Origin of the sequence: Streptosporangium sp. NPDC050284, assembly GCF_044459525.1 — a bacterium.
GTDB lineage: Bacteria > Actinomycetota > Actinomycetes > Streptosporangiales > Streptosporangiaceae > Streptosporangium.
In genome coordinates this window covers 114,443-229,785 of record NZ_JBITIZ010000006.1, presented here as the reverse complement: position 1 = coordinate 229,785, position 115,343 = coordinate 114,443, and the positions used below count along the sequence as shown (strand labels likewise).

Genomic DNA, 115,343 nt, shown 5'->3' with positions numbered 1-115,343 from the left:
AACAACCGCTCGATTCCGTACAGCGAGGCCCCCAGCCGACCGGCGCCGCCGGCGGGGAAGACGAACCTCACCCCCGCCCAGGCCGCATCGCGGGAAGGCGGCTCATGCCCGGCCGTTTCCTCGGCCGAGGCCCTCCGCGCGGCGGCGAGAGCGGCGGACGCCTCGGCGGGGGTGGTGGCGACGATCGCGCCCCGTACGGGATGCGGGGTGCGACCCCGCTGGAGGACGGCCACGGCGTCGGCGAACCGGTCGGGGGCGAGGGTGGCGAAGAATCCCGCCAGGCCTTCCCGTACGGCGTCGGCCTCCTGTCGGTGCCGTCCCGACCAGGCGACGACGCGGGGCCGACCGTCCGCGGGGAGGTGGACCGGCGGGAAGCCGTCCTTCACCGTCAGCGAATCACACGGACGCGCGGGCGGGCCGCCTGTCGGCGACCGGCCACCGGGCCCGCTGCGGGCGGGACCGGTGCCGGACCGGGAAGCGGTCATCGGGCCGGTCGCTGTGCCGGCGACCAGGGCGGTCACCGACACGGTCGCCGCGTCGGTGACCGTGTCGGCAGCCGAGCCGGTCGTCGTCTCGATCACGACGCGTACGAGGTCGCCGTCGAGGAGGGCGTCGTCCAGGCGCCTGAGCGCGATCGCGGTTCCCCGCTCCGCGACGGCGCCGAGACTCGGCCCCGAGACGGTGATCGCGAGGTCGCAGATTCCCAGGGCGAGGGCGAGGCAGGCGGCCTCGGCCGTGTCGTGGACGGCGAGCGCGCCCGGTGGGCGCGCGGGGTCGTGTCCGGCGTTCTCCATCGTGGCCTCGACGACCTCGATCGGGACGGGACCGGAAGAGAGCGGGGCACGCGGGCCCATACCGATCACCGCGATCGGCGCGGTCCTCGTCACCGAGACGCCCCGCCGTCCCTGCGGATACGGGCGCGCACGTCCCTGCGGCTGCCCCCCGTGGGGCGCGGGCGCGCGGGTTCGCTCCTGACGGGTTCCTGCGCGCCCGCGACGAGGCGACTCAGAGCCCGCACGTTCGGCCGGGCGAACATCGCGGTGACCGGGATCTCGATACCGAGCGCCCCGGTGATGTCCGCGTGCAGCTCGACCAGCGCCATCGAGTTGAGCCCGGCTTCGAAGAAGTTCTCGTCGGGGTCGACCGTCCGGCCCAGGCGGGCCTCGATCATCCCCGCGACCGTGTCGGCGGCCGACACCCGCTGCCCCGGGCGACCCGGTTGGCCTGGAGGCCGCCCCTCGTCCTCCTCGCGTTGCCGCTCCGCTCCCACCGGCCGACTGCCCTGGATCATCCGGCGCCTTTCGTTAAATTTGTCTGGTTCACCAGGCGAACCCTTTTCGGGCATGCCATGCACCGATCTTCTGACACCTATTCGGACACGACAAGAGCGTATTTTTCGGCTTTTTGGATCGCCGGACGCGTGGAAGACCCCGGAAACGCGTACGGCCACCGCCGGAGCGGTGGCCGTACGCGTTTCCGCGGATCAGGGAGGATCGGGTGGGGATCAGGTGGGGTTGGAGACCGCCGCCCCGATGGTGTGCACGCGCAGGGCGTTGGTGGAGCCGGCGGTGCCGGGAGGCGAACCGGCGACGATGACGACCTTGTCGCCCTTCTCCAGGCGGGAGTTGGCGAGCAGCGAGGCCTCCACCTGACGGACCATGTCGTCGGTGTGGTGGACGAACGGCACCTCGAAGGTCTCCACGCCCCAGGTCAGCGCGAGCTGGTTGCGGACGTGGCGGGCGGAGGTGAACGCGAGCAGCGGGATCGGCGAGCGGTAGCGGGCCAGACGGCGGGCCGTCTCACCGGACATGGTGAACGCCACCAGCGCCTTGGCGCCGACGATCGCCCCGACCTCCGCCGCGGCACGGGCGATCGCGCCACCGGTGGTCTCGGGCAGCCGGTCGAGGCTGTGCGTGGCCTGCAGGGAGCTCTTCTCCGCGGTCGTGGCGATGCGGCTCATCGTCTCGACGACCTCGATGGGGTAGTTGCCGACCGAGGTCTCCCCGGAGAGCATGACCGCGTCGGCGCCGTCCATGACGGCGTAGGCGACGTCGGAGGCCTCGGCGCGGGTGGGACGCGGAGAGGTGATCATCGATTCCAGCATCTGGGTGGCGACGATGACCGGGCGGGCCTTCTCGCGGCAGAGCTCGATGGCGCGCTTCTGGACGATGGGCACCTCCTCCAGCGGCAGCTCGACACCGAGGTCGCCACGGGCGACCATGATGCCGTCGAAGGCCTCGATGATCTCCGGGAGCCGCTCCACGGCCTGCGGCTTCTCGATCTTGGCGAGCAGCGGGAGGCGGATGCCCTCCTGCTCCATGATGTTGCGCACCACGTCGGCGTCGGAGGGACGCCTGACGAAGGAGAGGGCGACCAGGTCGAAGCCGGTGCGCAGGGCCCAGCGCAGGTCGGTCTCGTCCTTGTCGGTCAGGACGGGGGCGCTGACGTTGACGCCCGGGAGGTTGAGGCCCTTGTTGTCGGAGATCATGCCGCCGATGATCACGCGGGTCGTGACGCGCTGGTCGTCGACCCGGGTCACCTCCAGCCGGACGCGGCCGTCGTCGACCAGGATGCTGTCGCCGGGGCTGACGTCCTTGGGAAGCCCCAGATAGGACGTGGAAACCTGGTTACGGTCGCCGGGGACCTCCTCGGTGGTGATCGTGAAGACGTCACCGAAGCCGAGGCGGACGGGACCTTCCTCGAACTTACCGACCCGGATCTTGGGGCCTTGGAGGTCGGCCAGCAGACCTACGCCACGCCCAAGCTCGGCGGCCGCCTCCCTCAACCTGTCGTAAACCTCCTTGTGCAGCTCGTGGCTGCCGTGGCTGAGGTTGAAACGGGCCACGTCCATCCCGGCCGCGATGAGTTCGCGGAGGCGTTCGGGAGATGAGGTGGCGGGGCCGAGAGTGCAGACGATTTTCGCGCGACGAGTCACGGATCCCACCCTAATTGGTACAGACCACTTGGTCGCGACGTTAGCCGTAGCGCCGGTGAAAAATTCGGTGACACAAAGCCACCTCGCATGAACGAGAGGTTACGAATCGCCCCTCGCGCTCACTCTTGAGGTCAGCCGTCACAGGAGTGAGGGGCACCCGCGAGCGCACCCCGAGCCTGGCCGGCCATCGGGACACCGGGCCGGTCATGGGCTTCTGAGCGGTCACCGCGCTTCCGCGTCGGTCACGGGAGTTTCGAGGGGGCACCGCGCTCGCGCCTCGGCAACGGAGGCTTCGGGCCCAGCACCGAAACTCCGGGCCGGCCGGCGGAATCCCTGGTCAGTCGCGGACGATCTCCTCCACGACCAGCCCGGCGCCGATGCCCAGCAGCCAGACGTCCTTGGCGACGGCGATGCCCTGCTGCGAGGGGCGCAGGCTGCCTTCCTCCCGCAGTCCCGGCGTCTTGAGGTAGAGGCCGAGCAACCCTCCGGCGAAGGCGGTCAGCGCGGCGCCCGCCAGCAGTGGCGGCACCACGGGGACCAGCAGGGCCGTACCGAGGGTGATCTCCGCCGTGGAGAGCAGTCTCGTGAACTTCACCGAGTCCATGTCCTTGAGGAACGGGTAGGTCCCGGAGGCCATCCCGTGTAATCCCTTCGCGCTCTCCTCCCCCGCGGATCTCTTGGTCAGTCCCGAATTCAGAATGATCAAACCGGCGGCGATCCGGGGCGGGAGCTGGTGCGGACGCGACAGGAATCTCATGTGAGTCCTTTCTGCGTGGAGAACCCGCCCTCAGGCGCGAGGAGGAAGCCGATGATCCTCACAGTGACGAGAGCGACGGGACGGAACCGGAGTCGTTCTCCTTCCCCCTTCCGTCCCCTTCACCCGTCTGTTGATCGTCTCTTTGCGAGCCCCGGACTGTGCCCGGGATGACACTTCCGCCGACGCCGAACCGCGAGACGACCGCCGTCCGCGTCCCGGCCCCTGGGTGAGGGGCCGGGACGGGGTGAGGGCGCCTTGGGCGCCGCGCCGTCCGGGAGCCGTCAGGGAGCGAGCGGCTCGGCCTTGGCGGCGTTCTCGGCGCTGATGAGGCCGCGGCCGTAGAAGCCGTTGCGCTTCTTGGGACCCTCGCACTTGTGGACCTCGTCCACGAACGCGAGGCCGATCTTGTAGGCGTATCCGCGCGGTGAGGGGCAGGCCTTCCTGGTGGCCGTGGAGTACAGCTGGCGCTGGACGTCCGCGGGGGGCATCGTGAGGCCGCCCTTGCCGGGTTTGCCGAACCGGCTGATCAGGATGGCGGCGACACCGGTGGCGTGCGGTGCGGCCATGGAGGTGCCGACGAGGTACTGGTAGTAGGCGCAGGTGCCGCCCTCGCACTCCCGGATGATCGAGTCGGACTTCGGCGTGCCGTCGGCGGTGATCTGTCCCTTGGCCTTGAGCGCGTTCTCCGGTGCGGCGGCCAGAATGCCCTTGGTGGGGTCGTACGTGCTGCTGCCGTCGAACTCGTCCCCGCCGGGGGCCGCCAGGTCGGCCTGCTCGACGCCGTAGTCGGAGTAGTACGCCTTGCGCCCGGTCGGGCCCACCGAGGTGACCGAGATCACGCCCTTGGACTCGGCCGGGACGTTGAGGCAGGAGTTGTCGACCTTGCGGGTGCGCTCGCTGTCCTTGGGGTAGTTGGGGCTGCTCTCGTCCTTGCCCGGCTTACCGAGGTCGGTGGCGCCGTTGCCGATGGCGCTGATGAGGGTGACCCCGCGCTTGCGCGCGTAGTCGAGGGCGCGCTGCATGCCGGTGATGATGCCGCGCTGCTCCAGTTGCTCCGCCTTGGAGTCGGCCGGGTTGGCCTTGCAGTTGAACAGCCACGGGTCGACGTAGAAGCTCATGTTGACCACGTCGATCCCGGCGTCGGCGGCGTAGGTGAGCGCCTCGACGCTGGGCTTGAGGAAGAACAGGCCCGAGTCCTGACCGGCGCGCAGGTTCACCAGGGATACCTGGGGGGCCACCCCGGCGATGCCCAGGCCGTTGATCGGTGAGGCGATGGTGCTGGCCACGTGGGTGCCGTGGCCGTCGTCGTCCCAGTCCACCGGGTCCTTGCAGCTCTTGAACTCACAGGGGCCGTCGAGGGCGTTGCCGTTGGGGTCCTTGGGCCGGTCGGTCACGAAGTTGCGGCTCAGGGCGTGGTTGAAGTTGGGGGCGATGTCGGGGTGCTTGCCGTCGATGCCGGTGTCGATGACGCCGACCAGTACCCGCTTGTCACCGGGTTCGGTGGCGTAGGAGCCCTCCACGGTGGCGCCGATCATCTTCATGTCCCACTGCCGCCCGGCGAGCGGCTCCGGCGTGTCGGCGGAGCGGTGGGTGCCCGCCTGCCCGAGGGCTTCGGCGGAAGGGAAGGCGAGCGGGGCCCCCACGCTGGAGGCGGTCCGGGGAGCGGTCCCGGCGCTGTAGGTCCCGGGGGTGGCCCCGGTGCCGGAGGTCCCGGCTTCGGAGGCGGATCCGCCCGCGGAGGCCCCGGCCGCGGGTGCGGCGGGGATCGCACCGGCGATGCCGATCCTGCGGTCGGAGGAGACTCCCTCGACGGCGTCGCTGTCGGCCAGGCCTTCCACGAAACCCGCGCCGGGACCGTCCGCGAGGACGTAGCCGATCCTGGTGTCGGTCGACAGGACGGTGCCACCGCTCGCGTCGATCGCGTCGATCGCCCGGTCGCGGGCGCCGTCCGCGTAGAAGACCAGATACTCGCGGGTCTGGCCCGCGCCCGTCGTGGCCTCGCCGCCCAGGGCTCCCGCCGTGAGGGTCGCCGCCAGGGCGAGCGCCGTCGCCGCGCCCGTCAGGCTTTTGGTCCCGCGATTCATCTGAACTCCTTGAGTGTGGAGACTTGGTCCTTCAAGGCCGGGAGGAAACGGGACATGGCGCCGTAACGCTCATCGCCCGCCGCGCCTTCCGATAAGGTCCGGACGTGCGTACGGCGTACAAGGTGCGGGCCTACCCCACCCCCGAACAGGCGGCCATGTTGAACCGCACGTTCGGCTGCGTACGCGTGGTGTGGAACCGGACCCTGTCCTGGCGGCACGCCCGCTACCGCAGCGAGCGGGCCACGACGAACTTCATCCAGGCCAACGCCTACCTGACGGCGATGAAGGCGACCGACGAGCTGGCGTGGCTGAACGAGGTGTCGTCGGTTCCGCTGCAGCAGGCCATCCGCCACCAGCAGGTCGCCTTCACCAGCTTCTTCGCCGGACGCGCCCGATACCCGCGCTACAAGTCCCGCACCGCACGCCAGAGCGCCGAGTACACCCGCTCTGCCTTCCGCTACCGCGATGGGCGATTGTTCCTGGCGAAGCTGGACACCCCGCTCGACGTCGTGTGGTCCTGGCCGGACATCGACCCGGCGAGCATCGACCCGACCACGGTCACCGTGTCGCGCGAGGCGTGCGGGCGCTGGTACGCCTCCTTCGCCGTCGAGGTCAACGATCCGAAGCAGGCTCCGGCGACCGGCACGGCGGTGGGAGTGGACGTCGGCGTAAAAGACTTCGCCGTCACCTCCGACGGCGAGAAGATCGCCAATCCGCGTCACCTGGCCAAACGGGAACGCAACCTGGCCCGCTACCAGCGGCGCATGGCCCGCAAACAGCGCGGCAGCGCCAACCGGGCCAAGGCCAAGGCGAAGGTCGCCCGCGCGCACCGCAAGGTCCGCGCCTCCCGCACCGACTTCCTGCACCGCACCTCGGCGCGCCTCGTCCGCGACCACGACGTGATCGTGATCGAAGACCTCGCCGTGAAGAACATGGTCCGCAACCGGTCCCTGGCCAAAGCGATCTCCGACTGCGGGTGGGGCACCTTCCGCCGCATGCTGGAGTACAAGACGGCCGAACACGGCCGCCACCTGATCGTGATCGACCGCTGGTATCCCAGCTCGAAGACCTGTTCGGCGTGCGGGCACCTGCTCGCCCGACTTTCCCTCGGCACCCGGACGTGGCAGTGCCCGTCCTGCGGCACCCGGCACGACCGGGACGTCAACGCCGCGAAGAACATCCTGGCGGCAGGTCTTGCCGTGTCTGCCTGCGGAGGTGACGTCAGACATTCCGGGTCCTCCCGGGTGCGGTCGCCGACGAAACAGGAACCCCGGCCCGCGAGGGCTGGAATCCCCGTCCTTCAGGGCGGGGAGTAGTCAACGATCCTCCGCACCTGACCCGATCAAGAAAATTTATCTTTCAGGCATATGTACGCCAAAGCAATTCGAAACCCCGCTCTGCGCATTTTTCCCTGAAGCAGTCGGTAAGACATCCGGAATGCCGAACTGTCGGGGGGTGCCGAAGACCAACCGTGGCCTGACCAAACCAGCGATGGAGCACATGAACCGGCCCTGACATGCATGAACCGGCCCGGGTACGCATGGATCAACCATGACATACCCAGACCGGTCATGACATGTCAGGCCAGCTTCCACTCAGACCAGCGGCCGCGCCGTCGGCGGGATCGCCACCGGAAGGGCCGTCTGGCCCGTGAGGTAGCGGTCGGCGGCCGAGGCCGCGGAGCGGCCCTCGGCGATCGCCCACACGATCAGCGACTGTCCGCGGCCCATGTCCCCGGCGACGAAGACGCCGTCGACCGAGGACATGTAGCCCTTGTCCCTCGCGACGTTGCCCCTGGCGTCGTAGAACTCGCCACCGGCGACCTCGGCGAGCTCTTCGAGCAGGCCCTTCTTCTCCGGGCCCACGAAGCCCATCGACAGCGTGACCAGCTCGGCCGGGATCTCCCTCTCGGAGCCGGGGACCGGCTTGAACCCGGCCGCGGGCCCCTCCACCTCGACCAGGCGCAGCGCCCTGACGTTGCCCTCGGCGTCGCCGACGAACTCGGTGGTGGAGACCGCGTAGACCCGGGCGCCGTCACCGTCGGCCAGCTCCTCGTGGGCGCTCTCCATCTTGAACAGGATGGGGAACGTGGGCCAGGGCTGGCTGCCGGGACGGTCCGCCGGAGGCTGGGGCATGATCTCCAGCTGGGTGACCGAGGCGGCCCCCTGGCGGATCGCGGTGCCGATGCAGTCGGCACCGGTGTCGCCGCCGCCGATCACGACGACGTGCTTGCCCTCGGCGCTGATCGGCGAGACCGGGAAGTCGCCCTCCTGGACCTTGTTGGAGGGCGGCAGGTACTCCATCGCCTGGTAGACGCCCTTCAGGTCGCGCCCGGCGACGGGCAGGTCCCGCCACTGGGTCGCGCCACCGGCCAGGACGATCGCGTCGAACTCCTCGCGCAGCCGCTCCGCCGTGATGTCCACGCCGACGTTGACGCCGGTACGGAACTCGGTCCCCTCGGCCCGCATCTGGTCGAGACGGCGGTCGATGTGCCGCTTCTCCATCTTGAACTCGGGGATGCCGTAGCGGAGCAGGCCACCGATCCGGTCGGCCCGCTCGAACACGACCACGTCGTGCCCGGCCCTGGTGAGCTGCTGGGCGGCGGCCAGGCCCGCGGGGCCCGAGCCGACGACCGCGACCCGCTTGCCGGTCTTCGAGGCGGCGGGCTGGGGGGTGACCCAGCCCTCGTCGAAGGCGCGGTCGATGATCTCGACCTCGACCCGCTTGATCGCGACCGGGTCGGAGTTGATGCCGAGCACACACGCCGCCTCACACGGAGCCGGGCACAGGCGTCCGGTGAACTCGGGGAAGTTGTTCGTGGCGTGCAGGCGCTCGATCGCCTCTTGCCAGTCGTCCCGGTAGACCAGGTCGTTCCACTCGGGGATCAGGTTGCCCAGCGGGCAGCCGTTGTGGCAGAACGGGATGCCGCAGTCCATGCACCGCGCGGCCTGCCTGGTCAGCGCGGGCTTGGGGAAGTCCTCGTAGACCTCGCGCCAGTCGCGGATGCGCACGTCCACCGGGCGGCGCGCCGGCAGCTCGCGTCCGTGAGCGAGGAAACCCTTGGGGTCAGCCATCGGTCGTACCTCCCTTATCCCTGAAAAGCCTGAAATGACTGGAAAAACCGAACGGGATGAGTGATCTCGAACATCGGCGTCACCCCTGGACCGCAGCGGTCATGACGGCCTCGTCGATGTCGCGGCCCTCCAGCCGGGCGGACTCGGCGGCCAGCAGGACCCGCTTGTAGTCCGTCGGCATGATCTTGCTGAAGCGGGACGGGTCCCAGTCGGTGAGGATCGCCTTCGCCACCGTGGAGCCCGTCTCGGTGAGGTGGGCCTCGACGATCTCGCGCAGCGCCTCGGACTCGGCCTCCTCCAGCTCCTCGATCTCGACCATCTCCCGGTTGACCCGTTCGGCGTCGAGGTCGAGCAGGTAGGCGACGCCGCCCGACATGCCCGCCGCGAAGTTGCGGCCGGTCGGGCCGAGGACGACCACCTTGCCGCCGGTCATGTACTCGCAGCCGTGGTCGCCGACACCCTCGACCACCGCGGTGGCGCCGGAGTTGCGGACGCAGAACCGCTCCCCCACGACGCCGCGGATGAAGGCCTCGCCGGAGGTCGCGCCGTACAGGCCGACGTTTCCGGCGATGATGTGCCCGTCGAGCGGGGCCGCGTCGTGCGGCTGGACCGAGACCCTGCCGCCGGACAGACCCTTGCCCACGTAGTCGTTGGCGTCGCCGGTCAGCCGCAGGGTGATGCCCCTGGGCAGGAAGGCACCGAAGGAGTTGCCCGCGGAGCCGGTGAAGCGCACGTCGATGGTGTTGTCGGGCAGGCCCGCTCCGCCGTACCGCTTGGTCACCTCATGGCCGAGCATGGTGCCGACCGTACGGTTGACGTTGCGGATGGGCAGGTCGAGCGTGACCCTGGAACCACCCTTGAGCGCGCCCTCGGCGAGCTGGATCAACGTGTTGTCCAGCGCCCTGGCGAGCCCGTGGTCCTGCTCCACGGTACGGCGCAGCGAGGCGCCCTCGGGCAGCTCCGGCTGGTGCAGGATCGGCGCCAGGTCCAGTCCCGAGGCCTTCCAGTGGTTCTCGGCCGGGGTGGTGTCCAGCAGCTCGGCGTGGCCGACGGCCTCGTCGATGCTGCGGAAACCCAGCGCGGCGAGATACTCGCGGATCTCCTCGGCGACGAACTCGAAGAAGTTGACCACGAACTCGGGCTTGCCGGTGAACCGCTTGCGCAGCTCGGGGTTCTGGGTGGCCACGCCGACCGGACAGGTGTCCAGGTGGCAGACGCGCATCATCACGCAGCCGGAGACGACCAGCGGCGCGGTGGCGAAGCCGAACTCCTCGGCGCCGAGCAACATGGCGATGATCACGTCGCGGCCGGTCTTGAGCTGGCCGTCCACCTGCACGACGATGCGGTCGCGCAGACCGTTGAGCAGCAGCGTCTGCTGGGTCTCGGCCAGGCCCAGCTCCCAGGGGGAGCCCGCGTGCTTGAGCGAGGTGAGCGGGGAGGCGCCGGTGCCGCCGTCGTGGCCGGAGATGAGCACGACGTCCGCGTGGGCCTTGGACACACCCGCCGCGACCGTTCCGACCCCGACCTCGGCCACGAGCTTGACGTGCACGCGGGCGGCCGGGTTCGCGTTCTTCAGGTCGTGGATGAGCTGGGCGAGGTCCTCGATCGAGTAGATGTCGTGGTGCGGAGGCGGCGAGATGAGGCCGACGCCCGGGGTGGAGTGCCGGGTCTTGGCGACCCACGGGTAGACCTTGTGGCCGGGCAGCTGACCGCCCTCACCGGGCTTGGCGCCCTGGGCCATCTTGATCTGCACGTCGTCGGCGTTGACCAGATACTCGGAGGTCACACCGAACCGGCCGGAGGCCACCTGCTTGATGGCCGAACGGCGCACCGGGTCGTGCAGCCGCTCGGGGTCCTCGCCGCCCTCACCGGTGTTGGACTTGCCGCCCAGCCGGTTCATCGCGATGGCGAGCGTCTCGTGCGCCTCCATCGAGATGGAGCCGTACGACATCGCGCCGGTGGAGAACCGCTTGACGATCTCGCTGACCGGCTCGACCTCGTCGATCGGCACCGGCTCGCGGACGCCCTCCCGCAGCTTGAACATGCCGCGCAGCGTCATCAGCCTCTCCGCCTGGGAGTCCACCAGACCGGTGTACTCCTTGAAGATCTCGTAGCGGCGCGAGCGGGTGGCGTGCTGCAGCTTGAAGACGGTCTCGGGGTTGAACAGGTGCGGCTCGCCCTCGCGGCGCCACTGGTACTCGCCTCCGACCTCGAGGCGGCGGTGGGCGTTCTCGGCCCGGGGGTAGGCGCGCAGGTGACGCTGCGCGGCCTCCTCGGCCAGGACGTCGAAGCCGACGCCGCCCAGGCGGGACGTGGTCCCGGTGAAGCAGACGTCCACGACCTCCTGGCTCAGCCCGAGCGCCTCGAAGATCTGCGCCCCGGTGTAGGAGGCGACCGTGGAGACCCCCATCTTGGACATGACCTTCAGCACGCCCTTGCCGTACGCCTTGATGAGGTTGCGTACGGCCTTGTGCCTGTCGATCTTCAGGACGCCGGAGTCGACCATGTCCTCGACGGTCTCGATGGCGAGGTACGGGTTGACCGCGCCCGCCCCGTAGCCGACGAGCAGCGCCATGTGGTGCGCCTCGCGCGCCTCGCCGGTCTCGATGACCAGACCGATCTTGGTACGGGTCTTCTCGGCGATCAGGTGGTGGTGGACGGCACCGGTGAGCAGCAGCGAGGGGATCGGCGCCAGGACGTCGGAGGAGCCGCGGTCGGACAGCACGATGATCCGCGCCCCGCCCTCGATCGCCGAGGAGACCTCGGCGCGGATCTCCTCGATGCGGCGCAGCAGTGCCTCGCCGCCACCCGCGACCTCGTACAGGCCGGAGACCACGTGCGGGTGGAAGCCCGGCAGCGCGCCCTCGTCGTTGATGTGGATGATCTTCGCGAGCTCGTCGTTGTCGAGCACCGGGTAGGGCAGCACGAGCTGGCGGCAGGAGGCGGGACCCGGGTCGAGCAGGTTGCCCTCGGGGCCGATGGTGCTGGCCAGGGAGGTGACGAGCTCCTCGCGGATCGCGTCCAGCGGCGGGTTGGTGACCTGCGCGAACAGCTGGCTGAAGTAGTCGAACAGCAGCCGGGGCTTCTCGCTGAGAACGGCGACCGGGGTGTCGGTGCCCATCGAGCCGATCGGCTCGATGCCCGTCCTCGCCATCGGCCCCAGGATGATCCGCAGCTCCTCCTCGGTGTAGCCGAAGGTCTGCTGCCGCTTGATCAGCGTCTCGTGCGACAGGCCCTCGGGCGAGCGGGCGGGCAGCTCCTCGAAGCGGACCAGACCGGCGTGCAGCCAGTCGGCGTACGGCAGCTCCGCCGCCAGCTCGGCCTTGATCTCGTCGTCTTCGATGATCTTGCCGAGCGCGGTGTCGACCAGGAACATCTTGCCGGGCTGCAGACGGCCCTTGCGGACCACGTCCTCGGGGGCGATGTCCAGCACGCCCGCCTCGGAGGCGAGCACGACCAGGCCGTCCGCGGTGACCCAGAACCGTCCGGGGCGCAGGCCGTTGCGGTCGAGCACCGCGCCGACCAGGGTTCCGTCGGAGAAGGTGATCGAGGCCGGGCCGTCCCAGGCCTCCATCATCGTGGAGTGGAACTCGTAGAACGCCCGCCGCGCGGGGTCCATCTCGGTGTGGCTCTCCCACGCCTCGGGGATCATCATCAGCACCGCGTGCGGCAGGCTGCGTCCGGCGAGGTGGATGAGCTCCAGCGTCTCGTCGAAGGAGGCGGTGTCGGAACCGGCCGGGTCACAGATCGGGAAGAGCCGCGACAGGTCGCCCGGCAGGTTCGCCGTCTCCAGCATGGCCTCGCGGGCGCGCATCCAGTTGCGGTTGCCCTTGACCGTGTTGATCTCGCCGTTGTGGGCGACGTAGCGGTACGGGTGCGCGAGCGGCCAGGAGGGGAAGGTGTTGGTGGAGAAGCGCGAGTGGACCAGCGCGATCGCGGTCTCGTAGCGCTCGTCGCTCAGGTCGGGGAAGAACTGCTCGACCTGCAGCGGGGTGAGCATGCCCTTGTAGACGATCGTCCGGGAGCTCAGCGAGGGGAAGTAGACCTTCGCCTCGTGCTCGGCCCGCTTGCGCAGGCAGAAGGCGAGCCGGTCCAGCTCAAGACCGCTCTCACCGTCGGGGGACGCCACGAACAGCTGGCCGAAGAACGGCATCACCGCGCGGGCGCTCGGCCCGGGAAGGTCGGGGGTGGTGGGAACGTCGCGCCAGCCGAGGACCGTGAGGCCCTCCTCCGCGGCGATCTCCTCGATCAGCCGCACGGCGGCCTCACGGGCCCGCTCCTCGGCGGGCAGGAAGGCCATACCGGCGGCGTAGGAGCCGGCCGTGGGCAGGGGGAAGTCCGCCACCACGCGGAAGAAGACGTCGGGGATCTGCGTCAGGATCCCGGCCCCGTCGCCGGTGTCCGGTTCGCTACCCTGGGCCCCCCGGTGATCAAGGTTGCACAGCGCGGTCAAGGCCTTCGCGACGATGCCGTGGCTACGGCGACCGGCAACGTCCGCGACCATGGCGACACCACAGGCGTCGTGCTCGTGCGAGGGGTGGTACAGGCCCTGAGGCTCGGGAAAGCCGAGGTGGGCAGCAGGCATTGAATCCCTCCCGTCGTCTTGCTTCTCTCGAACAAGCAAGGGACGACGTTGGCCCTGCTGCGTGGTGGGTAGAGATTACCGTACCCTGCCGGATACCTGCCTACCCGGTGAGATCCTGCCGAATTAGTGCAGGTTCGCCCGGTTCATTAAACACGCCGCGATGGCACAACATTCCAGGTCCTGGCCCTAGGGTGGCCCAATGGAACCGACCGATCCCACCGGCCTGGGCGCCTCCACCGGTCTGACAGGCAGCGGCACTTCAGATGTCTCCGGCGTTTCCGGCACCCCCGGCGCCTCCGCCGGGACCGGCGACCGAACGGTGGCCGGGACGGGAGCCGGAACCGAGAGCGGGGCCGGGCGTGGATCCCGGACGGGAGCCGGGGCCGGAACCGGGGCCGGGGCCGGGCGTGGAGCCGGCACCGAAGAAGAGGCCGAGGACGAGAACGGCGGTGGAGTCGAGGCTTTCGTCGCACGGGCGGGTGTCGACGGCAGGCGGCTGCGGAACGCGCTGACCGCCCTGGGCGGCGGTCGCTGGTGGACACTCGCCGATCTGGTCAGGGAGACCGCGACGTCGCGGCGGACCATCGAGGCGCTGCTGCGCGAGGTGGACGGCGAACTGGAGCGATCGGGCGACCGCTTCAGGCTCCCGGCCCCTCCCGCCTGGTCGGCCCCGGCACGGGAGGAGGGCGCCCCCGCACAGGACGGACCGCGGGCGAGCGGCCCCACCTCGGCCGGATCGGGAGCGGACGCCCCCGCATCGGCCGAATCGGGAGCGGACGGCCTCTCAGCGGCCGGGCCGCGAGTAAGCAACGTCACGCCGGCCGCACCACGAGCGGGCGGTCCCGCACCGACCGGGCCGCGAGCGAGCACCCTCGCGCCGGCGGACCCGGTGGCCCACCTGCTCCCCGACCGCGCCGACCTGGTCGCGCGCATGGACGAGTTGATCGCCAAGGCTCCCCGGGGCCGCCACACGCTGGACCACGTCGCCGCGACCGGCGAGACCGTGGTCAGGCGGGCGCTGCTGCTGGACGCCCGGTTCTGGCTGGACGGCGCCCGGCTGCTGTGCGTGGGCGACCACGATCTGACCTCGCTGGCCACCGCGATACTGCATCCGGGCGTCGAGGTGACCGTCGTCGACGTCGACGAGCGCATCCTCGCCTACATCGCCGGTGAGGCCGACCGGCTCGGTCTGGCCGTACGGACCCGCTGGGCCGACCTGCGTCTGGGCCTGCCCGCCTCCGCGCGGTCCTGGGCCGACCTGGCGATCACCGACCCTCCCTACACCCCCGAGGGCGTCGGGCTGTTCGTCGCCCGTTGCGCGGAGGGGCTGCGCGACCGCGAGCAGGGCCGGATCATGCTGGCGTACGGCGCCAGCGAGCGCACCCCCGCGCTCGCCCTCAAGGTTCAGCAGGCCCTGTCGCAGCTCAACCTCGTCAACGAGGCGATCTACCCCGACTTCAACCGCTACTTCGGCGCCGAGGCCATCGGCTCGGCCGCCGACCTGTACGTCCTGCGCCCCACCACGAAGACCTGGCCCGCCGCGGCCGCCCGCACCGAGACGTCCGGCACCGCCATCTACACGCAGGGGCCCCAGTCCGTGGAGTCGGCGAGTTCCCCCGCCGTCCCGGCCGCCGGTTTCGGCGAGGGGTTCGTCCCGGAGGTGCTGGTGGGCGAGTGGCCCCGCGACGTGCTGCCCAAGGCTCCCAGGGCGCGCCTGACGACCTGGCTGGCCAAGCCCTACGCCAGTGACCCGGCCAGGGTGGCGATCTCCATACCCGCCGGTCTGGAGGCAGCGCTGCCCCGGCTGCTGCTGGCCACCCGCGCCAGGGAGGTCCAGGTCACGCTGGCGGCGGCTCCGAAGGACCTCCCCCGTGACCTTCTCGCCCCCGTCTACGACCTCACCGCCGAGGGAGCTTACGTGCGCGCCGTACGGGTGGCGCCGCCCGCCGGAGACAGCGGAGGCGCCACGAACGCGGACGACGTGAACGACGCGGCCCGGATCCTGCGCCGCGTCCTGGACAACGCGCACGGCAGGCTCGCCAACACCTGGCGCGAGGCCCTGATCAAGGTCAGGGGCGACCTGACGAAGAGGCAGGCGAGGGCGATCGTCGCCGCCGTGGCCCCGTGGGCGGGCGACGTCACCGTCCTCGAACTGCCCGCCCACCGGCTGCTGGAGCTCAGGGCCGCGGTGGAGAGCTCCCTCAGCGCACCAGCCGACGCTGGATGACCAGGCCGAGGCCGTCCATCGCGACCTGCGGATAGGTGAGATCCACCCTGCCCCCGCCGCCCCCGCCGCCCCCGCCGCCCCCGCCGCTCTCCCCCACGCTCGCCCGGGCGGCGCTCCCTCGGACGACGGGGGCGACCCAGCTCACCGTGACGTAGTGCCCGAGGCCGCGGACCTGGGCCCAGCTGCGCGAGCCGTCGAAGCCGTCGGGCGTGTCGGGAGCGGGCCTGACGAAGCCGTCGCCCTTGAGGGCGGCCACGAGCCTGTCGGCGGCGGCGGAGTCGGCGAGGTTGAAAATCAGGAACTGGCCGGAGACCGTGCCGTCCTCGGTCTCGTAGCGGGCGCGCAGCACCTGCGTGCACCCGCCGAGCGCGTCCTGCGCGCTCCCCCAGACCGCCTCCGCGCAGTCGGCGAGGGTCTCGGTGGCCTTGAGCGCGAGCTTGGTCGTGCCCGCCGACACCGAGGGGGCGGGGAACATCTCGGCGACGGTGAGCGGCTGGGGATCGAGGTCGCGGGTCGCGATGGGCGCGTAGTGGGCCGTTCCCGGCTCCGCGCGCAGGACGGCGGCACGCGGGGCGGGCTCGTCGCCCAGCCACAGGAAGGCCCCCACCCCGGCGACCCCGGCCAGCACGACGATGATGATCCACTTGCGCATGAGGAAAAAGCTTACTTCGACATCCCCCCCGCCCTCGAAGAACCCGGATTCCCGACCGAAAAACGAACCCGGGAACTACTTGCTCGGGGCGGGCGCCGGGGAGACGGCGACGATGCGGCGGAAGATCGCCTTTTCCGTGGCGCGGACCGCGAGGGACAGCGAGACGAAGTCGTCCCTCGCGCCCGGCTCGGCTCCGTCGGCCCTGCCGATCCAGACCAGGCCCGCGTAGTGCCCCATCGCGTGGCCGCTCGCCTCGGTGTGGCCGTCGGCGGGAAAGGCTGCCCTGGGCGCCTGGATCGGCCGGACCCAGCCGCCCCGGTGCAGGGTGGTCAGCGTGTTCACCAATGTGTCGGAGGAGGCGGTGTCGCGGAGGTTGAACAGGGTGTACTGGGCGACGTAGCGGTTGTCGGCGCTGGTGTACAGGCCCCTGGCCACCTGGGTGCATCCCCCCTGGGCGAGCAGGTCGGTGAGCTCCTGACCCCAGACCGCCGCCGCGCAGGCGCTCTCCAGCCGAGGGCTGCCCGCCAGCCTCAGCGTGGTCCTGCCCTCACTCAGGGTCTTGGGGAAGAGCTCCTTGGCCGTGAACGGCTTGGGGTCCGCCTTGCTCTCCCCGATCGGCGCGAACACCTTGGAGGAGGGCCATCCCTTGTAGACGTCGGGGCGGGGTTCGGTCCCGATGACCGAGGCGGTGGCCCGTTCGGGCTCGAAGTCGTTGCCGATCGCGGAGATCGCGAAGGTGAGGACGACCGCGGCGACCAGCACACCCGCGAGAGATCCGAACACCACCAGCAACCGCTGCTGGGTCGGGGTCAGCCCCCACTCCTCCAGCTGGGGGATGCTCCAGGTCTGCGCCTTGCTGGGGGTACGGCGGCGCTTGCGCCCTCCTGGTGCGGGGGGCGGGGTCGAGGTCGGTGCGGTCACAGTCCGGTTCCTCCCAGGAGGGTGCCCAGGGCGAAGGTCAGGCCGGCGGCGACCGCGCCGACGAAGAGCTGGCGCAGCCCGCTGTACCACCAGCTGCGCGCGGTGACCCGGGAGACCAGCGCGCCCGCGCCGAACAGCGCCAGGCAGGAGACCACCGCCGACGTCACCAGGCTGGTGACGCCGAGCAGGTAGGGCAGAAGGGGCAGGAGCGCCCCCGCGGCGAACGACAGGAACGAGGAGAGCGCGGCGATCCTGGGCGAGGGAAGGTCATGGATGGTGACGCCCAGTTCGGCCTCGGTGTGCACCTCGAGCGCCCTCTCGGGGTCCGCCGAGATCTGCCGCGCCACTTCGGCCGCCACGGCGGGATCGACGCCCCGCTCCTCGTAGAGCTTGGCGAGCTCCTCCAGCTCGGCCTCGGGGTGGCGTTCGAGCTCTCGCCGCTCGACGGCGATCTCGGCCAGGGCGAGCTCCCGCTGGCTCGCCACCGAGACGTACTCGCCACCGGCCATGGAGAACGCGCCGGCGGCCAGCCCCGCGATGCCCGCCAGCAGGATGACCTTGGTGCCCGCGGCGCCACCGGCGACACCGGCGATCAGCGCGAAGTTGGAGACGAGGCCGTCCATCGCGCCGAACACCGACGGCCTCAGCCAGCCGCCGTTGACGTCGCGATGCCGGTGGTGCATCTCGGCACGCCTCCCTGAGGCGTCCGGACTCATCGCGATCCTTCGTGCGGCGGTCCCCAGGGCTCAGCACCGAAGGGACACCGCGGTCCACCGGTCTCGGCCCCGGAACCAGAACGCGCCGGTGTGCCGGACGATCCGGCGGCGCGTCCGAGATCCCGGGACCTCGACCGTGGGAGAGGCGTCAACGTCGTTCTTTCTCGCCCTCGGGAGCGGCCTTCGTCACGGCCTCCTCCTGGAGCTCGCCTTTCTTCGCACCGGAAACGGCCTTCTCGGGAACGCTCTCGCCCGAGGCCGTGCTGACGGCGCTCTCCGAATCCGCGCTCTCCGAAGCGGTGCCGTCAGAGGCGGCCACGCCCCCGGCGGCGTCCGAGGCCTCCGACGAAACCGCCGTACCCGGCTTCCCTTCGGCCTCGGCGTTTCCGCCCCGGCCGCTCTCCTCGGGATCGGCCTGGTCCGACGGGTGAGCCGGATCGACCGCCCCCCCGTCCTCGCTCAAGCCCTCGGCCACCAACGTCGCCGAGGCCGGCCGCGTCTCGTCGTCCCGCCGGGCCGCACGGTCGTTCTCGGCCTCGTCGGCCTGGTCGGAGGGATGGGCCGGATCGACGGGATCCGCCGCACCGCCCCCCGCGTCCGACGCGACCAGGGTGACGGCCTCGGCCTTCGCCGAGTCCGTGCCATCGATGCCGTCGGTGCTCTCGTCCTCACCCGGCGTGGCGACGCCGCCCTCAAGGTCGGCGTCGGGGTCGGTCGCCGACCTCACCGGCTCCTCGTCGGTCTTGTTCCTGGTGTACCAGAAGTAGGCCATCGCCCCGATGAACAGGATGATCGAGGTCCACTGGTTGAGCCGCAGGCCGAAGATGTGGTGGGCGGCGTCGACCCGCAGGCCCTCGATCCAGAAGCGGCCCACGGTGTAGCCGGCGACGTAGAGAGCGAACAGGCGACCGTGGCGGATCACGTACTTGCGGCCGATCCAGATGAGGACCAGCGCGAGACCCAGGTCCCAGATCGACTCGTACAGGAACGCGGGGTGGTAGGTGTCCACGCCCGGCACCGTGCCCGGCCGGTCGGGGTCGATCTCCAGACCCCACGGCAGGTCGGTGGGGCCGCCGAACAACTCCTGGTTGAAGTAGTTGCCCCAGCGGCCGATGGCCTGGGCCACCGCGATGCCGGGGGCGACGGTGTCGGCCACCGCGGTCAGGGAGATGCCCCGGTTGCGGCAGCCCAGCCAGACGCCCACGCCACCGAGCGCGACGGCGCCCCAGATGCCCAGGCCGCCGTTCCAGATGTACAGCGCCTCGATCGGCTCATTGGGCGCGTCCGGCCCGAAATAGAGCTGCCAGTCAGTGATGACGTGGTAGAGGCGTCCACCGACCAGGCCGAACGGCACGGCCCAGACGGCGAGATCCACGATGGTTCCAGGGACACCGCCGCGGGCGCGCCAGCGGCGCTCGCCGATGACGACCGCGACGATGACGCCGAGCACGATGCACAGTGCGTAGGCCCGGATGGGGACCACGCCGAAGAGATGCCAGACCCCCTGGGAGGGGCTGGGAATCGAGGCGAGGGGCATGTCAGGTGACGTTACCGTGTCCCGGGCTACTTGGCGGCATCAAGAACGGCCTGACGTAGCTCGGCCGGTTTGAAAGCCACGCCGGTGTCCACCTCGGTGCCGTTGAGTTTCAGCGTCGGGGTGCCCGTGAGCTTCTGGGTCTCCAGGACCTTGGTGCTGTAGGCGAGGTGCTCGGGAGCCTTCTCCTGGCTGGTCACGCACTTGTCGAAGCCGGGATCGGTCACCCCGGCGTCCTTGCCCCAGTCGATCAGGTCAGGGATCTTGAAGCCTTCCACGGTCTCCGAGGGCTGTGCGTCGAACAACTTGTCGTGGAACCTGCTCCAGGCGACGCCTCCGGGAATGCAGCGGGAGGCCGCCCCGGCCCGTACGGAGTTACCCCGGGTGATGCCCTTGTTGGTCTGCTCCTGGAAGATCGTGATCGGGTGGTAGACCACCTTCGCCTTGCCCTCGGCCGCCAGGTTCTTGATCGTGGGACCGCTGGTCTCCTCGAGCGCCCTGCAGGCGGGGCACTGGAAGTCCTCGAAGACGTCGAGGACCGGCGACTCCACCCCCGCCTTGGCCATGACCACCGAGCCGTCGGAGGCGACGGTGATCGGCGCGAGCTCGGCGCCGACCTGCTCGGACCTGCTGCTCTGCGCGGCGAACCACCAGCCCGCCCCGACGGCGGCGACCGCGAGCACGGCGGCCGTCGTGATGGTCGCTATGCGCTTGCGCCTCTCCTTCAGCATCTGCTCCTGGCGCTGCGCCTTGATCCGATCACGCGCCGACTGGTCCCGCGCGGCCTTGCCCATCAGTCAGTCTCCTTTTCCTGGTGCTCCTCCTCGTCGTCGCCCTCAAGGTCGTCGTACGGCTCCCGCCCGGGGGTGAGCCCCAGGGCGGAGTCCAGCGCGAAGCGACCCGGAGGGAACCAGGCGACGAGCACACCGAGTCCGAAGAGACCGAAGTCACGCAGGATGTCGATGAGGTAGTCGGGCTCCACCCCGGCCGCCAGCTGACCGCCGCCGCCGAAGCAGCCGCAGTCGATGCGCAGCCCGCGCGCCCACGCCGAGGCGATCCCGATGACAAACGCCAGCATGAGCAGTGCCGAGATGACACCCGCCGCCCGGGTGAGCAGCCCGACGACCAGCAACACCCCCACGACGATCTCCAGGATCGGCAGGCCGTAGCCGACCACCGTGGCGAGCGATTTTGGGAGCAGTTCGTATGCCTCGACCGCCTGAACCGAGAGCACCGGGGTGCCGATCTTGCCCCAACCCGCGACGATCAGCACACCCGCGAGCACCAGCCGCGAGACGGTCGTTACCCAGGGTAGCGCCGAAATCACGATACGCGACCTATTGGGCGCGGGGTTCTCAGAGACCACGAGCATCATTCTCCTATCCCAGGCCCCGGGCACGGATGTCTCCGGCGAACGCAAGGTATCCGAAGGAAACCTCACCACGAGCTGGATAAGCATCGAATAAGCGTGTTCGAAAGACATGGATCAGGGCGCGGTCCCGGCGGAAGGGGGACCGCACCCTGCGGGGAGAGACCTCAGCCTCGGACGCCCGCCGCCAGCTCGGCGCCCAGCTCGCGGACGGACGCGAGAGCCGAGTTCTCGTCGGGGGCGTCCAGGACGCGGCGGATGAACGCCGAACCCACGATGACACCGTCGGCGTAGCCCGCGACCTCCGCGGCCTGCCGTCCGGTGCCGACGCCCAGGCCGACGCAGACCGGCAGGGAGGTGTGCGGGCGGGTGCGCTCGACCAGGCCCTGCGCGGCCTCACCGACCGAGTCGCGGGCGCCGGTGACGCCCATCAGCGACGCCGCGTAGACGAAACCGGTGCAGCTGTCGACGACGGCCTTGATGCGGGCCTCGGTGGAGCTGGGCGCGACCAGGAAGACCGTGTCGATCCCGGCCCCTGCGCTCGCCTCGCGCCAGGGGCCGGCCTCCTCGGGGGTGAGGTCGGGCGTGATGGTGCCCACCCCGCCCGCGTTCGCCAGGTCCCTGGCGAAGCGGTCGGCACCGTAGCGGTCGATCGGGTTCCAGTACGTCATGACCAGGGTGGCGGCACCGGTGGCGGCCACGCCCTCGACCGTGCGGAGCACGTCGGCGATACGGGTGCCGTTGGTCAGCGCCCGGTGGACGGCGTCCTGGATCGTCGGACCGTCCATCAGGGGATCCGAGTAGGGCAGGCCGATCTCGATCACGTCGCAACCCGCCTCCACCATGGCGGTGGCGACGGCGATCGCACCGTCCTTGCTGGGGAACCCGGCGGGCAGGTATCCGATGAGGGCGGCGCGGTCGTCCGCCTTAGCCTTGGCGAACACCGTCTGAAGAGTCGTCATCGTTGCTTCCGTTGCGGTTCGTCCCCTTCGGCCCGCCAGAGGGGAGGCAAGTCGGCCGTGAGAGGGGTGTCAGAGGTTGAAGTACTTCATCGCGGTGCTCATGTCCTTGTCGCCCCTGCCGGAGAGGTTGACCAGGATCGTCGCCCCGGGTCCCATCTCGCGCCCCAGCTTGAGCGCTCCGGCGAGCGCGTGCGAGGACTCGATGGCGGGGATGATGCCCTCGGTGCGGGCGAGCAGTGAGAAGGCGTCCATCGCCTCGGCGTCGGTGACGCCGTGGTAGGTGGCGCGGCCGCTGTCCTTGAGCCAGGCGTGCTCGGGGCCGACGCCCGGATAGTCGAGCCCTGCCGAGATCGAGTGCGACTCGACCGTCTGGCCCTCGTCGTCCTGCAGCACGTAGGTGCGCGAGCCGTGCAGCACGCCGACGGAGCCCGCGGTGAGGGTGAGGGCGTGCTCGCCGCTCTCCAGGCCCCGGCCGCCCGCCTCGTAGCCGTGCAGCTGGACGTCCTGGTCGTCGAGGAAGGCGTGGAAGATGCCGATGGCGTTCGATCCCCCGCCGACGGCCGCGGCGACCGCGTCGGGCAGCCTGCCGGTGAGCTCCAGCATCTGGCGGCGGGCCTCGACGCCGATGATGCGCGCGAAGTCGCGGACGATCTCCGGGAACGGGTGCGGGCCCGCGATGGTGCCGAAGAGGTAGTGGGTGCGGTCGACGTTGGCGACCCAGTCGCGGAACGCCTCGTTGATGGCGTCCTTGAGGGTCTGGCTGCCGTTGGTGACCGGGACGACGGTGGCGCCGAGCAGCTTCATGCGGGCGACGTTGAGCGCCTGGCGCTCGCAGTCGACGGCCCCCATGTAGATCACGCACTCCAGGCCCATCAGGGCGGCGGCGGTCGCGGTGGCGACGCCGTGCTGTCCGGCACCGGTCTCGGCGATCACCCGCGTCTTGCCCAGGCGCTTGGTCAGCAGGGCCTGACCGAGCACGTTGTTGATCTTGTGGGCGCCGGTGTGGGTCAGGTCCTCGCGCTTGAGGATGATCCGGGCGCCGCCCGCCTGCTCCGCGAAGCGGGGGACCTCGGTCAGCGTGGTCGGCCGCCCGGCGTAGGTGCGCAGCAGGTGGTCGAACTCCCGCAGGAACGCGACGTCGTTCTTCGCCTTGTCGTACTCCGCCGCGACCTCGTCCAGCGCGGGGATGAGCGCCTCGGGCACGTAGCGCCCGCCGAAGATCCCGAACTTGCCGTGGACGTCCGGGTCGTTCCCGTGGGCGGCGTTACCGGCGAGGTCGGCGGTGGTGATGACGGTTCCCTCGTGCGTTGTCACTGGCTTACTGCCCCTCGGGTCGGGATGCGGGATGGGCACCGGCGGTGACCAGGTCGACCACGGCGGCGCGCGGGTCCTTGCCGGTCACCAGACTCTCGCCGACCAGGACGGCGTCGGCGCCCGCCCGGGCGTAGGCGAGCAGGTCGTGGGGGCCGCGCACACCCGACTCGGCGATCTTGATGACGCCCTCGGGGATCTTGGGAGCCAGCTTGGTGAACACATCTCGGTCGACCTCAAGGGTCTTGAGGTTCCGCGCGTTGATACCGATGATCTTGGCTCCGGCGACGAGTGCCCGGTCGAGCTCCTCCTCGGTGTGCACCTCGACCAGAGGGGCGAGCCCGATCGACTCGGCCCGCTCGATGAGCGAGACCAGCGCGTTCTGGTCGAGCGCCGCGACGATCAGCAGCGCCAGGTCGGCGCCGTAGGCGCGGGCCTCCCAGAGCTGGTACGAGGTGACGATGAAGTCCTTGCGCAGCACCGGGATGTCGACGACGGCGCGCACGGCGGCCAGGTCGTCGAGGCTGCCGCCGAAGCGGTGCCGCTCGGTGAGCACGCTGATGACGTGGGCGCCACCCGACTCGTAGTCACCGGCCAGCGCGGCGGGGTCGGCGATCGCGGCCAGCGCGCCCTTGGACGGGCTGGAACGCTTGACCTCGGCGATCACCGCCACCTGGTCGCCGCCCAGTGCCGCGTACGCGTCACGGGGGGCGGGTGCCCGCCCGGCCCGCTCCTTGAGCTCGGCCAGCGTCACCCTTTCCTGGCGCTCGGCCAGATCGGCGCGGACTCCTTCGAGGATTTCCTCAAGCACGCTCACTTGCCCTCCTCGCGAAGCTCCGGGGCCGGGTTCGCGAACGCCGCCGTATCCGTGGTTCGTTCGCTCCGCTCGCTCACGAGTAAGGCCCCTCCCGGTCGACTGCCCTTGTTCCGCCGATGCTATCGGCCCGGCCGGGGTCGCCCCGCCACGGGGTGAGACCTATCGGTGACTATGGGGCCAGGAATTCCCCAAAAGGAAGATTTCGCACTATCCAAAACACGACCATCAAAGCGAGCAATAACCACACGTAGACCGGGCGTATGGATTTCCGTACGGGCCCGCCACCGGACTTTCCGGCCGATCCGCCCATCGACCAGGCACGCAGCGCCCACCGGCCCCAGGTCAGGACCAGCACCGGGATCATGAGCACGACGAGCGGGTTGAGCCCCAGGGCCGTCACGGGGTCCCCGTGGGCGAGCGCGTACACCGTCCGCAGGCCTCCGCAACCGGGGCAGTAGAGGCCGGTGAGCAGCAGGAACGGGCAGGGCGGATAGTGGCCTGGCTCGTTGGGGTCCACCGCGCCCACGAACGCGACCGCCGCGCCCGCGGCCAGCGCGGTGCCGAGCGGCGCCAGCACGGCCGCGGCACGCGACCCCGCGATTCTCCCCGTCACCACGGTCCTTCAGCACCCTCCACCGGTGGTCCCCCTCACCGGCCACCCTACTTACCCACTCACGCGCCCCCTACCGGCGGCGCGAGCATTGGCGTCAGTAGCCCGTGGCGCCACCGAGGAGCAGGGCGCCGGCTCCGATCGCCCAGATGAACACCAGCGCCGCCAGCCAGGACAGGATGCCGAAGTAGGACAGGACCAGGCCCGCGACGGCCATGCCCCGCCCCTCCTCGCCCGTCCGCCTGATCTGCCCCAGCGAGATGTGCCCCAGCACCGCACCCACGATCGAGGGGAGCCCACAGATGAACAGCCCGGCGATTCCCATGATCAGCGCGGCGATGGCCATGCCGTTGTTACCCCGCGGCGGCGGCCCGCCGTACCCCCCGTAACCGCCACCGGGCGGACCGTACCCTCCGGAACCGTAACCGCCTGAGGAGCCATAGCCGCCGCTCTTCGGGGGCGGGCCATAGCCACCCGACTGATCGCCATAGCTCATGAATGACTCCCCATTATCCGAGTTACGGGCGAAATCCTAGCGAAAACACTCCCATGAGGAGACGATCCGTTCACGCCTGCGAGCGCGTTGTGAGCAAGTCGTGGCCGATGGCACACGGCCTCGGCACTCCGGACGGCGAGACGGCGCCGAAACGACGTGAGAGGGCCCCCGCGCTGGGAAAACAGCCAGGAACGAGGGCGCGACGGGAACCGCGCGAGCGCGCGGGACCCTCCGTCCGTCCACGGGCTCACGAAGGTCAGCGCTCGCGGGGGTCGGGACCGGCCGTCGGGTCGACGCCCTCGTCGAGGGCGTCCCACAACTCCCGCTCGCTGGGGGCGCCACTTCGTGCGGCAGGGGTACCGCCCGCGGGGCCGGCCCCCTGCCGGTCGTACCGGCCGGACATACCCGGCCAGCGCCCGCCGCGCAGGATCGCCACCACTCCCCCGGCGACCAGCAGAAGCCCTCCCACGGAGGCAAGAATCGGCCAGACGACGGCCGAGGTGACCTGCGGGGTGGAACCGACGGAGAGCGGCGCCTGCTCGGCGGAGATCCGCAGCGCGGCGCTCGCGCCGCCTCCCCACCAGGAACCGGCGATCATCCCGGCCCCGCCGAGCGCCATCACCGCTCCGACGAGCCCGCGCCACACGCCTTTCGTCGCGAGGACGGCGACCACCGCGGCGAGCGCCGCCCAGGCGCCGGGGCCGAGGGCGGGGACCAGTTCGGAGGCGGAGACCGCGACCTCGCGGGTGCCGTACGTCACGGTGAACCAGTCGCGTCCCGCGGCGAGGAGCACGAGCGCGGCACCGGCCACGCACACCGCGAGCCAGGTCCACAGCTCCCGCCTCGCCGTCACGCCCGGGTCACCGCCAGCTCGTCGGCGTCGAAGCAGGTCCGATCGCCGGTGTGGCAGGCGGCGCCCACCTGGTCGACCTTGAGCAGGACGGTGTCGCCGTCGCAGTCGAGCGCGGCGGACTTGACGTGCTGGACGTGGCCCGAGGTGTCGCCCTTCACCCAGTAGGCTCTGCGGCTGCGCGACCAGTAGGTGGCCCTGCCCGTGGTGAGCGTGCGGTGCAGCGCCTCGTCGTCCATCCAGGCGAGCATGAGCACCTCGCCGGTGTCGTACTGCTGGACGACGGCGGGAACCAGCCCGTCGGCGGTGCGCTTCAGCCGGGCCGCGATGGCGGGGTCAAGGGACATGCGGCAATTGTGCCGCAACAGGGGAGAGGGGTGGCCTCCGGCATGGCCACGTGAGCGAGCAGGACGAGCACGGCACTCCCGGCACCGGGGGCGAAGGAGGGCCGAGCCGCGGGCGAGGACGTCCGGGCGGTTTGGCCGGCACCGACGTGGAAGCGGAGGCGGTCGTCGTCTCAGTGGCCGCGGTCGTCGTCGAGGACGTCGGCGGCCTGGACGACGATCTTGGGGTCGGGGACGCCGACGACCTCGTGGTCCTTGTTCTCGTACTCGAACAGGCTCAGCAGGTGGCGCATCGCCTCGATCCTGGCCCGCTTCTTGTCATTGCTCTTGATTACCGTCCACGGAGCCTCCTCCGTGTCGGTGTTGACGAACATGTCCTCCTTGGCGGCGGTGTAGTCCTCCCACTTGTCGAGCGACTCCAGGTCCATCGGCGACAGCTTCCACTGCCGCACCGGGTCGACCTGGCGGATCACGAACCGGGTGCGCTGCTCGGAGCGCGAGACCGAGAACCAGAACTTCACCAGGTGGATGCCGTCGCGGACGAGCATCCTCTCGAACTCCGGAGCCTGTTCCAGGAACTCCAGATACTCCTCGGGGGTGCAGAAGCGCATCACCCGCTCGACCCCGGCGCGGTTGTACCAGGAACGGTCGAAGAAGATCATCTCCCCGGCGGCGGGCAGGTGGGAGATGTAGCGCTGGAAGTACCACTGGGTGCTCTCGCGCTCGCTCGGCTTCTCCAGCGCCACCACGTTCGCGCCCCGGGGGTTGAGGTGCTCCATGAACCGCTTGATCGTGCCGCCCTTGCCCGCGGCGTCACGCCCCTCGAAGAGGACGACCAGACGCCCCCCGGTGTCCTTGATCCAGTACTGGAGCTTGAGCAGCTCGATCTGGAGCAGCCGCTTGATCCGGTCGTACTCCGCCCGCTCCATCCGCCTGTCGTAGGGATACTTCTCCCGCCAGGTGTCGACCGGGCTGCCGTCCTGGCGGACCAGGACGGGGTCGTCGTCGTCATCGTCGTCGACCCGCAGGTCCGCCAGCTCGTCGAGCAGGTCGCTGCGCTCCAGGGCCGCGTGAATGTTCACCACGGGAAACTGGCCGTCCGGCAGCTCCCCGCCAACCAACTCTGCCATCGGTCCCTTCCCTCGGGCGGACGTGGGGCCCGCCTCCGCCCTGTCCCTACCTCGGCACGGGCGGGATACTCCTTCCCGAACCACCCCCTTCTCCCTTCTTCCTGCCGCACGTGCCGCGCCGGCGCGGGGTGGGGCGGGACCATCCCTGGTCCGGCGCGGCCGGTGATCACCCGCCGCGATCGGGTCGCGTGCGGAAGCAGGGCTAGGAGCGGGCCGAGGAGACCCAGGAGGCGTGCAGGTCGGCGTAGACACCGGGCTCGCGTACCAGCTCGGCGTGCGGGCCACGCTGCACGATCCGGCCCCTGTCGAAGACGAACACCTCGTCCGCCGCCTCGGCGGTGGAGAGCCGGTGGGCGATGGAGACGGCGGTGCGGCCCCGCGTGGCGCCCTCCAGGGCGCGGGCCAGCCGCACCTCCGTCGCCGGGTCCACCGCGGAGGTGGCCTCGTCGAGCAGCAGCAGGTCGGGGTCGGCCAGGTAGGCGCGGGCGAGCGCGACGAGCTGGCGTTCGCCCGCCGACAGCGACTCGCCGCGCTGGCCGACCCTGGTCGACAGGCCCGCGGGCAGCCCCTCCAGCCAGTCGGCGAGCCCCAGCTCGGTCATGGCGAGCCGGATCTCCTCCTCGGTCGCCGAGGGGCGGCCGAAACCGATGTTCTCCCCCAGGGTGCCGTCGAACAGGAACCCGTCCTGCGGCACCATCACGATGCGGCTGCGCAGCGAGGAGAAGCGGACGTCGCGCAGGTCGTGGCCGTCGATCGTGATCCGCCCGGAGACCGGGTCCATCAGGCGGGTGAGCAGCTTGGCGAAGGTCGTCTTGCCGGAGCCGGTCTCCCCCACCACCGCGATCCGCGAGCGCGGCGGGATCCGCGCCGAGACCTCGTGCAGCACCGGCGCCCCTCCGGGATAGGAGAATCCCACGTCCTCGAAGGAGACCGAGATGGGACCGCGCGGCAGCTCGACACCGTCCTGGCCCGGGTCCGCGACGTCGGCGGGGGTGTCGAGCACGCCGAGGATGCGCCGCCATCCGGCCACGGCGTTCTGCGCCTCGTTGAGCACCTCGGTGGCGACCTGCATCGGCGAGACGAACAGCGTGATGAGGAACAGGAAGGCGACCAGGCGCCCCTCGGTGATGTCGCCCGCCAGCCCGAGCCGCACGCCGACCAGCACCACCGCGGCCAGCGCGATGGCGGCGACGATCTCGGTCAGCGGGAACACGGTCGCGACGATCCGCTGGGTGCGGGCCTGCGCCGCCTTGTTGGCGTCGATCGCGATGTCGAGCCGCTCCGCCGTACGGGCCTCCGAGCCGTGGGCCCTGATCACGGCCGCGCCCACGACCGACTCGCTCACGGCCGAGAGCATGTCGCCGGTGCGCTCGCGAACCCGCGTGTAGGCGCCCGAGAGCCAGCGCTGGAAGCGCGGCAGGACGACCATGAGCGGCAGGAAGCACAGCCACACCACCAGGGCGAGCTGCCAGGAGTAGACGAACATCAGCCCGGTGGCGACCAGGAGCTGCCCCAGGGCGATGATGATCATCAAGCCGCCCCACTGCATGAACACGCTGATCTGGTCGACGTCGCCGGTGACCCGCGAGACGAGGGCGCCGCGGCGCTCGGTGTTCTGGGTGAGCACCGACAGATCGTGCACGTGCCGGAAGCCGCGCACCCTGAGCGTGGCGAGAGAGGACTCGGTCGCCTTGTAGAGGCGGACGTTCATCAGGTACGCGCACAGCGCGGTGAACGCCACGGCGGCGGCACACAGCAGGACGGCGGTGCGGATGTAGGCCACATCCGGACCCCCTCCCCCGAGCCCTCTGTCGATGGTCTGCTGGACGGCGATCGGCACGATGATCTTGCCGGCCGTGGCGACCACGGCGAGCGCGAGCGTCCCGGCCATCCCCTTGCGGAACTCCGGCGTGAGCGACAGGCCATGCCTGACGGTGGCCAGCCCCGAGCGCTCGACCCCCTGGAACGAGCTCACCGGCACCGTCCTCCCAGCGGGCCCCGGCCCCGCTCGCCCCGCGTCGGCCCGGCGGGACGCTCCCTGAGCCGGTAGTGCTTCCTCACGCGCTGACCTCTTCCTCTCGCTCGGCGTCGAGCGCCTCCCGCTCGGCGCCCTGACGTTCGTAGGCGGTGACCAGATTGCGGTAGCCCTCGCAGCGGGCGAGCAGCTCCACGTGGCCGCCCCGGTCGACGACCCTGCCGTGGTCGAGGTAGACGACCTCGTCGGCCAGGGCGATGGTGGCCATCCGGTAGGCGATGACGACCACGGTGGAGACCTGGGACGCGTCCCGCAGCCCGTACAGGATCCTCGCCTCGACCTGCGGGTCGACGCTGGAGGTGGCGTCGTCGAGCACGAGCAGCCGCGGGCGGCGCACCAGCGCGCGGGCCAGGGCTATCCGCTGGCGCTGGCCGCCCGACAGGCTGGTGCCGCGCTCGCCGACCCGGGTGTCCAGCCCCGAGGGCAGCGCGCTGACGAACCCCTCGGCCTGCGCCAGGCGCAGCGCCGCCCAGACGTCCTCGTCGCCGACCTCCAGGCCGAGGGTGACGTTGCCGCGCACGGTGTCGTCGAACAGGAACGTCTGCTGCGGCACCAGCGCCACCGCGTCGCTCACCCCGTTCCTGGCGACGTCGCGCAGATCCGTGCCGTCCACGAGCACGACGCCCTCCCCCGGGTCGACCAGGCGGACGAGGGTCTGGGCGAGCGTCGACTTGCCGGAGCCGGTGGGGCCGACCAGGGCGACGGTGCGGCCGGAGGCGACCTCCAGGCTCACGTCGCGCAGGACGGGGAACTCCCCGTCGCCGTAGGCGTAGCCGAGGCCGCGGACCTCCAGCCTGGCGGGTTCCGTACCGGGCAGCTCGACGGCGCCGTGCTCCATGGAACCGGTGGCCTCAAGCACGGCCTGGATCCGCTCGTAGCCGACGACGGCCCGGGGCAGCTCGGCGAGCACCCACCCCAGCGCGCGGATCGGAAAGGCCAGCAGGGTGAACAGGTAGGCGACCTGGACAAGCACCCCGGAGCCGATCGCGCCGCTCTCCAGCCTCATCGCGCCGATCAGCAGCACGGCGAGCACGCCGAGGGTGGGCAGCGCCTCAAGCAGCGGGTCGAACAGGCCGCGAACCCGGCCCACGGCGATGTTGGCGTCGCGCAGCTCCTCGGCCTTGGCCAGGAACCTCGCGGTCTCCTCGTCCTCGCGGCCGAGGGTCTTGACGACCAGGGCGCCGTCGAAGCTCTCGTGGGCGATCTCGCTGACCTCGGCGCGCAGCTGCTGTGCGCGGGTGGCGAGCGGGTTCAGTCTGCGCTGGTAGATCAGGTTGAGTACGGCGATCGCGGGAAAGACCAGGAAACCGACGAGGGCGAGGATCGGATCGGTGATCACCATGGCGACGGCGGCGGTGACCAGCATCACGACCACGCCGACCGCCATCGGCAGCGGGGCGAGCGGCGCCCAGGCGGCCTCCACATCGGACCCGGCGTTGGACAGCAGCTGCCCGGTCGGGTGCCTGTGGTGCCAGGCCAGAGGGAGCCTCAGATACTGGCGGGTGACGTCCCGGCGGGAGCGGGCCTGCATCCGATACTGCATGACCCCGGCGAAATACCGCCGTCCCGCCACGCCCAGCGCCTTGATCAGGGACGCCCCCATGATGAGGAGCGCGCCGATGGCGAGGGTGCCCGTCGTGATCTGCCCGTTCCTGAAGGCGGGGAGCACGACGTGGTCGGTGGCCCAGCCCAGCGCCCAGGCCGAGGCGACGGTCATCACGCCGTACAGGGCACTGGACAGCACCGCGGCGGAGAATATCGGCTTCTCCGCCCGAACGGCCACCCCCAGGACCCCGAGTCCCTTACGCATGACTGCGGTGGTCATCTTGCTCGCCACGCGGGGGATGTCCTTTCGACGGGGGAACGTTGCTACCTAAGTCCCTATCACTGTGGATCAAGCGGTTATTCCCGAACCACCTTCGGCAATGTCACGCCCACCCCTCCGATCGCCCGCCCAACGACGTTGTCAGGACCACATATGCACTACGCCCGCACCGAACGAGCCGCGCTCAGCGACCTGTTCACCCGGCTCGGCCCGGACGCTCCCACCCTCTGTGAGGGCTGGACCACCTTCGACCTCGCCGCCCACCTCGTCGTCCGAGAACGCCGCCCCGACGCCGCCGGAGGCATCCTCCTCAAACCGCTGGCCGGGCACACCGCCAGGGTGCAGGAGTCCATGAAGACCAGGAAGGGGTACGCGGGCCTCGTCGACCTCGTACGCTCCGGCCCCTCGGGGGCCTACCGTCTGCCCGGTCTGGACGAGGCGGCCAACACGGCGGAGTTCTTCGTCCACCACGAGGACGTACGGCGGGCACAGCGGGTCTGGGAGCCTCGGGAGCTGCCCGCCGAGCTGGAGGAGCGGTTCTGGAAGCAGATCCACCGCGGAGCCCGGCTGTTCCTGCGGCGCGCCCCCGTCCAAGTCGTCCTGCACCGCGTCGGCGGCGGCACGGCCGTCGGCGGCGCCAAGGAGGGTCCTCAGGTAGAGGTGACGGGCACGGCCGGGGAGCTGCTGCTGTTCTGCTTCGGGCGCCAGTCCCACGCCAAGGTGACCGTGAACGGTGACGACGAGGCCGTGGCCAGGCTGATGGACGCCTCCCTGGGCGTCTGAGGGAAACGTGGAGCCGATCACCGGGGCGGCGACGGCAAAGACGCCCGCCGGGATCGGCGTACGAGCGGCGCCGATCTAGCCCTACCGGTATACCTGGCAGTGAAGATTGGACAGGAGCGCCTCGCGACCCCACGATGGCGAGTGTGACCTATGCCAAACTCCCGACCAGACCACGGTTTGTTTCCGCGGGACGGGTATGATCATCGAAAATCCGGGAGCCACCCGGGCCGCAGATGCCAATGATCGATAAAATTCGGGTATATACGGCTGGGATTGGAACTGCCAGGAGGCCCCCATGCAGGTAAAGAAGATCCTCACCTACCTCGCGGTAGCTTTCGTGGTCTTCTATCTGTTCACCAAGCCCGCCGAGGCGGCGAGCGCGGTCAACGGAGTCTTCGACGGGATCATCAGGGGAGCAGACCAATTGGCTCTGTTCTTCACCCGCGTGCTCACCTAACCACCCGGCGGGTCCCCTCCCGCCCCTAACCGCGTCACCCGCGTTCCCGTCTGATCCACAGGGGAGCGCACACCCCCCGCCTCGCGAGTCATGCCGTCGGCCCCGCCGATCACGGAAACGTATCGCGACGGTCGCCGGAAACCGCCCGCCCCCACGAACGGCCACGAGGTCCCCCTCGCACCCCGCCGCCCGAAGCCGCGCGGCCCCACCGTACAGAGTGGTACGGAACCAGGGTGGTACCCGTACGGCGAACGTCCTGACCCGATCATGGGTGATCACGGAAGACATCACGGCACTTCCTTGATGACCTTTCCTGCACCCTGGTGGGAAGTCCGTTTCTCGTACGGGGGATCGTTTCATGCACGGCAGGCAGAGGTTCCCCGGGCTCGGGGCGATCATCGCGGGAGCCGTCACGTGCGGCGTGCTGGCGACCCCGGGAGTCGCCTTCGCGACCCCGACACCGGACCCCATGCCGACACCGGCGCCCCCCTCCCCCCAGATCACCGTCCGGGCCCCTGCCATCGACGGATCCGGCCACCCCGCCGCGGAAGCTCCAATCGGCGCAAAAGCCCCGGAAAGCCCGGGAGGCATAGAGGCGTCGGAGAGCTCAGGGGGCACGAAAGGTCCCTCCTCCCTCTCGGCCCACCCCCTCCTCGGCCACTTCGGCGCCGCCGTCGACCGGCCGCTGACGGGAAGGATCACGCTGGCCAACCCGACCGGCGAGACGCTCTCCTTCAAGGTGACCAGCCCCACCCTGCTTCCCGCCGGAATCACGCTCGACGCCGACGGCCTGCTCGGCGGCACCTCCCGGATACCGGGCACCTGGACGGTCCCGGTCGAGGCCTGCGTCCCCTCCGGCGGGTGCACCACCGGCACCGTGACGATCGCCATCACCTGCCGATGCGCCGACTCGCCCCTCTCCCCGTCGAGCTCCCCCTGCTCCGACAACGGCACGGCCGACGTACTCACCACGTAACCGCAGCCCGCACCTCCCCCAAGGGCGTGTCCCGCAGGAGGCATAGGAGATCACCAGGCGATGACCGGCCCTCACACGCTCGGCGCCGCAGCCCTTCGCGCCATCGAACGCGCCGACACCGAGGGCGTCGAACTCATCCGCTTCCTGTACGCCGACCACGGCGGCGTGATCAGGGGCAAGGCCACCTCCCACCTCCGGCTCGCCGAGCGGCTCCACACCGGCATCGGCCACACCGTGGGGATGATGGCGATGAACATGCTCGACGAACTCCAGGACGTCGCGGGTCTCGGCCCCGTCGGGGAGGTCCGCCTCGTCCCCGACCCGGCCACGTTCGTCCACCTGCCCTACGCTCCCGGCGCCGCGGCCATGCTGACCGACCTGCGCGAGGTCGACGGCTCCCCCTGGCCCGTCTGCCCGCGCACCTTCCTGCGTGAGGCGGTCGTAGCCCTGGCCGCCGAGGGCCACACCCTCGTCGCCGCCTACGAACCCGAGTTCACCCTCGGCCATCGCGAACCCGACCCCGAGGGCGGCCTGGACCGCCTCATCCCCGCCGACGACAGCCTGTGCTACTCCACCGTCGGCTTCAACCAGCTCCACGACTACACGATGGCCCTGGTCCGCGCCCTGGAAAGGCAGGGGCTGCGTCCCGAGCACTACCATCCCGAACTCGGCCACGGCCAGCACGAACTGTCGATCCATCACACCCCCGCCCTCCATACCGCCGACAACCACGTGATCTACCGCGAGACGGTGAGGGGCGTCGCCACCCGCATGTCGATGTGGGCCTCCCTCGCCCCCAAACCCCTCGCCGACCAGCCGGGCAACGGCGCCCACCTCCACCTCTCCCTCTGGGACACCGCGCTCCGTGCCAACACCTTCGCCGACCCCTCCGACCGCTACGGCATGTCGGCCACGGCCTATCACTTCATCGGCGGCCTGATCACCCACCTCCCGGCGCTCACCGCCCTCACCTGCGGCTCGGTGAACAGCTTCCGGCGCCTGACACCGAGATCGTGGTCGAGCGCGTACGCCTGCTACGGCATGGACAACCGCGAGGCGGCGGTGCGGATCTGCTCCCCCACGGGCCGCGACACCTCGGCGTCCGCCAACCTGGAGCTCAAGCCCTCCGACTCCTCGGCCAACCCCTACCTGTCGCTGGGCGCCGTCATCCACGCCGGCCTGGACGGCATCCGCCGCGGCCTCGACCCCGGCGACCCCGTCAACGTCGACCCCGCGACCCTCCCCCCCGGACGCGTCCCCCGCCTCCCCGCCTCCCTGGACGAGGCCCTGGACGCCCTGGAGGCCGACGACCTCCTCATGAACGCCCTCGGCCCCCTGCGCGCCTCCGCCTACCTGGCCGTCAAGCGCTCAGAGGCCAGAACCTTCGCCGCCCACGACGCCACCTACGAACTGTTCCACCACTTCCGCGTCTTCTGACCCCCAGGATCGCCGCACATCCCGCCCGGCAACCCCTTGAACCCCATCCCCACTACGGGGCGGCCGGGCAACCTTCCGTGCCGATCGTCAGCAACACCGGCTCCGGCAACGTGAACGGCTTAACGACCATGTCATCTCCTGCGGACGTCGGGAAATTCACCTCCAGCTGGATGGCGTACTTCGCCCCACCTGGTAACCCCCGCGCTCAAAACACCGCACCACCCCACTGAACTACGGAAATGCCAACCTCACACCTCCGGCATCCCCTTTCATCACACGACTATCGCTCTACGTAATCAGTCGAATACCATTCGCTCACGTTCGATTCAAGGAGAGCCCATGCCAGACGAGGGATACCGCAGCCTGCTCGACTGCCGTCGCCGCAGCAGGGCGCTGCGCGCCTGCTCGTTCACCTTCGACCAGATCGCCTACATCCTGGCCCTCGATCACGACGTCAACCCCCTGCGCCCGTACCGCTACGCACCTGGAATCTCTCCCACGTGACGGGCCGGGAACAAGAATCCCCAGCAGAAAGACCGCCGAACCCATATGAGCAGCCCGACCAGAACCACACATCAGCCACGCTATGGGAGGCACAGGAACCTCGATACCGTGGCAGGTATGACCGTCCCGCATGGCCACGAACCCCACGGAACACTGCCGTGGACTCCGCGTTACTGGAACGCGGACGAGTTCATGAACCATGACTTCGGCGACGTCGGCCGCCGCTTCGAACTTGAGGACGGCTGCATCGTGATGACCCCCGCGCCCTCCATACGGCACCAGCGCATCGCCCGCCGCCTCATCAACGCCATCGAGGCGTGCCTTCTGGATCTTGATCTGGACCTGGACGTGGAGGGACCGGTCAACTACCGCCTCAACTCCGACACCGTGTTCGCCCCCGACATCGCCGTCTTCCAACGCGGCACCGACAGCGACCTCTACGTGGAACCCCACGAGATCGAGATCCTCGCGGAGGTCACGTCCACCAACTCCAACCGCGACCGCCTCACCAAGATGAACCGGTACGCCCGGACCAAGTGCGAGTGGTACTGGATCATCGACCAGAACACCCTGGTCATCGACGTCTACCAGCTCGACGGCGACCTCTACAGGCAGGTGGCCGCCCTGGCCCCCGGTACCGCCGCCACCCTGCCCGGCCCCGTCCCCCTGACGATCGCCCCCGGAACCCTCGCACCCATGCCACCCCGGCCCGGCTCAAACTTGAGCACATAGCCACCGATCACCCTCACCGGGATCACGTACCGCCAGACCCGTGCGCACCGACCTCCCGTACGCCAAGGAGCACGGCCCTGCGCTCCTTTCCGCAGCGGCGCTTCAGCTACGGCGATCCCCCAGGAAACCTCCTCGTACGAAGGCTTCAGCGCGGGAAAGCACCCTGGGCGGCCGGAAACGGAGCGACTACGGCCCGCACCCCGTACGACGGAGCCGCCGTGCGCGGAGGCGGGCCGGTGTTCCGGGCGGCTTATAAAAAAGCGCAACCCCGCGCGCCCGAGCAGGCCGGAGGCCTGAAGAACCAGACCCTCACCACGACGGCCGCCCGGAGCACCGGCCCGCCGCAGCGCGAACCCCGCTCCGGAACACCGACACAGGTCGGACGTAAACGGTCCTTCCCCAGCCGCACCGGCGCTGGCGATCACGGAGTCGAACTCCAGCACAGCGGCGAACACAGGAAGCCCCGACGTGCGGAAACCACACCGTAGGACACGCTCAACCAGGAAGCACACTCAACCGCGAAACAGGCAACACACGCCCAACCGCGAAGCACCGCAGGACCCGCCCCCCAAGGATCACCCCTTCGCGGTGAAGACGATCTCCACTCTCCGGTTCTTCGCCCGGTTCTCCTCCAACGCCCGCCCCCGGACGACGTTGGGCACCCGGGGCCGCCTCTCGCCGAAGCCCTCGACCCGGAAGGTCGCGCCCGTCAGTGTCCCCTGGAGTGCCTGCCGCACAGCCTGCGCCCGCCTGAGCGAGAGCGCGGCGTTGTAGGCGTCGTCGCCCTGGTCGTCGGTGTGTCCCTCGATCCCGACCGTCCCGCCCGCGGAGTCGGCCCGGACCTTCGCGGCGACCTGCCCCAGCCGCTGCCGCGCCCTCGAAGTCAGCACGGCCTTGTCGAGCGCGAACAGCACGTCGCTGGTGAGCGCCACGGTGACCTTCTCGCCCTGTCGCGACTCGCTCTCGGCGCCGTCGAGGGACTCCACCTCGGCGACGACGTCCTCGACGACCGCGACGACGTCCTCCACCTCGGCCACGGCGTCGTCGCCCGGATCCGCCCACGCGGCCGGTACGAGGCCCGTGACCAGGGCCAGCCCGAGTACCAGGATCGTGAGGCGCTCAGGAGATCGGGACATCGGTGAACACACCCAGCACCTTGAGGTCCACATTGATCTTCGTGACATCCGGCGGCGGGGCGGCGAACGTGGCGTGCAGGGGCAGCACCTCGCCGGCCTCGGTGAACACGTCGTAATCGGAGCACAGGCACTTGGCCCGGGGATACTTCCCGGTGCGCGCGACGACGTACCGCTTGCCGTTGACCGGGTCGATCAGGCTGATCCCGGCCACGGTCAGGCCGAGGCCGCCCGGGGTGTCGCCCATGCCGCTGGTCATCTGCCACCGGTCGTCGCTGTTGTTGGTGACCCTCCAGGTCAGCGTGGACAGCCGGCCCTGACGCTTGAGACCGGTGATCTCCACGGTCAGGTCCGCGCCGCCCGTCTTGACCTCCCTGCGGGCGATCACCCTCTCCTGCTCCGCGGGCGCGGGCTCACCGGGATCACCGGTCGCCGTGGCCTCCGTGACATCCGTGGCGTCCGCCGTACTCGTCGCCCGCCCCTCCTGCGAGTCCTGCGAGACCCGCGACTCCTGCGAGACCGGCTGCCTCTCCTCGCCACCGCCCCCCTGCTGCCCAGGAAGCATCCCGCAGCCGCTCAGCATCGCGGCCACCACCGCCACGACCGCCACCGGCGTGGTCCCTCTTCGCATCCCGTACCGCCTCCGCCCGTTGTGGATCACATCGAGCCCGACCGTAGGAGATCCGCCTTCAGAAACCGCATAGCGCGCTATACGCGCAGGCCACGGCGCCGCGACACCTCACGGGCGAGCTCTTCGGCCTCGGCGAGGCCGTCCCTGTCGCCGAGAGCGTCAAACTCTCCCACAGCATCTGATACAGCACCAACTGCCCCATCCACCTCATCAAGATCTAAAAGCGCCGCCGCCAGAGTGAGCAGCGCCCGCCCGGCACCCCGGCGGTCCCCGTACTCGCGGAACGTCCCCAGCGCCTCCTCCGCGCCCCCGCGGGCGATGTCGGGCCGCCCCTCCGCCAGGGCCACCCTCGCCAGGAGCACCAGTCCTGCGGCCTCGGGGAGCCGGTCCCCCAGACGCCTGACCAGACCGAGGCCGCGTTCGGCCCGCTCGCGCGCCTCGGCCACGCGCCGCCGTTCCAGATGAAGCCCCGCGAGGTCGAGCGAGACGGCCGCCTCGCCGCGCGGATCACCCAGCTCCCGGTAGACGGCGAGACTCTCGCGCAGCAGGTCCTCTGCCTGCCGCGCCCCGCCGAGGGCACGCAGCGCATCGGCCCTGCCGCGCCGATCCCCCGCCGCCGAGAACGCGGCCAGGCAGGCGACGAAGCAGGCCTCCGCCTCCGGACGTCGCCCCTGGGCGAGACGTACCAGACCGAGCCGGTGGCGGGTACGGGCCACCTCGTGCGCCTCGGCGAGCGGAAGCGCCCGCCCGAGGGCGTCGGCCGCCTCCTCCAGACGGCCCTCCGTACGGCGAAGGTCGGCCAGGGATCGCAGCAGCAGCGCCTCACCGTGGCGGTGGCCCGTGCGCCGGGCGGCCCACAGGCCGAGTGCCACGACCGTGTTCCAGTCCTCGCGGTACGCGCCCAGCTCGAAGAACGGGGTCAGGTAGAAGGCGAGCCGCCAGGTCGCCTCGTCCAGGCCGGCCCGCTGGAGGTCGGCGACGGCCGCGACCAGGAACCCACGCTCGGCGGCCAGCCAGCGGGCCGACTCCCGCAACCGCGCGGTGTCCAGGTCCGCGGCCTGCTCCGCCGTACGGGCGACGGTCTGGCCGGACCCCGGCTCCGCGGGCAGCAGCAGCGCCCTGGCCCGCCGGGCGCGGTCAAGGATCTCCCCCGCGGCCGCGGCGAGGACCCGGGCGGGCGGCCCCTCCTCGGCCTCCAGGCGCTCGGCGGCATAGAGCCTGGTCAGGTCGTGGCAGTCGTACCTCTCCTGACCGCTCGCGTCGAGCCCGCGCGAGCGCAGCAGACCCGCCTCGGCCAGTGCCTCCAGCAGCCGCTCGGCGGGCGCCCCGAGGACGGCGGTCGCCGCCCACGGGGCGACGTGGGGCGCGGACAGCGCGCCGAGACGGCGCAGCAGCAGGCGTTCGCGATCCGAGAGCGCACGGTAGCCGAACGCCAGGCTGCCGCGTACGGCCAGATCTCCCGCGCTGAGTTCGTCGAGGCGGCCACGCTCGTCCTCAAGGCGTCCCGCCAGGTGCTCCAGCGTCCAGCCCGGCCGCCGCGCGAGCCTGGCCCCGGCGATCCTGAGCGCCAGCGGCAATCCGCCGCACAACACCGCGATCCGCGCGGCCGCCCGCGGCTCGGCCCGCACCCGTCCTTCCCCCACCACCCTCGCGAGCATCTCCACGGACTCGCCGGTGTCGAACACGCCGAGTTCGAAGGCTCGCGCCGCCTCCAGGCCGGACAGCGGCGAGCGGCTGGTCACCAGCGTGAGGCAACCGGGCCCCGCGGGCAGCAGCGGGCGCACCTGAGCGGCGTCGGCCGCGTCGTCCAGCACCACCAGCAGCCGCCGCCCGCTCACCAGGCTGCGGTACAGGCGCGTCCGCTCGGCCAGGTGAGCGGGCACCGCACCCTCCGGGCAGCCGAGTGAGCGCAGCAGGTCCTCCAGCACCGCGCCCGGCGTCCTGGCCCCGAGCGAGGCGTACAACCGTCCGCCGGGAAAGTCGAGCCCGCCGGCCACGTGGACCGCCACCGCGGACTTGCCCGCCCCCGCGGGACCGTGCAGCACCAGATGGACGGGCGCGCCTCCCTCGGCGGGCACGGACCGGCGGATCCAGTCCAGGACGCGCTGGCGCCCGGTGAAGTCGGCGATGTCCGGCGGCGTCTCGTTCGGCACGACCCGCACGGGGACACCCGCCGACTCGTTCGGCACAATCCACACGGAGGCATCTCCCGCCGACTCGCCAGGCACGATCCGCGCGAGGGCGTCCCCCCTCAGCACGCGCTCGTGCGCCCGGTTCAGCTCGGGACCCGGCTCAAGGCCGAGCTCGCCGACGAGCAGCCGCCGCGCCTCCCGGTAGGCGCTCAGCGCCTCCGACCTGCGCCCCGCCTGGCCGAGCGCGAGTACGAGCTGTGCCCACGCCCGCTCCCGCAGGGGGTACGAGGTCACGAGCGCGCGCAGCTCCCCCGTCACCTCCGCGCCACGGCCGAGCGCCACGTCCAGCTCGACGCGCTCTTCGAGCGCGGTGAGCCGCAGTTCCTCCAGCGGTACGGCGTACGCCCGCCGCAGTTCGGCGGAGTCGATGTCGGCCAGCGCGGGTCCCCGCCACAGGGCCAGCGCGGCACGCAGCTCGCCGGCCGCCTCCGCGGTCCTGCCCGCGTCCCTGGCCCGCCGGCCCGCGACCACCAGGCGCTCGAACCTGTGCGCGTCCACCCGATCGGGATCGACGTCGAGGAGGTAGCCGCCGGGCACGGTGCGGATCCCGTCGATCAGCTTGCGCAGCGCGCTCACGTACACCCGCAGCACCGGTTCCGCCGAGGCGGGCGGCTCCTGTCCCCACACCTCGGCGATCAGCCGCCCGACGGTCAGCGTCCGTCCGGGCCTCAGCAGCAGGGCGGCCAGGAGCGCGCGGTGCTTTGCGGGGCCGGGCGTCAGGTCACGCTCGCCCTCGACGACCCGCAGTGCTCCCAGCACCCCGAACCGCACGCTCACCCCTCCGCCGGGCGTACCTCGAACGAGCGGAACCCGACCTGGACGGGCGTGGCCGCGTCCGGCGCCGCGTGGACGCCGACGGCTCCAGGACCATAGGGATCCTGGGTGTCCTCGGTCTCCCCCACCGGCTCCTCGTTGAGCCACATGCCGAGGACGACCCGATCGCCCTGCTGCGCGCATCGGGCGACGACCCGGTTGTCGGCGGCTTTCCTCATCCGTACGGGTCCGTGCAGGACGACGCCCCGCCCGTCGTGCCGCTTGGTGATCGAGGCCTCGCCCGAAGCGGTGACCGTGAACTCGTAACGGTCTCCGGTATCGGCGTCGCCACGGCACCACACGCCGAACTCCCCCGCCCCCTCCCGCAGCCGCATCCTGGAGCTGACCACGACACCCCCGGCGGAACCCTCGGAGAAGGGGGCGGACTTCCACAGCCGCCATCCGGGATTGGCGGTCAGCAGGTAGACCCCGCCGTCCAGCTCGGTCCTGCCGCCGTCGGACGCGCCGACGGCCCACGACTCGGCGAAATCGGCACGGTACGGCGACGTGAGCGCGCCTGAACCGGCATACAGGATCACCCCGCTCACCAGGACCGCCACGAGCACGGCGACACCCGCCGCCCAGGGCCACCGCCGTCTTCTCGCGACCGTGACACCGGACCGTACGGGCTCTCCGACCACAGGCGGTTCCCCGATCAAAACCGGTTCCCCCACCGCAGCCTGTTCCCCGGGCAGCCCCGATCCCCCGACCACGACCGGTCCCCCCTGCGCACCCGACCCCCCGGCCACGGGCGGTTCCCCGGACGCGACCGATCCCCCCGACACGTCCGGCCTCCCGACCGCCCCCGGCCCTGCGGACACCGCCGACCCCTCCCGCAGACCCGCCCTCCCGGGCGCGCCCGGCCCTCCGCCGCCCGCCCAGGCGCGCTCGACGACCTGACTCGCCGTCGCCGGGGTCGGCCGGCCGCCGACCAGCTCGTCCAGCAGCCGCTGGGCGCTCGGCCGCCGCGCGGGGTCCTTCGCCATCGCCCCCTCGACGACGGCGCGCACACTCTCGTCGAGGCCTTCGAGGTTCGGCCCGTCGTTGACGATCCGGTAGAGGACCTCGGACGGCGAGCCGCCGCCGAACGGCAACCGCCCCGTACCGGCGAACGCGATCACCCCGCCCCACGCGTACACGTCGGCCGCCGGCGTGAGCGGCTCGCCGCGCACCTGCTCGGGGGCCATGAACGCGGGGGTTCCCAGGATCGCCTGGCTGGTCAGGCTCTCGGTGTCGACGAGCTGCGCGATACCGAAGTCGATCACGCGCGGGCCGAGGGGCGAGAGCAGCACGTTAGACGGTTTCAGATCGCGGTGGATCACCCCGGCCCCGTGGATCGCGTGGAGGGCGGTGGCGATCCCGACCGCGAGCGCCTCCAGGTTGGCGCCGGTGAGCGGTCCCTGCTCGCGTACGGCCTGCGCCAGGTCGGGTCCCCTGACGTACTCGGTGACGAGGTAGGCGACGCCGTCCTCGACCCCTGCGTCGAGCACCGGGGCGGTGCAGAACCTCGCCACCCTGCGCGCCGCCGCCACCTCGCGGTCGAAGCGCCGCCGGAAGGCGGGGTCGCGGGCCAGGTGCGGATGGATCACCTTCACCGCGGCCAGGCTCCCCGCCGGGGTCGCGGCGAGGTGCACCACGCCCATGCCACCCCGGCCCAGCTCACGTCTGAGCGCGTAGCCGCCGATCATGTTCACCGGAGTCACCCTATGCCGTCAAATTCACGCACACCGGCATTTTGTACACCAAAGAACTCGGCTACCGGCTACCTTCTGCGAGCCACGGCGAACCGGAACGATGTCAGCGGACCGGATGCCCCGCCACCCTCAGCGTGTCCTTGACATCGCCGATCTTGAGCTGCCCGAAGTGGAACACCGACGCCGCCAGCACCGCGTCCGCCCCCGCCTCGACCGCGGGCGGGAAGTCCTCGACGGCACCGGCCCCGCCGCTCGCGATGATCGGAACCGACACCTCGGCCCGTACGGCCCGGATCAGCTCCAGGTCGTAGCCGTGACGCGTGCCGTCACCGTCCATGGAGTTGAGCAGGATCTCCCCCACCCCGAGCTCCTCGCCCCGCCGGGCCCACTCCACCGCGTCGATGCCGGTGCCCCGGCGTCCGCCGTGCGTGGTCACCTCGAAACCGGACGGCGTCGGCGGGCCGTCGACGATCCTGCGGGCGTCCACCGACAGCACGATGCACTGCGCCCCGTAACGCTGCGACGCCTCGGTCAGCAGCTCGGGCCGGGCGAGGGCAGCCGTGTTCAAGCTCACCTTGTCGGCGCCGGCCCGCAGCAGCCTGTCGACGTCCTCGACCGCGCGCACCCCCCCGCCCACGGTGAGCGGGATGAACACCTGCTCGGCCGTCCGGCTGACCACGTCGTACATCGTCGACCGGTCGGAACTGGAGGCCGTGATGTCCAGGAACGTCAGCTCGTCGGCCCCCTCCGCGTCGTAGCGGCGGGCCAGCTCGACCGGGTCGCCCGCGTCGCGGAGGTTCTCGAAGTTGACGCCCTTGACCACCCGCCCGGCGTCCACGTCCAGGCAGGGGATCACTCGTACCGCGACAGTCATCGCGTTCCTTTCAGCGTGGCGACCCCCGCTTTTGGGTGTGGGGACGAAGTCATCCGCGGGCCCCTCACGAACTCGCGGCGGCGACGGCGGCGAGGGCGTCTTCGAGGGTGAACTCCTGCGCGTACAGCGCCTTGCCCACGATGACCCCCTCGACGCCGATCGGGACGAGCGAGGCCAGGGCGCGCAGGTCGTCCAGGGACGAGACGCCGCCGCTCGCGACCACCGGCGCGTCGGTGCGGGAGCAGACCTCACGGAGCAGGTCGAGGTTGGGACCGCGCAGCGTGCCGTCCTTGGTGACGTCGGTGACGACGTAGCGGGAGCAGCCGTCCTTCTCCAGCCGGGCCAGCACCTCCCACAGGTCGCCGCCCTCCTGGGTCCAGCCGCGGGCGGCCAGCGTGGTCCCCCGGACGTCGAGGCCGATCGCGACCCGGTCACCGTACTCAGAGATGATCTTGGAACACCAGGCGGGGTTCTCCAGCGCCGCGGTGCCGATGTTCACCCGGCGGCAGCCGGTGGCCAGCGCGAGCTCCAGCGAGGCGTCGTCGCGGATGCCGCCGGACATCTCCACCTTCACGTCGAGCGCGCCGACCACGGTGGCGAGCAGCTCGCGGTTGCTGCCCCGGCCGAACGCCGCGTCCAGGTCGACCAGATGGATCCACTCGGCACCGGCCTCCTGCCAGGCGAGCGCCGCGGACAGGGGATCGCCGTACGACGTCTCGGTGCCGGCCGCGCCCTGGACCAGGCGGACCGCCTGACCGTCGGCGACGTCCACGGCGGGGAGCAGCTCAAGCGTCATCTGTTCAAGACCTCCGGTCGAAGACAAGGGTGATGAGAAGCGGTAGCAACAACAAAGAGATGACGAGCGCCCCGAACCGGGCCGCCCACGAGGACCACAACAGCCAGACGATCACCTGGGCGATCAGGAACAGCACCGCCGCGACACCGTTCTGCGTCCGGCGGCGGCGGGCCATGATGCCGCCCTGGGAGACGATGCGCACCGGCCTGCCCGGAAGCAGCGCGACCACCCTGCCGACCCGCTCGCGCCGCCGCGCCAGCCGAGCCTCCCGCTCGGCGCGCAGAGCCGCCTGGCGTGCCTGCTCGGCCTCCCGCTCGGCCCTGCGCCTGGCCCGCTCCTTGCTCATCGAGAACTCACCGGACGCTCACGCGAGGGTCCCGAGCCAGTTCGTGAGCAGCTGAGCACCGGCGTCGCCCGACTTCTCCGGGTGGAACTGGGTGGCCGCGAGCGGGCCGTTCTCCACCGCCGCGACGAACGGAACACCGTGCTCGGCCCAGGTGACCAGCGGATCGGGGAAACCCGGTCCCGCCTTCAGCTCCCAGGAGCGCACGCCGTAGGAGTGCACGAAGTAGAAACGCGTCCCGGCGTCGAGCCCGGCGAACAGCGCGGTCTCGGCGGGCGCCTTGACCGTGTTCCAGCCCATGTGCGGCAGGACCGGAGCGTCCAGACGCTCCACCGTGCCCGGCCACTCCCCGCACCCCTCGGAGGTGACGCCGTGCTCGACGCCCGTCTCGAAGAGGATCTGCATGCCGACACAGATGCCGAGGACCGGCCGCCCCGCCGACAGGCGCCGGCCGATGATCCGCTCACCCCGCACGGCGCGCAGTCCCGTCATGCACGCGGCGAACGCCCCCACCCCCGGCACGACGAGGCCGTCGGCCTCCAGCGCCGCCTCGTAGTCGGCCGTCACCGTGACCTCCGCTCCGACCCTGGCCAGCGCGCGCTCCGCGGAACGGAGGTTGCCCGAGCCGTAGTCGAGAACGGTCACCTTCTTCTTCACCACCAGAGCACCGCCGCCGTGGTCGCCAGGGCCGCGAGGGCGGCGAGCAGCACCGCGCCCTTCTTCAGACCCTGTTTGAGGAATGAGACGATCCCGCCGACGAGGAAGAGGGCCACGAAGGCCATCGCGACGGCCGTCCAGTTGTCGCTCACCGGCGCGTCCCCCTCCCTCCGCGAGAAGCCCCGCGAGAACTCCCGCGAGAGGAGGTCACAGCACGCCCTTCGTACTGGGCACCCCGGTGGCGCGCGGGTCGCGCTCGGAGGCCGCCCGCAACGCCCTGGCCAGCGCCTTGAACTGCGCCTCCACGATGTGGTGGGCGTTGCGGCCGTACGGGACGCGCACGTGCAGGCAGATCGCGGCCTGGGCGACGAACGACTCCAGGATGTGCCTGGTCATCGTCGTGTCGTACTCCGCACCGATCATGGGTGCCATGCCATCAGGCTCGCTGTGCACCAGGTAGGGGCGTCCCGACAGGTCGACCGTGACCTCCGCGAGCGACTCGTCCAGCGGGCAGGAGGCGTTGCCGAACCTCCGGAGGCCCGACTTGTCGCCCAGAGCCTCGCGGAACGCCGCCCCCAGCGCGAGCGAGGTGTCCTCGATCGTGTGGTGGGCGTCGATGTGCAGGTCGCCCTCGGTCTTCACGGTCAGGTCGAACAGCCCGTGCTTGCCGAGCTGGTTCAGCATGTGGTCGAAGAACCCGACACCGGTGGACACCTCGACGTTCCCGGTGCCGTCGAGGTCGACCTCGACCAGCACCGAGGTCTCCTTGGTGACACGCTCGACGCGGCCGCGGCGCGGTGCGGCCATGACACCGTCAGTGATGCTGCTCACAGGATCTCCTCCAGGGCGGCGCGGAACGCCGCCATCTCCTCAGGGGTACCGATCGAAACTCTCAGCCACCCGGGCGGGCCCACCTCGCGGATCAGCACACCGCGCTCCAGCATGCCCCGCCACACCGCGTGTCTGTCCTCGAAGAGCCCGAACAGCACGAAGTTGGCGTCCGAGTCGGCGACCGTCAGCCCTCGGCCACGCAACCACTCCACCGTGGCGTCCCGCTCGGCCCGCAGCGCGTCGACGGCACCGAGCAACTCGGCGCTGTGGGCGAGCGCGACCCGCGCCGCCGTCTGGGTGAGCGTGGACAGGTGGTACGGCAGCCGGACCAGCAGCAATGCCTCGATCACCGCCGGGTGGGCCGCCAGGTAACCGAGCCGGGTCCCGGCCATGGCGAACGCCTTGGACATCGTCCGCGTGACGATCAGCCGGGGATTGTCCGGCAGCAGCGTCAGCGCCGACGGGGTGCCGCCGCGGGCGAACTCGAAGTAGGCCTCGTCCACCACCACCATGCCCGGCGCCGCCTCCACGATCGCGGCGATCACCGCCGGGTCCAGGGCGGTGCCGGTCGGGTTGTTGGGAGAGGTCAGGAAGACGACGTCCGGCCGGTGCTCCTCGATCGCGGCCACGGCCTTGCCCGGGTCGATCCCGAAGTCGTCCTCACGCGCCCCGGAGATCCACTCGGTGGAGGCTCCGGTGGTGATGATCGGGTGCATCGAGTAGGAGGGCTCGAAGCCCATCGCGACCCGGCCATGGCCGCCGAAGGCCTGCAGGATCTGCTGGAGCACCTCGTTGGAGCCGTTGGCCGCCCAGACCTGCTCCACGGCCAGGCCGTGCCCCAGATACGAGGCCAGATCCCCGCGCAGGGCGAGCGCGTCGCGGTCGGGGTAGCGGTTGAGCTCGCCCGCCTGGGCGCGTACGGCCTCTGCCAGGTCGGCGACGAGGGACGCGGAGGGCCCGTAGGGGTTCTCGTTGGTGTTGAGCCTGACCGGAACGTCGATCTGGGGGGCACCGTACGGTGTGCGCCCCCGAAGGTCGTCGCGGATCGGCAGATCTTCAAACCTCACGCCGGGTCTCCCCATCGAATCGGGCACGGGCATTCCCGCCGGGCACCGGCGAGGAGGTCCGTGCGCGGATCGCCGCGCGCCCGGTGAGCACGGGCCGGGAGGTCCTCACGAGGGCACCTCCCAGTCGAATCGTGCGCGGATCGCCGCGCGCCCGGTGAGCACGGGCCGGGAGGTCCTCACGAGGGCACCTCCCAGTCGAATCGTGCGCGGATCGCCGCGCCATGCGCCGGGAGGTCCTCGGTGTCGGCCAGCACGCACACGTGGGCGGCGGCATCGGCGAGGGCCTCGCGGCTGTAGTCCACGACATGGATGCCACGCAGGAACGTCTGCACCGACAGCCCGGAGGAGTGGCATGCACAGCCGCCGGTGGGCAGCACGTGGTTGGAACCGGCCATGTAGTCGCCGAGCGAGACCGGCGCGTAGGAGCCGACGAAGATCGCTCCCGCGTTGCGCACCCGGGCGGCGAGCTCATGCGCCCCGGCGGCGTGGATCTCCAGGTGCTCGGCGGCGTACGCGTCGACGACGCGCAGCCCGGCCTCCATGTCGTCGACGAGCAGGATGCCCGACTGACGTCCCGACAGGGCCTCGGTGATCCGCTCGGCGTGCTTGGTCGCGGCGACCTGGCGGGGCAGCTCCCGCTCGACGCCCTCCGCCAGTTCCACCGAGTCGGTGACGAGCACGGCGGCGGCGATCGTGTCGTGCTCGGCCTGGCTGATCAGGTCGGCGGCGACGTGCACCGGGTCGGCCGTGGAGTCGGCGAGGATCGCGATCTCGGTGGGACCGGCCTCGGAGTCGATGCCGATGCGCCCCTTGAGCAGGCGTTTGGCGGCGGCCACCCAGATGTTGCCGGGGCCGGTGACCATGGTGACCGACGGGCACTCCTCGGTGCCGTACGCGAACATCGCCACCGCCGAGGCGCCGCCGGCCGCGTAGACCTCGTCCACGCCGAGCAGCGCGCAGGCCGCCAGGATGGCCGGGTGCGGCAGCCCGCCGAACTCGCGCTGCGCGGGCGAGGAGACCGCGAGGGAGGGCACCCCCGCCTCCTGGGCGGGAACGACGTTCATCACCACGCTGGAGGGGTAGACCGCCCGGCCGCCGGGGACGTACAGCCCCACGCGGTCGACGGGCACCCAGCGCTCCGTGACGGTGCCACCGGGCACGACCTGGGTGGTGACGTCGGCGCGCCGCTGGTCGCGGTGGACGAGGCGGGCGCGGCGGATCGACTCCTCCAGCGCCGCCCTCACCTTCGGGTCGAGCCCTTCCAGCGCCCCGGCGATCGCCTCGGCGGGCACCCGGGTGGACTCCAGCTCGACGCCGTCGAACCTGGCGGTCAGCTCGCGCACGGCGACCGCCCCGCGATGGCGCACGTCCTCGCAGATGGACCGCACCTTCTCCAGGGCGGCTTCGACGTCGAGGTCGGCGCGGGGCAGCACGTCGCGAAGGTCCTCCGGCAGAGGGCCTCGCAGGTCGGTACGCGAAATCACCCGTTCAGTCTACGGAGGTCCGCCACCCGATATCGTCCTGTCCATCATCCGGACGGCGCCTTTACTATGTAGATTTTAATCAGCCGCTACGCTTCCCCCGTGAGCAAGAGCAAGAACAAGGGCGGCCAGGGGACCCCCGCGACGGTGGCCCTCACCCAGGCCAAGGTCGATTTCACCCTGCACCCCTACGAGCACGACGCCGGTGCGCAGACCTACGGCGAGGAGGCGGCCGACGCCCTCGGGGTGCCGTACGAGCGGATCTTCAAAACCCTCGTGGCCGAGGTGGAGAGCGGGCTCGCCGTCGCGGTGGTGCCGGTGGCGGGCAAACTCGACCTCAAGGCGTTCGCGGCGGCGATGAAAAGCAAGCGGGCGACGATGGCCGAGGCGGCGAAGGTCGAGCGGGTCACCGGTTACGTGGTCGGCGGCATCAGCCCTCTCGGGCAGCGCAAACGCCTGCCCACGGTGGTCGACGCCTCCGCGCTCGGCTTCGCGACGATCTACTTCTCCGCCGGGCGGCGCGGGCTGCAGATCGAGACCGACCCCTCGGAGCTGGTACGGCTCACCCAGGCCGTCACCGCCCCCATCGGCAAGGCCGACTGAGGCTCTCCCGAGGTCGCGCGGGACGGGCCCGCAAGACGAGCCCGCTCCCTGGGGCGAGTCCTGTCGAAGGTTGCCGACGCGGCGCGCGGCGACGTTCGGCCACACTCGGTGAGAAGGCAGACACCTGACCGGGGACATCGGGGGCAAGATGCATTATCTGACCGCTACCGAGATGATCGAGCTGCTGCGTACCGGGCAGATCAGCGCGGTCGAGCTGCTCGACGCGCACCTGCGGCGGATCGAGGAGGTCAACCCGAAGGTCAACGCGATCGTCACGCTGGTGGCCGAACGTGCCAGGCGGGAGGCCGAAGAGGCCGACAGGGACCTGGCCCGCGGCCGGTGGCGGGGACCGCTGCACGGGCTGCCGGTCGCGCACAAGGACCTCGCCGACACCGCGGGGATCCGCACCACGTACGGCTCGCCGATCTTCGCCGACCATGTCCCGGCCGCCGACGCGCCGATCGTGCGGCGGATGCGCGAGGCCGGGGCGATCACGGTCGGCAAGACCAACATCCCGGAGTTCGGCACCGGATCGCACACCGTGAACGAGATCTTCGGCCCCACCCGCAACCCGTACGACCTGTCGAGGTCGGCGGGAGGCAGCAGCGGCGGGGCCGCGGCGGCGCTGGCGACCGGCATGGTGGCGCTCGCCGACGGCTCCGACATGGGCGGCTCGCTGCGCAACCCGGCCTCCTTCTGCAACGTGGCCGGGCTGCGGCCCACCCCTGGGCGGGTCCCCTCGCCGTCACCCGTCGCGGCCTGGTTCACCCTCGGCGTCCCGGGACCGATGGCCCGCACCGCGCAGGACCTGGCGCTGCTGATGAGCGCGGTGGCGGGGTTCGACGCCGCCTCCCCCTTCTCGATCACCGAGAGCGGCTCCGCCTTCGCCGGGCCGCTGGACCTCGACCTGACAGGGGTGCGCATCGCCTGGAGCCCCGACCTGGGCGGGCTCCCGGTCGACGCGGAGACGGCCAAGGTCACCGCGGACGCCCCGGCCGCGCTCGCGGAGCTGGGCGCGCGGGTGGAACGGGTGGATCTGGACCTGTCCGCCGCCGAGGACGCCTTCCGGATCCACCGGGCGTGGTATTACGCGCTCTCCTTCGGAGACCTGCCGCAGGAGAGCCTCGGGGCGAACGTGCGCTGGAACGTCGAGCGGGGCCGGGAGCTGACCGGTGCCGACCTGGCCCGCGCCGAGCGGCTGCGCAGCGAGCTCTACCGGCGGATGGGCTCCTTCTTCGACACCTACGACTTCCTGATCGCGCCGGTCAGCCAGGTGCCGCCGTTCCCGGTGGAAGCCCCCTACGTCTCGGAGATCAACGGGGAGGCGCTGCCCGACTATCTGGCGTGGATGCGCTCGGCCTACTGGATCAGCGTGCTGCACGCCCCCGCGGCGTCGGTGCCGTGCGGGTTCACCTCCGGCGGACTGCCGGTGGGCGTGCAGATCGTCGGGCGCCCCTTCGCCGACATGGCGGTGCTGCGGCTCGCCCACGCGTTCGAGCGCGCCACCGGCCACGGCTCGCACCGGCCGCCGCTCTGACGCCTCTCACCAGGCCTTACCGGCCGCTGATGTCGTACGACGACAGCGGCCCGTAGGGGTCGTCCCCGCCGAAAGGCCGGCGCAGCGGGGAGTCGCGGTAGCCAGCGATGCCCTCCAGCGCGAAGAAGAGGCCGGCGGCCAGCGTCGGCCACGCGAACAGCACCCCCCTGGCGGTCAGCTTCAGCGGCCCCGCGACCAGCGACGCGGACACCCCCGAGGCGGTCACGCTCACGGCCCCGAGGTTGACCGCCTCCCCCACCACCAGCGCCAGGTGCGCGCCGAGCAGGCCACCGGCCGCCAGGCCCACCACCACCGGCAGCGGGCGGCCCCCGCGCGACACGCTGTAGCCGATCGCCCCGCAGGCGAGCCCGAACGCACCGGTGATCACCGCGAACCAGCCGTCCGCGGCGATCAGCGCCTGCGTGGAGGGATCGGCCAGCAGCGACCCCCTGCCCGTCACGACGTACGGGGGGCGCGGCGCGGCCAGCGACCACAGGACCCCGGCGACGATCCCGATCAGCGCGAGCACCAGCACTGTGATCGCAAAATCACGCACGCCTCGCACCATGGTTCCCTCACCCTCTGTGCAGATGTGCCCGATGTTACATACCTCTCCGCCCGGTGCCATCCGAGGCTTCGACCGAATCCCGTTACTCTGGCGGGGTGAACGAAGAGGTATGGCTGATCGAACCCTCCGGGCCGCTGCGCGGTGACGTCGAGGTCCGCGGTTCCAAGAACGGCGTCTCCAAGCACATGGTCGCCGCGATGCTGGGGAGCGGTGAGAGCACGATCCAGAACGCCCCGGACGTGGGCGAGGTGGGGATCACCGCGCAGATGCTGAGGGCTCTCGGCATCGACGTGGAGATCAGCTCCGGCGAGATCTCCGTCGCTCCCGGCAAGCAGATCAACCCGCATGTTCCCGCGGCGTTCACCGGCCTCAACAGGATCCCGATCCTGATGCTCGGCCCCCTGCTGCACCTGGCGGGCGAGGCGTTCGTGCCGCTGGTCGGCGGCGACCCGATCGGCCGCCGGCCCGTCGACTTCCACGTCGAGGCGCTGCGGGCGATGGGCGCCGAGGTCGAGGTGAGCGACACGGGGGTCTACGCCAAGGCCAAGAGGTTGCGCGGCACCCGGATCGAGCTGCCCTACCCCAGCGTCGGAGCCACCGAGACGATCCTGATGTCCGCGGTGCTCGCCGAGGGCAAGACCGTGCTGAAGGGCGCGGCGATGGAGCCCGAGGTGGTGGAGCTCGCCCTGTTCCTGCAGCGCATGGGCGCGCGCATCGAGCTCAGTCCCGACCGGCGCATCGTGATCGAGGGTGTGGAGAGTCTGCACGGCGCCTCCACCTGGCTCAACGGCGACCGCATCGAGGCGTTCTCCTATCTGGCGGCCGGTCTGATCACGGGCGGGCAGGTGCGGGTGCACGGCTGCCCGCAGGACCGGCTGGTGACCGCGATCACCACCCTGGCCAGGATGGGCGCCGAGGTCGACATCACCGACGACTACCTGTCGGCGTCCGCGCCGAACGGGCTGCGGGCCGCGGCGGTGCAGACCGACACGCACCCGGGGTTCATGACCGACTGGCAGACGCCTTTGATGGTGCTGTTCACGCAGGCCCAGGGCATGTCGGTGCTGCATGAGACGGTGTTCGAGAACCGCCTGGTCTACGTGCCCGCCCTGCAGAAGATGGGCTGCGAGATCGAGGTGTTCGATGTCTGCCTCGGCGGTCCCGCCTGCCGCTACCACGACACCAACGCCAAGCACTCGGCGGTCGTGCGCGGCGTCTCCAGGTTGAGCGGCGCCGACGTGACACTGCCCGACATCCGGGCCGGGTTCTCGGCGGTGCTCGCCGCCGCGGCCGCCGAGGGCACCTCCACCCTGCGCGGGGTGCACCACATCGAGCGGGGCTACCACCGGCCGTTCGAGCAGTTCGCCTCGCTCGGGCTGAAGATCAGTCGAGAAAAGGTGCAGGACGGGTAAGGATTGGCAATCGGGCGTTTATAGGTGATCACCTGGTCGCACGTTACTATGCGTGACATCGCGCCCAGAGGTGAGACGCGGGCCCGGCGCGTGCCTGCTCGGGCTGGTGGTCTGCGGGGTGTTCGGCGGGCTGCTCGCCGCCATGGCCGCGCTGCCACTGGTCGGCACGGCCGGACTCACCGCCAACAGCGTCGCGAGGACCCTCACCGACCTGCCTCCGAGCCCTCGGGAGAACCCGCTCTCCCAGCGCACCGTGCTGCTGGACAAGAACGGCAAGCGGTTCGCCCAGTTCTACACGGAGAACCGGACGGTGGTGACGCTCGCCCAGGTCGCCCCCGTGATGCGTGACGCGATCGTGGCGATCGAGGACGCGCGCTTCTACGAGCACGCGGGCCTGGACATCAAGGGCACCCTGCGCGCCCTGATCACCAATACCAGGGCGGGCGGGGTGCGGCAGGGCGGGTCCTCGCTCACCCAGCAGCTCGTGAAGAACATCCTGGTCGAAAACTCCGAGAGCGACACCGAGCGCGCCCGTGCCCGCGCGCCCAGCATCCAGCGCAAGATCACCGAGCTGCGGTACGCGCTGGCGATGGAGAAGAAGTACAGCAAGGCCGAGATCCTGGAGCGCTATCTCAACATCGCCTACTTCGGCGCGGGCGCCTTCGGGGTGGAGGCCGCCGCCCAGCGGTTCTTCTCCGTCCCGGCCGCCCGGCTCACCCTGCCCCAGGCCGCGGCGCTGGCCGGGGCGGTCCGCGCGCCGTACACCACCGACCCCTCGCTGGACGCCGGGCGCAGGCAGCGGCTGCGCGAACGCAGGGACCTCGTCCTGGACCGGATGGCCCAGCTGTCGTACGTCACCCCGGCGCGGGCCGAGGCCGCCAAGAGGCGCCCGCTCGCCATCCGGCTCAAACCCGAGCCCGGCGGCTGCGACGGGAGCACCTATCCCTACTTCTGTCTCTACGTGCACCGGGAGCTGCTCACCAACCCGGCCTTCGGCCACACCCGCGCCGAGCGGGAACGCCGCCTGGCGAAGGGCGGCCTCGTGCTGCGCACCACCCTGTCGCCGAAGGCGCAGCGGGCCACGGAGCGCGCCATCACCGCGCGGGTCGGCAGGAAGGACACCGAGGTCGCGGCCGAGGCGATGGTCCAGCCGGGCACCGGGCGGATCCGGGCCATGGCGGCGAGCAAGAGGTACGGCCCTAACCCCGGCAACGCCGCCAACGCCAAGAACGGCCCCAACACCACCTACAACCTGCCCGCCGACACGGCGCACGGCGGCGGCCAGGGCTTCCAGGCGGGCTCGACGTTCAAGGTGTTCACCCTCGCGACCGCGCTCGCCCAGGGCTGGCGGTTCGACCAGGGTTTCATGACGCCCGGCAGTTTCGTCCCCGACAGCGGTTTCACCGACTGCCGGGGACGCGAGGTCAACGATCCCGGCGCGGAGATCTTCAACGCGAGCGGCGAGGGCAAGGGAGGCCCGCAGAGCCTGTCCACCGGCACCTGGAAGTCGGTGAACATCTTCTACATGATGCTGGAGCAGCGGGTGGGCCTGTGCCCGGTCGTCACGACGGCCAAGGCCCTGGGCATCGTCCGCGCCGACGGCGCCCCGCTGCGGGAGGTGCCGACCTTCACCCTCGGCGTGAACGAGATGGACCCGGTGACCGTGGCCGCCGCGTTCGCCGCGTTCGGGGCTCGGGGCCGCTACTGCCGCCCGGTGGCGATCGTCGAGATCGTCGAGCGGGACGGCAGGCGTTTCAAGATCCCGCCCAGCTGCGCGCGGGCGATCGAGCCCGCCGTCGCCGACGCGGTCAACCACCTGCTGGCCGGGGTGTTCACCAAGGGGACGATGACCGGTCAGAGCATCGGCCGCCCCGCCGCGGGCAAGACGGGCACCAACAACGGCTACACGTCGGCCTGGTTCGCCGGCTACACCCCCGACCTGGCGGCGGCGGTCAGCGTGGGCGACATCCGGGGCTCCTACCGCTACCCGCTCACCGACGTCGAGATCGGCGGCGAGTACTTCGGCTCGGTCCAGGGGGCCTCCCTGCCGGGGCCGATCTGGGTCTCGTCGATGTCGGCGGCCCTCGACGGTACGCGCGAGACCCACTTCCGCCGTCCCGACATGAGCCGTTTCGGCGGCGGGTTCACCCCCGGCCTGGAGGAGGCCCTCGCCAGGGAGCGCGAGGAGGAGGGCGCTGACGGTGAGGGCCGTCGCGGCGCCAGAGGGGACCGCGAGGACCGCGGCGCCCGGGGAGAGCGCGGACGCCGCTTCCGCGAGGAGGGCCGTTACCGGCGGGAGCGCGGGTATCGCCAGGAGCGGAGCTACCGCGAGAACGACACGCGCCGCCGGTACCGCACCCCCCACCGGCGCGACCGCCCGCGCCACCGCTGACCCCTTCACAGGGCGCCGCCGGAACGGAGGAGGTCACGTCGGCGAGACGGCCCTCGCCCCATACGCCCGCGGCCCACGCCGTACCGCGGAACCTTGCTCCTGGGACGCCCCCGACCGGCCGAGGACGCCCCTCAGGCTCGACGCCGGGTGCTGGCCCGGATGTGCAGTTTGCTGGCGACCACCTCTGGCCGGTCCACCCGTTCGCCGGACAGCCTCCGCAGCAGCATGTCCACCGCGGCCGACGCCTGGTCCACCGGCCGCAGGTCGATGGCGGTGATCGGCGGGTCGAACTGCTGGGCGAACCGGCTGTCGACTCCGACCGCGAGCATCAGGTCCTCCGGGATGCGGACGCCCCGCTCACGGCAGGCCCGGGTGGCTCCCTCGCTGTACTGCTCGGCCGACGCGATCAGCGCGTCGGGCGGCTCGTCGCCGTCCAGCAACGCGCGGGTCGCCCGGTAGGAGTCGGCCTCCAGCCGGTCCAGTGAGACGGGGGCGACCCTCGGCCGCATGCCCCGCTCGGCGCACCACGTCTCGTACGCGCGCAGGCCGTCCAGCGACCACGCCCAGGACGACTGGGCCGACAGCAGCGCGATGCGCCGCGCGCCCGCCTCGTACAGGTGCTCCAGCAGGTCGCGAATGTTGCGCTCGTTGTCGCCCGAGGTGTAGTACGGGCGCTCGGGCCGTCCCGGGTCGCGCTCGATCGACACCACCGGCACGCCCATGCCCTCCAGCATGTCGATACGCGGGTCCAGTCCGGCGGGATCGCACAGCACGACCCCGTCCGCGCCGATCAGCCGCCACTCGTCGGCCGTGCTGATGTGCGGGGTGAGGGTGAGGGAGTATCTCTCCCTGAACGCGGCCCGCGCACAGCCGGAGGCGATCGACATGTAGTAGTCGAGGCTGATCATCTCCTGCTCGGCGGCGTGCTCGCCCATGTTGGGCAGGACGAGGGCGATGGTGCCGGTGCGTCCCAGCCGGAACGCCTGCGCGACCCGGCTGGGGCGGTAGCCGAGAGACTCGGCGACCTCGCGGATGCGGGCACGCGTCTCCTCACGGAGCTTGCCCTTGTTGTTGAGCGCGTCGGAGACCGTCGTCACCGAGACCTCGGCGACGGCCGCGACGTCGCGAATCGTCACCCGCCCGCCTGCGGCCCTGGTCACGTCCTTCAAAATATCACCGCCCCGCCAGGCGAGCGATCAAAGCAGAAACGTTTCGGATCGAGGTTTCCTGGGGTTTTCTCACCGCACGCCCACCGGGTCGGTATCGGGCTCGTCCGCCGTCCACAGCTCACCGGACCGGCTCGCCACCACCCGGCCGCCGCGCACCAGCCATCGCGGGCCCGGCTCGTTGCGCAGCGCGTCGGTGAGCGTGCCGGCCGCCAGCACGACGAGGTCGGCCGGCGCTCCCGGCCGCAGTTCCCCGTAGGCGACCCCGGCCGCCCGCGCCGCGTGCGCGCCGACCAGGTCCCAGGCGACGGCGATCCCCGCGTCGGACTCGTCCGCGAGCGGGAAGGCGTGCCATGCCAGCCTGGCCAGGTCCAGCGGGTCCAGGTTGCCGAAGGGCTCCCAGTTGTCCTGCATGTTGCCGGTCCCCGCCGCGACGACCACCCCCGCGGCGAGCAGCTCGTTCGCCCGGGAGACGCCCCGGTAGGGCAGCGATCCCCCCAGGTTGGACGGGCACACCGTCACCGTGATCCCGGCGGCGGCCACCTTCTCGATCACCCGTCGCGCGTCGTCGTCGGCGTACGTCTCCAGCGCGCCCACGTGGTTGGCGTTGACCAGGCCGCGCATGCCGTGCGCGACGGTCCGCTCGGCCAGCGGTTCCAGCATCCGCTCGCTCGGGTCGGTGAAGTAGTCGATGTTGACGTCGATCCCGACGCCGAACCGCTCGGCCAGCGCGAAGACCTGGTCCAGGTGGGACAGCCGGTCCTGCTCGGTCCGCTCGTTGTTGGGCCACCCGCCGACCCGGTGCGCGCCCGCGGCCAGCGCCTCGGCCACCAGGTCGTACGCGCCGGGATCCTGCACCAGGCCTTCCTGGGGGAAGGCGGTCACCAGCAGGTCCACCAAGCCGGCGTGCTCCTCGCGCGCCCGCATGACACCCTCGAACGAGGTCAGCCCGGTGACGGTGTCGATGTCGACCTGCCCGGCGACGGTCCCCGTGCCCTGGGACGCGGCCAGCCGCAGAAACGCCCCGGCCCGAGCCGCCACGTCCTCGACGGTGAAGGACGCCTTCAGGTCGCGCTGCCGCTGCATCATCGCGGGGCGGTGGACGAGCCGCTCGGGCAGGCCGAGCCGGCGGATCGAGTGGCGGCTCAACGCCTTGTCCGGGTGGCTGTGCGGCTCGACGAACGGCGGCGTGACCAGGCCGCCGCGGGCGGAGATCCGTTCGCGGGCGGGCAGACCGGCGCCCGCGCCGGCACCGAGCGCGGCGATCAGGCCGCCGCGGATCACGACGTCCACGGCCGCGCCCTCGTACACGGCGTTCTCGATGACGAGGTCGGCGGGCGGTTCAGAAGCCGTCACGGTTGATGTCCTTGTAGAGCAGGTAGCCGGCGCGGGTCGATCCGGTGGCGTAGAAGTACTGCGGGCAGTAGGGCGCCATGTAGACGAAGTCGCCCTCGGCGACCTCCAGGTGGTCGTCGCCGAGGTAGTAGACCCCCTGGCCTTCGAGCATGTACAGGCCGTGCTCCTGATGGTGGACCTCCACCATGGTGAACCTGGCGCCGATGTCGAACCGCATCACGTTCATCGCCATGTCGTAGCGCTCGTCCAGCGGTAGCAGCGGCGCGTACGTGCCGCCGATGCTCTCGTCGCGGATGTGCTCGACCTCCTCGACGTGTCCGGTCACCGGCTCGGGCGCGGGAACGCCGTCCACCTCCTCGTATCGGCGCTTCACCCACAGGGCCCGGGTCGCGTCCCCGGGGGCCAGGACCTCGAACTCGGTGCCCTGCGGGAGGAAGACGAATCCGCCGGGTGCCAGTGAGCGCGTCTCCCCTCCGGCTCGCACGTCCAGATGACCGCCGTCGAGGACGTACAGGAAGTTCTCGAAGCCGGCGCCGAGCGGGCGAGTGCCTCCACCGCCCGGTTCGAACTCCAGCAGGTACTCGCCGAAGGCCGCGGGACGGGCCCGTGGCGTGGCAAGTGGCCTGGCGACCACGCCGCGCAGGTGGGGAAGGGAGTTCTCGACGAGGTTGTCCGGGCACATCAGGATGTAGGAGTCGCGGACGCGTCCGCGGTTGGCGCTCACGTAGTCGGCTCGGGTGGTGCCGGTCATCGGATGCCTCCGGCGCGGAGGCCCCGGCTTGGCCGTGGGGAGGGTGTCAACGTCGCTTCCTTCCGTGGAGGCGTGGCGAGGGGGAAAGGGGTTGGTCGGCGGAGGCGTACCGGCCGGAGTCCAGGACGGTGTGCCCGTCGACGCGGACCGAGGGGCGCTCCAGCACCAGGTCCAGGTGGACCGGGGACTCCCAGTCGGCGCCGGTGTACTGCGGGAACGGGTGACCGAACGCGATGTGCACGCCGGGCACGTTCTCGTCGAACAGCAGGTTGCCGGTGAGCCCGGTCAGGGCCCGGTTGGTGCCCAGGGCCAGCTCGCCGAGCCGCAGTCCGCCCGGTGCCTCCGCCAGGAGGCGGTACACCTCCGAGGCCAGCGCGGTGTCGGGGTGGCGCACCTCCACGGCCTCACCGGCCGCCACCTCGATCAGCACCGGCTCGGTGAGCAGACCGTGGCGGGAGTTGAGGGGGTAGCCGAGTACCGAGGCGGCGAGGACGCCCTCGGCCGAGCGCGGGCTGCAGAACACCTCACCCTGCGGCAGCCGCCCGCCCTGGCCACCGCACCGGTACAGGCCGGTGAACGGCGTCCACGGACGGACCGGGTCGCACGTCAGCGTCAGGTCCGTACCGGTGGCGCTGGTGACGTGCACCGACGCGCAGCCGGTGAGCAGGTCGCGGACGCTCAGCGTGAACCTGGCCACCTCGGTGTAGTCGACGGCCATGCCGATGCCCAGGCAGGCGTCGTCCAGGGCGGGCATGTGGGCGTGGCGGACGCCGTCGCGAGCCAGCAGCGCCCAGAACGAGGGGTCCCAGGCGAGCAGGTCCTCGGGGTCGGCGGCGGCGAACACGGTGACGGTGGGCCGGTGGGCGTCCAACGCCGCCTCGACCGCCCGCCGGGCCGCCGGGTAGCCTGCCGCGACATCCGGGAGCACCTCGACGACGACGGTGTCCGGTGCCAGGGTCCGGGCCTCGTCGGCCACGATCCCGGCCAGCCGCCGGGTGGCCCGGTCGGTCAGCACCAGCACCCGGTCCTCCTTCGCCACGGCCAGGCAGGTCCCCACCAGCTCCGCTGCCCCTTGGCGCAGCCGCGCGTCGGGGAGCGCGGTCTTTCCGAAATCCGGCTCCGGGAGCACAGGGACGGGCACGGCCTGCCGCGAAGGCTCGGAGCCCGAGGATTCGGGGGCGCCGGAGGACGGATCGAGGTGCGGGGACTCGGGGTCGCCGGGGGACGGAGCCGGATCGGGGACGGCCCGGTCCGAGGGCCCGGAGACCGGGGAATCGGGGGCATGGGACGTCAGATCGGGCACGGGGCCCCCTCGGGGAGGGGGACGAAGCGTCCCGAGCCGGGGGCGGCCACGACCTCGCCGTCCACGGCCACCGTCCGGCCGCGCACCAGGGTACGCACCACCCGGACATCGCAGCCACGGCCGTCGTACGGCGACCACCGCTCCGCCGCGAGTTGCTGCGCCTCGGAGTCGACCACCCAGGGAGAGTTCAGGTCGAGGAGGACGAGATCCGCGTCCATGCCCGGTGCCAGCGCGCCCTTGGAACCGGAGACCCCGCAGATCGCGGCCGGCCCGGCGGTGAAAAGCGGAGCGATCCCGTCCAGCGGGAGGCCGCGGCTCAGCGCCTCACCGAGCACCAGCGGCGCGTACTCCTGGACGCCCTGGATCCCGAACGGACAGCTGAACACGTCGGTGTCGGCGGCGAGCTTGCCCGCGCGGTCGTAGGGACAGTGGTCGGACACGATCGCCTGCACCAGCCCGGCGCGGACCCGATCCCACAGCCGCTCCACCCGCCAGGCGTCGCGCAGCGGTGGGGCGCACACCCCGAACCCGCCGACCCGCCGCAGGTCACCGTCGTCCAGCAGCAGATGGTGGGCGGTGACCTCGCAGGTGGCGTCCATCCCCTCCGCCCGTGCTTCGGCGACCAGGTCGACCGCCTCGGGGGTGGACAGGTGCACGAGGTGGACGGCACAGCCGGTCCTGCGGGCCAGCCGCAGCACGTGGCGTACCGCGTCGATCTCGGCCGACGGCGGGCGCGCCTCCAGCAGCGCGGTCAGGTCGGTACGCCCGCCGGCGCGCAGTCTGGCCTCGGCGGAGACCAGCGTGTCGTGATCCTCGGCGTGCACCAGCACCCGCGCGCCGAGCCGGGCCGCGGTGGCCATCCCGGTCAGCAGGTCCGTCTCGGTGGCGGGCGGGAAGCCCATGGTGTTCTCCGGCAGGAACGCCTTGAAGCCGGGGGCCCCCAGTGCGCGCTGGCCCACCATCTCCTCCAGCGACGGCCGGGTGAGCGCGCCCCACAGGCCGAAGTCGACGACCGCGCCGGCCGCGGCCCGCTCGCTCTTGGCGGCGTACCGGGCGGCGGTCGTGGTCGGCGGGTTGGAGAAGGGGTGCTCCATCACGAAGGTGACGCCTCCGGCGGCGGCACACCGGGTGCCGGTGCGGAAGTCCTCCTCGAAGGAGATGCCCGGGACGTCGAAGTGGACGTGCAGGTCGATGATCCCGGCCATCACGTGCAGGCCGGTGGCGTCGAGCACCTCGGCGGCGTCCACCGGGGTCTCCCGCGGGACCACCGCGCGCACGCGCCCCCGGTCCACCAGCAGGGTCGCGGGCGCCGCGCCGGTGGGGGTCAGCACGGTGCCTCCGACCACCGCCAGGTCCACCCGCCCGATCACGCGCTCGCCTTTTCCTGGGTGGGACCGCCGGAGCCCGTGCCACCGGGTGTCCCGGTGCCGGAGAGGGCGGCGGTGAGACCGATCGGCCCGTGCGCGGTGGTTCCGGTGGTGTCCCTGCGACCGACCACCCGGCCGCGCCGCAGTGTGACGCGACGCCCCGGCACCCCGGCCAGGGCGGTGGCCCGGTCCGGCACCTCGAACACCACCAGGTCCGCGTCCTCCCCGACGGCGATGTCACCGGGGCGCCCGCCGATCGCGGCCGCCGCCTGACCGCAGACCAGGTCCCACGCGGTGTCCAGCGCGCCCTCGTCGTGGTATCCGGCGCCGAGGAACGCCGTCTGCGCCCGGTCCATCGGGTCCAGCGTTCCCAGCGCGTACCAGCCGTCGTTCAGGTTGTCGCTGCCCGCGGCCACGACCACCCCGGCCTCGGCCAGTTGCCGTGGCCGGGACAGCCCGCGCGGGCCGCCGTCCACCAGGTTCAGCGGGACGACCACCACTCGCACGTCGGCCTCTGCCACCGCCGCGATCACACGGGCCGCGTCCGCGTCGTCGTACACCTCCAGGCCGCAGCAGTGGCTCGCCACGACCCGTCCCTGGTAGCCGCGCCGTACGGTCTCGGCGGCGGTGAACTCCAGCATGGTCTCGGTCGCGTCGATCTCACAGTCCAGGTGGATGTCCACATCGGCGCCGAACCGCTCGGCCAGGTCGAACACCTCGCGTACGTGAGCCCGCTGCGCCTCGACCCCCTCCTCGACGTTGGGCCAGCCACCGACCAGCCCGGCGCCCGAGCGCAGCGCCTCGACCAGCAGCGGCCTGGCCAGCGGGTCCCGCAGCAGCCCTTCCTGCGGGAACGCGACGATCTGCACGTCGAGCAGGTGCGCCACCCGCTCGCGGGCGGCGAGCACGCCGTGCAGCCCGGTCAGCCCGGACACCGAGTCGACGTCCACGTTGGCGCGCAGTGCCGTGACACCGTTCGCGGATGCCAGTCGCAGCGCCCGGAGGGCGCGCTCGGTCACATCGGGAACGGTGAAGCCCGCCTTGATCGCGCGGGCGCGGGCGAACCCGTCCGCCGTCCCCTCGGGGGCCAGGCGGCGGCTGTACGCCTTGTCCGGGTGATAGTGCGGCTCGGTGAAGGAACGCGAGACCAGCCCACCAGCGGCGTCCAGCACCTCGCGCGCCTCGGCCGGGACGGCCCTCGCGCGTCCCTCCCCCGCTTGCCCGTCCCCGGTTCGGTCGTTTCCTGCTTGACCGTTCCCGGCGGGGACGGCCGTCGGCTCCACCGCGACGACCAGCCCGTTCCTGACGTGGACGTCCACGAGGCCGTCGTGGCCGTGGACCCGCCCGGCGCGGATCAACAGGTCGAGTTCCTGTGGCATGTCGGTCACCACTCCCATTCGTTGGCCGGCGTGCTGATGTCGGCCGGGTTCTCGACCAGTGCGCGCAGAGCCGCGCGCACAGCGGTGACCTGTAGCGACAGGTCCATGCTCGGTCCGTTGTGCCCGATCCTGGCCACGTGGCCCGGAGGATCCGGCAGATGCAGGAAGCCGCACCTGGAGGGCAGCCCGTGCCTGGCGGCCAGATGCAGCGCGGTGTACATGACGGAGTTGCAGCCATGGGTGGAGGCGGAGTTGGAGACCAGGGCGGGGACGCCGGCCGCGCGCATCGCCATGGTCATGGCCTTGATCGGCAGGGTCGACAGGTAGGCGGCGGGACCGTCCGGATAGACGGGGTCACCGGCCGGCCGGTGACCCCGGTCGTCGGCGAACTGGAAGTCCTGCACGTTGACGGCGACCCGTTCCGCGGTGACGACGGCGCGCCCCGAGAACACCCCGCAGGACACCACCGCCGCCGGAGGCCCCTCACCGGCGGACGGGCCGACGAGCAGGGGGAGCAGCGCCTCCTCCGGGTGTGAGCACCAGGCGAGGCTCCGGGCGGCCACGCGGTGTCCGGCGATCGTCTCGCCGTCGAGCGCGAGGGCGACGGCGCTACTGGGATTCTCGGGGTAGTGCAGTTCGGCGCGGCTCGCCGAAGCGCCGAAGGCACCGTTCCCGGTCACCAGGATCCAGGGCTGGGTCATCACACACCTTCCGGTGGATGGAAGGACAGGGGGTGGGGCGGCCCCGCCTCCCCTGGAGGGGGCCAGAGCGCCGACGGACAGCATCATGACCCATGCAAGAGAAAAAAGAAACGTTTCTTTTGTTAACAGGAACGTTTCTTTAGACCCTTGACCCCCCGGAACCAGCTGGGGTTAACTGCCGCCAACCACGGCGAACACCCCTCGCCGAATCATCGGCTCGGAACCGGCCCTCACCGCCGGAACCGGCGCCCCGCCAACAGTCACAGAACCGGCTACCGAACGCTCATCCCGTCATCCGAGCCGGCGCCCCGCCCAGTCACACAACCTCGACTCGGCACCGGCCCCCACCCCGGAACCGGTGCTCCCGCAGTCACAGAACCGGCGGCCGGACGCGGTACGCCCACCGCCCGAGCCACCTGATCCGCAGTCCCGGAGGTATCCCTTGACCGCCGACTCCAGCTCTGCCAGACCTGCCAGACCAGCCCGCCATCGGCCGATCGCCGCGGCCCTCACCGCCGGGGTCCTCTCTCTGGCCGGCTGCGCCGCCCCCGCGGGATCCGCCTCTCCCACCGCCCCCACCGCCTCCGAGGGTAAGGACACGATCACCGTCACCGAACGGACCCCCGCCGGAGCGGGGGAACTCGACCGCGTCACCTGGTCCGTGGCGGCCGAGCCTTCGTCCTTCGACTGGATCTACAACGCCAGCTTCGCGACCGGCCAGATCATGGCCAATGTCTGCGAGGGTCTGCTGCGGCTCGCCCCCGACATGTCGCTGGAGCCCGCGCTGGCCGAGTCCTTCGACAACCCGTCCCCGAAGACCTGGGTCTACCGGCTGCGTTCCGGGGTCACCTTCCACGACGGCACCCCGCTGACCGCCGAGGACGCCGCCTTCAGCCTGAGCCGCAACCTCGACACCGCCGCCGGGTCCTTCTGGTCCGGCGCGTACGCCAACGTCTCCACGGTCAAGGCGACCGGCCCGCTGGAGGTCACGGTCACCCTCAAGCAGCCCGACGCGCTCTTCAACTCCTACATGAGCAGTCCCGCCGGGATCATCGACAGCAAGGCGACCGTGCAGGCGAAGGGGAAGTCCTACGGGACACCGGACGGCGGCGTGAACTGCGTCGGCCCGTTCTCGCTCGCCTCCTGGGACAAGGGCCAGTCCATGACGCTCGCCCGTGACGACGACTACTTCGACCCGGCGCACAGGGCCAAGGCCAAGGAGGTGGTGTTCCAGTTCGTCCGCGACCCGGCGGCCGCGGTCAACGGCATGCTGGCCGGGTCGATCGACGGCGGCTGGTTCCTGCCGCCGTCCTCGCTGCGGCGCCTGGCCTCCAGCGGGCAGGGAAAGGTCTACTACGGCCGCAGCACCCAGGGCTTCAACGCCATCGTGATGAACTTCGACGGCCCGCTCGGCGACGTGCGCATCCGCCGCGCGCTGTCGATGGCGATCGACCGCGACGGCATCATCAAGGCCGTGCTCCAGGGTGCGGGAGAACCGCAGAAGGCCCCCGCCGTGCCCGGCTCCTGGGGCTACGCCGACGAGACGTACCAGAAGGCGTGGGACGCCCTCACCGTCACCGAGCGCCGTCTCGACGAGGCGAGGAAGCTGGTCGCCGAGGCGGGCGCGCCCACCGGGCCGATCGTGCTGGCGACGACGAACGGCGAGGCCGAGGTGCCGGTGATCGGCGCGGAGATCCAGGCCGCCGCCAAGCAGATCGGCCTCCAGGTCGAGATCAGAAGCATCCCCGCCGACCAGTACAGCGGCGTGTACACCGACAAGAAGGCCCGCGAGGGCATCGACCTGTACCTGACCGGCTGGGGCACCGACTTCGCCGACCCGCTGCAGATGTACCAGTACTTCCAGACAGGGCACTTCTACAACTTCGCCGGGTTCTCCAACACCGGGTTCGACAAGCTGGTGGCCGAGGCCGGGAAGACCGGGGACCCGGAGGCCCGTGCCGCGCTGGTCGCCGACGCACAGCGGATCGTGGTCGACGAGTTGGTGTGGATCCCGCTGTACGCGCCGTACAACACCCTCTTCCTCAACAACAGGCTCACCGGCACTCCCGCCTCCTACGTCCAGCTGCACTACCCGTGGGCGGCCGATCTCGGGACGGCGTCGTGACCGGAGTCCCACCGGGCGCGGCAGTCGTGCCACCGCCGAAGGCACGGAAACCGGGGACGGAACGCGACCGCCCACCGGGATGGCCGGGGACGGTGCTGCCCGTGCTGGGTCGCCGGCTGCTCGCGCTGGTCCTGGTCATGCTGGCGACCTCTGTGGTGATCTTCGGCGCGATGTACCTCGCGCCGGGGTCTCCCGAGTCCTTCCTGGCCCGCGGCAACTCGGTGACCGCCGACACACTGCGGGCCATCCGCGCCCAGTACAACCTGGACGATCCCTTCCCCCAGCGGTTCGTCTCCTGGCTCGGCGGGCTGCTGACGGGCGACTTCGGCCAGTCCCTGCAGTTCCGGCAGCCGGTCGGCGGCCTGATCGCCTCCCGGATCCCCACCACGCTCGCGCTCGTCGCGTACGCCTCGGTACTCATCCTGCTGTCCGGTGTCCTGCTCGGCGTGCTCGCCGCGGTCCGCCGCGGCACGGTGGACGCCGTCGCGATCATCGGGACCACGGTCGCGATGGGCACCCCCGCCTTCGTGGTCGCGATCGGGCTGACCTCGTTCTTCGCCGTGACGCTTGGCTGGTTCCCCGCCTTCGGTGCGGGTGAGGGACTCTGGGACCGGATCTGGCACCTCACCCTGCCCGCGATCGCGCTGGCGCTGTCGTCGGTGGCGCTGGTCGCCCGCGCGACCCGGTCCTCCATGCTCACCGAACTCGGCAAGGAGTACGTCGAGACCGCCCGGGTCCGCGGCATGCCCGAGCGCCGGATCATCTGGCGGCACGTCTTCCGCAACGCGATGGCCCCGGTCGTCACACTCGCCGGGCTGGTGGTCTCCGGCCTGCTGGTCACCACGACCCTGGTCGAGACCGCCTTCGGGCTCAACGGAATGGGGTCGCTGCTCGTGCAGTCGGTCAACGCCAAGGACTTCCCTGTCACCCAGGCCATCGTCCTGATCATCGTCGCGGTGTTCGCGCTGTCCAACCTGCTGGTGGACCTGCTGTACCCGCTGATCGACCCGCGGGTGCGCGGAAAGGCGGGTGCCCGATGAGCATCCCCGCCGGAAGCCCCGCCGGAAGTCCTGCCGGGACTCTCGCCGACGCCGCCCCCCTGGTGCGGCGCCGCTGGGTGCCCCGTCCGGTCGGAGGCGGCCCGCTGGTCGTGTTCTCGGTCGCGGTCCTCACGGTCCTGGTCGTGGTGGCGGTTTTCGCCCCGTGGCTGTCCCCGCAGGACCCGGACGCGGTCTCGCTCTCCGACAGCCTGGCCGGGCCGTCCGCCGCGCATCCGCTCGGCGCCGACCAGGCCGGACGCGACGTGCTGTCCCGGCTGATCTGGGGCGCCCGCACCTCGCTGCTCGGACCGCTCGGCGTCGTCACCGGAGCCACCGTCCTCGGCGTCGCGATCGGCGTGGTGGCCGCCTGGTACGGCGGCTGGATCGACGCGGCGCTGTCCCGCGTCATCGAGGTGATCTTCTCCTTTCCCGGCGTGCTGCTGGCGATCCTGCTGGTCGCCGTGCTCGGCGCGGGCCTGGACTCCACGGTGCTCGCCCTCGCCGTCGCCTACACCCCGTACATGGCGCGGATGACGCGCGGCGTCGCGCTCAGTGAACGACACCGCCCCTACATCCGGTCACTGGAGATCCAGGGCTTCTCCGCCTGGGGCATCACGACGCGGCACCTCATCCCCAACATCGCGCCGTTCGTGCTGGCCCAGGCGTCGCTGTGCTTCGGTTACGCGATGATCGATCTCGCCGGGCTCTCCTTCCTCGGTTTCAGCGTCCAGCCACCGCAGGCGGACTGGGGCGCCATGATCTCCGAGGGCCAGTCGGCGCTGCTCCAGGGAGCGCCGCTGTCCGCGCTCGCCCCCGGCGCCGTCATCGTGATCGCCGTCGTCGCGTTCAGCCTGCTCGGCGAGGGCATCGCCGACCACATCAGGAAGGCGGACCGGTGAGCGCGCCCCGGATCGATCCGATGCTTGAGGTGCAGGGCCTGTCCCTGGCGGTGACCACCGGCGGCGTCGGCCGCCCCATCCTCGAAACGGTCTTTCTGACCTGCGGGAAAGGTGAGATCGTCGGTCTGGTCGGAGAGTCCGGCTCCGGCAAGTCGATGACGCTGCGCACCGCAGTCGGACTCACCCCGCCACGGTCCCGGGTGGAGGGCCGGGTCCTGGTGGCCGGGCGGGACGTCCTCGGCGCCCCGGCGTCGGTGCTGCGCGAGATGCGGTCTCGCACCACCGCGATGATCTTCCAGGACCCCCGGGCGCACATCAACCCGTTCCAGCGCATCGGCGCGTTCCTCACCGAAGGGCTGCGCGTCCACCGGGGACTGCCACGCGGCAAGGCGCTCGCCGTGGCCGCCGGCCTGCTGGACGAGGTCGGCCTGCCCGACCCCGGACGCCACCTGCGCCAGTACCCGCACGAGCTGTCCGGCGGGATGCTCCAGCGAGTGATGATCGCTGCCGCACTGGCCGGCGAGCCCGAACTGCTGCTCGCCGACGAGCCGACCACCGCGCTGGACGTCACCACCCAGGCGGAGATCATGGCGATCCTGCTGCGCCTTCGGCGCGAGCGCGGGCTCGCCATCGTGCTGGTCACCCACGACCTCGACCTCGCGGCGGCCGTCTGCGACCGCATCCATGTGATGTACGCGGGCTCGATCGTCGAGGTCGCCGACGCGGACGCGCTGCACCGCCGCCCGCGCCACCCCTACACGGCGGCGCTCTTCGCCTCCCGGCCGGGCCCCGGCCGGACGACGCTGCGGGCGGTGCCCGGACGCCCGCTCGGGCTGTTCGAGGCGCCGCCCGGCTGCGCCTTCGCGCCGCGCTGCGTGTACGCGGCCGACGCCTGCCACGAGTCGGCTCCCCGCCCCCGGGCGATCGCCGGGCACCTGGTCGCCTGCCACCGGGCCGACGACCTCGCCCTCACCGACACCTCCGCCCCGGTCACGTCCGGGGTGGAGACCGAGGAACCCGCCGGACCGGCCCGGCCGCGACAGAGGAGCCGACCGTGACACCAGAGGCGAGTCCCACCTCCCCCCGGCCCGCCGCAGCGGGCGAGCACCCCCTGCTGCGGGCCGAGGGGTTGCGCAAGACGTACGACCGAGGGCGGGTCGTCGCGGTCGACGACGTCTCCTTCGAGGTCGCGGCCGGCGGCTCGCTGGGCGTCGTCGGCGAGTCCGGCTCCGGCAAGACCACGACGGCACGGCTGATCGTCGGGCTGGAGCGGCCCGACTCCGGCACGATCCGCTTCGACGGCCTTGAGTCCGGCCACGGCCGCGACCGCCGCGACCGGATGCGGCGTGCCCGGATCGTGCAGCTCGTCTTCCAGGACCCCTACCAGAGCCTGGATCCCCGGCAGAGCGTCGCCGACGCCCTCGACGAGATACTCCGGCTGCACACCGAGTCGGACCCGCCCACCCGCGCCCGCCGTCGGCGGGAACTGCTGGACCAGGTCGGGCTCGGCTCACGCGAGGCGGCGGCGCTGCCCCGCGCGCTGTCCGGCGGGCAGCGGCAGCGCGTCGCCATCGCCAGGGCGCTGGCCGCCCGGCCGCGCATGCTGGTGCTGGACGAGGCGGTGGCCGCGCTGGACGTGTCCATCCAGGCGCAGATCCTCAACCTGCTCTCGGAGATCCGCCGTGACATGGGCGTGGCGCTGGTGTTCGTCAGCCACGACCTGGAGGTCGTGCGCTGGGTCACCGACGACGTGGTGGTCATGTTCCGCGGGGCCGTGATCGAACGCGGCCCCACCTCCCGGGTGCTCCAGCGGCCGGAGCACCCCTACACCCGGCTGCTGCTGTCCAGTGTCCCGCGCCCCGGCTGGGACCCGGCCCGCGTGGGGCAGGCCCGCCGCGATCTGCTCGCCCGGTACTGACCCCGCCGACCACTCCCCTCTCTCCGCGTCCCCCACCGATCACCGGCCTCGTGACAGAGACCCCGGAAGGAATCCCATGACCGTCGGACCCGCCCCTGGCCGCAGCCTCCTCCTCGCACTGGCCGTCTGCGCCGCCCTCACCGTTTCCGCATGCTCAGGAGGCACCGTCGCCACCGGGACCGGAGGAGCCGACGGCGCCTCCTCCTCGCCCGGCGGATCGGACGGCCCCGTACTCACCGAGTCACTGCCCGCCGCCACCGGCGAGGCGGACACGCTCCGCTGGGCGCTGTACGCCGAGCCGTCCTCTCTGGACCCGATCTACAGCAACGACTTCCCGCCGATGGAGGTCCTCGCCAACGTGTGCGAGAGCCTGGTGAAGATCGCACCCGACTTCTCGTTCCAGCCCTCGCTGGCCGAGTCGTGGGAACAACCCGACTCCCTGACCTGGGTCTACACGTTACGCCCCGGGGTGAAGCTGCACAGCGGCGCCGAACTGACCGCCGAGGACGTCGCGTACAGCCTCAACCGCAATCTCGACAAGGACCTGGGTTCCTACAACGACGCCGTCTACCAGAACGTCAAGGACATCAAGGCCACCGGCGACGGTGAGGTCACCGTCCGGCTGAAGAAGCCGGACGCGTTGTTCAACCAGTCGATGGCGACCCCGGCGGGCCGCGTCCTGGGCAAAGCCGCGTCCGAGGCGGCCGGCAAGAGGCTCGGCACGCCTCAGGGGGGCGTGGACTGCACAGGCCCGTTCAGGCTGGCCGGCTGGACGGCGGGACAGTCCATCGAGCTGGCCCGCTTCGACGGCTACTGGGACGCCGCGCACCGGGCCAAGGCCCCCGGCATCCGCTTCGACTTCATCCGGGACCCCGCGGCCCGGGTCACCGCCATGCTGGCGGGAGAGCTGGACGGCTCCTGGTACGTACCCTCCTCCGGCTTCACCCGGCTCCAGGCCACCGACACCGGGAAGCTCTACTTCGGTCGCACCTCCGGCAGCTACGTCGGCATGGTGACCAGCCTGAAGGGCCCGCTGGCCGACGTGCGGATCCGCAGGGCGCTCTCGCTCGCCATCGACCGGCCGGGCATCATCAAGGCCGCGGTGTCGGGGGCGGCCGAGCCGCTCAAGGCCCCCGCCTCCCCGGGCACCTGGGGCTATGGGCAGGACACGCTGAAGGCGGCGTACGACGCACTGCCCGAGCCCAGCGGCCCGGCCGACGAGGCGCGGAGGCTGGTGACCGAGGCGGGCGCGCCCGCGACCCCGATCACGATCGCGGTCACCGGCTCGCAGGCCGAGATGCCGGTCATCGGCGCGGAGGTCAAGCGGGCGGGCGAGTCCGTCGGCCTCAAGGTGGAGATCAGGACGCTGCCCGCCGACAACTACAACGCGCTGTACAGCGACGCCAAGGCGCGGGAGGGGATCGACATGATCTTCTCGCTCTGGCAGACCGACTACCCGGACCCGACGCAGATCTACCAGTACCTTCAGGGCGGCAACACGTTCAACTACGCCGGGTGGGCCGACCCGGAGTTCGACCGGCTGATCGGCGAGGCCACCTCGGCGGCCGACCCGGCCGAGCGGGCCAGGCTGGTGGCCGAAGCGCAGAAGATCGCCGCGGAACAGCTGATCTGGATCCCGCTGTACGCGCCGTTCAACCCGCTCTACCTGGGCAAGGGCCTGACCGGGGCGCCCACCTCTTCCGTCCAGCTCACCTATCCCTGGGCCGCCGACATCGGCCGCTCCTGACCGGCGGGGCATCATGGCGTGCCCGAAGCCGACCGCCTCGGCTTCGGGCCGCGGACATGCCGGCCGGTACGGACTCACTTCGAGTGCTTGGCGTATCGGCGACCACCCGAGGTGAACCGCCCGCTCGGACAGCGGGATGATCTGGTCTCTCCACATGAAACGGGGCGGGCTCGGCGTCACGCCGAACCCGCCCCTCCGTCTCCAGCCGGTCCTGATCACGCTCACCCGGCGAGGGTGTGCGCCTTCCCCGCGAGTGTCAGGAACACCCGGTCCGGATCGGTGCCATGGTGTTATCTCCGCAGGGTGAGCAGGCCGGGCCGGTAGGGCAGCAGGCCGTAGTCGCCGCCGGAGCTGGGGCTGCGGCCCTGGTAGAGCAGCTGCAGGTTGCAGGGGTCGATGGTCATGGTCTGGTCGGCGTTGGTGCGCAGCAGCTCACCGTGGCTGATGTCGTTGGTCCAGGTGGCGCCGCTGTTGGCCTTGCCCGCGAAGGGGTTGCTCTCGGTCGCGGCCTGCGGGGTCCAGTTGCCGCCGAGGCTGGTGGCGGTGAAGGACCGGAAGTAGCGGCCCTGCGAGCCGATCGCCTCGACGATCATGAGGTAGCGGTTCTCGTTCTGGATCTTGTAGACCTGGACGGCCTCGAACAGGTTGTTCGTGGTGTCGGTCATGATGGTCGTGTAGTTCGAGCCGAAGCTGCCGGGGAAGTTGCCGATGGGCATGCTGGCCCGGTAGATCCTGCCGTTGTCGCCGGCGAAGAACAGGTACATGTTCTGGCCGTCACCGATGAGCGCCTGGTCGATGGGGCCGGTGCCGGAGTTGGAGATGCTGCCGGAGAACAGCGTCTGCGCCGCCGACCAGCCGTTGGGGTTGGTGGGGTCGGTCGAGGTGCGGTAGGAGAAGGCCGGGCCGCCCCACTGGTAGGCGAGCACCCAGATGTTCTTCGGCGCGAAGTAGAACAGCGACGGCGCGACGGTGGCGTTGTTCATCGCGTTCTGGCTGGCCGAGGCCATCTCCGAGTAGTTGGTGAACAGGCCGAAGTTCATCGAGCCCCACCTGGTGCCGGTGTCGTGGGTGGTGGCGTAGACGAGCTGCCTGCCGTTGTAGGGGGCGACGGTGAAGTCCTTGAGCGAGACCCAGCCCGACCTCGGGGTCGCGAGCACGCCGGAGGAGGTCCAGCGGTACGTCGAGGGAAGGGGGCAGTTGCCCGGCGTCGGAGTCGGAGTCGGCGTGGGAGTCGGCGTGACCGTGGGGGTGGGGGTCGGGGTGGGGTCCGGGTCTCCGGGGGTCCCGGTGCAGGCCACGCCGTTCAGGGAGAACGAGGTGGGCGACGGGTTGCTGCCGGTGTACGAGCCGTTGAACCCGAAGGAGGCGCTGCCTCCCGTGGGGATGGCGGCGTTGTAGCTGACATTGGTCGCGGTCACCGCGGAACCGGACTGGGCGGACGTGGCGTTCCACATCTGGGTGATCTGCTGGCCGCCCCCGAAGGACCAGGTCAGCCGCCATCCGTTGACCGGGTCACCCAGGTTGTTGATGGTGACGTTGGTGTTGAAGCCCCCCGGCCACGACGAGCCGACGGTGTAGTCGACCCGGCAGGCGACGGCCGCCTGCGCGGGCTGGGTGGCCAGTAGGCCGGTCGCCGCCAGCAGGATCGGGATCGTGACGATCGCCAAGCCTCGGCGCATGGCCGATCGGGACGGTGCCGTCGGTGTGACGGCGGAGCGGCGCGGTGTCCGCGTTCGCCAGGGCAGGCGCATGTGCGTGCTCCTCATCTTCTCGTCCAGCCACTGTCAGGGACTGGTGTGGGCACACCCGAGGGGTTCGGCCCAGACGTATGCGCGGGGCCACGGTTGTTGTTAGCGTTAACAAGCAGCCCGCTGGCGGACTGCTTCGTTTCTCCGGCGGGAGGGGGTGGTGCGCGGAGCCAATACGATGCGGCCGATCCGCGTCAAGGCACGACTCCTCGCCCTTTTCCCCGCGTTCCCGCCCCTGTGGGCCTTCATCTGCCCTTACGGGCGCCCGACCGCACTGTGCGAGATCGGCTCTGTGATGAAACGTTCATCGATGCTGATGATCTTCTGCCGCACTCGGGCGCGCCGCCCCCCGCGGATCCCCACCTGGCTCGCCCGTCCGGGACGGTGACCGAAGTGCTCCGTCGGATTCACCGTCACCGGCGGGCATCCGCTCAGGCCCGACCGCTCGCCGGCCTGCCCTCCTACCGCGTCATCAAGGTCACACCGGATGAATCCCGTTCTCAGGCCCCCAGGCAGGCGGGGCCGAGCAGTTGCTTCAGGTCGCCCATCAGGGCCGGGGACGGCGACACCCGCAGGCGGTCGTCGAGGCGCACGATGGTGGTCTTCGGGCCGTTGTGGACCTGCAGATGCACCTCGGTGGTTCCGGGGTGCGCGGTCAGCACCTCCTTGAGGCGGCCGACCACCGGCGGGGTGCAGCGGGCCAGGGCGAGGCTGACGGCCAGCGGGCCACCGGCCTCGCGGGTCAGGTCGGGAGCCGTCACCTCCATGGCGATGATCTTCCCGACGTCCTCGCGCTTGTCCAGGCGTCCCTTGACGAACACGATCGCGTCCTCGGCGAGCACCGTCGCGCAGAGCTGGTACGCCGACGGGAAGATCATCACCTCGATGGCGCCCTCCAGGTCCTCCAACTGGGTGAGGACCCAGGTGTCGCCCTTCTTGGTGACCTTGCGCTGCAGGCCGCTCAGGATGCCGCCGACGGTGACGACCTGACCGTCCGGCCGGTGCTCGTCCTGCAGCGAGGCGATCGAGCAGTCGGCCCCGGAGGCGAGAATGTGCTCCACACCGAAGAGCGGGTGGTCGGAGACGTACAGGCCGAGCATCTCCCGCTCGAACTGCAGCAGGGTGTTCTTGTCCCACTCCCCCAGCGGGATCTGCACGTCGAAGGTCTGGTCCTCGGCGCCCTCGATGGCGCCGAACAGGGAGTCCTGCCCCTGGGCCTCGTTCTTCTTGATCCCGATGATGCTGTCGACCGCCTGCTCGTGGACCATCACCAGGCCCTTGCGCACGTGCCCGAAGGAGTCGAAGGCACCGGCCTTGATCAGCGACTCGATGACCCGCTTGTTGCAGACCACCATGGGGACCTTGCGCAGGAAGTCCTTGAAGTCGGCGAAACGGCTCTTCTCCCGGCGCGCGGCGATGATCCCGTCGACCACGTTGCCTCCGACGTTACGGATCGCCGACAGGCCGAACCGGACGTCGGTGCCACGCGGGGTGAAGTCGAAGTCGGAGTCGTTGACGTCCGGCGGCAGCACCTTGATGCCCATGCGGCGGCACTCGTTGAGGTAGAGGGCCGACTTGTCCTTGTCGTCCTTGACCGAGGTGAGCAGCCCCGCCATGTACTCGGCCGGGTAGTTGGCCTTGAGGTAGGCGGTCCAGTAGGAGACCAGGCCGTAGGCGGCGCTGTGCGCCTTGTTGAAGGCGTAGTCGGAGAAGGGCAGCAGGATGTCCCAGAGCGTCTTGATCGCGGCCGCGGAGTAGCCGTTGTCCTTCATGCCCTGCTCGAACGACTCGAACTGCTTGTCCAGCTCGGACTTCTTCTTCTTGCCCATCGCCCGCCGCAGCAGGTCGGCCTTGCCGAGCGAGAACCCGGCGACCTTCTGCGCGATGGCCATGACCTGCTCCTGGTAGACGATCAGGCCGTACGTCGTGCCGAGGATCTCCTGCAGCGACTCCTCGAACTCCGGGTGGATCGGGACGATGTCCTGCTGACCGTTCTTGCGCAGCGCGTAGTTGGTGTGGGAGTTGGCGCCCATCGGACCCGGCCGATACAGGGCGCCGACGGCGGAGATGTCCTCGAAGTTGTCGGGCTTCATCAACCGCAGCAGCGACCGCATGCCGCCGCCGTCCAGCTGGAACACCCCCAGGGTGTCGCCCCTGCCGAGCAGCTCGTACGTCTTGCGGTCGTCCAGCGGCAGCTTGAGCAGGTCGATGGCCTCGCCGGTGTTGGCCTCGATCATCTTCAGGCAGTCGTCGATGATCGTGAGGTTGCGCAGGCCCAGGAAGTCCATCTTCAGCAGGCCGAGCGTCTCGCAGGTCGGGTAGTCGAACTGCGTGATGATCACACCGTCGGAGTCACGGCGCATGATCGGAATGTAGTCGGTCAGCACCTCCGCCGACATGATGACCCCGGCGGCGTGCACGCCGGTCTGCCGGATCAGGCCCTCCAGGCCCCTGCCCAGGTCCATCGCCGACTTGACGTCGACGTCCTCCTCGTACAGCCTGCGCAGCTCACCGGCCTCGTTGTAGCGCGGGTGGTCGGAGTCGAAGATGCCCGACAGCGGGATGTCCTTGCCCATCACCGCGGGCGGGAACGCCTTGGAGACCTTGTCGCCCAGCGCGTACGGATGCCCGAGGACGCGGGCCGCGTCCTTGATGGCAGCCTTCGCCTTGATGGTGCCGAAGGTGGCGATCATGGCGACCTTGTCGGCGCCGTACTTCTCCGTCACGTAGCGGATCACGTCGCCGCGCCTGCGCTCGTCGAAGTCGATGTCGACATCGGGCATGGAGACACGGTCGGGGTTGAGGAACCGCTCGAAGATCAGCCCGTGCGGCAGCGGGTCGAGGTCGGTGATGCCCAGCGCGTACGCGGCCAGCGAGCCCGCGGCCGAGCCTCGCCCGGGGCCGACGCGGATGCCGTTGTTCTTGGCCCACATGATGAAGTCGGCGACCACGAGGAAGTAGGAGGGGAACCCCATCTGCAGGATGACGTTCATCTCGAACTCGATCTGCGCGCGGTGCTCGGAGTCGACGCCCTCGGGGAAGCGCCGCTCCATGCCCGACCAGATCTCCTTGCGGAACCAGCTCTCCTCGGTCTCCCCCTCGGGCAGCGGGAAGGTGGGCATCAGGTTCTTGAAACCGAACATGCCGCTCGGGTCGACCTTCTCGGCGACCAGCAGGGTGTTGCGGCAGCCCTCGGCCCACAGGTCCGAGGAGTCGACGGCGCGCATCTCGTCGGCGTTCTTGATGTAGTAACCGCTGCCGTCGAAGCGGAAACGGTCGGGGTCGGACAGCTGCTTGCCGGTCTGGATGCACAGGAGCGCGTCGTGCGAGGTCGCGTCGGACTCGTAGGTGTAGTGGGAGTCGTTGGTGACCAGCGGCGGGATGTCCAGCTCACGCGAGATGCGGGTCAGGCCGTCGCGGACCCGGCGCTCGATGTCGAGCCCGTGGTCCATGATCTCCAGGTAGTAGTTGTCCTTGCCGAACAGGTCCTGGAACCTCGCCGCCGCCGCGATCGCCTCGTCGTACTGGCCCAGGCGCAGGCGGGTCTGCACCTCGCCCGACGGGCAGCCGGTCGTGGCCATCAGGCCCTCGGAGTGCTCGGCGAGAATCTCGGCGTCCATCCGGGCCCACTTGCGCACGAAGCCCTCGGTGTAGGCGCGCGAGGAGAGTTTCATCAGGTTGCCCAGGCCCGTGGCGTTCTTCGCCCAGATGGTCATGTGGGTGTAGTAGCCACCCGCGGAGACGTCGTCGCGCTTCTGGTGCGGCTCGCCCCACAGCACCGGCTTCTTCTGGTGCCGGGAGGCGGGGGCGACGTAGGCCTCGATGCCGATGATCGGCTTGATCCCGGCCCCGGTCGCCTGCTTGTAGAAGTCGTAGGCCCCGTGCATGTTGCCGTGGTCGGTGATCGCGATGGCGGGCATGCCCAGATCGCCGACCTGTTTGAACATCTGCTTCAAACGGGCGGCCCCATCCAGCATGGAGTATTCCGTGTGAACGTGCAGATGCACAAACGAGTCTGACATGCGGCCCCGTCCTCCCCTAGTCGCACCGTCGGCGGGGAAAGCGTATCCAAATCCGAGTTCCGGAAGTGACTCATGCGCTTTGAGTCGTCTCTCCTCCCGACGCCCCCGGACCTCCCGGGGCACCCCGGTCCTTCACGGCGCCTCGGATCGGCCGGGGCGCCCGGGCCATCGGCGTTCTTCTCACCTTCCTTATCACCTTCAGTCGCGAGGCGCGGACCGGCGTTCCTCGGCGAGGTGAAGGCCCGCCTCGATCACGGCGTTCATGATGGGGGCGAGCCTGGCCTCGCCCAGTACGGGGGCACGGCGGGCCATCTCGGCGACCAGGCGGCGCTCGCGGTCGGCGTCGCGACCGGCGAAACCTCCGACGGGCTTGAGGCGCTGGATGGTCCCTGCCAGTTCGGCGCGGCGCTCCAGGAGGACGGCGAGGGCGGCGTCGACGCGGTCGATGGCCTCGCGGGCGGCCGGTACCGAGTCGGGGCTCTCCCTGCGGGTGAGGGCTCCGACGATCTTCACGGCCTCGTGCGCCGCCAGCGCGTCCCGCTCGCTCGAGGAGGGGTCCAGGAGCAGGCCGTCGGCACCGGCGGCGATCGCGGCGGCGGCCAGCGCGGGGTCGGCGCCGAGACCGGCCAGGACGGGACGTCCCGACCTATCACGCGCGGCGCGCATCAGGGCCAGGTCGGGAGCGGCGACGCCCAGGGGGCCACGGCCGCCCTCACAGAGCACGATCCCTTCGTTGCCCTCCGCCGCGCAGTGACCGGCGACCTCCAGCCACTCCTCCAGCGTCGCGGAGGGGTCGCGCTGGAGGAGCATCGGCAGGCCGAGCCCGGCGGTGGCACGCACCAGACCGGAGTCCCGCATCCAGGCCGCGCCGACCACCGCGCCGTCGGCCCTCTCGGCGATCAGCGGAAGATCTCCCTCGAAGGACGGCTCCACCAGGACGGGTCCCGCCCCCTGGGCGCGGGCCACGGCCACGGACTCCTCCGCCCCGTGGGCGGATACTCCCCCGCGGTGGTCTCGCAGGCTGATCCAGCGGGCGTCCGCGCCCGGCCCTCCGATCACCACGGCCGGCCCCGCGCCCACCGTGAGCGTGCCCAGCCGTACCGTTGCGCGTTCCGTGTGCGCGGTGCACTGTGCGGTGGACGACATGAGGCTCCCCTGGTTCGGCCGACGCGCGTCCCGCGAGCCGGCGGCCGTTCGAGAAGGGACTTCGGAAAGAGAAAGAGGCAGAGACCTCATGTCTCCGCCTCGTGCCGGCTCCGGCCGGTCGCTAGTTCCCGACTGTCACCACCGGCTCTCCCGAGCCGGCACGATGAACGCGAAGTGGCAGGTCATGGGCTCAACCTTAGGTTATCTTCCCGGCATCCGCCACGTACTGGACAGCGCATCTCAAGGCATGGACTTTTCTGCGGCGTGTGAGTCGATCACTTTACTGGGCTATGAGAGTATTCGGGGGTTCAGAAGGAGGTAGCCGGTTGATGGCCGAAGCACAGCCCGCGGGACGGCGAGTCGCCTCCCGATACCAGCTGCTCGAAGCCATCGGCCGAGGTGGCATGGGCATCGTGTGGCGGGCCCACGACGAGCTCCTCGACCGTGAGGTCGCGATCAAGGAGGTCCGCTACGCCGACATGCTCGGCGAGGACAACCAGGAGGACTTCAACCGGCGCACCAAGCGCGAGGCGCGCGCCGCCGGGCGCCTGACGCACCCGAACGTGGTCGTCGTCCACGACGTCGTCGAGGAGGACGGGCGTCCCTGGATCGTCATGCAGCTGGTGGAGTCGCGTTCCCTCGGCAAGGTGATGCGCCAGGACGGGCCGCTGCCGCCTCGACGGGTCGCGGAGATCGGTCTCAAGCTGCTCGAGGCGTTGCGCGCCGCCCACGCCCAGGGAGTGCTGCACCGCGACGTCAAGCCGGAGAACGTCCTGCTCGCCGACGACGGCCGGGTGGTGCTGACCGACTTCGGCATCGCCACGCTCGAGGCCGAGACCGCCCTCACCATGACCGGCATCGCGGGCACGCCCGCGTTCATCCCGCCCGAGCGCATCAAGGGCGGCGCCGCGCAGCGCGAGTCCGACCTGTGGTCGCTCGGCGCGACCCTGTACGCCGCCGTCGAGGGCAAGCCGCCGCACGACAGGGGCGGGGCGCTGCCGACCATGCACGCGATCCTGAACGACGAGCCCGAGCCTCCGGTGCACGCCGGGCCGCTCGCCCCCGTCCTGGAAGGGCTGCTCCGCAAGGATCCGGCGCTGCGCATGCCCTACAAGGAGGCCGAGCGGCTGCTGCGCCGGGTGGCCGAGGGCGACCGGGTCCGGCCTCCCAGGACCGCCGTCATGCCGGCCGTGAACGCGGGAGACGACACCGATCCCGGGGCCCGCTTCCAGCCGGGCGCCGTCCCCGAGACGGGTGCCAAGCTGGACTCCGTACCCTCGGAACCCTCGGGTTCCAAGGAGGAGGTGTCCGCCCCGCCCGCGCGCGGCGAGGAGCCGCGGAAGCCCTCGGCCAAAACCCCCGCCAAGACGCCCGCGGAAGCCGTACGGCCGAAGCCCGCCCCCGCCCCCGACGTTCCCGCATCCGCTCCGGCGGCCGGTTCCGAGGAGAAGGCGAAGGCGGCGCCGAAGAAGACCGCGCAGGGCGGGCAGGCCTCCGAGGCCGCGGCGGACTCCCCCGGCCCGGACGCCGGAGCGGGTGCGCGGGCTCCCGAGGCGGGAGCGGGCTCGAAGGCGAAGCGCACCACCGGCGAGGCCACCCCCGCTCCCCCGACGTCCTCCGCGTCCGAGGCCGCGCCTCCGATCCTGGCCAGGTTCGCCCCGAAACCGAAACCCACCATCGGCCGGAGAACCGAATCCACCTCCAAGCCCGAGCCCGCTGCCGGGGCCACGCCCGCCGCCGAGGGCGCACCCCCGATCCTGGCCCGGTTCGCTCCCAGACCGAAACCCACCACCGGGCCCGAACCGACTCAGAAGACCGAACCCACCCCGACGTCCGCAGCCGCCGCCGAGGCCGCACCCCCGATCCTGGCCAGGTTCGCTCCCAAGCCGAAACCCACCATCGGCCAGAAAGCCGAACCCACCCCCAAGCCCGCGGCCGATGTCACGCAGGTACGCGAGACGAAACCGGGCACGGCCCCCTCCGAGCCCGCCCTCCCCGCCGGGAGCAGGTCCGCCGGTCCGGAGGCGAGCCGCGAGGGCGCCCCGCCGGTCGCCGAGCCGGGAGCCGAGGGCCGCAAACCCGTCTCGCGCCCCAACCCCTTCCCGCCCGTGGGGCGCGAGCCCGGCACCGAACAGAAGCCCGCCTCCGCCTCCAGGGCCGAGCCCGCTCCGCGGGAGGAGCCCGCTGCCTACGGGGGCCACGGCGACGGGGGCGACACACTCGTCTCCCGGAGTTCCGGCGTCTCCCCGGTGAAGCGAGGGCTGCTCGTGCTCGTGCCCGCGCTGCTGATCGTCGGCGGGATCGCCGGCTGGCTCGGCATGCGTAGTGGCGACGGCGACGAGACCCCGCAGGCCAAGCCGGTCGATCCGAGCGCGTCCAGCGCGTCGGAGGCCCCGAGCGGCGGCGCCGAGGCGACCCCCGAGGGCTCGCCGAGTTCTGAGACGTCGCCGTCCGAGGACCCTTCGGAGTCCCCCTCCGCCGACCCGAGTCCCACCAAGAAGGAGAAGAAGTCCCCCCTTCCCTCCGGCTGGCGGATGCACAAGGACGGCAACGGCTTCTCGATCGGCCTGCCCAAGGGGTGGGCGGTGGAGAAGCGGCCCGGCCAGCAGGTGTGGTTCCGCGGCCCCGACCGGACGAGTTTCGTCTTCGTCGAGTACGTCGACAAGGCGGGTCCCGATCCGAAGAAGGACTGGGAGAACCAGGAGGGAGTCGTCCGGGGCAACTTCCCCGGGTACGACCGGATCCGGATCGCGAACGTCAAGTACATGGTGAAGGCCTCCGACTGGGAGTTCACCTGGAACACCAGCTCGGGCAAGGCCCGCGTGATCAACAGGGGGTTCATCACCAAGGGCGGCCGGGGGTATGCGATTTACTGGCATACCCTGGCCAAGGACTGGAAGAAGAACATGCACCTCTTCGAGGGGTTCACCGCGACCTTCTCCTCCAAAAAGTGAGCGGGAGCCCCACCGCCTGCGGTGAGTGATTCTGGGAGGGCGGGGGATGGCGGAAAGCAGGGTGGCGGGCCGCTACAGGCTGCTCGAACACATCGGCGAGGGCGGCATGGGCATCGTCTGGCGTGCCCACGACGAGCTCCTCGACCGGGTGGTGGCCGTCAAGGAGGTCCGCTACCGGGGGGTCGACGAGGCCGCGCGCACCGACCTGAACCGGCGGACCATCCGCGAGGCGAGGACCGCGGGGCGCCTCGACCACCCCTCCGTGATCATCGTGCACGACGTGGTCGAGGAGGACGGGCGTCCCTGGATCGTCATGCAGCTGGTCCGGTCCCGGTCGCTGGGTGAGATCGTCCGCTCGGGCGGGCCGCTCCCGCCGGAGCGGGTCGCCTCGGTCGGACTGCACGTGCTGGGCGCGCTGCGGGCCGCGCACGCCGCGGGGGTGCTGCACCGCGACGTCAAGCCGGAGAACGTGCTGCTCGCCGACGACGGCCGGGTCGTGCTGACCGATTTCGGCATCGCCTCCATGACGCAGGAGACCGGCATCACCCGTACGGGCGCGATGGTCGGCACCCCCGCCTTCCTGCCTCCCGAGCGGCTGCACGGGATGCCCGCCACCCCCGAGTCGGACCTGTGGTCGCTGGGGGCGACGCTGTACGCCGCCCTGGAGGGCCGCCCACCGTTCGAGCGGGCCACGGCCGCCGCCACCATGATGGCGGTCCTTCACGGCGAGCCGAGCCCCATGAGCCGTTCCGGCCCCCTGTCGACGGCGATCCTCGGCCTCCTGGCGAGGGATCCCGCCGCCCGGATGGTCCCCGAACAGGCCGAGGTCCTGCTCGGCCGCGCAGCCTCCCCCGGCTCCCCGGCCTCCCCAGGGCCGCACTCGGGGCAGCGGGCGTACGGCTCTGGCTTCCAGACCGACCCGCCGCGCACCGACCCCTCACCGCTTCAGGACGCGTGGCGGCCGGTGTACGGGGATTCCCCGGGCGGTCCAGGGCAGCCTCGCCACCCGGCCGCGCATACGCCCCCCGAGCACTTCCCCTCGACGGCCCGCCCCCACTCCGAGCACTCCCCTTACACGGCGGGGGGCCCTCAGCCCGAACAGGCCCGCCCCTCGGTGGCTCACCCCCGGCCGGAGCAGCCGCCGTACGCGCAGCAGCCCTACACACATCCCGGCCACTCCTCGTCCGCGCCCCCCGATCCGTACACACACCCCGGCCTGCCCCCGTACACACATCCCGATCCGTACACACACCCCGGCCAGTCCTCGTACACACACCCCGAGCAGCAGGTGTACGCGTACCACGAGCAGCCTCGGCACGCGCGCCCCGAGCAGCGGGCGTACGGCTCGGAGCCCTGGACGAGGCGGGAGCAGCCCACCGACACGGGGGCCGCGCCCGCGCGGCTGACCGGGGCGCGACGCCTGGCCCTCCTGGCCGGGGTGCCCGCGCTCGCGGTGACGGTCGGGGTCGGCGCGTGGCTGGTCCTGAGGAATCCCGGTACCCCGGTCGACACGGGCGGCCGGGCCGGCGTCACGGCCCTGATCACCGACCCCACCCCCGCCACGTCGCCCGAGGCGACCCCCACCCGGGATGCGACTCCGACGGCGACGCCGCGTCCGTCCAGGATCATCCCCTCGGGCTGGCGGCTACACCGCGACCCGATGGGCTTCTCCATCGCGGTGCCTGGAAACTGGCAGGTCAAGCGGTTCTCCGGCCGTGACCGGGTGGAGTTCCGTGCCCCCGGAGCGAGCGACAGCTTCCTGTGGATCGAGTCGACCGAGGACCCGGAGAAGGACCCGGAGAGGCACTGGGAGAAGGTGGAGCGGGCCGGGGTCGCCGAGAACGTCTGGCCGGGCTACCGGCGGGTCAGCATCACCGCGCTGACGTACCAGGGGGTGCCGGCCGCCGACTGGGAGTTCACCTACCTCAAGAACGGGGTTCGCACCCGCGTCCTGGACCGGGGCTTCCGTACCCGCGACGGCAAGCCGTACGCGATCTACTGGGAGAGCCCGGACGCCAGGCGGTCCGGATCGCTCTTCGCCGCGTTCACCAACACCTTCCGGCCATGAGCGGCCCGGAGAGCGCGCGCTTCTGGCGCACCCCGGCCCTGCCCGGGGTGGACCTCCTCAAGGCCAGATACGTGACCCACCGCTTCCCACCGCACGTGCACGACGGTTACGTGATCTCGATGATGCTGTCCGGGGTGGAGGAGTTCGCCTACCGGGGCACCGTCCACCGCGTGGGGCCGGGCAGCCTGAGCACGCTCAACCCCGATGAGGTGCACGACGGCCACGCGGGCGTCCCCGATGGGTGGTCCTACCGGGTGATGTATCCCTCGGTCGAGTTCGTCTCCGGCATCGCCGCCGAGCTGATGGCCGGGCACGGCACCCCCTGCTTTCCCGAGACCGTCACCTACCACCGGCCCACCGTCGCGCTGCTGCGGGCCGCGCACGACGCCGCGGAGGGTGGTGACGACCTCGCCTCCTCGACGCTGGCCCGCACGGCCTTCGCCGCCCTGCTCAGCCACCACGCCTCCCGTCGTCCCCCGGAGACGCCGCGCTGGAACGACGACCCGGCGGTGCGCCGGGCGAGGGAGATCCTGCACGAGCGGCTCGTCGACCCGCCCACGATCGAGGACCTGGCGCGGGCGGTGGGCACCGGACCCTTCGCCCTGATCCGGGCCTTCAAGGCCGCGACAGGGCTGCCTCCGCACGCCTATCTGAACACGCTGAGGATCATCCGGGCCCGGCGGCTGCTCCAGGCGGGCACGCCTCCCGCCCAGGTCGCCGGGGACGTGGGATTCACCGACCAGGCCCACCTGAGCAGGCATTTCAAGCGGACGGTGGGCGTGCCACCGGCCGCGTACCAGCGCGCAGGAACGTACAAGACCGGAACGTGACCCGAACCTAGGCTCGCCTCCCATGGAAACAACCACTCGTTCCTCCGCGATCAGGGACGGACTGGGCGTGGGGATCGCCGTCGGACTGTCAGGGGTGGCCTTCGGCGCCGCGGCGGTCACCGCGGGGCTCAGCGTCGCGCAGGCGTGCGTGCTGAGCCTGTTCGCCTTCACCGGCGCCTCGCAGTTCGCCCTGGTCGGCGTCGTCGCGGGCGGCGGCAACCTGGTCGCGGGCACGGCCGGTGCGATGCTGCTCGGCGCCCGCAACAGCCTGTACGGCCTGCGCATGGCCGGGGTGCTCCGCGTCCGGGGATGGCGCAGGCCGCTGACGGCCCAGGGAGTGATCGACGAGACGACGGCGGTCGCCCTCGCCCAGCCGGACGAGGAGTCGGCCAGGACCGCGTTCTTCGTCACCTTCGTCAGCCTCTACCTGACCTGGAACGCCACCACCCTCCTCGGCGCGCTGGGCACCTCGTGGGTGGCCGACCCCTCGGCGTTCGGCCTGGACGTCGTCGGTCCCGCGGCCTTCCTCGCCATCCTGTGGCCCCGGCTCACCGGGAGCGACGCCGAGGCCCGCGCGCTGCGCCTGATCGCGTGCGGCGGCGCGGCGGTCGCGCTGGCCGCGACCCCTTTCACCCCGCCGGGCGTGCCCGTGCTGCTCGCGTCCGTGGCCGTGCTCGCGGTGATCCTGAGGAGACCCAAGTGACCATCTGGTGGGCCGTCGTCATCACCTGCGTCGCCTGTTACGCGCTCAAACTCGCCGGGCTGTCGGCACCGCGCCGCGTCCTCGACCACCCGGGGGTACAGCGTTTCGCGACGCTCGTCCCGGTGGCCCTGCTGGCGGCGTTGATCGCGGTGCAGACCTTCGGCGAGGGGCAGGCGCTGCACCTCGACTGGCCGCGCACCGCGGGGATGTGCGCCGCCGTCGTGGCGCTGCTGCTGCGCGCCCCGTTCCTGGTGGTCCTCGCCGCGGCCGCCCTCGTCACCGCCGCGCTGCGCCACGTCCTGAGCTGAGAGCGCCACCTCCCGAGCCGGGATCACCGCGTGCGGAGCCGGGGGTGTCAGTGCCGTGCCGCGCTCCGAACCGGAGCGGCCTCGTCACCTCGCGCCGCGTCCCGGGCCTGGCCGACGTCGCCCGTGCCGCGCGGGAACCGTACGCGGAAGGTGGCGCCGGCGCCGGGGCGGGAGGTCACCGTGGCGTCGCCGCCGTGCGCGACGGCGACGGCGGCGGCGGCGGCGACGATGGAGAGCCCGAGACCCGCGCCTCCCTGGCGGGCGCCGTCGCGGGGATGACCGGCCCGGTGGAAACGCTCGAAGACCAGGGTGCCCTGCTCCTCGGCGCCGGCCCGCTTGGTCCTGCGCAGCACGGCGCGGATCCTCGCGATCAGCTCCTCCAGGCTGAACGGTTTGGTGACGTAGTCGTCACCTCCCACGGTGAGCCCGCCGATCTTGTCCTCCGTGGCGTCGAGGGCGGTGAGGAAGACCACGGGCACCTCCGAGCCCTTCGACCTGATCCGGTGGCAGACCTCGGTGCCGAGCACGTCGGGCAGCATCATGTCCAGGACGATCAGGCCAAGATCGGTGTCGGTGTGCTCGCCGCGGTGGTGGTCCTGCTGCTGGTGTTCCGCTCGGCACTGGCCTTCGTACCGCCCCTCATCTCGGCCCTGTCCATCTTCCTGTCGTTCGTCGTGATCCTGCTGCTCACGCTGGTGACGACCGTGCACGACGTGGCCCTCACCACGATGCCCCTGCTCGGCCTGGGCATCGCGATCGACTACTCGCTGCTGCTGGTGGCCCGCTGGCGGGAGGAGCGGGCGAACGGGCACCGCGGCGACGAGCGTGGCCACGACACTCATCGTGCTGCCGGTGCTGCTCGCCCTCACCGGGCAGCGGCTCGACCGCAGGCGCGCCCGCGCGGGCCGGGACGGGGCTCCCTTCCAGCGCGAGGCGCGGGCCGGACGGGCCTGGTCGGCGTGGGCCCGCGGCGTGGTGCGGATGCGCCTGCTCGCCGCCCTGCTCACCGGCGGGCTGCTGACGGCGCTGACGGTGACCGCGCTGAGCGTCAACCTCGGCCTGCCGGCGAGCGGGAACCTGCTGACCACCGGCCCCGGCGCCGAGGGACTGTCCGCGCTGCGCCAGGCGGGCGTACCCGCGGGCTCGATCACCCCGTTCGACGTCCTGGTGAGCGGCGACCCCACCCGGGCCGCCGAACGGATCGGGAACGTGAAGGGCGTGTCCACGGTGCTCGCCCCCGACGACCCGTCCCGGCGCCGCGAGGGCACCGCCGTCATCACCGTGCTCCCGATCTCGGAGAACGGCACCAAGGCCGGCGAGGCGACCATCACCCGGGTACGCGAGGCGGTGCCGGTCACCGCGCGCGTCGGCGGCAACGCGGCGCAGAGCATGGACTTCCAGGAGCACGCCTACGGGGCGTTCCCCTGGATGCTCGGCCTGATCGCGCTGGTCACCTTCGTCATGCTGGCGCGGGCGTTCCGCTCGCTGCTGCTGCCGCTGAAGGCGATCGCCCTCAACCTGCTCTCGCTGGGCGCGGTGATCGGCGCGATGGTGGTGCTGTGGCAGTTCGGCTGGGGGACCAGGGAGCTGCTGGACATCCAGCCGACCGGCTCGATCGGCGAGTTCGTGCCGCTCGTCATCTTCGCCTTCCTGTACGGCCTGAGCATGGACTACGAGGTGTTCATCCTGGCCAGGATGCGCGAGGAGTACGACAGGTCCGGCAGCACGGAGCAGGCGGTGATCGAGGGGGTGGGCCGCACCGGTCGGCTGGTCACCTCGGCGGCGCTGATCCTCTTCGTCTCCTTCGCGGCGCTCGCCATGACCCCCGAGCTGGACGTGAAGGTGTTCGCGAGCGGCCTCGCCCTGGGCGTCTTCCTGGACGCCACCCTCATCCGCGGCGTCCTGGTCCCGGCCGTGGTCGCGATGATGGGCCGGTGGAACTGGTGGCTACCCGTCCGGGCCGCCCGGATCCTGCGGGTGGAGCCCTCGCCGCTGAAGTGGGAGAACCCCGAGCCCGCTCGGATCCCGGAACCCGTCTAGGAGCGGCCGGACAACGCAACGGCCATCGTCTGCGAAGACGGTGGCCGTTCACGTTTTCCTGGTAGGACCAGCCGATGGACTGGTAGGCGCTCACCGCTCGTGGCCCTTTCCGCCACAGCGCCTGGATCTCCCGCTGCCCGAAGGCGTTTCCTCCCGAGGCGGCGGCGGTCACCACCGACAGGTCGAACGGATCCTCCCTGGCGGGATCGAGGGCGGCGTCGGCCAGGGCGAACCGAGTGGCGCGGCCCCGCCGACGCGATGGCACGGCGGTTCTACCACTGGCCCCCCGGGAGCGTGCCCTGTGACGATCTCTCCCGCCGCACCGGTCTGGACGACGCCGTTCCGCACGGCACCGCCACCGTCGGCGGCCATCGCGTGGTCGTCGCCGTGATGAACTTCTCCTTCGACGGCACCGGATTCGTGGACACGTTCATGTGCGAAGAGGGACACATGCTCTGGTCTGCGTAAACTTTCCTGAATGCCGACGTAAATCCTGGGTACTCGCCACCCCATGACCGATTCTCAGGGGATCATCGGAGCCCGCTACCGTCTGCTCGAACGCATCGGCCGAGGAGGCATGGGAACGGTCTGGCGAGCGCGGGACGAGGTCCTGGGCCGCGAGGTGGCGGTCAAGGAGGTCGTCCCCTCCCCCGACCTCACCGGTCCCGAGCGTGAGGTCTTCACCGTCCGGACCCTCAGGGAGGCCCGTACCGCCGGGCGAATCGGCGGCCACCCGGGGGTGGCGACGGTCTACGACGTGATCGAGGAGAACGGGCGTCCCTGGATCATCATGCAGCTCATCGACTCCCGCACGCTCGGAGCGGTGGTCAGGGAGGACGGGCCGCTGCCGCCGGTGCGGGTGGCGCGGATCGGGCTGGAGGTGCTGGGCGCGCTGCTCGCCGCCCACCACGCCGGCGTCCTGCACCGCGACGTGAAGCCGGACAACGTGCTGCTCGCCAGGGACGGACGGGCGGTGCTCACCGACTTCGGCATCGCCGTCCTGGAGGGCGACTCCTCGATCACCAGGACCGGCTCGCTCATCGGCACCCCGGCCTTCATCGCGCCGGAGCGGGCGAGCGGCGGGCCTGCCGAGTTCGCCTCCGACCTGTGGTCGCTCGGCGTGACACTTTACGTGGCGGTCGAGGGACGCTCTCCCTTCGAGCGGGCCCACCCGCTCGCGACGCTCAGCGCTGTCATGCACCAGGAGCCGTCGCCGATGCGGTTCGCCGGGCCGCTCGCCCCGGTGATCTTCGGCCTGCTCCACAAGGATCCCGCGCGACGCATGTCGGCCCGCGATGTGCAGGTCCACCTCACCTCCCTGGTGAACGGCACCGCACCGGAACCGACCATGCCCATCGAACTGCCCGCCGCAGCGCCGGCCGGGGTCGCCACCGGACCGTCGACCGGATCTTCCATGGCGGTTCCCGTGGTGGCCGCGGTCCCGGGTCCGGACGGCGCTCCCACCGCGCCGGCCGAGGCCACTCCGCCCCTGCCTCCCGTGCCCCCCGGATCCGGCCCGGAGCAGGATCCGGCCTCCGCCCCCCGGAGGAGGCGACGCCCGGCGATGGCCGCCCTGGTCGCGGCGACGCTCGCCATCGCCGCGACCGCGGGAGGTGCGGCGTGGGTCGCCGTCAACTCCTCGCCCCCGGTCCCCCGGGATCAGCCGACGTCGGCGAGCGTGGGGCCCGACGAGAAGAAGCCCTCGAACAAGCCCGAGCAGGCGAAGGTGCCCACGCGAGACAACGGTGGCGGGACCTCGGGCCGCCCCGCCCCGGAAAGGGCGAGGAACGACGACCCCGCGCCACGGGACAGGCCGTCGGGCGAACCTTCGAAGAAGCCGTCGCCCAAGCCGTCACAGGAGCCCCAAAACAAACCCGACAAACCCGATAAGCCCGACACACCCGAGGAGGACCCCGCCGACCAGGGGCAGAACGAGGAGCAGGACCAGGGTGAGGGGACCGACGAGGGCTCGGGGCAGGACACCGCGCCGGGCGAGGGGCAGCAGGGCGACTCACCCGACCAGGTCGCCCCCAACGCCGGGACGGCCCCCGAGGGCGAGGTCACGAACGCCGGGGTGATCAACGAACCGCACCAGGACACGGACACCGGAGGCGAGATCAGGAACGGCTGATCGGCGTGCGGCGCTAGGACTCGGCGGCGACGATCGCGAGAGCCTGGGCCAGATCGTCGGGGTAGGTGGTGCTGAAGGAGACCCACTCGCCGGTGGAAGGGTGCTCGAAGGCGAGAGAGACCGCGTGCAGCCACTGCCTGCTCACCCCCAGGCGCGCGGCCAGGGTGGGGTCGGCCCCGTACAGCATGTCGCCGACGCACGGGTGGCGCAGCGCCGACATGTGGACCCGGATCTGGTGGGTCCGGCCCGTCTCCAGCTTGATGTCCAGCAGCGACGCCGCGCGGAACGCCTCGATCGTGTCGTAGTGGGTGATCGAGTCCTTGCCTCCGGCCACCACCGCCCAGCGACCGTCCCCGACGGGATGGCGGTCGATCGGCGCGTCCACCGTGCCGCGGTGCGGGTCGGGGTGGCCCTGGACCAGCGCGTGGTAGCGCTTGTCGACCGTACGCTCCTTGAAAGCCCTCTTCAGGTGGGAGTAGGCGTGCTCGCTCTTGGCGACGACCATCGCGCCGGTGGTGTTGGCGTCCAGCCGGTGCACGATGCCCTGGCGTTCGGCCGCGCCGCTGGTGGCCACCCGGTGGCCGGTGCCCAGCAGACCGCCGATCACGGTGGGACCGGTCCACCCGGTGGTCGGGTGGGCGGCCACACCGATGGGCTTGTTGACGACGACGATGTCGTCGTCCTCGTACACGATGTGCATTCCGGGCACGGGCTCGGCCACCGGCATCGGCGTGGTGGGCGGCGGCGGGAGGGTGACCTCCAGCCACGCGCCGCCGTGGACCCGGTCGGACTTGATCGCGGCCGCGCCGTCCACCAGCACGTCACCGGCGACGATCAGCTCGGCCGCGCGGGTGCGGGAGAGGCCGAACAGGCGTGACAGGGCGGCGTCGAGGCGCTCGCCCTCCAGCCCGTCGGGGACGGGGAGGCTTCGCCGGTCAGCCATCGCTGTTCTCCTTCGTTTCCTTCGTGGTCTTCTCGGCTCCCGTGTCGCGCGTGCCGTCGAGCTGGTAGCCCCGCCAGGCGAGAACGACCGCCAGGATGCCTCCGCAGACGACCGCCGAGTCGGCGACGTTCCAGACCGGGAAGTAGCCGGGGAAGGTCTCGATGAAGTCGACCACGTGCCCCTGGAAGGGCGAGGGCCTTCCGGGCCCGAAGCCCGAGGGCCAGCGGAAGATCCGGTCGGTGAGGTTGCCGAGCGCCCCGCCGAGCAGCAGGCTCAGCGTGATCGCCCAGGGCAGGCTGCGCAGGTTGCGCGCGGTGCGCAGGATCGCCACCACGACGGCGGTCGCGACACAGGTGAAGATGATCGTCATCCCGGTGCCGAGACTGAAGGCGGCCCCCGAGTTGAAGATCACCCGGAACTGGAGGAGATCCGGGATGACCACGAGCGGTTCCCTGCCCTCCAGGGTCCTGAGCACGAGGGTCTTCGTGGTCAGGTCGAGGGCGTAGATGACGGGGACGATCATCGCGAGTACGGCGATCCGCCGCCTCGGGAGCGGGGCGGCGGAAACCGCCCCGTCCTCGGTGTCACCGGTCAGCGGCGCTCCTCCCGCTGCTTGCAGGCCACGCACAGCGTCGCCCTCGGAAACGCCTGAAGGCGCTCCTTTCCGATCGGCTGATGGCACGATTCGCACACTCCGTAGGTCCCCGCGTCGATCCGGGCGATCGCTCGCTCGTTCTGCGCGACCAGGTCGCGCGAGTTCAGGGTAAGGGCGATTTCGCGCTCGCGTTCATACGTCCGGGCTCCGGCGTCGGCCTGATCGTCTCCCGCGCCGTCGGTGACGTCGCTCGACGCGATCTCCGTCTCTGCCTTGGCGATCTCCTCGGTGAGCTCTCGGATCTCCGTGGCCAGTTGCCCACGGACCTCCTTGAGCTCCTGGGCCGACCAGGTGACGACGGCGCCGTCCGGGGACGGCGCCACCGCGCTGTTGTCTGCGCGCACGGTCGCGGCCATGGCGGCCTCCTTGCTCGATGACCGTCTCCAATGTGGTAAGCGGTGCGGGCAGCTTAGGTCTTCTATAACAGAACGGCAAACGACCCGCCGCATTGTTTACCACTCCCGTAACATCCGGTCGCTTCCCCCTGATTCCGCTCAGCCCGCCTCAATAACGGGGAAGCTTCCGGGGAGCGGGTGCGTTATCGTGTGAGCCTGCAAGGCGTTGATGGGGACAGCAACCTCCGCATCCCCTCGCACGAGCGACCCGGGGACGGTGCGAGCCCGGGGCGAGGCGCGAAGGCACGATCACCCCGGAGCCGCCGGAAGAACGGCCGCGACGTCCCGGAGAAGATCCGCGGCGGCCCAGTAGACCCGGCAGCAGACCGAAGGAAGAGGGCCTCGCACGCGAGGTCAAGGAGGGTGGTACCGCGGGGCCCGACAGCCTCGTCCCTCCACGCCGCAGTCGGTTCCAGCGTGGAGGTCCAGCCCATCATGTCCGCCTATTTCCGTTCTCTTCCCGCGCAGGTCGATCTTCCCGCGCTTGAGCACGAGGTGCTCGACCGCTGGCGGGACGGCAAGATCTTCGAGCGCTCGGTCGAGCAGAACGCCGGCGGTCCCAACTGGGTCTTCTACGAGGGTCCGCCCACCGCCAACGGCATGCCCGGCGTCCACCACGTCGAGGCGCGTGTCTTCAAGGACGTCTTCCCCCGCTACAAGTCGATGCGTGGCTACAACGTCCCCCGCAAGGCGGGCTGGGACTGCCACGGGCTGCCCGTCGAGGTCGCCGTCGAGAAGTCCCTCGGCCTCTCCGGCAAGAAGGAGATCGAGGCGTACGGCATCGCCGAGTTCAACGACAGGTGCCGCGAGTCCGTGCTGAAGCACGTGGACGCCTTCGAGGAAATGACCGAGCGGATGGGCTACTGGATCGACCTGTCCCAGGCGTACCGCACGATGGACCCCGCCTACGTGGAGTCCGTCTGGTGGTCACTCAAGGTCATCTTCGACAAGGACCTCCTCACCCGCGACTTCCGCATCACCCCGTACTGCCCCCGCTGCGGCACCGGCCTGTCCGACCACGAGCTGGGCCAGCCGGGCGGCTACGAGACCGTCAACAGCCCGTCGGTCTACGTCCGCATGCCCGCGACCTCGGGGCCGCTCGCCGACCTTGGCGCCTCGCTGCTGATCTGGACCACCACGCCGTGGACCCTGGTCTCCAACACCGCCGTGGCCGTGCACCCGGACGTGACCTACGTCGCGGCCCGCCCCGCCGGATCCGACGAGGTCCTCGTCGTGGCCGAGCCGCTGCTCGCCTCCGCGCTGGGCGAGGACGCCGAGGTCCTCGCCTCCTTCCAGGGCGCCGACCTGGAGCACACCACCTACACGCGCCCCTTCGAGCTGGTCGACATCCCCGGCGCGCACTACGTGGTGCTCGGCTACTACGTCACCACCGACAACGGCACCGGCCTGGTCCACCAGGCGCCCGCCTTCGGCGCCGACGACATGGCGACCTGCAAGCGCTACGGGCTGCCCGTGGTCAACCCGATCGGCCCCGACGGCCGCTTCCTCGACGGCGTTCCCCAGGTCGGCGGCACGTTCTTCAAGGACGCCGACGAAGGGCTCACGGCCGACCTGCGGACGCGCGGCCTGCTCTACCGGGGCAGCCACTTCGAGCACAGCTACCCGCACTGCTGGCGCTGCCACACCGCGCTGCTCTACTACGCCCTCCCCGCCTGGTACATCCGCACCACCTCGATCAAGGACCAGCTCCTCGCCGAGAACGAGAAGACCAGCTGGTACCCCGAGACGATCAAGTGGGGCCGGTTCGGCGAGTGGCTGCGCAACAACGTCGACTGGTCGCTGTCACGCTCACGCTACTGGGGCACCCCGCTGCCCCTGTGGGTCTGCACGGCCGACGACTCGCACGTCACCTGCGTCGGCTCACTGGACGAGCTTGGCCGCCTGTCCGGTCAGGACGTCTCCGCGCTCGACCCGCACCGCCCCTACGTGGACGACGTCACCCTGCCCTGCCCCACCTGCGGCAACGAGGCGCGCCGGGTGCCCGACGTGATCGACGCCTGGTACGACTCGGGCTCGATGCCGTTCGCCCAGTGGGGCGCCCCGTACCAGAACGAGGAGATGCTCGCCAAGGCATACCCCGCGCAGTTCATCTGCGAGGCCACCGACCAGACCCGCGGCTGGTTCTACTCGCTGATGGCGGTGGGCACGCTCGTCTTCGGCAGGTCCTCGTACGAGAACGTGCTCTGCCTCGGCCTGATCCTCGCCGAGGACGGCCGCAAGATGAGCAAGCACCTGGGCAACGTCCTGCAGCCGATGCCGCTGATGGACCAGCACGGCGCCGACGCGCTGCGCTGGTACATGGCCTGCTCCGGCTCGCCGTGGGCGGCCCGCAGGGTGGGACACGGCGCCCTGGAGGAGATCGTCCGCAAGGTCCTGCTCACCTACTGGAACACCACGTCGTTCTTCACCCTGTACGCGAACGCGGAATCCTGGTCGCCGTCCCAGCTGTCGGCGGCGCCCGCGTACGACGAGCGCCCGCTGATCGACCGCTGGGCCCTCGCCGAGCTGCACAGGACCGTGGACGAGGTCACCGCGTCGATGGACGTCTTCGACACCGCCCGCGTCGGGCGGCGCCTCGCCGAGTTCCTCGACGACCTGTCCAACTGGTACGTACGGCGTTCCCGGCGCCGCTTCTGGAGCGGTGACCCCGCGGCGTTCGCCACGCTGTACGAGTGCCTGGAGACGGTCACCCGGCTGATGGCGCCGGTGGTGCCGTTCACCACCGACTACGTGTGGGACGTGCTCCGCGACGCCGACGCCCCCTCCTCGGTCCACCTCGCCTCCTGGCCCGAGGTCAACGGCGAACTGCTGGACCCGGAGCTGTCCGAGCGGATGGCGCTGGTCCGCCGCCTGGTGGAGCTGGGCCGCTCGGCCCGCGCCTCCAGCGGGGTCAAGACCCGCCAGCCGCTCGGCCGCGCCCTGGTCGGCGCCCCCGGCTGGGCTGCTCTCCCCCCGGAACTGCGCGAGCTGATCACCGACGAGCTCAACGTGAAGGATCTGGAGGACCTGTCCGGGATCGGCGCGGACCTGGTGTCCTTCACCGTCAAGCCCAACTTCAGGGCGCTGGGCAAGCGGTTCGGCTCGCGGACCAAGCTGGTCGCCTCGGCCGTCACCGCCGCCGACCCCGCCGAGCTCGCCCGCGCGCTCCGTACCGGCTCACCGGTCCCGGTGGAGGCGGGAGAGCTGGGCACCGTGGAGCTCGGCGCCGACGACGTGATCGTCACCGAGCAGCCGAGGTCCGGCTGGGCGGTGGAGGCCGGGGCCGGTGAGACGGTCGCCCTCGACCTGACCATCACCGACGAGCTGCGCCGCGCGGGCCTGATCCGCGACGTCATCCGCCTGCTCCAGGACACCCGCAAGTCCACCGGCCTGTCGATCGCCGACCGGATCGACGTGTGGTGGTCCACCGGCGACGCCGACCTGGCCGAGGCCCTGCGGACCCAGGGACAGGCGGTGGCCGACGAGGTCCTCGCCGTCTCCCTCACCGAGGGCGGCGCCGACGACCTTCCCGTCCACGGCGACGCGGAGCTGGGCCTGACCTTCCAGCTCCGCCGCACGACGACGACGGTCTGACCGGTCCGATCGGCTCAACCGGTCGGACCGGCCTGGGAAGGCCGGCGAGACCGGACGCGGCCGGGGTTTTCCTGGATGTCATCCAGGAAAACCTCGGCCGTCATGGTTCACAGCGGTACGGATGTGCGGCGGCGGAGCCGGTAAGGGTCGGGTGTCCGGCCTGCCCGGTCAGCTCACGTCCGGCGGTCGATCCGGCAGATCGGGCAGTTGCTCAGACCGGCCCGCTCGGCCTCGGCTCGGGTCGTGGTCTCGATGCCACTGCCGCCCACGCTGGCACCCTTGACGAGAGGGCAGTCGGAGTCGTGGAAACGGCGGGTGCCCGCGATGACCGTGACCGTCTCGCCGTCCGTCTCCCGTTCCTCGGTCGCGGGGCGCGGCCGGTCCTTGATGGCGGGGATACCACCGGGAGAGGTGTCGTCGTCGCGATCATCGGAGGCGCCGCTGTCATCGCGGCCGTCGCGGGAGGAGGTCCCCGCGCCGGCTTCGGACCTCACGTCGGTCGAGGCATTCTCGGGTGCCGGATCGGGTTCGGTTGAGGTGGAGTCGGCCGCTACCTGCCGCCCGGCGCGCCCGGGTGCGGTCTCGGCCGGCTCCACCGGCTCGGGGGTGCCGACCGCGGCGGAGTCCTCTCGCCCGGAGGAACCCGAGGGCTCCGGAGAGGTCTCCCGCCCGGCGGTCGTGGCTTCCGCTTCCGCGGAGGAGGCGTTCTCGCCGGGGACGGCCTCTGCGTGGGCCTCCCCGCCGTCGGACCCGCCCTTCGCGGAGTCGGCGGACGTGGCCTCGGCCGGTCCGCTCCTGGTCGGTTCGTCCTTCGCGGGCTTGGTCCAAGCGGGCCTGGTGGGCTCGACCTCGGCATGCTCGGGCCCGGTGGACCCGGACTTCGCGGGCGCGACCACGGTGGTGTCCGGCTCATCGGGATCGGATGCCCCGGCCCGGCTCGCGGAGGCGTCCGTGGCCGACGTACCGGAGGAGCCGGGGGCGGCGGGCTCGGGTCCGGCCTTCGCGGAGTCAGGCTCCGGCTTCGCCGAACCGGGCTTGGCCGAGGTGCCCACGGCCCCGGCGGAGGCCTCCTGGCTCTCCCCTGACGCCTGCGCGGCCACATCACGGCTGAACCAGCTGGTGGCCTCGGAGGCGGCGTGCGGGATCTCGGGGATCTTCGGCAACTGGATCGCCGGTCGGGTGGGCTGCTCCGCCGGGCGGACCGGAGGGCTCGCGGGCTTCTGGGGCTGGGACTGGGGCCGGGGCTCGGAGGACCGCACGTAGGGCCTGGCGACCGGGACGACGGGGTCCTGCTGGGAGGGCTCGGCTTCTGGACGCCCGGTCTCCTGGCGGGACGCGGTGCTCTCGCGACCGCCTTCGGAGCTTTCCGGCCTGGCGGGCGCGGCGTCGCGCCTCGCGACCGGAAACGCCGGAGACACCGGAGATTCAGCCCTGGTCTGCGAAGCCTCGAAACGGCCCTGCGGTGCCGCTGTCTCGGGCCGCTGAGATTCGGGCCGCTGAGCCTCGGACCTCTGCTGTTCGCCGGACCGCTGAGATTCGGAGCGCTGGGCCTCGGGCCGCTGAGGTTCGGGCCGCGCGCCGGGGGTCTGCCCGCCGGACGAGACCCCACCGGACGGAGCGGTGGGCTGCACGGGCCGGTACGGGGAGGTGAAGCGGGCGGTGGCCTCGTGAGCACCTGGCTCGCGAGCACCGGCGACGGGGCCGGACTCCCGAGAGGTGGTCAGAGGCTCGTCGGGCTTCCCCGCCTCGGGCGAGGTCTCCCGCGGCTGGGGCCCGGAGGTGGAGTCGGCGGGCAGGCACGTGGTGCAGGGCGTGAAGCCCTCCTCCAGCGCCTCCTCGTGGGTGAGCTCCTCATGATCCCTGCCGACCAGCTGGCGGCATCCCGCGACGTGATAGCGCTTACGGCCGGGGATGACCAGCACGATCGCCTCGGGGGCCAGGGCGCCCCGCCTCGCCGCAGCGGTGGCGGGCCCGGCCACCGGGCCGCGTCGCGGCTGGGTCGGGGCCACGGGCGCCTGCTGCATCCCGTGCCGCACCATCATCTGCTGTGGCGCCGAAGGATGGTTCGGCACCCCGTGCGGCGCGGGCAGTGGCCCGGCCGGCATCGGTCCCTTCTGGGGAAGGGGCTGAGATGCCCCGGCGTCCCCGCCGGGGAACAACTCGTGGCGGCGCAGCAACGCCCCGATCACCAGGAAGACTGCGGACAGCACGCTGACCGCGATCGACCACATGACCAGAAATGGCTTGGCCAGCACGAACCCCGCGATGAGCAGGACGATGGCCGTGAGTACCAAACCGGCGCTGATAAGGATCACAGAGAGACTCCCGGGTGCGGGTCAAGGGGATGACCCGACACCTTAGCGGCGGTCGTTGTGAGGACCGTCAACACCCTGGAAGGCACCGGAGTGCTGCGAGGGGTCACCGCCGAACGGGTTGGGCGCGCTCTGGAGGGTCGGCTGACCGCCCTGAGCCACCGCGTGGGACATCGCCGGAGGCCCGCTCACGATCGGGAATCCGCCGCTGCCCTCGGCAGCCACGTTCAGCTCCGCGAGCTGGTTCTCCAGGTACAGCTTCAGGCGACTGCGATACTCGCGCTCGAAGCTGCGAAGCTCCTCGACCTTGCGCTCAAGCTCGTCGCGGGTCTGCACCAGGGAACCCATGGCCTGGCGGTGCCGCTCCTGCGCGTCACGCTCCAGCGTCTCGGCTCGGGCACGCGCGTCACCGATGACCTGCTCGGCCTGGCGACGTGCCTTGCCGAGGATGTCGTCGGCCTCGCGGCGCGCCCGGGTCACCGTCTCGTCCGCCTCCCGGCGGGCGTCGGCGATAGCCTGGTCGGCGGTCTGCTGGGCGAGGGCGAGAACGCGGGCCGCGGTGTCCATGTTGTCCTCGGCCGGAGGCATTCCCATCGCGACGGGAACGGGCTGCTGATGCTGCACCGGCTCGGGAGCGCGCATGGGCTCCGGCTGCTGCTGCATCATCATCTCGGGCTTGGGCTCGGCGATGGGGGCGGGCGCCATGGCCATGCCCATACCGCCGGGGACCTTGCCCCGCAGGCACTCCGCCAGCTTGGCGCGGAGCTCCTCGTTCTCCTGAATGAGACGGTCCAACTCGGACTCGACCTCATCGAGGAAGGCGTCTACCTCTTCCTCGTCGTAACCCGGCCGAAGGCGGGTCGTACTGAATTGCTTGTTCCGCACATCGGCGGGTGTCAGCGGCATTTCGGTCTCCTTGGCGCGCTTGGAGTCTGTCCGGGGGGACGGTACCCGATCAACGAAGCGCGGACACGAGTTGGATCAAGACCAAGACCACAATGAACAGCACTGTGAAGCTTAGGTCAAAGGCCACCGTACCCAACCGGAGTGGTGGAATGAAACGGCGGAGGAACTTGAGAGGTGGGTCGGTCACCGTGTATACGGCTTCCGCCAGCACCAGGACGATGCCGGTGGGGCGCCACTGGCGCGCGAACGCCTGCACCGTCTCGAAGATCATTCTGCCGATCAGCAGGACGAGGTAGATGGACAGGACGAAGACCAAGATCCCGCTAACGATCCCCACGGTCCGTGCCCGCCTCCACTTCGCTCTGCCGTCCTCTGGCCCGTCGGGACCTGTTAGGCCGGTCACTGTTCATGATGGAACTCTAGCTCTGGTTGAAGAATCCGCGTTCCGCGATTCGAGCCTTGTCCTCGGCGGTCACCTCGACATTGGCTGGGGACAACAGGAACACCTTGTTCGTAACACGTTCGATGCTGCCGTGTAGGCCAAAGACGAGACCTGCCGCGAAATCAACGAGCCGCTTGGCGTCACTGTCAACCATCTCGGTCAGATTCATGATGACCGGGGTGCCGTCACGGAAGTGCTCGCCGATGGTCCGCGCCTCGTTGTACGTGCGGGGATGCAGGGTGGTGATGCGCGCCAGATCGGTCGTACGGCGCTCCAGAAGGGCCGTCGCGGGCCTCGGGGCGGGGACGCCGGAGTCGGTGTCGTCCTGGAGGTCGTGGACCGTGCCAGGCCGTTCGTCGCCCTCGCGGCGCGCGTCGTCGAACTCCTCGTACTCGTCGTCGGGGTAGCTGTCGTATCTCTCGTAGCGGTCGTCCTCAACAAGACCGAGGTAGACCGCCATCTTGCGCATCGCGCCGGCCATCGCTACTTCTTCCTCCGTCTTACTTCAGATGTGCCCCAGGGGGCCAGCCCGACCGCCCTGAGCTCACCACCGTTCGACCGCTGTCCGGACACGTGGACGCCAAGGTCCACTTGAAGGGACATTACCTGACGAAGGGCTTCCTGCGACCGAGCAACGCCGTACCAACACGCAGGTGTGTCGCACCGTTGGCAATAGCCTGGGATATATCCCCACTCATCCCCGCCGAGATGACACCGGCGCCGGGGTGAGCCCTCCGGACGGACCTCGCGATCTCCCTCAGCCTCGCGAACGCCCTGCCCGGCTCCTCTCCCAATGGCGCGACCGCCATCACCCCGCCCAGCTCAAGCCCCTCAGCTCCGGCGACGGCGTCGGCCAGGGCCTCCACCTCCTCGGGCCGCGCACCGCCCCGCGCGGGGTCGCCGTCGAGCGCGACCTGCACCAGGCAGGTGACCGGGCGTCCCGCCGCGAGCGCCTCCCGGCTGAGCGCGGCCACCAGGCGCGGGCGGTCGACCGAGTGGACGACGTCCGCGTACCCGACCACCGAGCGGACCTTGTTGGTCTGCAACTGGCCGACGAAGTGCCAGCGGAGATCGATGTCGGCGCATTCGCGCGCCTTGGCGGAGGCCTCCTGGTCGCGGTTCTCCCCGACGTCGGTGATCCCGAGTTCGGCCAGGAGCCGCACGTCGGAGGCGGGATAGGTCTTGCTCACCGCGATGAGCGTCAGCTCCTCGCGGTGACGGCCGGCGGCCCGGCAGGCTTGGGCGATCTCCGCCTCCACCCGGGCCAGCCCGGCCGCGATCTCATCACGTCGTGTTGTTTCCGTCACATCTCCGCCGCTCGGACGTCGGCAAACCGGCGGAGCCCATTCTTCCCGGCACGGCCGGGCGGGTCGTCGCCGCCCCCACCGTGAGAGATGTCACTTCAGGAAGTCGGGGACGTCCAGCTCCTCTTCCTGCTCCTCGAAGATCACCGGTCGGCGCCGGGCCGGGTCGGTGGCCCTGGCGGAGATCGGCGTCGGCTGCGAGGGCTCGGGAGCCGGGCGGGGGATCGACAACGGCGGGGAGTGCGGCTCCTCCGCGCGGTGCGGCTCGGCCTGCTCCGCCGAGGACTGCGCCTGCTGGACCGGGTAGATCTGCTGCTGGGGCGTCGGCTCCGCCGGCGCCGGCTGCGGGGTGGCGACCGGTCGCACCGGAGGGGGCGGCGCGTGCTCCACCCTCGGCTCGGGGCGGGGCTCGGCCTTGACCGTGGGCGCCAGCGGGCGGACCGGCGCCGTCGCGGAGGGCGGGGCGGGGCGCGAGACGGACTGCGGGCGCGCGGCCGGCTGCGGTGCCTGCTTGGGCTCGGGAGCGGGCTCGTCGAACCCGGCCGCGATCACGGTGACACGCACCTCGTCGCCGAGGGCGTCGTCGATGACCGTACCGAAGATGATGTTGGCATCCGGCGCGGCGGCGGTGGAGACGAGCTGGGCCGCCTCGTTGATCTCGAACAGGCCGAGGTCGGAGCCTCCGGCGATCGAGAGCAGCACGCCGTGCGCGCCGTCGATGCTGGCCTCCAGCAGCGGGCTGGAGACGGCCATCTCGGCCGCCGCGACCGAGCGGTCGTCGCCGCGGGCGTGGCCGATGCCCATCAGGGCCGAACCGGCTCCGGACATGACCGACTTCACGTCGGCGAAGTCGAGGTTGATCAGGCCGGGCGTGGTGATCAGGTCGGTGATGCCCTGGACACCGGAGAGCAGCACCTGGTCGGCCGCCTTGAAGGCGTCAAGCACGCTCACCTGCCGGTCGGAGATCGACAGCAGCCGGTCGTTCGGGATCACGATGAGGGTGTCGACCTCCTCGCGGAGGGTCTCGATGCCGGCGTCGGCCTGCATCGCCCTGCGCCGCCCCTCGAAGCTGAACGGCCGGGTCACGACACCGATGGTGAGCGCGCCCAGCGTACGGGCGATGTTGGCCACCACCGGTGCGCCACCGGTGCCCGTGCCACCGCCCTCGCCCGCCGTGACGAAAACCATGTCGGCCCCCTTGAGGACCTCCTCGATCTCCTCACGGTGGTCCTCGGCCGCCTTGCGCCCGACTTCGGGGTTGGCTCCCGCGCCGAGGCCGCGGGTGAGCTCGCGCCCGACGTCGAGTTTGACGTCGGCGTCACTCATCAGCAGCGCCTGGGCGTCGGTATTGATGGCGATGAACTCGACGCCCTTGAGTCCCTCCTCGATCATCCGGTTGACGGCGTTGACTCCGCCTCCGCCGATTCCTACAACCTTGATGACCGCGAGGTAGTTCTGCGGTGCTGCCACGACGAGGGGCCTTTCCGCTCGTTGACTTGCAATTTCATGCGGCACGGGGCCCGTGCCGTCGTTTCCAAAACCCTCACCCTCAAGTTGAGATTTAGCTTTATGTCAACCTGAGGAGTGATACGGACAGTAGGAGTTGCGCTCCTGGCGGGTCAACTAACCGCGCCGCAAGCGTGTCCAGCGTGTCGCGGGCCGTCCTTTTCCGGGAACGCCCGCCATCCGATGAGATCACTTAACCGTCACGACGTCAGGCGAACTGACGTCATAGGTGTCAGCATGACGCTTGAGCAGCGTAACAAGGATCCGCGCCTTGTCTGCGGGGCGGTCGCCGCCACCCCACACGACCGCGCGGCCGTCCTTGAGACGCAGCGAGACCGTCTCCGCCGACGGCGCGAGCACCTCCGCGACCCGGCGGGCGAGATTCTGCGGCAGCGCGGTGATGACCTTGAGCGCCGCCGCGGTCGCAGGATCGGCCGGGCCCGGCCGAGACACCCTCAGCACGGGCAGTGCCGGGGGCGCGACGTTCCTGAGCTCGGTGACGATCCCGTGGCGGTCCATCAGCGCGGACCTGTCACCGACCGGCACCACCGCCACCGGCTCGCGCTCCACGACCTCGACGCGCAGGGTGCCCGGCCAGCCACGGCTCACCGTCACCGACTCCACCTGCGGGATCCTGCCGATCCTGCCCTCGACCTCGGCCACGTCGACGGTGGCTAGTGGCCTGTCCTCGGCCACCTCCGCCGCCTGGCGGATCTGCTCGGCGGACAGGCCCGCGTTGCCCACCACCTGGATCTCCCTCACCCCGAGCACCGGGGAGAAGAACACCAGCCAGGCGGCGATGCCCACCACCCCCACGGTGAGCAGGGCCAGGAAGGCCGACCTCCACACCCCGTTCATCGCCACTCCCCCTCCGGCGACCCGCGCCCGCTGGCGTGGGTCACCGCGCGGCCAGCTCCGCCACGATCCTGGGACCCAGCTCAGTGACGTCGCCCGCTCCCATGGTCAGGACGATGTCACCGGGCCTGGCCCGCTCCGCCACCAGGGCGGGCACGCTGTCGCGGCGGGGGGCGTAGGCCACCCGCTCGGCGGGCAGCGGCACCTTCCCCGCCACCAGCGCCCCCGACACGCCCGGCTCGGGGTCCTCGCGGGCCCCGTAGACGTCCAGGACGATGGCCTCGTCGGCCAGCCCGAGCGCGGTACCGAAATCGTCGGCGAAGAACCTCGTCCGCGAGTACAGGTGCGGCTGGAAGACCGCGATGACCCTGCCGTCGCCGGAGAAGGACGCCACCACGTCCCGCGCCGCGCGCAGGTCGGCGGCGAGCTCGGTCGGGTGGTGGGCGTAGCTGTCGAAGACCGCCACCCCGCCCGCCTCGCCCTTGGCCTCGAAGCGGCGCTTGGCGCCGGTGAAGGCCGCCAGGCCGTCGCGGATCTCGTCGAAGGAGACGCCCAGCTCCCCGGCCACCGCGATCGCGGAGGCGGCGTTGAGCGCGTTGTGGCGGCCCGGCACCGCGAGCCTGACCTCCCCGTGCCCCACGATCGTGAAGGTGATGCCCAGCCCTTCGGGGACGATCCCGTCCACCCGCAGGTCGGCGTCCTCGCTCTCGCCGTAGGTGATCACCTTCAGGCCGCGGGCGCGGGCGATCGGGATGAGCGCGGCGGAGCCGGGGTCGTCGGCGCACACGACCATGGTGGCGGTGACGCGCTCGACGAACCGGGCGAAGCTGTCGTAGACCGCGCGCGGGTCTCCGTAGTTGTCCAGGTGGTCGGGCTCGACGTTGGTCACCACGGCGATGTCGGGGGCGAGCATCAGGAAGGAGCCGTCGCTCTCGTCTGCCTCGGCGACGAACGTACCGCCCGAGCCCTCGTCGGCGCCCAGGCCCGTCGTCACCAGCTGCCCGCCCACGCAGTACGAGGGGTCGGCGCCGCACTTCTGCAGCGCCACGGTGAGCATCGAGGTCGTGGTGGTCTTGCCGTGGGTGCCTGCCAGCGCGACACCGGTCTTGCCCGCCATCACGGAGGCGAGCGCCGCGGCCCTGGGGATGACCCGCAGGCCCTGGCGGAGCGCCTCGCCCAGCTCGGGGTTGGAGTCGCGGATCGCGGTGGAGACCACGACGGTGTCGACGTTCTTGATGTGGGAGGCGGCGTGGCCGATGTGGACCCTCGCTCCCAGATCGCGCAGCTCCGTCACCATGTCCGAGCCCCGCGCGTCACTGCCGGAGACCGGCACTCCCCGCTTGAGCAGGATGCGCGCGATCCCGGACATCCCGGAACCGCCGATCCCGATGAAGTGGACCCGTCCCAGATCGCCGGCCGCGACCGGATCCACCAGCTTGACCAGGCTCATCGGCCGCTCACCCCTCCTCGTTCGCCGCGCGGGCGCGTCCGCGCCGCCTCCGGCCGTCGTCCGTCTCCCGCGGTCTCGCGCCCGCCGCCCCGGCTCCCCTGCGCGCCCATTCAGCCCCTCCCCTGCGCCGCGATCCGCAGCACCTTGCGTGCCAGCGTCACGTCGGCGTCCTTCCTGCCCATCCTGGCGGCCGCCTCGGACATGGTGACCACGCGCTCGGGGTCGGACAGGATGGGCAGCACGCTCTGGATGATCCACTCCGCCGACAGCTCGGCGTCGTCGATCATCACACCGCCGCCGCCCCGCACGATCGGAGTGGCGTTGAGCCGCTGCTCGCCGTTGCCGTGCGGCAGCGGGATGTACGCGGCCGGCAGACCCACGGCCGTCAGTTCGGCGCAGGTCATCGCGCCGCTGCGGCACAGGGCGAAGTCGGCCGCCGCGTAGGCGAGGTCCATCCGGTCGACGTACTGCAGCACGACGTACTGGGGGTCGCCCGGCGGTGGCTCCTCCTCCAGCGTGTTCTTCGGGCCGATGACGTGCAGCACCTGCACCCCGGCCCTGCGCAGCGCGGGGCCGGCCGCCAGGGCCGCCCGGTTGAGCGAGCGTGCCCCCTGGGAACCTCCGGTGACCAGCAGCGTGGGCAGGTCGGCCTCCAGGCCGAACCAGGACCGGGCCTTGTCGCCCATGGACAGCCGGTCCAGGTTGACGATCTCGCGGCGGAGCGGGATCCCGATGTGTTCGGCGCGGCCCAGGGGGGTGTCCGGATGACCGGTGAACACGTGCTCGGTGAGGCGCGCGCCCAGCCGGTTGGCCAGGCCGGGGCGCGGGTTGGCCTCGTGGACCACGATCGGCACGCTGCGCCGCCGCGCCGCCAGGTAGGCGGGGGTGGCCACGTAACCGCCGAAGCCGACCAGGACGTCGGCCTGGACGCGGTCCATGATGCCGGCGGCCGCGTTGACGGCGCCCGCCAGGCGGCCCGGCACGCTCAGGAGCTGGGGCGTCAGGGACCGGGGCAGCGGCACCGCGGGCACCAGTTGCAGCTCGTATCCCCGGGCGGGCACCAGCCTGGTCTCCAGGCCGCGCTCGGTGCCGAGGCAGGTGATCCCGATGTTCGGGTCGAGTTGGCGCAACGCGTCGGCCAGAGCGAGCGCCGGTTCGATATGACCGGCCGTCCCGCCGCCGGCGAGGACCACCCTCATGTCGGTCCTTTCGCTTATCGTCTTCCGCGGCCCGGCCGTCGTTTCCTGGCCGGACCACCCAGGCCAAGCCAGCTTAGGCCCCGCGCCACCGGTCCGGGGCCATGGGCCGCCAGCGCCTCGCGGGCGCCCGGTTCCTGCTTGGCGAACGACAGGAGCATGCCGAGCGCGGCGAGGGTGGGCAGCAGGGCCGATCCGCCGTAGGAGACCAGCGGCAACGGGATGCCGGTGATGGGGAGCACTCCGATGACCGCGCCGATGTTGACGAGCGCCTGACCCACGATCCAGGCGACCGCGGCGGCGGAGGCGAGCCTGACGAACGGGTCCTTGACCCGGGTGGCGACCCGCAGCCCCGCGTAGCCCAGCAGCCCGAACAGGGCCACCGCGACGAGCGTGCCCATCAGGCCGAGCTCCTCGCCGAGGATGGAGAAGATGAAGTCGCTCTCGGCGTGCGGGATCCAGCTCCACTTCTGCCTGCTGGACCCCAGCCCCAGCCCGAACCAGCCGCCGCTGCCGATGGCGATCTGTCCCTGTACGGCCTGGAAGCCCGCCCCCTGGGCGTTGCCCCACGGGTCGAGCCACCCCGCGATCCGCGCCGAGCGGTATCCCTCGGTGCTGATCATGACGATGGTCGCGAGCGCCGTCACCCCGAGGATCCCGCCGAACAGCTTCAGCGGCGCCCCCACCACCCACAGCAGCGACAGGAAGATGAGCATCAGCACCAGCGTGGTGCCGAGGTCGCTGCCCAGCATGACCAGGACGGCCAGGATGGCGGTGCCCGGCATCAGCGGGATGAACAGGCTGCGCCACTCGATCATGCCGTTGCGTGCCTTGCGGGCCAGCAGGTCGGCCCCCCAGAGCATCAGCCCGAGCTTGGCGGGCTCGGACGGCTGCAGGTAGACGGGGCCGAGGTCGATCCAGCGCTGGGCGCCGAGCTGGGAGGTACCGACGAACAGCACCAGCACCAGCCCGAGGACAGAGAGCGCCATCAGCGGGTATCCGGCGAGCCTGAAGAACCTCGGCGGCAGCTGCGCGCAGATCCACATCAGCGGGAGGCCGAGCGCGGCCGAGATCGACTGCTTGAAGAACCAGTAGAAGGGATCGCCCGTCTCCTGCAGCGCCTCGATGCTGGAGGCCGAGAGCACCATCATCAGGCCGAGGACGAGCAGCAGGCCACTGCACCCCAGGATCAGGTAGTACGAGGTCAGCGGCCGGTTGAGCAGCTCACGGAAGGCGGTCAGGTGCTCGCGGAACCCCTCGGGGCGCGCGGGGGCGCCCTGGCGGGCGGGCGCGCCCTCCTGGGTGGTCGCGCTCACGCCGCTCCCCCGTCGTGCCCCTCGGCGAGACGGTGCACGGCCCGGGCGAACGCCTCCCCTCGAGCGGGGTAACCGGCGAACATGTCCAGAGACGCGCCGGCCGGGGCCAGCAGCACGGTGTCTCCGGGGGCGGCGAGCCTCGCGGCTTCGGTGACGACACGGTCCATGACCCCAGTGTCTTGCCCCGCCACCTCCACCACCGGAACATTCCCGGCGTGTCGCGCCAGAGCCTCGCGAATTCGCTCGCGGTCGGCGCCCAGGAGCACCGCGCCGCGCAGCCTGGGCGCGGCACGGCGTACCAGCTCGCCGACGTCGGCGCCCTTCAGCTGTCCTCCGGCGACCCAGACGATCGACGGGTAGGCGGCCAGCGAGGCGGCGGCGGCGTGCGGGTTGGTGGCCTTGGAGTCGTCCACGTAGTCGACCTCGGCGACCCTGGCCACGTGCGCGATCCTGTGGGGGTCGGGAACGAAGGCGAGCAGCCCCTCGCGGACGGCGGCGGTGGGCACCCCGTAGGCCCTGGCGAGGGCCGCGGCGGCGAGCGCGTTCGCCACGTTGTGCGGCGCGAACGGGCGGATGTCGGCGAACGAGGCGAGCTCCTCGGCGCTGCTCGCCGGGTCGGCCACGAACGCCCGGTCCACCAGCAGGTCCTCGACCACGCCGAGCTGGCCGGGCCGGGGCGTGGTGAGGGTGAAGCCCACGCTCCGCGCCGTGGCGCCGTGCCCGGCCGCGCTCTCGTACGGCGCGGCGAGACGGGCCGCCCACTCGTCGTCGGCGTTGTACACGACCGTCCCGGCCCTGGCGAAGATCTCCCCCTTGACGCGGGCGTACTCCTCCATGGAACCGTGCCAGTCGAGGTGGTCGGGCGCCACGTTGAGCACCGCGGCCGCGTACGGGGCGATGCTGGGCGAGCGGTGCAGCTGGAAGCTGGACAGCTCCACCGCCAGCACGTCGCCGGGACCGGCGACGGCCTCCACCACCGGGGTGCCGACGTTGCCGACGGCGAGCGCCCGGTGGCCCGCGGCGAGAAGCATCGAGGTGAGCATGCGCACCGCGGTGGTCTTGCCGTTGGTGCCGGTCAGCGCCAGCCAGGGGGCGGCGCCCTCGCCTCGGAGCCGCCAGGCCAGCTCGACCTCGCCGATCACCTCGATCCCGGCCGCCGCGGCGGCGGCGAGCAGCGGGTGGTGCGGCGGCCAGCCGGTGGTGACGATGAGGGAGGTGCCCTCGGGCGGCTCGACGGGCTCGCCGAAGCGCACCTCGACGCCGAGCGCGGTCAGCTCCCCCGCGACCGCCCTGGCCCGCTCGCCGTCCCTGCCCTCCAGGACGACCACCTTCTCGCCGCGCCCGGCCATCGCGCGGGCCACGGCGGTGCCCGAGACCCCCAGCCCCGCGACGCAGATCACGCGCCCTCCCCTGCCACGCTCGTCCGTACGCTCACAGCCTGGGCATCCATTCCACGTAGAAGATCCCCAGCCCGGCGGCGGAGCACAGGGCGGCGATCAGCCAGAAGCGGACCACGATGGTCGTCTCGGCCCAGCCCTTCAACTCGAAGTGGTGCTGGAGCGGCGCCATCCTGAAGACCCGTTTTCCGGTCATCTTGAAGAAGCCGACCTGGATGATCACCGACATGGTGATGAGCACGCACATCCCGGCGAGGATGATCAGCAGCAGCTGGGTCCTGGTGGTGATGGCCAGACCGGCGATCACACCGCCCAGGGCGAGCGAGCCGGTGTCACCCATGAAGATCTTCGCGGGCGGGGCGTTCCACCACAGGAACCCGACCAGCGCGCCGAGCACCGCGGCGGCGACCACCGCCAGATCCAGCGGGTCGCGGACCCAGTAGCAGTTGGGTCCGAGCTGGCTGGTGCAGCTGTTGCGCAGCTGCCAGTTGCCGATCAGCACGTACGAGGCGAGCACCACGCCGGTGGCGCCGCTGGCGAGGCCGTCGAGACCGTCGGTGAGGTTCACCGCGTTGGAGAAGCCGACGATCATGATCAGCACCCAGATGGTGAAGCCGATGAGGCCGATGGAGGGGCCGAAGTCCCTCAGGAACGACAGGCGCGTCTCGGCCGGGGTGATCTGGTAGGAGTTGGGGAAACGGGTCACCAGGACCGCGAAGACCGCGCCCACGATGAGCTGGCCCAGCGCCTTGGCGCCGCTCCGCAGACCGAGGCTGCGCTGCTTGTAGATCTTGATGAAGTCGTCGAGGAAGCCGACCGCGCCCAGTCCCGTCATCAGGAACAGCACGAGGACGGCGGAGACCGTGGGGGGCGTGAAGCTGTACAGGTGGGCGCAGGCGAAGCCGACCAGCGCGGCGATCACGATCACGGTGCCGCCCATGGTGGGGGTTCCGCGCTTGTCGTGGTGGCCGGAGGGTCCCTCCTCCCGGATGCTCTGCCCGTAGCCGCGCCGGGAGAACAGGCGGATCGCCAGCGGCGTGCCCAGCATGGACAGCAGCAGGCTGACCGCCGCCGCGACGAGGATCTCCCTCATCGGCGGTCACCCCCGAGCAGCGCCGCGGCCACGCGTTCGAGGCCCGCGGCGCGCGGTCCCTTGATCAGTACGACGTCGCCGGGGGCGAGCAGTGCCGCCAGCTCCGCGCCCGCCTGGGCCGCGTCGGCGGCGTGCGAGATCCGGGTGGCGACAGCGGCGGCATCAGGCTCGGCGGTCTCGCCGAACGCGGAGAGCGGGGAGAGCGAGTTGTCGCCCGGTGGTCCCCCCGCCCCGTGCGGCGTCGCTCCCGCGTGCGCGACGACGCGGACGCCGCTCTCCCGCGCGGCCCGTACGGCGGCCTCCGCCCCTGCCAGGACCGGATCCGCGTCGGGGCCGACGACGAACAGGCCCGCCAGGCCCGCGCCCCCTGCCAGGCGTCCCAGCCCTTCGTTGAGCGTGGCGCTCTCGTCACCGAGTTCGCGCAGGGCGGCGATGACCGCGAAGCGACGGCGGCCGCCCGCGAGCACGTCCAGGGTGCCGAAGGCGGCCCGCATGGAGTCGGGGTTGGCGTTGTAGGCGTCGTTGATCACGGTCACGCCGTCCGCGCGGTCGGTGACCTCCATCCGCCAGCGGCTGCGAGGCTCGGCCTCGGACAGCTCCTCGGCGATGGTGGCGACCGGCAGGCCCAGCTCGTAGGCGGCCGCCGCGGCGGCGAGCGCGTTCTCCACCGCGTGCTCGCCGTACAGGCGCAGGCCGACCGGGGCGGCACCCGAGGGGGTGCGCAGCGTGAAGGAGGCGCGGCCGCGCTCGTCGACGGTCACGTTCTCGGCCCGCACGGTCGCGTCCTCGCCCCGGCCGTACCAGGTGACGCGGGCACCGGTGCGCCCGGCCATCGAGGCCACCAGCGGGTCGTCGGCGTTGAGCACGGCCACGCCGTCGGCGGGCAGCGCCTCGACCAGCTCGCCCTTCGCCCTCGCGATCTCCTCCTTGCCGCCGAAGACGCCCAGGTGGGCGGTGCCGACGTTGAGGACCACGCCGATCCTCGGCGGGGCGACGCGGGCCAGGTGGGCGATGTGCCCAGCGTTCCTCGCGCCGAGTTCCAGCACCAGGTAGCGGGTGTCCTCGCAGGACTTCAGCACGGTCAGCGGGTGGCCGATCTCGTTGTTGAACGAGCCGGCCGTGGCGACCGTCGGGCCGATCCTCGCGGTGAGCCTGGCGAGCAGGTCCTTGGTGGTGGTCTTGCCCGCCGAGCCGGTGATGCCGATGACCGTGGTCGCCGGCAGTGCCGCGCAGACGGCGGTGGCCAGGCCCGTCATGGCGGCCACGGTGTCACCGACGATGACGGCGGGGGCGTCGACCGGCCGGGAGGCCAGCACGGCGACCGCCCCGGCCGCGACGGCCTGGGCTGCGAAGTCGTGCCCGTCGACCCGTTCGCCCTTGATCGCGACGAACAGCGACCCCGGTTCGACGGCGCGGGAGTCGGTGACGACCGGGCCGCGCACCACCGCGCGTGGGTCGGCCATGCCCGCGAGGGCCCCCGAGGTGATCTCGGCGATCCTGGCCAGCGGCAACGGGATCATGATGCGTCTTCCCTACTCTCCATACGTGCTTCGGCGCCCGGTGCGGTTCCTGCGCCTGACGATCGCGTCGGCCACGACCTGCCTGTCGTCGAAAGGAAGCACCTGGTCGCCGACGTACTGGCCCTGCTCGTGGCCCTTGCCGGCCACGACGACGACGTCACCGAGACCCGCCCGGCCGATGGCCAGGTCGATGGCCGCGGCGCGGTCCGGCTCAATGATCACATGCGCGCGCCCGTCCTGGGGCACGCCGAGAACTCCGTCCATCATCTCCGCGAGGATCCGCAGGGGATCCTCAGAGCGGGGGTTGTCGCTGGTGAGAATAGCCACATCTGCCAGCCTTGCGGCGGCTTCTCCCATCATTGGGCGTTTACTACGGTCACGGTCACCTCCGCAGCCGAGCACGATGATGAGTTCGCCCTCGGTGACCTCGCGCAGCGAGCGCAGGACCGACTCGACCGCGCCGGGCTTGTGCGAGTAGTCGACGATGGCCTGGAAGTCCTCGCCGCCGGGAACCCGCTCCATCCTGCCGGGAACTCCCGTCAGCGTACCGACGCCCGCCACCGCGGCCCGCAGCGGCACACCCGCCTCCACCAGCGCGACGATCGCGCCCAGGGCGTTGGACACGTTGAAGGGCCCCGGCAGGGCGACCGAGGCGGCCTCCTCGACGCCTCCCGGCCCCACGACCGTGAAGGTGCTGCCCTCGGGGCCCAGCCGCACGCCGGTGGCCCGCCAGTCGGCCTCCAGGGCGCCCTCGGCGGAGAAGGTGGTCATCGGGATCTTCGCGATGCCCACGAGCTCACGTCCGTGCGGATCGTCGAGGTTGACGACCCCCACGCGGCTCATCTCGGGGGTGAACAGTCTGGCCTTCGTCGCGAAGTAGTCGTCGAGGTCACGGTGGAAGTCGAGGTGGTCCTGGGACAGGTTGGTGAACAGCGCCACGTCGTAGAACACCCCGTCGACCCGGCCGAGCGCCAGCGCGTGGCTGGAGACCTCCATCGCCGCGGCGGTGACGCCCCGCTCGCGCATCAGGGCGAACAGGCCCTGCAGGTCGCTCGCCTCGGGCGTGGTGAGCTTCGGCGCGAAGCGCAGCTCACCGGCGTGGATCTCCACCCCCCCGATGAGCCCGGGACTGTGCCCGGCGGCCCGCAGCCCGGCCTCCAGCATGAAGGTGACCGTGGACTTGCCGCTGGTGCCGGTGACTCCGACGACCATGACGTCCGCCACGGGATTGCCGTACACCCAGGCGGAGACCTGCCCGAGCAGGGCGCGCGGGTCGGGCACGACGAGGACCGGGAGGCCGGTCGCGACCGCGGCCTCCCTCCCCGCCTCGTCGGTCAGGATCGCGCTGGCACCCGCGGCGAGGGCCTGGGCGGAGAAGTCGGCCCCGTGGACCGAGGCCCCCGGCAGCGCGACGTAGAGATCTCCCCGGCACACCCGGCGCGAGTCGATGGTGATCCCGGACACCGCGGCAAGCGGGGCTCGCGACGTGCCCGAGGGCGCGCCGATGAGGCTCGCCAGCCCCGAGAGCGGACGGGGTGAACTGGTTGAGGGTCGCATTGACGACGGGGGACGCACGGCGAGAGCGTACCTTCACTCGTCACTCTCCGGCGCGTATCCGCACCGGAGACGGCTTGGTTCCGGTCGGCGGGATCTTCCCGCTCTTCAACGCGAACGTCATCACCTTCTTGAAGACCGGCGCGGCGATCTCCCCACCGTAGTGGCCCTCCTTGGGGTCCTGAAGGACCGCCAGGACGACGAGGCGGGGCTTGTCCGCGGGAGCGAAACCAACGAAAGTCGCGGTATAACCGCAATAACCCTGACATCTGGTGTCGTAGCGCATCGCGGTTCCTGTCTTGCCCGCCACCCGGTAGCCGTCGATCGCGGCGAGGTTGCCGGTGCCCTCCTCGCTCACGGCGGCCTCCAGCATGGTCGCGATCTCCCGCGCCGTACGCTCGCCGACCACCCGGGTCTGCTTGCCCGGCGGCGACGGCGTGAACGCGCCGTTCTCCCCGGTGGTGCCGGCCACGATCCGCGGGGTGACACGCACCCCGCCGTTGGCGATGGTCTGGTACACGCTCGCCGTCTGGAGCGCCGTCACCGAGACCCCCTGGCCGTACGCGATCGTGCAGCGCTGGCTACCCGACCAGCTCTTCCAGTCGGGCAGGAGCCCGGCCTCCTCCCCCGGCAACTCCGAGCCCGGCTTCGCGCCGAACCCGAAGCGCTGGAGCATCGAGTGGAGCTTCTCGTCGCCGATCTTCTGGGTGGCGAGGATCGTGCCCACGTTGCTGGAGGTCGCCACGATGCCCGAGAAGGTCAGGCGCTCGGTGGGGTGCGGGTGGGAGTCCTTCAGCACCTGGTCGGCGCACCTGATCTGGTCGGCGACCGTGAACAGGGTCTCCGGCCGCACGGCTCCCGACTCCAGGGCCGCCGCCGCGGTGATGACCTTGTTGGTGCTGCCCGGCTCGAACACGTCCGTGACCGACCGGTTGACCCGGTCGGCGCCGGGAGAGTTCATCCAGTTCTTCAGGTCGAGCTCGGGCGCGTTGGCCATGGCGATCACCCTGCCGGTCCGCGTGTCCATCACGATGGCGCTGCCGGTGCGCGCCCCGGTCGCCTTGACCTGCTCGGCGATCGCCTTCTGTGCGGCCCACTGGACGTCGCGGTCGATGGTCAGACGCACGTCCCTGCCCTCGACGGGCGCCCGGACGGTGCTGCGGGTCATCGGGATGCGCTGCCCCCTGGCACCCGTCTCGATGATCTGCTCTCCGTCGCGGCCCGCGAGCAGCTTGTCGTAGGTGCTCTCCAGCCCGGCCAGGCCGGTGCCGTCCGTGCCGACGAAGCCCAGCAGGGTGCCCGCCAGGTCGCCGCCGGGGTAGTCGCGCCGGTAGCGGTGCTTGCTACCGACGCCCTTGAGGTCGTACGCCATGATCCGCTGGGCGAGCGGCGGGTCGACGGCCGCGGCGAGCTGCTGGTAGTGACTGGTGCTCTGGGCCAGCTTGGCGGCGATCGACTCCTTGGGCGTGCCCAGCTCCTTGGCCAGGATCGTGGCCACCCGGTCGCGCTGGCTCTCGGAGACCTGGGAGGGGTCCACGAAGATCTCGCGGGCCTCCAGGGTGAGCGCGAGCTCGTGACCGTTCACGTCGGTGATCGACCCTCGCCTCGCGGGCAGCTTCTCGCCCTGGACGCGCTGCTTGGCCGCCTCCGCGGTGTAGACCTTCGAGTCGAGGCCCTGGAGCTGGATGAGCCGCCCCGCGAAGATGGACAGCACGAAGGTCATCGCCATCAGGCCGATACCGATGCGCCTGCGGGGGTTGCCCAGGCGCAGCACCGCCGACGGGCGCGCCGGAGGCCGCGGCGGCCTGCCACCGCCGCCGCGTGTGGTCGTGCGGGTGTGCTCGTGATCCCCTGGCCGCTCGCCCCCGCGCCTCGGCGCGGACCGCACCCAGCCCAGCGGGTCCGGCGGTCCTTCCGCCCGTGAGGACCGCACCGGTCCACGCGGAGCCTCGGCTCCCGGAGACCTGCGCGGCGCCTCGGGCCCCGAGGACCTACGCGGGACCTCGGCCCCCGGCGGCCTGCCGGGGCGGGGGGTGGAGGTCCTGCCCGGCGCCTCGGGGCGGCCGGATCTGCCGGAAGCCCTCGGGGCTCCCGAGGCGCCGGGGACGCCGGGGACGCCGGGGACGCCGGGGACACTGCGGATGCCGGGGGCGCCCTTGCCGTCCGGCCGTCCTTGCCGACCAGAGCCGTCGGGAGCGGGCGGCCGTGCGCCGGAACCGGTCCTGCCGGTGGGAGTGGGCCTGCCCGGGGCTCCCGGCCTGCCGGAGGCGCCGGCGGCCGACGGCCTCGACGGGGAGCCCGGTCTACCACCCTTGGCCGATCTACCGGACTTGCCGGAGCCTTCCGGTGCCGGTGACCCGCCGGACGATCCTGCCCTGCCGGAACCACCGGAGGAACCCCCACGACCGGAACCTCCGGAGGAACCCCCGCGACCCGAACCACCGGAGGAACCCGTACGGCCGGAACCGGCAGGGGAGCCCGCACGGCCGGAACCCCCGGAGGAACTCCCGCGACCCGAACCGCCTGCCCCCTGCTTACCCGAGGCCGGAGGTCTGCGCGGGGGGGCCGGCTCGCGAGGGCCGTCGGGAACGCCGGGAGCGCCGGAAGGCCCGGCGTCACCGGAACCGGGCCTGCGCGGCTTACCGGAAGCGTCCGGGGAACCGCCCGGTCTGGCCGCGCGGCCGGGACCGCCGGGAGAACGGCGGCCCGCCCCTCCTGCCGGTCCTCCCCCGAAGCCCCCGCGGCCCTGTCCGGGACCGGGTCCCCCGGTCTCCCTCACCGGCCCGTGCCCGGCACTCGCTCCTGCCCCGCGGGTTTGGTGGCGTCGTCGGCGCCCCCGACGGCGGGCTTGTCGGGGTCGATGACGCGCGCGGTGTCCCAGTCGGGACCCAGCCCTTGGAGTTCGTTGTTCCTCGCCACCGCTTCCGGCATCTCCTGCCGCATGATCGCGCTCTGCTTGCTCTCCTTCGCGATGCGCAGGTCACTGATCTCCTTGCGCAGCCCGTTGGCCCTGAAGGAGTCCTGGGCGAGCACGGCGTTCAGCAGCAGCAGGCTGATCAGCCCGCCGCAGAGCAGGCCGACCACGAGCAGCAGGAAAGGAGTCCTCGGCGGCCTGGCGCGGCGGGCCGCGGGGGACCCTGGAGCCCCTGGAGCCACGGCCTTGACCTGCGCGGCCGGAGCGGTGGCGGGCGCAGGCCTGGCCGGCTTGGTCCCGTATCCCTGCGGCACCGCGCGGGGGACACGCACGGGGCGTGCGCCGCGGCTGGGCGCGGCGCGTCGGACGTCTGTCTCACTCCTCGTCAACTGCCTCACGGATCCTCTCTGCCGCCCGACACCGGGCGGAGGCCGCCCGCGGGTTGCGGGCCACCTCCTCTTCGCTCGGAAGCTCGGCTCCCCTTGTCAGGAGCGCGAACCGCGGCTGGTGAGCCGGCAGCGGGACGGGGAGGCCGACAGGGCCGGTGTCCCTGGTCCGCGCGGTGATGACCTGCTTCGTCAGCCGGTCCTCAAGGGAGTGGTACGCGAGCACGACGACGCGCCCGCCCAGCGTCAATGCGTCGAGCGCGGCCGGGAGCGCGCGTTCCAGTGCTGTCAACTCCGCGTTCACCTCGATCCGCAACGCCTGGAAAGTCCTTTTGGCGGGGTTGCCCCCGGTCCTGCGCGTAGCGGCCGGGATCGCCGTCCTGACGATCTCCGCAAGCCGCTTGGTAGACGTTATGGCCTCTCTGGCCCTTTCCTTGATGATTAAGTGCGCGACACGCGGGGCGAATCGTTCTTCTCCGTAATCCCGCAGGATCCGGATCAGCTCGGCGGCCGGGTAGGTGTTGACCACGACCTCTGCCGTCAGCTCCTCGTCGCGGTCCATTCGCATGTCCAGCGGCGCGTCGTAGGAGTAGGCGAAACCGCGCTCGGCCTCGTCCAGCTGCGGGGAGGAGACGCCCAGGTCGAACAGCGCGGCGTCGACGCGGGGACGGCCCACCTCGGCCAGCACCTCGGGAAGCTCGTCGGAGACCGCGCGGACCAGCGTGATCCGCTCGGCGTACGGGGCGAGCCTGGCGG

Annotated in this window: 93 protein-coding genes and 2 pseudogenes (2 of these 95 running past the window's edge); 28 read left to right on the top strand and 67 right to left on the bottom strand. The window is 71.3% G+C overall.

The annotated features are described in order from the left end of the window. From ACIBH4_RS16680 to ACIBH4_RS16660, 5 genes are all read right to left on the bottom strand, one after another. Nucleotides 1-887, bottom strand: partial view of an amino acid adenylation domain-containing protein gene (locus ACIBH4_RS16680; protein WP_362766684.1) — the beginning only. Its footprint begins 3,745 nt before the window's first position; 887 of the gene's 4,632 nt are visible here — the first part of the coding sequence; it begins with the start codon at nt 885-887; its stop codon lies off the left edge, out of view. Further along, complete coding sequence (locus tag ACIBH4_RS16675; protein ID WP_362506763.1) at nt 884-1,291, bottom strand: acyl carrier protein; 408 nt, start codon at nt 1,289-1,291, stop codon at nt 884-886. The genes ACIBH4_RS16680 and ACIBH4_RS16675 overlap by 4 nt, the downstream gene beginning before the upstream one ends. Nucleotides 1,292-1,504: 213 nt before the next feature. Further along, the gene (gene pyk, locus ACIBH4_RS16670) at nt 1,505-2,935 is read right to left on the bottom strand and encodes a pyruvate kinase (RefSeq protein ID WP_362506766.1); all 1,431 of its coding nucleotides are present in this window, start codon (nt 2,933-2,935) and stop codon (nt 1,505-1,507) included. A gap of 337 nt (nt 2,936-3,272) precedes the next feature. Further along, entirely contained in the window at nt 3,273-3,692 is a 420-nt protein-coding gene (locus ACIBH4_RS16665; protein WP_362506769.1) for a hypothetical protein, read from the bottom strand. A gap of 281 nt (nt 3,693-3,973) precedes the next feature. Further along, nucleotides 3,974-5,776, bottom strand: a complete 1,803-nt coding sequence (locus ACIBH4_RS16660) for a S8 family serine peptidase (protein ID WP_362766687.1) — start codon at nt 5,774-5,776, stop codon at nt 3,974-3,976. A 104-nt stretch (nt 5,777-5,880) separates the two neighbouring features. On the opposite strand from ACIBH4_RS16660, the gene ACIBH4_RS16655 reads away from it, so the two are divergent. After that, the gene (locus ACIBH4_RS16655) at nt 5,881-7,092 is read left to right on the top strand and encodes an RNA-guided endonuclease InsQ/TnpB family protein (RefSeq protein WP_399172293.1); all 1,212 of its coding nucleotides are present in this window, start codon (nt 5,881-5,883) and stop codon (nt 7,090-7,092) included. 279 nt (nt 7,093-7,371) lie between these two features. Here ACIBH4_RS16655 and ACIBH4_RS16650 read toward each other — a convergent pair whose 3' ends face one another. Together ACIBH4_RS16650 and gltB are read right to left on the bottom strand one after the other, a co-directional pair. Further along, nucleotides 7,372-8,850, bottom strand: a complete 1,479-nt coding sequence (locus ACIBH4_RS16650) for a glutamate synthase subunit beta (RefSeq protein WP_362506777.1) — start codon at nt 8,848-8,850, stop codon at nt 7,372-7,374. Between the two features lie 79 nt (nt 8,851-8,929). Continuing rightward, a complete protein-coding gene (gene gltB / locus ACIBH4_RS16645; RefSeq protein WP_362506780.1) occupies nt 8,930-13,435 on the bottom strand; it encodes a glutamate synthase large subunit in 4,506 nt (1,501 codons plus the stop codon). 199 nt (nt 13,436-13,634) lie between these two features. On the opposite strand from gltB, the gene ACIBH4_RS16640 reads away from it, so the two are divergent. Further along, a complete protein-coding gene (locus ACIBH4_RS16640) occupies nt 13,635-15,662 on the top strand; it encodes a bis-aminopropyl spermidine synthase family protein (protein ID WP_362769146.1) in 2,028 nt (675 codons plus the stop codon). On the opposite strand, the gene ACIBH4_RS16635 is transcribed toward ACIBH4_RS16640, so the two are convergent. The 16 genes from ACIBH4_RS16635 to ACIBH4_RS16560 all read right to left on the bottom strand — a co-directional run bounded on the left by ACIBH4_RS16635 (nt 15,637) and on the right by ACIBH4_RS16560 (nt 31,234). Next, the gene (locus tag ACIBH4_RS16635; protein WP_362769143.1) at nt 15,637-16,314 is read right to left on the bottom strand and encodes a hypothetical protein; all 678 of its coding nucleotides are present in this window, start codon (nt 16,312-16,314) and stop codon (nt 15,637-15,639) included. The genes ACIBH4_RS16640 and ACIBH4_RS16635 overlap by 26 nt on opposite strands. A gap of 75 nt (nt 16,315-16,389) precedes the next feature. Continuing rightward, nucleotides 16,390-17,235 carry a hypothetical protein gene (locus tag ACIBH4_RS16630; RefSeq protein ID WP_362506789.1) on the bottom strand — a complete coding sequence of 282 codons (846 nt, stop codon included), beginning with the start codon at nt 17,233-17,235 and terminating at the stop codon, nt 16,390-16,392. Beyond that, nucleotides 17,232-17,951, bottom strand: a complete 720-nt coding sequence (locus ACIBH4_RS16625) for a VIT1/CCC1 transporter family protein (RefSeq protein WP_362506792.1) — start codon at nt 17,949-17,951, stop codon at nt 17,232-17,234. Before ACIBH4_RS16625 ends, ACIBH4_RS16630 begins: the two co-directional genes overlap by 4 nt. A 148-nt stretch (nt 17,952-18,099) precedes the next feature. Then, nucleotides 18,100-19,488, bottom strand: coding sequence for a prolipoprotein diacylglyceryl transferase (gene lgt / locus ACIBH4_RS16620; protein ID WP_399172289.1), 1,389 nt, complete (start codon nt 19,486-19,488; stop codon nt 18,100-18,102). Nucleotides 19,489-19,514: 26 nt separating this feature from the next. Next, complete coding sequence (locus ACIBH4_RS16615; protein ID WP_362506798.1) at nt 19,515-20,279, bottom strand: thioredoxin domain-containing protein; 765 nt, start codon at nt 20,277-20,279, stop codon at nt 19,515-19,517. Then, complete coding sequence (locus ACIBH4_RS16610) at nt 20,279-20,812, bottom strand: MauE/DoxX family redox-associated membrane protein (RefSeq protein WP_362506801.1); 534 nt, start codon at nt 20,810-20,812, stop codon at nt 20,279-20,281. The genes ACIBH4_RS16615 and ACIBH4_RS16610 overlap by 1 nt, the downstream gene beginning before the upstream one ends. A gap of 209 nt (nt 20,813-21,021) precedes the next feature. Further along, a complete protein-coding gene (gene trpA, locus ACIBH4_RS16605) occupies nt 21,022-21,816 on the bottom strand; it encodes a tryptophan synthase subunit alpha (RefSeq protein ID WP_350948164.1) in 795 nt (264 codons plus the stop codon). Between the two features lie 69 nt (nt 21,817-21,885). Next, a complete protein-coding gene (gene trpB, locus ACIBH4_RS16600) occupies nt 21,886-23,106 on the bottom strand; it encodes a tryptophan synthase subunit beta (protein ID WP_362507275.1) in 1,221 nt (406 codons plus the stop codon). A 28-nt stretch (nt 23,107-23,134) separates the two neighbouring features. After that, nucleotides 23,135-23,944, bottom strand: coding sequence for an indole-3-glycerol phosphate synthase TrpC (gene trpC, locus ACIBH4_RS16595; protein ID WP_362506805.1), 810 nt, complete (start codon nt 23,942-23,944; stop codon nt 23,135-23,137). A 169-nt stretch (nt 23,945-24,113) separates the two neighbouring features. Then, entirely contained in the window at nt 24,114-24,557 is a 444-nt protein-coding gene (locus tag ACIBH4_RS16590) for a DUF2752 domain-containing protein (protein WP_362506808.1), read from the bottom strand. Between the two features lie 94 nt (nt 24,558-24,651). Beyond that, nucleotides 24,652-25,050 carry a DUF4190 domain-containing protein gene (locus ACIBH4_RS16585; protein ID WP_362769140.1) on the bottom strand — a complete coding sequence of 133 codons (399 nt, stop codon included), beginning with the start codon at nt 25,048-25,050 and terminating at the stop codon, nt 24,652-24,654. A gap of 256 nt (nt 25,051-25,306) precedes the next feature. After that, nucleotides 25,307-25,903, bottom strand: a complete 597-nt coding sequence (locus tag ACIBH4_RS16580) for a Trp biosynthesis-associated membrane protein (RefSeq protein WP_362769138.1) — start codon at nt 25,901-25,903, stop codon at nt 25,307-25,309. Continuing rightward, a complete protein-coding gene (hisI, locus tag ACIBH4_RS16575; protein ID WP_362769135.1) occupies nt 25,900-26,247 on the bottom strand; it encodes a phosphoribosyl-AMP cyclohydrolase in 348 nt (115 codons plus the stop codon). Before hisI ends, ACIBH4_RS16580 begins: the two co-directional genes overlap by 4 nt. Nucleotides 26,248-26,417: 170 nt before the next feature. Continuing rightward, nucleotides 26,418-27,374: a polyphosphate kinase 2 gene (ppk2, locus tag ACIBH4_RS16570; RefSeq protein WP_362506820.1), complete on the bottom strand. Its 957-nt coding sequence runs from the start codon at nt 27,372-27,374 to the stop codon at nt 26,418-26,420. Between the two features lie 202 nt (nt 27,375-27,576). Then, nucleotides 27,577-29,349, bottom strand: coding sequence for an ABC transporter ATP-binding protein (locus ACIBH4_RS16565; RefSeq protein ID WP_362506823.1), 1,773 nt, complete (start codon nt 29,347-29,349; stop codon nt 27,577-27,579). An 82-nt stretch (nt 29,350-29,431) separates the two neighbouring features. Further along, entirely contained in the window at nt 29,432-31,234 is a 1,803-nt protein-coding gene (locus ACIBH4_RS16560; protein ID WP_362769155.1) for an ABC transporter ATP-binding protein, read from the bottom strand. 153 nt (nt 31,235-31,387) lie between these two features. Between ACIBH4_RS16560 and ACIBH4_RS16555 the strand changes: the two genes are divergently transcribed. From ACIBH4_RS16555 to ACIBH4_RS16530, 6 genes are all read left to right on the top strand, one after another. After that, the gene (locus ACIBH4_RS16555; protein ID WP_362506826.1) at nt 31,388-32,017 is read left to right on the top strand and encodes a TIGR03085 family metal-binding protein; all 630 of its coding nucleotides are present in this window, start codon (nt 31,388-31,390) and stop codon (nt 32,015-32,017) included. A gap of 295 nt (nt 32,018-32,312) precedes the next feature. After that, the gene (locus tag ACIBH4_RS16550; protein WP_344744406.1) at nt 32,313-32,474 is read left to right on the top strand and encodes a hypothetical protein; all 162 of its coding nucleotides are present in this window, start codon (nt 32,313-32,315) and stop codon (nt 32,472-32,474) included. A gap of 358 nt (nt 32,475-32,832) precedes the next feature. Continuing rightward, nucleotides 32,833-33,450 carry a putative Ig domain-containing protein gene (locus ACIBH4_RS16545; RefSeq protein ID WP_362769133.1) on the top strand — a complete coding sequence of 206 codons (618 nt, stop codon included), beginning with the start codon at nt 32,833-32,835 and terminating at the stop codon, nt 33,448-33,450. Between the two features lie 60 nt (nt 33,451-33,510). Next, nucleotides 33,511-34,887, top strand: a complete 1,377-nt coding sequence (locus ACIBH4_RS16540) for a glutamine synthetase family protein (RefSeq protein ID WP_362769130.1) — start codon at nt 33,511-33,513, stop codon at nt 34,885-34,887. A gap of 339 nt (nt 34,888-35,226) precedes the next feature. Continuing rightward, on the top strand, nt 35,227-35,391 hold the full coding sequence (locus ACIBH4_RS16535) for a hypothetical protein (protein WP_362506836.1): 165 nt from the start codon (nt 35,227-35,229) through the stop codon (nt 35,389-35,391). A 117-nt stretch (nt 35,392-35,508) separates the two neighbouring features. Continuing rightward, the gene (locus ACIBH4_RS16530) at nt 35,509-36,123 is read left to right on the top strand and encodes a Uma2 family endonuclease (protein WP_362769127.1); all 615 of its coding nucleotides are present in this window, start codon (nt 35,509-35,511) and stop codon (nt 36,121-36,123) included. Between the two features lie 575 nt (nt 36,124-36,698). Here the strand turns inward: ACIBH4_RS16530 and ACIBH4_RS16525 are convergent. The 12 genes from ACIBH4_RS16525 to hisD all read right to left on the bottom strand — a co-directional run bounded on the left by ACIBH4_RS16525 (nt 36,699) and on the right by hisD (nt 48,638). Next, nucleotides 36,699-37,259 carry an OmpA family protein gene (locus ACIBH4_RS16525; RefSeq protein ID WP_362769125.1) on the bottom strand — a complete coding sequence of 187 codons (561 nt, stop codon included), beginning with the start codon at nt 37,257-37,259 and terminating at the stop codon, nt 36,699-36,701. Next, complete coding sequence (locus ACIBH4_RS16520; RefSeq protein WP_362769123.1) at nt 37,243-37,887, bottom strand: hypothetical protein; 645 nt, start codon at nt 37,885-37,887, stop codon at nt 37,243-37,245. Before ACIBH4_RS16520 ends, ACIBH4_RS16525 begins: the two co-directional genes overlap by 17 nt. Nucleotides 37,888-37,964: 77 nt before the next feature. Further along, nucleotides 37,965-40,856, bottom strand: coding sequence for a BTAD domain-containing putative transcriptional regulator (locus ACIBH4_RS16515; RefSeq protein ID WP_362769121.1), 2,892 nt, complete (start codon nt 40,854-40,856; stop codon nt 37,965-37,967). Further along, entirely contained in the window at nt 40,853-42,580 is a 1,728-nt protein-coding gene (locus ACIBH4_RS16510; protein ID WP_362769152.1) for a serine/threonine-protein kinase, read from the bottom strand. The genes ACIBH4_RS16515 and ACIBH4_RS16510 overlap by 4 nt, the downstream gene beginning before the upstream one ends. A 109-nt stretch (nt 42,581-42,689) precedes the next feature. Then, nucleotides 42,690-43,460 carry an imidazole glycerol phosphate synthase subunit HisF gene (gene hisF / locus ACIBH4_RS16505; protein WP_362506851.1) on the bottom strand — a complete coding sequence of 257 codons (771 nt, stop codon included), beginning with the start codon at nt 43,458-43,460 and terminating at the stop codon, nt 42,690-42,692. A gap of 64 nt (nt 43,461-43,524) precedes the next feature. Next, nucleotides 43,525-44,256 carry a bifunctional 1-(5-phosphoribosyl)-5-((5-phosphoribosylamino)methylideneamino)imidazole-4-carboxamide isomerase/phosphoribosylanthranilate isomerase PriA gene (priA, locus tag ACIBH4_RS16500; RefSeq protein WP_362506854.1) on the bottom strand — a complete coding sequence of 244 codons (732 nt, stop codon included), beginning with the start codon at nt 44,254-44,256 and terminating at the stop codon, nt 43,525-43,527. A gap of 4 nt (nt 44,257-44,260) precedes the next feature. Beyond that, nucleotides 44,261-44,602, bottom strand: a complete 342-nt coding sequence (locus ACIBH4_RS16495) for a hypothetical protein (protein WP_362506857.1) — start codon at nt 44,600-44,602, stop codon at nt 44,261-44,263. A gap of 18 nt (nt 44,603-44,620) precedes the next feature. Beyond that, complete coding sequence (gene hisH / locus ACIBH4_RS16490; protein WP_362507284.1) at nt 44,621-45,256, bottom strand: imidazole glycerol phosphate synthase subunit HisH; 636 nt, start codon at nt 45,254-45,256, stop codon at nt 44,621-44,623. Then, on the bottom strand, nt 45,253-45,408 hold the full coding sequence (locus tag ACIBH4_RS16485; protein ID WP_350950340.1) for a hypothetical protein: 156 nt from the start codon (nt 45,406-45,408) through the stop codon (nt 45,253-45,255). Before ACIBH4_RS16485 ends, hisH begins: the two co-directional genes overlap by 4 nt. A gap of 55 nt (nt 45,409-45,463) precedes the next feature. Beyond that, nucleotides 45,464-46,063 (bottom strand): imidazoleglycerol-phosphate dehydratase HisB, encoded by a 600-nt coding sequence (hisB, locus tag ACIBH4_RS16480; RefSeq protein WP_362507287.1) that lies wholly within the window; start codon nt 46,061-46,063, stop codon nt 45,464-45,466. A 20-nt stretch (nt 46,064-46,083) separates the two neighbouring features. Continuing rightward, nucleotides 46,084-47,169: a histidinol-phosphate transaminase gene (locus ACIBH4_RS16475; RefSeq protein ID WP_362507290.1), complete on the bottom strand. Its 1,086-nt coding sequence runs from the start codon at nt 47,167-47,169 to the stop codon at nt 46,084-46,086. Between the two features lie 161 nt (nt 47,170-47,330). After that, entirely contained in the window at nt 47,331-48,638 is a 1,308-nt protein-coding gene (hisD, locus tag ACIBH4_RS16470) for a histidinol dehydrogenase (RefSeq protein WP_362769118.1), read from the bottom strand. Between the two features lie 99 nt (nt 48,639-48,737). Between hisD and ybaK the strand changes: the two genes are divergently transcribed. Both ybaK and ACIBH4_RS16460 read left to right on the top strand, forming a co-directional pair. Further along, nucleotides 48,738-49,238: a Cys-tRNA(Pro) deacylase gene (gene ybaK / locus ACIBH4_RS16465; protein ID WP_362769115.1), complete on the top strand. Its 501-nt coding sequence runs from the start codon at nt 48,738-48,740 to the stop codon at nt 49,236-49,238. Between the two features lie 148 nt (nt 49,239-49,386). After that, on the top strand, nt 49,387-50,775 hold the full coding sequence (locus ACIBH4_RS16460; protein WP_362506865.1) for an amidase: 1,389 nt from the start codon (nt 49,387-49,389) through the stop codon (nt 50,773-50,775). A 16-nt stretch (nt 50,776-50,791) separates the two neighbouring features. Here the strand turns inward: ACIBH4_RS16460 and ACIBH4_RS16455 are convergent, their stop codons facing one another. Further along, a complete protein-coding gene (locus ACIBH4_RS16455; protein WP_362506868.1) occupies nt 50,792-51,331 on the bottom strand; it encodes a hypothetical protein in 540 nt (179 codons plus the stop codon). Nucleotides 51,332-51,438: 107 nt separating this feature from the next. On the opposite strand from ACIBH4_RS16455, the gene murA reads away from it, so the two are divergent. Continuing rightward, a complete protein-coding gene (gene murA, locus ACIBH4_RS16450; RefSeq protein ID WP_362506871.1) occupies nt 51,439-52,755 on the top strand; it encodes a UDP-N-acetylglucosamine 1-carboxyvinyltransferase in 1,317 nt (438 codons plus the stop codon). Nucleotides 52,756-52,807: 52 nt separating this feature from the next. Continuing rightward, a complete protein-coding gene (locus tag ACIBH4_RS16445) occupies nt 52,808-55,147 on the top strand; it encodes a transglycosylase domain-containing protein (RefSeq protein WP_362506874.1) in 2,340 nt (779 codons plus the stop codon). Between the two features lie 131 nt (nt 55,148-55,278). Here the strand turns inward: ACIBH4_RS16445 and ACIBH4_RS16440 are convergent, their stop codons facing one another. From ACIBH4_RS16440 to ACIBH4_RS16410, 7 genes are all read right to left on the bottom strand, one after another. Then, on the bottom strand, nt 55,279-56,307 hold the full coding sequence (locus ACIBH4_RS16440; protein WP_362506877.1) for a LacI family DNA-binding transcriptional regulator: 1,029 nt from the start codon (nt 56,305-56,307) through the stop codon (nt 55,279-55,281). Nucleotides 56,308-56,385: 78 nt separating this feature from the next. Beyond that, on the bottom strand, nt 56,386-57,669 hold the full coding sequence (locus ACIBH4_RS16435) for an amidohydrolase family protein (protein ID WP_362506880.1): 1,284 nt from the start codon (nt 57,667-57,669) through the stop codon (nt 56,386-56,388). Next, the gene (allE, locus tag ACIBH4_RS16430) at nt 57,656-58,420 is read right to left on the bottom strand and encodes a (S)-ureidoglycine aminohydrolase (RefSeq protein WP_362506883.1); all 765 of its coding nucleotides are present in this window, start codon (nt 58,418-58,420) and stop codon (nt 57,656-57,658) included. Before allE ends, ACIBH4_RS16435 begins: the two co-directional genes overlap by 14 nt. Before the next feature lie 46 nt (nt 58,421-58,466). After that, nucleotides 58,467-59,723 carry an aminopeptidase gene (locus tag ACIBH4_RS16425; RefSeq protein ID WP_362506886.1) on the bottom strand — a complete coding sequence of 419 codons (1,257 nt, stop codon included), beginning with the start codon at nt 59,721-59,723 and terminating at the stop codon, nt 58,467-58,469. After that, entirely contained in the window at nt 59,711-61,093 is a 1,383-nt protein-coding gene (locus ACIBH4_RS16420; protein ID WP_362506889.1) for an amidohydrolase family protein, read from the bottom strand. The genes ACIBH4_RS16425 and ACIBH4_RS16420 overlap by 13 nt, the downstream gene beginning before the upstream one ends. Next, nucleotides 61,090-62,469 carry an amidohydrolase family protein gene (locus tag ACIBH4_RS16415; RefSeq protein ID WP_362506891.1) on the bottom strand — a complete coding sequence of 460 codons (1,380 nt, stop codon included), beginning with the start codon at nt 62,467-62,469 and terminating at the stop codon, nt 61,090-61,092. The genes ACIBH4_RS16420 and ACIBH4_RS16415 overlap by 4 nt, the downstream gene beginning before the upstream one ends. A 5-nt stretch (nt 62,470-62,474) precedes the next feature. Continuing rightward, on the bottom strand, nt 62,475-63,170 hold the full coding sequence (locus ACIBH4_RS16410) for a hypothetical protein (RefSeq protein ID WP_362506894.1): 696 nt from the start codon (nt 63,168-63,170) through the stop codon (nt 62,475-62,477). A 442-nt stretch (nt 63,171-63,612) separates the two neighbouring features. Between ACIBH4_RS16410 and ACIBH4_RS16405 the strand changes: the two genes are divergently transcribed. The 6 genes from ACIBH4_RS16405 (at nt 63,613) to ACIBH4_RS16380 (ending at nt 70,899) form a co-directional block, all read left to right on the top strand. Further along, nucleotides 63,613-65,295, top strand: coding sequence for an ABC transporter substrate-binding protein (locus ACIBH4_RS16405; protein ID WP_362506898.1), 1,683 nt, complete (start codon nt 63,613-63,615; stop codon nt 65,293-65,295). Nucleotides 65,296-65,396: 101 nt separating this feature from the next. Further along, nucleotides 65,397-66,335: an ABC transporter permease gene (locus ACIBH4_RS16400; protein WP_362506901.1), complete on the top strand. Its 939-nt coding sequence runs from the start codon at nt 65,397-65,399 to the stop codon at nt 66,333-66,335. After that, a complete protein-coding gene (locus ACIBH4_RS16395; protein ID WP_362506904.1) occupies nt 66,332-67,234 on the top strand; it encodes an ABC transporter permease in 903 nt (300 codons plus the stop codon). Before ACIBH4_RS16400 ends, ACIBH4_RS16395 begins: the two co-directional genes overlap by 4 nt. After that, complete coding sequence (locus tag ACIBH4_RS16390) at nt 67,231-68,292, top strand: ABC transporter ATP-binding protein (RefSeq protein ID WP_362506907.1); 1,062 nt, start codon at nt 67,231-67,233, stop codon at nt 68,290-68,292. The genes ACIBH4_RS16395 and ACIBH4_RS16390 overlap by 4 nt, the downstream gene beginning before the upstream one ends. Continuing rightward, nucleotides 68,289-69,152 (top strand): ATP-binding cassette domain-containing protein, encoded by an 864-nt coding sequence (locus ACIBH4_RS16385; protein ID WP_362506910.1) that lies wholly within the window; start codon nt 68,289-68,291, stop codon nt 69,150-69,152. The genes ACIBH4_RS16390 and ACIBH4_RS16385 overlap by 4 nt, the downstream gene beginning before the upstream one ends. Before the next feature lie 76 nt (nt 69,153-69,228). Then, on the top strand, nt 69,229-70,899 hold the full coding sequence (locus tag ACIBH4_RS16380) for an ABC transporter substrate-binding protein (protein WP_362506913.1): 1,671 nt from the start codon (nt 69,229-69,231) through the stop codon (nt 70,897-70,899). A 290-nt stretch (nt 70,900-71,189) separates the two neighbouring features. Here the strand turns inward: ACIBH4_RS16380 and ACIBH4_RS16375 are convergent, their stop codons facing one another. The 3 genes from ACIBH4_RS16375 to ACIBH4_RS16365 all read right to left on the bottom strand — a co-directional run bounded on the left by ACIBH4_RS16375 (nt 71,190) and on the right by ACIBH4_RS16365 (nt 77,176). Beyond that, nucleotides 71,190-72,566 (bottom strand): non-reducing end alpha-L-arabinofuranosidase family hydrolase, encoded by a 1,377-nt coding sequence (locus tag ACIBH4_RS16375; protein WP_362506916.1) that lies wholly within the window; start codon nt 72,564-72,566, stop codon nt 71,190-71,192. Between the two features lie 581 nt (nt 72,567-73,147). Continuing rightward, nucleotides 73,148-76,669, bottom strand: a complete 3,522-nt coding sequence (gene dnaE / locus ACIBH4_RS16370; RefSeq protein ID WP_362506919.1) for a DNA polymerase III subunit alpha — start codon at nt 76,667-76,669, stop codon at nt 73,148-73,150. A gap of 198 nt (nt 76,670-76,867) precedes the next feature. Then, on the bottom strand, nt 76,868-77,176 hold the full coding sequence (locus ACIBH4_RS16365; protein WP_362507293.1) for a chorismate mutase: 309 nt from the start codon (nt 77,174-77,176) through the stop codon (nt 76,868-76,870). Between the two features lie 968 nt (nt 77,177-78,144). Here ACIBH4_RS16365 and ACIBH4_RS16360 point away from each other — a divergent pair. The 5 genes from ACIBH4_RS16360 to ACIBH4_RS16340 are packed head-to-tail and all read left to right on the top strand — an operon-like array spanning nt 78,145 to nt 84,678. Next, on the top strand, nt 78,145-80,769 hold the full coding sequence (locus ACIBH4_RS16360) for a protein kinase (RefSeq protein WP_362767401.1): 2,625 nt from the start codon (nt 78,145-78,147) through the stop codon (nt 80,767-80,769). Between the two features lie 46 nt (nt 80,770-80,815). Then, a complete protein-coding gene (locus ACIBH4_RS16355) occupies nt 80,816-82,837 on the top strand; it encodes a protein kinase (RefSeq protein ID WP_362767399.1) in 2,022 nt (673 codons plus the stop codon). Beyond that, nucleotides 82,834-83,667 (top strand): AraC family transcriptional regulator, encoded by an 834-nt coding sequence (locus ACIBH4_RS16350; protein WP_362506928.1) that lies wholly within the window; start codon nt 82,834-82,836, stop codon nt 83,665-83,667. The genes ACIBH4_RS16355 and ACIBH4_RS16350 overlap by 4 nt, the downstream gene beginning before the upstream one ends. Before the next feature lie 22 nt (nt 83,668-83,689). Then, on the top strand, nt 83,690-84,370 hold the full coding sequence (locus tag ACIBH4_RS16345; protein ID WP_362506931.1) for an AzlC family ABC transporter permease: 681 nt from the start codon (nt 83,690-83,692) through the stop codon (nt 84,368-84,370). Next, complete coding sequence (locus ACIBH4_RS16340) at nt 84,367-84,678, top strand: AzlD domain-containing protein (RefSeq protein ID WP_362506934.1); 312 nt, start codon at nt 84,367-84,369, stop codon at nt 84,676-84,678. The genes ACIBH4_RS16345 and ACIBH4_RS16340 overlap by 4 nt, the downstream gene beginning before the upstream one ends. A 47-nt stretch (nt 84,679-84,725) precedes the next feature. On the opposite strand, the pseudogene ACIBH4_RS16335 reads toward ACIBH4_RS16340, so the two are convergent. Next, a pseudogene (locus ACIBH4_RS16335) lies at nt 84,726-85,235 on the bottom strand (response regulator); the annotation flags it as partial. On the opposite strand from ACIBH4_RS16335, the pseudogene ACIBH4_RS16330 reads away from it, so the two are divergent. From ACIBH4_RS16330 to ACIBH4_RS16315, 4 genes and pseudogenes are all read left to right on the top strand, one after another. Beyond that, nucleotides 85,182-85,439, top strand: a pseudogene (locus ACIBH4_RS16330) (MMPL family transporter); the annotation flags it as partial. The pseudogenes ACIBH4_RS16335 and ACIBH4_RS16330 sit on opposite strands and share 54 nt — an antisense overlap. Nucleotides 85,440-85,503: 64 nt before the next feature. Beyond that, nucleotides 85,504-86,718: an MMPL family transporter gene (locus tag ACIBH4_RS16325; RefSeq protein WP_362767396.1), complete on the top strand. Its 1,215-nt coding sequence runs from the start codon at nt 85,504-85,506 to the stop codon at nt 86,716-86,718. Nucleotides 86,719-87,012: 294 nt separating this feature from the next. Then, nucleotides 87,013-87,186 carry a hypothetical protein gene (locus ACIBH4_RS16320; RefSeq protein WP_362506940.1) on the top strand — a complete coding sequence of 58 codons (174 nt, stop codon included), beginning with the start codon at nt 87,013-87,015 and terminating at the stop codon, nt 87,184-87,186. A 43-nt stretch (nt 87,187-87,229) separates the two neighbouring features. Further along, on the top strand, nt 87,230-88,849 hold the full coding sequence (locus tag ACIBH4_RS16315; RefSeq protein ID WP_362767393.1) for a protein kinase: 1,620 nt from the start codon (nt 87,230-87,232) through the stop codon (nt 88,847-88,849). Between the two features lie 13 nt (nt 88,850-88,862). On the opposite strand, the gene ACIBH4_RS16310 is transcribed toward ACIBH4_RS16315, so the two are convergent. Genes ACIBH4_RS16310 through ACIBH4_RS16300 form a run of 3 tightly spaced genes read right to left on the bottom strand, consistent with a single transcriptional unit; the run spans nt 88,863 to nt 90,803 of the window. Next, a complete protein-coding gene (locus ACIBH4_RS16310) occupies nt 88,863-89,792 on the bottom strand; it encodes an RluA family pseudouridine synthase (protein WP_362506946.1) in 930 nt (309 codons plus the stop codon). Next, nucleotides 89,785-90,420 (bottom strand): signal peptidase II, encoded by a 636-nt coding sequence (locus ACIBH4_RS16305; protein WP_362767390.1) that lies wholly within the window; start codon nt 90,418-90,420, stop codon nt 89,785-89,787. Before ACIBH4_RS16305 ends, ACIBH4_RS16310 begins: the two co-directional genes overlap by 8 nt. Next, complete coding sequence (locus tag ACIBH4_RS16300) at nt 90,384-90,803, bottom strand: TraR/DksA C4-type zinc finger protein (RefSeq protein WP_362506952.1); 420 nt, start codon at nt 90,801-90,803, stop codon at nt 90,384-90,386. Before ACIBH4_RS16300 ends, ACIBH4_RS16305 begins: the two co-directional genes overlap by 37 nt. 474 nt (nt 90,804-91,277) lie before the next feature. Here ACIBH4_RS16300 and ileS point away from each other — a divergent pair, with 474 nt between their 5' ends. After that, nucleotides 91,278-94,436: an isoleucine--tRNA ligase gene (gene ileS / locus ACIBH4_RS16295; protein WP_362506955.1), complete on the top strand. Its 3,159-nt coding sequence runs from the start codon at nt 91,278-91,280 to the stop codon at nt 94,434-94,436. A gap of 173 nt (nt 94,437-94,609) precedes the next feature. Here ileS and ACIBH4_RS16290 read toward each other — a convergent pair whose 3' ends face one another. The 17 genes from ACIBH4_RS16290 to rsmH all read right to left on the bottom strand — a co-directional run. Next, nucleotides 94,610-96,751, bottom strand: a complete 2,142-nt coding sequence (locus ACIBH4_RS16290; RefSeq protein ID WP_362767388.1) for a hypothetical protein — start codon at nt 96,749-96,751, stop codon at nt 94,610-94,612. A 42-nt stretch (nt 96,752-96,793) separates the two neighbouring features. Then, entirely contained in the window at nt 96,794-97,654 is an 861-nt protein-coding gene (locus ACIBH4_RS16285; RefSeq protein ID WP_350948108.1) for a DivIVA domain-containing protein, read from the bottom strand. Between the two features lie 49 nt (nt 97,655-97,703). Next, a complete protein-coding gene (locus ACIBH4_RS16280) occupies nt 97,704-97,991 on the bottom strand; it encodes a YggT family protein (protein WP_030909817.1) in 288 nt (95 codons plus the stop codon). An 82-nt stretch (nt 97,992-98,073) separates the two neighbouring features. Continuing rightward, nucleotides 98,074-98,577, bottom strand: a complete 504-nt coding sequence (locus ACIBH4_RS16275; RefSeq protein WP_362506963.1) for a cell division protein SepF — start codon at nt 98,575-98,577, stop codon at nt 98,074-98,076. Between the two features lie 121 nt (nt 98,578-98,698). Continuing rightward, on the bottom strand, nt 98,699-99,403 hold the full coding sequence (locus ACIBH4_RS16270) for a YggS family pyridoxal phosphate-dependent enzyme (protein WP_362506966.1): 705 nt from the start codon (nt 99,401-99,403) through the stop codon (nt 98,699-98,701). A gap of 90 nt (nt 99,404-99,493) precedes the next feature. Continuing rightward, complete coding sequence (ftsZ, locus tag ACIBH4_RS16265) at nt 99,494-100,870, bottom strand: cell division protein FtsZ (protein ID WP_362506969.1); 1,377 nt, start codon at nt 100,868-100,870, stop codon at nt 99,494-99,496. Between the two features lie 225 nt (nt 100,871-101,095). After that, a complete protein-coding gene (locus tag ACIBH4_RS16260) occupies nt 101,096-101,764 on the bottom strand; it encodes an FtsQ-type POTRA domain-containing protein (RefSeq protein ID WP_362506972.1) in 669 nt (222 codons plus the stop codon). Between the two features lie 40 nt (nt 101,765-101,804). Further along, the gene (gene murC / locus ACIBH4_RS16255) at nt 101,805-103,211 is read right to left on the bottom strand and encodes a UDP-N-acetylmuramate--L-alanine ligase (RefSeq protein ID WP_362506975.1); all 1,407 of its coding nucleotides are present in this window, start codon (nt 103,209-103,211) and stop codon (nt 101,805-101,807) included. Nucleotides 103,212-103,321: 110 nt separating this feature from the next. Next, entirely contained in the window at nt 103,322-104,410 is a 1,089-nt protein-coding gene (murG, locus tag ACIBH4_RS16250) for an undecaprenyldiphospho-muramoylpentapeptide beta-N-acetylglucosaminyltransferase (protein ID WP_362506978.1), read from the bottom strand. Between the two features lie 14 nt (nt 104,411-104,424). Beyond that, entirely contained in the window at nt 104,425-105,723 is a 1,299-nt protein-coding gene (ftsW, locus tag ACIBH4_RS16245) for a putative lipid II flippase FtsW (protein WP_362506981.1), read from the bottom strand. Further along, complete coding sequence (murD, locus tag ACIBH4_RS16240; protein WP_362506984.1) at nt 105,720-107,123, bottom strand: UDP-N-acetylmuramoyl-L-alanine--D-glutamate ligase; 1,404 nt, start codon at nt 107,121-107,123, stop codon at nt 105,720-105,722. The genes ftsW and murD overlap by 4 nt, the downstream gene beginning before the upstream one ends. A 31-nt stretch (nt 107,124-107,154) precedes the next feature. After that, nucleotides 107,155-108,213 carry a phospho-N-acetylmuramoyl-pentapeptide-transferase gene (mraY, locus tag ACIBH4_RS16235; protein ID WP_350948098.1) on the bottom strand — a complete coding sequence of 353 codons (1,059 nt, stop codon included), beginning with the start codon at nt 108,211-108,213 and terminating at the stop codon, nt 107,155-107,157. After that, nucleotides 108,210-109,733, bottom strand: coding sequence for a UDP-N-acetylmuramoyl-tripeptide--D-alanyl-D-alanine ligase (murF, locus tag ACIBH4_RS16230; RefSeq protein ID WP_362506989.1), 1,524 nt, complete (start codon nt 109,731-109,733; stop codon nt 108,210-108,212). Before murF ends, mraY begins: the two co-directional genes overlap by 4 nt. 12 nt (nt 109,734-109,745) lie before the next feature. Continuing rightward, a complete protein-coding gene (locus ACIBH4_RS16225; RefSeq protein ID WP_362506992.1) occupies nt 109,746-111,290 on the bottom strand; it encodes a UDP-N-acetylmuramoyl-L-alanyl-D-glutamate--2,6-diaminopimelate ligase in 1,545 nt (514 codons plus the stop codon). A 40-nt stretch (nt 111,291-111,330) separates the two neighbouring features. Next, entirely contained in the window at nt 111,331-113,220 is a 1,890-nt protein-coding gene (locus tag ACIBH4_RS16220; protein WP_362506995.1) for a penicillin-binding protein 2, read from the bottom strand. 842 nt (nt 113,221-114,062) lie between these two features. Beyond that, nucleotides 114,063-114,533, bottom strand: coding sequence for a hypothetical protein (locus tag ACIBH4_RS16215; protein ID WP_362767386.1), 471 nt, complete (start codon nt 114,531-114,533; stop codon nt 114,063-114,065). A 43-nt stretch (nt 114,534-114,576) separates the two neighbouring features. After that, nucleotides 114,577-115,343 carry the 3' portion of a 16S rRNA (cytosine(1402)-N(4))-methyltransferase RsmH gene (gene rsmH, locus ACIBH4_RS16210; protein WP_362507000.1) on the bottom strand. The gene runs 226 nt beyond the window's last position, so the window shows 767 of its 993 coding nt (coding positions 227-993); the start codon falls outside the window, past its right edge — the gene reads right to left on this strand; its stop codon occupies nt 114,577-114,579.

Excerpts from the sequence above, each read along its gene's own strand:
- allE (WP_362506883.1), bottom strand. The coding sequence starts at position 58,420 with ATGACCGGCACCACCCGAGCCGACTACGTGAGCGCCAACCGCGGACGC.
- ACIBH4_RS16415 (WP_362506891.1), bottom strand. The coding sequence starts at position 62,469 with ATGCCACAGGAACTCGACCTGTTGATCCGCGCCGGGCGGGTCCACGGC.
- ACIBH4_RS16635 (WP_362769143.1), bottom strand. The coding sequence starts at position 16,314 with ATGCGCAAGTGGATCATCATCGTCGTGCTGGCCGGGGTCGCCGGGGTG.
- ACIBH4_RS16345 (WP_362506931.1), top strand. The coding sequence starts at position 83,690 with ATGGAAACAACCACTCGTTCCTCCGCGATCAGGGACGGACTGGGCGTG.
- ACIBH4_RS16395 (WP_362506904.1), top strand. The coding sequence starts at position 66,332 with ATGAGCATCCCCGCCGGAAGCCCCGCCGGAAGTCCTGCCGGGACTCTC.
- ACIBH4_RS16525 (WP_362769125.1), bottom strand. The coding sequence starts at position 37,259 with ATGTCCCGATCTCCTGAGCGCCTCACGATCCTGGTACTCGGGCTGGCC.
- ACIBH4_RS16475 (WP_362507290.1), bottom strand. The coding sequence starts at position 47,169 with ATGGGGAGACCCGGCGTGAGGTTTGAAGATCTGCCGATCCGCGACGAC.
- ACIBH4_RS16510 (WP_362769152.1), bottom strand. The coding sequence starts at position 42,580 with ATGATCGGCGGCTACGCGCTCAGACGTGAGCTGGGCCGGGGTGGCATG.
- murG (WP_362506978.1), bottom strand. The coding sequence starts at position 104,410 with ATGAGGGTGGTCCTCGCCGGCGGCGGGACGGCCGGTCATATCGAACCG.
- ACIBH4_RS16355 (WP_362767399.1), top strand. The coding sequence starts at position 80,816 with ATGGCGGAAAGCAGGGTGGCGGGCCGCTACAGGCTGCTCGAACACATC.
- ACIBH4_RS16225 (WP_362506992.1), bottom strand. The coding sequence starts at position 111,290 with ATGCGACCCTCAACCAGTTCACCCCGTCCGCTCTCGGGGCTGGCGAGC.
- ACIBH4_RS16275 (WP_362506963.1), bottom strand. The coding sequence starts at position 98,577 with ATGGCCGGCGCGATGCGCAAGATGGCGGTCTACCTCGGTCTTGTTGAG.
- ACIBH4_RS16350 (WP_362506928.1), top strand. The coding sequence starts at position 82,834 with ATGAGCGGCCCGGAGAGCGCGCGCTTCTGGCGCACCCCGGCCCTGCCC.
- murC (WP_362506975.1), bottom strand. The coding sequence starts at position 103,211 with ATGAGCCTGGTCAAGCTGGTGGATCCGGTCGCGGCCGGCGATCTGGGA.
- ACIBH4_RS16665 (WP_362506769.1), bottom strand. The coding sequence starts at position 3,692 with ATGAGATTCCTGTCGCGTCCGCACCAGCTCCCGCCCCGGATCGCCGCC.
- gltB (WP_362506780.1), bottom strand. The coding sequence starts at position 13,435 with ATGCCTGCTGCCCACCTCGGCTTTCCCGAGCCTCAGGGCCTGTACCAC.
- ppk2 (WP_362506820.1), bottom strand. The coding sequence starts at position 27,374 with ATGGCAGAGTTGGTTGGCGGGGAGCTGCCGGACGGCCAGTTTCCCGTG.
- ACIBH4_RS16550 (WP_344744406.1), top strand. The coding sequence starts at position 32,313 with ATGCAGGTAAAGAAGATCCTCACCTACCTCGCGGTAGCTTTCGTGGTC.
- ACIBH4_RS16460 (WP_362506865.1), top strand. The coding sequence starts at position 49,387 with ATGCATTATCTGACCGCTACCGAGATGATCGAGCTGCTGCGTACCGGG.
- ACIBH4_RS16310 (WP_362506946.1), bottom strand. The coding sequence starts at position 89,792 with ATGGCTGACCGGCGAAGCCTCCCCGTCCCCGACGGGCTGGAGGGCGAG.
- ACIBH4_RS16545 (WP_362769133.1), top strand. The coding sequence starts at position 32,833 with ATGCACGGCAGGCAGAGGTTCCCCGGGCTCGGGGCGATCATCGCGGGA.
- ACIBH4_RS16660 (WP_362766687.1), bottom strand. The coding sequence starts at position 5,776 with ATGAATCGCGGGACCAAAAGCCTGACGGGCGCGGCGACGGCGCTCGCC.
- lgt (WP_399172289.1), bottom strand. The coding sequence starts at position 19,488 with ATGCCCCTCGCCTCGATTCCCAGCCCCTCCCAGGGGGTCTGGCATCTC.
- trpA (WP_350948164.1), bottom strand. The coding sequence starts at position 21,816 with ATGACGACTCTTCAGACGGTGTTCGCCAAGGCTAAGGCGGACGACCGC.
- murF (WP_362506989.1), bottom strand. The coding sequence starts at position 109,733 with ATGATCCCGTTGCCGCTGGCCAGGATCGCCGAGATCACCTCGGGGGCC.
- priA (WP_362506854.1), bottom strand. The coding sequence starts at position 44,256 with ATGACGCTTGAGCTGCTCCCCGCCGTGGACGTCGCCGACGGTCAGGCG.
- ACIBH4_RS16285 (WP_350948108.1), bottom strand. The coding sequence starts at position 97,654 with ATGCCGCTGACACCCGCCGATGTGCGGAACAAGCAATTCAGTACGACC.
- hisF (WP_362506851.1), bottom strand. The coding sequence starts at position 43,460 with ATGACTGTCGCGGTACGAGTGATCCCCTGCCTGGACGTGGACGCCGGG.
- ACIBH4_RS16520 (WP_362769123.1), bottom strand. The coding sequence starts at position 37,887 with ATGCGAAGAGGGACCACGCCGGTGGCGGTCGTGGCGGTGGTGGCCGCG.
- ACIBH4_RS16675 (WP_362506763.1), bottom strand. The coding sequence starts at position 1,291 with ATGATCCAGGGCAGTCGGCCGGTGGGAGCGGAGCGGCAACGCGAGGAG.
- ACIBH4_RS16495 (WP_362506857.1), bottom strand. The coding sequence starts at position 44,602 with ATGAGCAAGGAGCGGGCCAGGCGCAGGGCCGAGCGGGAGGCCGAGCAG.
- ACIBH4_RS16315 (WP_362767393.1), top strand. The coding sequence starts at position 87,230 with ATGACCGATTCTCAGGGGATCATCGGAGCCCGCTACCGTCTGCTCGAA.
- ACIBH4_RS16615 (WP_362506798.1), bottom strand. The coding sequence starts at position 20,279 with ATGGGCAAGGCCGCGCGGGACCAGTCGGCGCGTGATCGGATCAAGGCG.
- ACIBH4_RS16260 (WP_362506972.1), bottom strand. The coding sequence starts at position 101,764 with ATGAACGGGGTGTGGAGGTCGGCCTTCCTGGCCCTGCTCACCGTGGGG.
- ACIBH4_RS16535 (WP_362506836.1), top strand. The coding sequence starts at position 35,227 with ATGCCAGACGAGGGATACCGCAGCCTGCTCGACTGCCGTCGCCGCAGC.
- ACIBH4_RS16650 (WP_362506777.1), bottom strand. The coding sequence starts at position 8,850 with ATGGCTGACCCCAAGGGTTTCCTCGCTCACGGACGCGAGCTGCCGGCG.
- ACIBH4_RS16410 (WP_362506894.1), bottom strand. The coding sequence starts at position 63,170 with ATGACCCAGCCCTGGATCCTGGTGACCGGGAACGGTGCCTTCGGCGCT.
- hisB (WP_362507287.1), bottom strand. The coding sequence starts at position 46,063 with ATGGCCGCACCGCGCCGCGGCCGCGTCGAGCGTGTCACCAAGGAGACC.
- mraY (WP_350948098.1), bottom strand. The coding sequence starts at position 108,213 with ATGAGGGAGATCCTCGTCGCGGCGGCGGTCAGCCTGCTGCTGTCCATG.
- ACIBH4_RS16530 (WP_362769127.1), top strand. The coding sequence starts at position 35,509 with ATGACCGTCCCGCATGGCCACGAACCCCACGGAACACTGCCGTGGACT.
- ACIBH4_RS16300 (WP_362506952.1), bottom strand. The coding sequence starts at position 90,803 with ATGGCCGCGACCGTGCGCGCAGACAACAGCGCGGTGGCGCCGTCCCCG.
- ACIBH4_RS16555 (WP_362506826.1), top strand. The coding sequence starts at position 31,388 with ATGCACTACGCCCGCACCGAACGAGCCGCGCTCAGCGACCTGTTCACC.
- dnaE (WP_362506919.1), bottom strand. The coding sequence starts at position 76,669 with ATGTCAGACTCGTTTGTGCATCTGCACGTTCACACGGAATACTCCATG.
- ACIBH4_RS16380 (WP_362506913.1), top strand. The coding sequence starts at position 69,229 with ATGACCGTCGGACCCGCCCCTGGCCGCAGCCTCCTCCTCGCACTGGCC.
- ACIBH4_RS16360 (WP_362767401.1), top strand. The coding sequence starts at position 78,145 with ATGGCCGAAGCACAGCCCGCGGGACGGCGAGTCGCCTCCCGATACCAG.
- ileS (WP_362506955.1), top strand. The coding sequence starts at position 91,278 with ATGTCCGCCTATTTCCGTTCTCTTCCCGCGCAGGTCGATCTTCCCGCG.
- ACIBH4_RS16625 (WP_362506792.1), bottom strand. The coding sequence starts at position 17,951 with ATGAGTCCGGACGCCTCAGGGAGGCGTGCCGAGATGCACCACCGGCAT.
- ACIBH4_RS16540 (WP_362769130.1), top strand. The coding sequence starts at position 33,511 with ATGACCGGCCCTCACACGCTCGGCGCCGCAGCCCTTCGCGCCATCGAA.
- ACIBH4_RS16585 (WP_362769140.1), bottom strand. The coding sequence starts at position 25,050 with ATGAGCTATGGCGATCAGTCGGGTGGCTATGGCCCGCCCCCGAAGAGC.
- ACIBH4_RS16560 (WP_362769155.1), bottom strand. The coding sequence starts at position 31,234 with ATGACCACCGCAGTCATGCGTAAGGGACTCGGGGTCCTGGGGGTGGCC.
- ACIBH4_RS16640 (WP_362769146.1), top strand. The coding sequence starts at position 13,635 with ATGGAACCGACCGATCCCACCGGCCTGGGCGCCTCCACCGGTCTGACA.
- hisI (WP_362769135.1), bottom strand. The coding sequence starts at position 26,247 with ATGTCCCTTGACCCCGCCATCGCGGCCCGGCTGAAGCGCACCGCCGAC.